The sequence below is a fragment of the Blautia coccoides genome (genome assembly GCF_034355335.1).
GTDB lineage: Bacteria > Bacillota > Clostridia > Lachnospirales > Lachnospiraceae > Blautia > Blautia producta.
This window is the reverse complement of sequence record NZ_CP136422.1, coordinates 188015-303357: the sequence shown is the minus strand read 5'-3', so window position 1 is coordinate 303357 and position 115343 is coordinate 188015. Positions and strand designations below refer to the sequence as shown.

99 protein-coding genes and 4 pseudogenes (1 of these 103 cut by a window edge) are annotated in these 115343 nt (G+C 46.3%); 15 read left to right on the top strand and 88 right to left on the bottom strand.

Annotated elements, in window-relative coordinates; translation table 11 throughout:
• The 3 genes from BLCOC_RS01335 to BLCOC_RS01325 all read right to left on the bottom strand — a co-directional run.
• Nucleotides 1-262, bottom strand: partial view of a carbohydrate ABC transporter permease gene (locus BLCOC_RS01335; protein WP_018597059.1) — the start only. Its footprint begins 596 nt before the window's first position; only the first 262 of its 858 coding nucleotides appear in the window; the start codon lies at nucleotides 260-262; its stop codon lies beyond the left edge, outside the window.
• A gap of 82 nt (nucleotides 263-344) precedes the next feature.
• On the bottom strand, nucleotides 345-1793 hold the full coding sequence (locus BLCOC_RS01330; RefSeq protein ID WP_115624122.1) for an extracellular solute-binding protein: 1449 nt from the start codon (nucleotides 1791-1793) through the stop codon (nucleotides 345-347).
• Between the two features lie 30 nt (nucleotides 1794-1823).
• Nucleotides 1824-2276, bottom strand: a complete 453-nt coding sequence (locus BLCOC_RS01325) for a VOC family protein (RefSeq protein WP_115624121.1) — start codon at nucleotides 2274-2276, stop codon at nucleotides 1824-1826.
• Nucleotides 2277-2627: 351 nt separating this feature from the next.
• Between BLCOC_RS01325 and BLCOC_RS01320 the strand changes: the two genes are divergently transcribed.
• Nucleotides 2628-3491, top strand: a complete 864-nt coding sequence (locus tag BLCOC_RS01320; protein WP_115624120.1) for an AraC family transcriptional regulator — start codon at nucleotides 2628-2630, stop codon at nucleotides 3489-3491.
• 364 nt (nucleotides 3492-3855) lie between these two features.
• Here BLCOC_RS01320 and BLCOC_RS01315 read toward each other — a convergent pair whose 3' ends face one another.
• The 7 genes from BLCOC_RS01315 to BLCOC_RS01285 form a co-directional block, all read right to left on the bottom strand.
• The gene (locus tag BLCOC_RS01315) at nucleotides 3856-5118 is read right to left on the bottom strand and encodes a M20 family metallopeptidase (RefSeq protein ID WP_174717636.1); all 1263 of its coding nucleotides are present in this window, start codon (nucleotides 5116-5118) and stop codon (nucleotides 3856-3858) included.
• An 82-nt stretch (nucleotides 5119-5200) separates the two neighbouring features.
• Nucleotides 5201-6187 carry an ABC transporter ATP-binding protein gene (locus tag BLCOC_RS01310; RefSeq protein WP_115624119.1) on the bottom strand — a complete coding sequence of 329 codons (987 nt, stop codon included), beginning with the start codon at nucleotides 6185-6187 and terminating at the stop codon, nucleotides 5201-5203.
• Nucleotides 6177-7196 carry an ABC transporter ATP-binding protein gene (locus tag BLCOC_RS01305; protein WP_018597066.1) on the bottom strand — a complete coding sequence of 340 codons (1020 nt, stop codon included), beginning with the start codon at nucleotides 7194-7196 and terminating at the stop codon, nucleotides 6177-6179. Before BLCOC_RS01305 ends, BLCOC_RS01310 begins: the two co-directional genes overlap by 11 nt.
• Before the next feature lie 13 nt (nucleotides 7197-7209).
• Complete coding sequence (locus tag BLCOC_RS01300; RefSeq protein ID WP_018597067.1) at nucleotides 7210-8391, bottom strand: M20 family metallopeptidase; 1182 nt, start codon at nucleotides 8389-8391, stop codon at nucleotides 7210-7212.
• 14 nt (nucleotides 8392-8405) lie between these two features.
• Nucleotides 8406-9308, bottom strand: a complete 903-nt coding sequence (locus tag BLCOC_RS01295) for an ABC transporter permease (protein ID WP_018597068.1) — start codon at nucleotides 9306-9308, stop codon at nucleotides 8406-8408.
• Nucleotides 9309-10271 (bottom strand): ABC transporter permease, encoded by a 963-nt coding sequence (locus tag BLCOC_RS01290; RefSeq protein WP_026255640.1) that lies wholly within the window; start codon nucleotides 10269-10271, stop codon nucleotides 9309-9311.
• Nucleotides 10272-10366: 95 nt separating this feature from the next.
• Complete coding sequence (locus tag BLCOC_RS01285) at nucleotides 10367-12028, bottom strand: ABC transporter substrate-binding protein (protein WP_029470869.1); 1662 nt, start codon at nucleotides 12026-12028, stop codon at nucleotides 10367-10369.
• A 240-nt stretch (nucleotides 12029-12268) separates the two neighbouring features.
• Here BLCOC_RS01285 and BLCOC_RS01280 point away from each other — a divergent pair, with 240 nt between their 5' ends.
• Entirely contained in the window at nucleotides 12269-13201 is a 933-nt protein-coding gene (locus BLCOC_RS01280) for a DUF1177 domain-containing protein (RefSeq protein WP_029470870.1), read from the top strand.
• A 21-nt stretch (nucleotides 13202-13222) separates the two neighbouring features.
• Nucleotides 13223-13939 (top strand): AroM family protein, encoded by a 717-nt coding sequence (locus BLCOC_RS01275; RefSeq protein ID WP_115624118.1) that lies wholly within the window; start codon nucleotides 13223-13225, stop codon nucleotides 13937-13939.
• Nucleotides 13940-13966: 27 nt separating this feature from the next.
• On the opposite strand, the gene BLCOC_RS01270 is transcribed toward BLCOC_RS01275, so the two are convergent.
• Together BLCOC_RS01270 and BLCOC_RS01265 are read right to left on the bottom strand one after the other, a co-directional pair.
• Nucleotides 13967-15118, bottom strand: a complete 1152-nt coding sequence (locus BLCOC_RS01270; protein ID WP_115624117.1) for an amidohydrolase — start codon at nucleotides 15116-15118, stop codon at nucleotides 13967-13969.
• Between the two features lie 176 nt (nucleotides 15119-15294).
• Nucleotides 15295-15825 (bottom strand): DUF3887 domain-containing protein, encoded by a 531-nt coding sequence (locus BLCOC_RS01265; RefSeq protein WP_018597074.1) that lies wholly within the window; start codon nucleotides 15823-15825, stop codon nucleotides 15295-15297.
• Nucleotides 15826-16154: 329 nt separating this feature from the next.
• Here BLCOC_RS01265 and BLCOC_RS01260 point away from each other — a divergent pair, with 329 nt between their 5' ends.
• Nucleotides 16155-17504: an ArnT family glycosyltransferase gene (locus BLCOC_RS01260; RefSeq protein ID WP_115624116.1), complete on the top strand. Its 1350-nt coding sequence runs from the start codon at nucleotides 16155-16157 to the stop codon at nucleotides 17502-17504.
• 119 nt (nucleotides 17505-17623) lie between these two features.
• On the opposite strand, the gene BLCOC_RS01255 is transcribed toward BLCOC_RS01260, so the two are convergent.
• A complete protein-coding gene (locus BLCOC_RS01255) occupies nucleotides 17624-18448 on the bottom strand; it encodes an AraC family transcriptional regulator (RefSeq protein WP_115625516.1) in 825 nt (274 codons plus the stop codon).
• A gap of 189 nt (nucleotides 18449-18637) precedes the next feature.
• Here BLCOC_RS01255 and BLCOC_RS01250 point away from each other — a divergent pair, with 189 nt between their 5' ends.
• Nucleotides 18638-18817, top strand: a complete 180-nt coding sequence (locus BLCOC_RS01250; protein ID WP_115624115.1) for a hypothetical protein — start codon at nucleotides 18638-18640, stop codon at nucleotides 18815-18817.
• Nucleotides 18818-18927: 110 nt separating this feature from the next.
• Here BLCOC_RS01250 and BLCOC_RS01245 read toward each other — a convergent pair whose 3' ends face one another.
• The 10 genes from BLCOC_RS01245 to BLCOC_RS01200 form a co-directional block, all read right to left on the bottom strand.
• A complete protein-coding gene (locus BLCOC_RS01245) occupies nucleotides 18928-21456 on the bottom strand; it encodes an ABC transporter permease (protein WP_115624114.1) in 2529 nt (842 codons plus the stop codon).
• Nucleotides 21457-21468: 12 nt separating this feature from the next.
• On the bottom strand, nucleotides 21469-22152 hold the full coding sequence (locus tag BLCOC_RS01240; protein ID WP_115624113.1) for an ABC transporter ATP-binding protein: 684 nt from the start codon (nucleotides 22150-22152) through the stop codon (nucleotides 21469-21471).
• Between the two features lie 92 nt (nucleotides 22153-22244).
• Nucleotides 22245-23165, bottom strand: coding sequence for a sensor histidine kinase (locus BLCOC_RS01235; protein ID WP_115624112.1), 921 nt, complete (start codon nucleotides 23163-23165; stop codon nucleotides 22245-22247).
• The gene (locus tag BLCOC_RS01230) at nucleotides 23153-23848 is read right to left on the bottom strand and encodes a response regulator transcription factor (RefSeq protein WP_115624111.1); all 696 of its coding nucleotides are present in this window, start codon (nucleotides 23846-23848) and stop codon (nucleotides 23153-23155) included. Before BLCOC_RS01230 ends, BLCOC_RS01235 begins: the two co-directional genes overlap by 13 nt.
• Before the next feature lie 114 nt (nucleotides 23849-23962).
• Entirely contained in the window at nucleotides 23963-24850 is an 888-nt protein-coding gene (locus tag BLCOC_RS01225) for an AraC family transcriptional regulator (RefSeq protein ID WP_321001278.1), read from the bottom strand.
• 107 nt (nucleotides 24851-24957) lie between these two features.
• The gene (locus BLCOC_RS01220) at nucleotides 24958-26103 is read right to left on the bottom strand and encodes a glycoside hydrolase family 88 protein (RefSeq protein WP_115624109.1); all 1146 of its coding nucleotides are present in this window, start codon (nucleotides 26101-26103) and stop codon (nucleotides 24958-24960) included.
• Between the two features lie 162 nt (nucleotides 26104-26265).
• Nucleotides 26266-27828 (bottom strand): extracellular solute-binding protein, encoded by a 1563-nt coding sequence (locus BLCOC_RS01215; protein ID WP_115624108.1) that lies wholly within the window; start codon nucleotides 27826-27828, stop codon nucleotides 26266-26268.
• Nucleotides 27829-27851: 23 nt separating this feature from the next.
• A complete protein-coding gene (locus BLCOC_RS01210) occupies nucleotides 27852-28751 on the bottom strand; it encodes a carbohydrate ABC transporter permease (RefSeq protein ID WP_115624107.1) in 900 nt (299 codons plus the stop codon).
• Nucleotides 28752-28763: 12 nt separating this feature from the next.
• Nucleotides 28764-29708, bottom strand: coding sequence for an ABC transporter permease (locus BLCOC_RS01205; RefSeq protein WP_242999018.1), 945 nt, complete (start codon nucleotides 29706-29708; stop codon nucleotides 28764-28766).
• Complete coding sequence (locus BLCOC_RS01200) at nucleotides 29662-29868, bottom strand: hypothetical protein (RefSeq protein WP_147298906.1); 207 nt, start codon at nucleotides 29866-29868, stop codon at nucleotides 29662-29664. Before BLCOC_RS01200 ends, BLCOC_RS01205 begins: the two co-directional genes overlap by 47 nt.
• Before the next feature lie 186 nt (nucleotides 29869-30054).
• Here BLCOC_RS01200 and BLCOC_RS01195 point away from each other — a divergent pair, with 186 nt between their 5' ends.
• The gene (locus tag BLCOC_RS01195) at nucleotides 30055-32295 is read left to right on the top strand and encodes a helix-turn-helix transcriptional regulator (protein ID WP_115624105.1); all 2241 of its coding nucleotides are present in this window, start codon (nucleotides 30055-30057) and stop codon (nucleotides 32293-32295) included.
• Nucleotides 32296-32343: 48 nt separating this feature from the next.
• Here BLCOC_RS01195 and BLCOC_RS01190 read toward each other — a convergent pair whose 3' ends face one another.
• The 6 genes from BLCOC_RS01190 to BLCOC_RS01165 all read right to left on the bottom strand — a co-directional run bounded on the left by BLCOC_RS01190 (nucleotide 32344) and on the right by BLCOC_RS01165 (nucleotide 38779).
• The gene (locus tag BLCOC_RS01190) at nucleotides 32344-34356 is read right to left on the bottom strand and encodes a DUF2264 domain-containing protein (protein ID WP_115624104.1); all 2013 of its coding nucleotides are present in this window, start codon (nucleotides 34354-34356) and stop codon (nucleotides 32344-32346) included.
• Between the two features lie 147 nt (nucleotides 34357-34503).
• Nucleotides 34504-35397, bottom strand: a complete 894-nt coding sequence (locus BLCOC_RS01185) for a sensor histidine kinase (RefSeq protein ID WP_115624103.1) — start codon at nucleotides 35395-35397, stop codon at nucleotides 34504-34506.
• Between the two features lie 19 nt (nucleotides 35398-35416).
• Complete coding sequence (locus BLCOC_RS01180) at nucleotides 35417-36223, bottom strand: ABC-2 transporter permease (RefSeq protein ID WP_115624102.1); 807 nt, start codon at nucleotides 36221-36223, stop codon at nucleotides 35417-35419.
• Complete coding sequence (locus BLCOC_RS01175) at nucleotides 36216-37136, bottom strand: ABC transporter ATP-binding protein (RefSeq protein ID WP_115624101.1); 921 nt, start codon at nucleotides 37134-37136, stop codon at nucleotides 36216-36218. The genes BLCOC_RS01180 and BLCOC_RS01175 overlap by 8 nt, the downstream gene beginning before the upstream one ends.
• Nucleotides 37137-37238: 102 nt before the next feature.
• Nucleotides 37239-37910 (bottom strand): response regulator transcription factor, encoded by a 672-nt coding sequence (locus BLCOC_RS01170; protein ID WP_115624100.1) that lies wholly within the window; start codon nucleotides 37908-37910, stop codon nucleotides 37239-37241.
• Nucleotides 37895-38779, bottom strand: a complete 885-nt coding sequence (locus tag BLCOC_RS01165; protein WP_115624099.1) for an AraC family transcriptional regulator — start codon at nucleotides 38777-38779, stop codon at nucleotides 37895-37897. The genes BLCOC_RS01170 and BLCOC_RS01165 overlap by 16 nt, the downstream gene beginning before the upstream one ends.
• Nucleotides 38780-39018: 239 nt before the next feature.
• Between BLCOC_RS01165 and BLCOC_RS01160 the strand changes: the two genes are divergently transcribed.
• Complete coding sequence (locus BLCOC_RS01160; protein ID WP_115624098.1) at nucleotides 39019-40494, top strand: alpha-L-fucosidase; 1476 nt, start codon at nucleotides 39019-39021, stop codon at nucleotides 40492-40494.
• A 52-nt stretch (nucleotides 40495-40546) separates the two neighbouring features.
• On the opposite strand, the gene BLCOC_RS01155 is transcribed toward BLCOC_RS01160, so the two are convergent.
• Nucleotides 40547-41278: a creatininase family protein gene (locus BLCOC_RS01155; RefSeq protein WP_115624097.1), complete on the bottom strand. Its 732-nt coding sequence runs from the start codon at nucleotides 41276-41278 to the stop codon at nucleotides 40547-40549.
• Nucleotides 41279-41457: 179 nt separating this feature from the next.
• Between BLCOC_RS01155 and BLCOC_RS01150 the strand changes: the two genes are divergently transcribed.
• From BLCOC_RS01150 to BLCOC_RS01135, 4 genes are all read left to right on the top strand, one after another.
• Nucleotides 41458-42957: a helix-turn-helix domain-containing protein gene (locus tag BLCOC_RS01150; protein ID WP_115624096.1), complete on the top strand. Its 1500-nt coding sequence runs from the start codon at nucleotides 41458-41460 to the stop codon at nucleotides 42955-42957.
• Between the two features lie 324 nt (nucleotides 42958-43281).
• Nucleotides 43282-44646, top strand: coding sequence for a C4-dicarboxylate transporter DcuC (gene dcuC, locus BLCOC_RS01145; RefSeq protein WP_115624095.1), 1365 nt, complete (start codon nucleotides 43282-43284; stop codon nucleotides 44644-44646).
• A 35-nt stretch (nucleotides 44647-44681) separates the two neighbouring features.
• Complete coding sequence (locus BLCOC_RS01140; RefSeq protein WP_115624094.1) at nucleotides 44682-45665, top strand: uroporphyrinogen decarboxylase family protein; 984 nt, start codon at nucleotides 44682-44684, stop codon at nucleotides 45663-45665.
• A 40-nt stretch (nucleotides 45666-45705) separates the two neighbouring features.
• Nucleotides 45706-46686, top strand: a complete 981-nt coding sequence (locus BLCOC_RS01135; RefSeq protein ID WP_165907194.1) for a uroporphyrinogen decarboxylase family protein — start codon at nucleotides 45706-45708, stop codon at nucleotides 46684-46686.
• Nucleotides 46687-46760: 74 nt separating this feature from the next.
• Here the strand turns inward: BLCOC_RS01135 and BLCOC_RS01130 are convergent, their stop codons facing one another.
• The 13 genes and pseudogenes from BLCOC_RS01130 to BLCOC_RS01070 form a co-directional block, all read right to left on the bottom strand.
• Nucleotides 46761-47879 (bottom strand): anaerobic sulfatase maturase, encoded by a 1119-nt coding sequence (locus tag BLCOC_RS01130; protein WP_115624092.1) that lies wholly within the window; start codon nucleotides 47877-47879, stop codon nucleotides 46761-46763.
• A 23-nt stretch (nucleotides 47880-47902) separates the two neighbouring features.
• A complete protein-coding gene (locus tag BLCOC_RS01125; protein WP_115624091.1) occupies nucleotides 47903-49252 on the bottom strand; it encodes a sulfatase-like hydrolase/transferase in 1350 nt (449 codons plus the stop codon).
• A gap of 12 nt (nucleotides 49253-49264) precedes the next feature.
• Nucleotides 49265-50128, bottom strand: a complete 864-nt coding sequence (locus tag BLCOC_RS01120) for a carbohydrate ABC transporter permease (protein ID WP_115624090.1) — start codon at nucleotides 50126-50128, stop codon at nucleotides 49265-49267.
• Between the two features lie 11 nt (nucleotides 50129-50139).
• Nucleotides 50140-51042 carry a carbohydrate ABC transporter permease gene (locus tag BLCOC_RS01115; RefSeq protein WP_115624089.1) on the bottom strand — a complete coding sequence of 301 codons (903 nt, stop codon included), beginning with the start codon at nucleotides 51040-51042 and terminating at the stop codon, nucleotides 50140-50142.
• Between the two features lie 98 nt (nucleotides 51043-51140).
• The gene (locus tag BLCOC_RS01110; protein WP_115624088.1) at nucleotides 51141-52469 is read right to left on the bottom strand and encodes an ABC transporter substrate-binding protein; all 1329 of its coding nucleotides are present in this window, start codon (nucleotides 52467-52469) and stop codon (nucleotides 51141-51143) included.
• Between the two features lie 182 nt (nucleotides 52470-52651).
• Nucleotides 52652-54208, bottom strand: a complete 1557-nt coding sequence (locus BLCOC_RS01105) for a response regulator (RefSeq protein WP_165907195.1) — start codon at nucleotides 54206-54208, stop codon at nucleotides 52652-52654.
• Nucleotides 54186-56039, bottom strand: coding sequence for a sensor histidine kinase (locus BLCOC_RS01100; RefSeq protein WP_115624086.1), 1854 nt, complete (start codon nucleotides 56037-56039; stop codon nucleotides 54186-54188). The genes BLCOC_RS01105 and BLCOC_RS01100 overlap by 23 nt, the downstream gene beginning before the upstream one ends.
• A 165-nt stretch (nucleotides 56040-56204) precedes the next feature.
• Nucleotides 56205-56687 (bottom strand): annotated as a pseudogene (locus BLCOC_RS01095) (lysine--tRNA ligase); the annotation flags it as partial.
• 167 nt (nucleotides 56688-56854) lie between these two features.
• Entirely contained in the window at nucleotides 56855-58096 is a 1242-nt protein-coding gene (locus BLCOC_RS01090; protein ID WP_004070592.1) for a tyrosine-type recombinase/integrase, read from the bottom strand.
• Nucleotides 58097-58129: 33 nt separating this feature from the next.
• The gene (locus BLCOC_RS01085) at nucleotides 58130-58312 is read right to left on the bottom strand and encodes a hypothetical protein (RefSeq protein WP_004070594.1); all 183 of its coding nucleotides are present in this window, start codon (nucleotides 58310-58312) and stop codon (nucleotides 58130-58132) included.
• 111 nt (nucleotides 58313-58423) lie between these two features.
• Nucleotides 58424-58618: a DUF6462 family protein gene (locus BLCOC_RS01080; protein WP_004070602.1), complete on the bottom strand. Its 195-nt coding sequence runs from the start codon at nucleotides 58616-58618 to the stop codon at nucleotides 58424-58426.
• 440 nt (nucleotides 58619-59058) lie between these two features.
• Nucleotides 59059-59307 carry a helix-turn-helix domain-containing protein gene (locus BLCOC_RS01075; protein ID WP_004070604.1) on the bottom strand — a complete coding sequence of 83 codons (249 nt, stop codon included), beginning with the start codon at nucleotides 59305-59307 and terminating at the stop codon, nucleotides 59059-59061.
• Nucleotides 59291-59731, bottom strand: coding sequence for an RNA polymerase sigma factor (locus BLCOC_RS01070; protein WP_115624085.1), 441 nt, complete (start codon nucleotides 59729-59731; stop codon nucleotides 59291-59293). The genes BLCOC_RS01075 and BLCOC_RS01070 overlap by 17 nt, the downstream gene beginning before the upstream one ends.
• Before the next feature lie 516 nt (nucleotides 59732-60247).
• Here BLCOC_RS01070 and BLCOC_RS01065 point away from each other — a divergent pair.
• Complete coding sequence (locus BLCOC_RS01065; protein ID WP_115624084.1) at nucleotides 60248-60595, top strand: helix-turn-helix domain-containing protein; 348 nt, start codon at nucleotides 60248-60250, stop codon at nucleotides 60593-60595.
• 100 nt (nucleotides 60596-60695) lie between these two features.
• Here BLCOC_RS01065 and BLCOC_RS01060 read toward each other — a convergent pair whose 3' ends face one another.
• Nucleotides 60696-61031, bottom strand: a complete 336-nt coding sequence (locus tag BLCOC_RS01060) for a hypothetical protein (protein ID WP_115624083.1) — start codon at nucleotides 61029-61031, stop codon at nucleotides 60696-60698.
• 179 nt (nucleotides 61032-61210) lie between these two features.
• Here BLCOC_RS01060 and BLCOC_RS01055 point away from each other — a divergent pair, with 179 nt between their 5' ends.
• Complete coding sequence (locus tag BLCOC_RS01055) at nucleotides 61211-61468, top strand: helix-turn-helix domain-containing protein (protein ID WP_044989956.1); 258 nt, start codon at nucleotides 61211-61213, stop codon at nucleotides 61466-61468.
• A 19-nt stretch (nucleotides 61469-61487) separates the two neighbouring features.
• Here the strand turns inward: BLCOC_RS01055 and BLCOC_RS01050 are convergent, their stop codons facing one another.
• The 8 genes from BLCOC_RS01050 to BLCOC_RS01015 form a co-directional block, all read right to left on the bottom strand.
• Complete coding sequence (locus BLCOC_RS01050) at nucleotides 61488-61946, bottom strand: winged helix-turn-helix domain-containing protein (RefSeq protein ID WP_242999016.1); 459 nt, start codon at nucleotides 61944-61946, stop codon at nucleotides 61488-61490.
• A gap of 8 nt (nucleotides 61947-61954) precedes the next feature.
• Nucleotides 61955-62392: an arsenate reductase ArsC gene (locus BLCOC_RS01045; protein WP_004070611.1), complete on the bottom strand. Its 438-nt coding sequence runs from the start codon at nucleotides 62390-62392 to the stop codon at nucleotides 61955-61957.
• Between the two features lie 8 nt (nucleotides 62393-62400).
• The gene (gene arsB, locus BLCOC_RS01040) at nucleotides 62401-63444 is read right to left on the bottom strand and encodes an ACR3 family arsenite efflux transporter (protein ID WP_004070614.1); all 1044 of its coding nucleotides are present in this window, start codon (nucleotides 63442-63444) and stop codon (nucleotides 62401-62403) included.
• A 14-nt stretch (nucleotides 63445-63458) separates the two neighbouring features.
• On the bottom strand, nucleotides 63459-63869 hold the full coding sequence (locus BLCOC_RS01035; RefSeq protein ID WP_115624081.1) for a thioredoxin family protein: 411 nt from the start codon (nucleotides 63867-63869) through the stop codon (nucleotides 63459-63461).
• 93 nt (nucleotides 63870-63962) lie between these two features.
• Nucleotides 63963-64658: a cytochrome c biogenesis CcdA family protein gene (locus BLCOC_RS01030; protein WP_044989957.1), complete on the bottom strand. Its 696-nt coding sequence runs from the start codon at nucleotides 64656-64658 to the stop codon at nucleotides 63963-63965.
• Entirely contained in the window at nucleotides 64655-65221 is a 567-nt protein-coding gene (locus BLCOC_RS01025) for a thioredoxin family protein (RefSeq protein ID WP_115624080.1), read from the bottom strand. The genes BLCOC_RS01030 and BLCOC_RS01025 overlap by 4 nt, the downstream gene beginning before the upstream one ends.
• Nucleotides 65222-65240: 19 nt before the next feature.
• Complete coding sequence (locus BLCOC_RS01020) at nucleotides 65241-66248, bottom strand: permease (protein WP_004070620.1); 1008 nt, start codon at nucleotides 66246-66248, stop codon at nucleotides 65241-65243.
• Nucleotides 66249-66348: 100 nt separating this feature from the next.
• Nucleotides 66349-66648, bottom strand: coding sequence for an ArsR/SmtB family transcription factor (locus BLCOC_RS01015; protein ID WP_004070622.1), 300 nt, complete (start codon nucleotides 66646-66648; stop codon nucleotides 66349-66351).
• 381 nt (nucleotides 66649-67029) lie between these two features.
• On the opposite strand from BLCOC_RS01015, the gene BLCOC_RS01010 reads away from it, so the two are divergent.
• Together BLCOC_RS01010 and BLCOC_RS01005 are read left to right on the top strand one after the other, a co-directional pair.
• Complete coding sequence (locus BLCOC_RS01010) at nucleotides 67030-67371, top strand: plasmid mobilization protein (RefSeq protein WP_115625515.1); 342 nt, start codon at nucleotides 67030-67032, stop codon at nucleotides 67369-67371.
• On the top strand, nucleotides 67320-68693 hold the full coding sequence (locus BLCOC_RS01005) for a relaxase/mobilization nuclease domain-containing protein (protein WP_115624079.1): 1374 nt from the start codon (nucleotides 67320-67322) through the stop codon (nucleotides 68691-68693). The genes BLCOC_RS01010 and BLCOC_RS01005 overlap by 52 nt, the downstream gene beginning before the upstream one ends.
• A 680-nt stretch (nucleotides 68694-69373) precedes the next feature.
• Here the strand turns inward: BLCOC_RS01005 and BLCOC_RS01000 are convergent.
• The 36 genes and pseudogenes from BLCOC_RS01000 to BLCOC_RS00820 all read right to left on the bottom strand — a co-directional run bounded on the left by BLCOC_RS01000 (nucleotide 69374) and on the right by BLCOC_RS00820 (nucleotide 115250).
• Nucleotides 69374-69577 (bottom strand): transposon-transfer assisting family protein, encoded by a 204-nt coding sequence (locus tag BLCOC_RS01000; RefSeq protein WP_115624078.1) that lies wholly within the window; start codon nucleotides 69575-69577, stop codon nucleotides 69374-69376.
• A gap of 3 nt (nucleotides 69578-69580) precedes the next feature.
• Nucleotides 69581-74179 carry a YodL domain-containing protein gene (locus tag BLCOC_RS00995; RefSeq protein ID WP_115624077.1) on the bottom strand — a complete coding sequence of 1533 codons (4599 nt, stop codon included), beginning with the start codon at nucleotides 74177-74179 and terminating at the stop codon, nucleotides 69581-69583.
• A gap of 92 nt (nucleotides 74180-74271) precedes the next feature.
• Complete coding sequence (locus tag BLCOC_RS00990; protein WP_115624076.1) at nucleotides 74272-75114, bottom strand: DUF6674 family protein; 843 nt, start codon at nucleotides 75112-75114, stop codon at nucleotides 74272-74274.
• A gap of 11 nt (nucleotides 75115-75125) precedes the next feature.
• Nucleotides 75126-84290 (bottom strand): DUF3849 domain-containing protein, encoded by a 9165-nt coding sequence (locus tag BLCOC_RS00985; RefSeq protein WP_115624075.1) that lies wholly within the window; start codon nucleotides 84288-84290, stop codon nucleotides 75126-75128.
• A gap of 174 nt (nucleotides 84291-84464) precedes the next feature.
• Nucleotides 84465-85280, bottom strand: coding sequence for a hypothetical protein (locus tag BLCOC_RS00975; RefSeq protein ID WP_115624074.1), 816 nt, complete (start codon nucleotides 85278-85280; stop codon nucleotides 84465-84467).
• Nucleotides 85274-86233 (bottom strand): hypothetical protein, encoded by a 960-nt coding sequence (locus tag BLCOC_RS00970; protein WP_115624073.1) that lies wholly within the window; start codon nucleotides 86231-86233, stop codon nucleotides 85274-85276. Before BLCOC_RS00970 ends, BLCOC_RS00975 begins: the two co-directional genes overlap by 7 nt.
• Nucleotides 86226-86432: a hypothetical protein gene (locus BLCOC_RS00965; RefSeq protein ID WP_115624072.1), complete on the bottom strand. Its 207-nt coding sequence runs from the start codon at nucleotides 86430-86432 to the stop codon at nucleotides 86226-86228. The genes BLCOC_RS00970 and BLCOC_RS00965 overlap by 8 nt, the downstream gene beginning before the upstream one ends.
• Before the next feature lie 170 nt (nucleotides 86433-86602).
• Nucleotides 86603-86938, bottom strand: a complete 336-nt coding sequence (locus tag BLCOC_RS00960; protein ID WP_115624071.1) for a helix-turn-helix domain-containing protein — start codon at nucleotides 86936-86938, stop codon at nucleotides 86603-86605.
• A 13-nt stretch (nucleotides 86939-86951) separates the two neighbouring features.
• A complete protein-coding gene (locus BLCOC_RS00955; protein ID WP_115624070.1) occupies nucleotides 86952-89072 on the bottom strand; it encodes a type IA DNA topoisomerase in 2121 nt (706 codons plus the stop codon).
• Nucleotides 89073-90743, bottom strand: a complete 1671-nt coding sequence (locus BLCOC_RS00950; protein WP_115624069.1) for a CD1107 family mobile element protein — start codon at nucleotides 90741-90743, stop codon at nucleotides 89073-89075.
• The gene (locus BLCOC_RS00945) at nucleotides 90721-90981 is read right to left on the bottom strand and encodes a cell envelope biogenesis protein TolA (RefSeq protein WP_115624068.1); all 261 of its coding nucleotides are present in this window, start codon (nucleotides 90979-90981) and stop codon (nucleotides 90721-90723) included. The genes BLCOC_RS00950 and BLCOC_RS00945 overlap by 23 nt, the downstream gene beginning before the upstream one ends.
• A 7-nt stretch (nucleotides 90982-90988) precedes the next feature.
• Nucleotides 90989-91810, bottom strand: coding sequence for a radical SAM protein (locus BLCOC_RS00940; protein ID WP_330412140.1), 822 nt, complete (start codon nucleotides 91808-91810; stop codon nucleotides 90989-90991).
• 444 nt (nucleotides 91811-92254) lie between these two features.
• Nucleotides 92255-95026 (bottom strand): CD1108 family mobile element protein, encoded by a 2772-nt coding sequence (locus tag BLCOC_RS00935; RefSeq protein ID WP_115624066.1) that lies wholly within the window; start codon nucleotides 95024-95026, stop codon nucleotides 92255-92257.
• Complete coding sequence (locus BLCOC_RS00930; protein ID WP_115624065.1) at nucleotides 95026-97524, bottom strand: VirB4-like conjugal transfer ATPase, CD1110 family; 2499 nt, start codon at nucleotides 97522-97524, stop codon at nucleotides 95026-95028. Before BLCOC_RS00930 ends, BLCOC_RS00935 begins: the two co-directional genes overlap by 1 nt.
• Nucleotides 97472-97879 (bottom strand): PrgI family protein, encoded by a 408-nt coding sequence (locus tag BLCOC_RS00925; RefSeq protein WP_115624064.1) that lies wholly within the window; start codon nucleotides 97877-97879, stop codon nucleotides 97472-97474. Before BLCOC_RS00925 ends, BLCOC_RS00930 begins: the two co-directional genes overlap by 53 nt.
• Nucleotides 97880-97928: 49 nt before the next feature.
• On the bottom strand, nucleotides 97929-98801 hold the full coding sequence (locus BLCOC_RS00920; protein WP_022743345.1) for a VirB6/TrbL-like conjugal transfer protein, CD1112 family: 873 nt from the start codon (nucleotides 98799-98801) through the stop codon (nucleotides 97929-97931).
• 5 nt (nucleotides 98802-98806) lie between these two features.
• Nucleotides 98807-99022, bottom strand: coding sequence for a Maff2 family mobile element protein (locus BLCOC_RS00915; protein WP_004070260.1), 216 nt, complete (start codon nucleotides 99020-99022; stop codon nucleotides 98807-98809).
• Between the two features lie 280 nt (nucleotides 99023-99302).
• Nucleotides 99303-100916 (bottom strand): annotated as a pseudogene (locus tag BLCOC_RS00910) (VirD4-like conjugal transfer protein, CD1115 family); the annotation flags it as partial.
• 224 nt (nucleotides 100917-101140) lie between these two features.
• Entirely contained in the window at nucleotides 101141-101617 is a 477-nt protein-coding gene (locus tag BLCOC_RS00905) for a PcfB family protein (RefSeq protein WP_115624063.1), read from the bottom strand.
• Between the two features lie 92 nt (nucleotides 101618-101709).
• On the bottom strand, nucleotides 101710-102357 hold the full coding sequence (locus tag BLCOC_RS00900) for a hypothetical protein (RefSeq protein WP_115624062.1): 648 nt from the start codon (nucleotides 102355-102357) through the stop codon (nucleotides 101710-101712).
• A gap of 121 nt (nucleotides 102358-102478) precedes the next feature.
• Entirely contained in the window at nucleotides 102479-103015 is a 537-nt protein-coding gene (locus BLCOC_RS00895; protein WP_435867667.1) for a hypothetical protein, read from the bottom strand.
• A gap of 72 nt (nucleotides 103016-103087) precedes the next feature.
• The gene (locus tag BLCOC_RS00890) at nucleotides 103088-103456 is read right to left on the bottom strand and encodes a hypothetical protein (protein WP_115624060.1); all 369 of its coding nucleotides are present in this window, start codon (nucleotides 103454-103456) and stop codon (nucleotides 103088-103090) included.
• 42 nt (nucleotides 103457-103498) lie between these two features.
• Nucleotides 103499-104160, bottom strand: a pseudogene (locus BLCOC_RS27475) (hypothetical protein).
• On the bottom strand, nucleotides 104161-105276 hold the full coding sequence (locus tag BLCOC_RS00880) for a DUF6017 domain-containing protein (RefSeq protein ID WP_115625513.1): 1116 nt from the start codon (nucleotides 105274-105276) through the stop codon (nucleotides 104161-104163).
• A gap of 17 nt (nucleotides 105277-105293) precedes the next feature.
• On the bottom strand, nucleotides 105294-106184 hold the full coding sequence (locus BLCOC_RS00875) for a ParB/RepB/Spo0J family partition protein (RefSeq protein ID WP_115624059.1): 891 nt from the start codon (nucleotides 106182-106184) through the stop codon (nucleotides 105294-105296).
• Nucleotides 106174-106959, bottom strand: a complete 786-nt coding sequence (locus tag BLCOC_RS00870) for a ParA family protein (RefSeq protein ID WP_115624058.1) — start codon at nucleotides 106957-106959, stop codon at nucleotides 106174-106176. The genes BLCOC_RS00875 and BLCOC_RS00870 overlap by 11 nt, the downstream gene beginning before the upstream one ends.
• Nucleotides 106960-106980: 21 nt before the next feature.
• Nucleotides 106981-107157 (bottom strand): hypothetical protein, encoded by a 177-nt coding sequence (locus BLCOC_RS00865; protein WP_004070281.1) that lies wholly within the window; start codon nucleotides 107155-107157, stop codon nucleotides 106981-106983.
• The gene (locus BLCOC_RS00860; RefSeq protein WP_115624057.1) at nucleotides 107157-107618 is read right to left on the bottom strand and encodes a DUF6075 family protein; all 462 of its coding nucleotides are present in this window, start codon (nucleotides 107616-107618) and stop codon (nucleotides 107157-107159) included. The genes BLCOC_RS00865 and BLCOC_RS00860 overlap by 1 nt, the downstream gene beginning before the upstream one ends.
• Nucleotides 107619-107846: 228 nt before the next feature.
• Nucleotides 107847-109334, bottom strand: a pseudogene (gene lysS, locus BLCOC_RS00855) (lysine--tRNA ligase); the annotation flags it as partial.
• Between the two features lie 19 nt (nucleotides 109335-109353).
• Entirely contained in the window at nucleotides 109354-109836 is a 483-nt protein-coding gene (greA, locus tag BLCOC_RS00850; RefSeq protein WP_018597092.1) for a transcription elongation factor GreA, read from the bottom strand.
• A gap of 285 nt (nucleotides 109837-110121) precedes the next feature.
• Nucleotides 110122-111078 carry a tRNA dihydrouridine synthase DusB gene (dusB, locus tag BLCOC_RS00845; protein WP_115624055.1) on the bottom strand — a complete coding sequence of 319 codons (957 nt, stop codon included), beginning with the start codon at nucleotides 111076-111078 and terminating at the stop codon, nucleotides 110122-110124.
• Between the two features lies 1 nt (nucleotide 111079).
• On the bottom strand, nucleotides 111080-111859 hold the full coding sequence (locus BLCOC_RS00840) for a type III pantothenate kinase (RefSeq protein WP_018597094.1): 780 nt from the start codon (nucleotides 111857-111859) through the stop codon (nucleotides 111080-111082).
• Between the two features lie 3 nt (nucleotides 111860-111862).
• Nucleotides 111863-112219: a DUF6145 family protein gene (locus BLCOC_RS00835; protein ID WP_018597095.1), complete on the bottom strand. Its 357-nt coding sequence runs from the start codon at nucleotides 112217-112219 to the stop codon at nucleotides 111863-111865.
• Between the two features lie 40 nt (nucleotides 112220-112259).
• Nucleotides 112260-113033, bottom strand: a complete 774-nt coding sequence (locus BLCOC_RS00830; protein WP_029470892.1) for a biotin--[acetyl-CoA-carboxylase] ligase — start codon at nucleotides 113031-113033, stop codon at nucleotides 112260-112262.
• Between the two features lie 6 nt (nucleotides 113034-113039).
• Nucleotides 113040-114029 (bottom strand): ornithine carbamoyltransferase, encoded by a 990-nt coding sequence (gene argF / locus BLCOC_RS00825; RefSeq protein WP_115624054.1) that lies wholly within the window; start codon nucleotides 114027-114029, stop codon nucleotides 113040-113042.
• A 48-nt stretch (nucleotides 114030-114077) separates the two neighbouring features.
• Complete coding sequence (locus BLCOC_RS00820) at nucleotides 114078-115250, bottom strand: patatin-like phospholipase family protein (protein WP_029470894.1); 1173 nt, start codon at nucleotides 115248-115250, stop codon at nucleotides 114078-114080.
• Between the last annotated feature and the right edge of the window lie 93 nt (nucleotides 115251-115343).

The window sequence follows — 115343 nt, the reverse complement described above, 5'->3', positions numbered from 1 at the left end:
TCACAATGATCATTGTATTTTTCAGGTACATAAAAAAGGGAATTGATGAAAACATGTTCACAAAGTTATCCAGCCTGAATTTATCAGGCAGCCATTTAAACGGCGTTCTGAACAGTTCACTTTCTGCCTTAAAAGATCCCATAAACAGATAAAATATCGGCAGAACGAACAGAATAGCTAAAACAATCAAAAATGCATATAAAAGTATAACTTCCAGACCGGGGCCTTTTCTGTGGTTCTTCATCCCATCCGGTTTTGCCATTTTGAATCTCCTTTCATTCTGATGAAACCTTCTGTGCGGCACATAAGTGCCGCACAGAGTATTCCATAAACCGCAGATAACCTTACTCTGCTTTATCAAGTTCTGCCTGATATTTATCCTGAAGTTTCTGAAGTTCTCCCTGAATGTCCGTGATGTTTCCATAGATCACACCTTCACGGAAGGTTACAAATGCCTTAGACAATTCAGCTGAGCAGGAACACAGCGCAGGTATTCCGTTTTCCGGTGAGTTCGCAAGCTCTCTCTCCATCAAATACATCTCGTCGCCCTCTTTTGTCAGGCTTACATTGTCAAACTCTGCGTCACTTGTAGGGATACTTCTCCACTGAGCAAAGTTATCCTCATTAACCGCACCTGACATACAGAATTTAATGAACAGTGCAGCCAGTTCAGGATTCTGTGAACCCTTCGGTATTGCAAACACATTTGTCTGGAATGTCGTGCTGTTTGCCCGTCCGCCGTCCGGCACCGGTACAGCACAGGCTTTATAATTTACATCAGGTGCATAAACACGCAGAGCATTGGAGAACCAGTTTCCGGTGATCGTCATGCCCACTTTTCCTGTCATAAACGCATGATCCGGTGAAAACATTCCGCCAAGTCCTGAGGTAAAGGACTGGATCCTCTCCGGGTCATATTTCTGTCCGTAGGACTGCAGCCATTCCATACAGGAAACCACTTCCGGTGAAGTCAGGTTCAGTTTATTCGTCTCAGAATCATATACGTCTGCACCAAAGAAAAACGGAAGTGTAAAAGCATCATCCTTTAAGTCAAGCCATGGAATAAGGCCAAATCTTTCATATGTCCCGTCTTCCTTCTGGATCGTCATGGCTTCTGCCCACTGGTCCAGCTCGTCTAATGTTTTGGGAGGATTTTCGGGATCCAGCCCGGCTTCTTTAGCGATATCAGGATTGTAATACAGCAGCATTACATTGGTGTCCTGAGGGATCAGATATGGCTCATCCTTATAATATATAACATCCTTACATCCGTTGAAAAAGTTATCTACATCCAGGTCTACCTGCTCAAGATACGGCTCCAGCATTTCAAAGCTTCCGTTTGCTGCATAAGAATAGGCCGAAACCGCGTTGTCACAGATAACCAGATCAGGTGCCTGACCGCCTGCAATGGCTGACAGAAGCTTTCCGTTGTTGATGCCTGCCCCGTCAGGTACAAACTGTACGTTGCACTTAATGCCCTTGTCTTTATACAATTCGTTAAATGCATCTACACGGCTCTGGTCCCACACCTGGGAATCCCCCGTAAACGCAGACCAATATGTAAATTCCCCAGTCAAATCTGTATCTTCCACTTCCAACCCCAATGCTTTCAGCTCATCCGCATTCGTCTTCACAGACTCTTGTGCCTTCTTTGCCTCGTCGCTCAGCTCTGTCTTTTCTTCCGGCTGCTGTGTTCCCCCGTCCGCGGATGTACTTGCTGAATCCCCACATCCAGCCAGTGTACCTGCTGCCATACATAATGTTAATAATGCTGCTGCTAATTTATTCTTCATACGTTTCTCCTTTCCTGTTTCACACCATCGTTACTTTTTCGGTTCGTATTTCACCTGTACAAATGTTCCCAGTTTTTCTTTGCTGTCAAAAACCGTGTAATTTCCGCCCTCATATTCCCCGTAATGGCGGACCGGCATGTCATTTTCCTCAAAGTATTTTACTGCCGCATCTCTGTCATCTGTCATAAACGCAATATGATGGATACCGTCACCGTTCTTCTCCAGGAAATCTTTCCATGAACTAGGCTCCTCATCAGGCTCTGTAAGCTCCAGCACTACCTGTCCCAGATCAAACACTGCAAGCTTTGCTCTTGTCCTGCTGGGTTCTCCCTTAAATTGTGTGTGCGCCACGGACTCATCCGGAACCCGGAATATCTCCGGCTTCGGAACACCGAAAAGCTTTGCGTACTCCTCTGTTGTCTTTTCCAGGTCTTTCACCACCAGGGCTACCTGGCATATCGTCTTGCCGTCAATTACTCCCATAATCTAATCCTTCCTTTGCTTGTATTCATTTCAACCTTCACGCGCTTCGGTTTTGATATGTTTACTATAGCATTGGAATAAAGTATTTTCCATTAACTTATTGCTATATATATAATAATTATTGCTTTATATTTTGAGTATATGCAAATTATTAATATGCAATAGTCACATGTTCACATTTTTCCAACAGTATTTTTGTGCATTCTGCACATTTATTTATCGCAATATTTAACTTATAATATTTATCAAAGGAATTTATTGTCTGTATTTGTAAAATTTTGTCGATTCATTTTTCATTTGCAATATTTTATTATGCTTTTTTACAATTTAAACTATAAGGAGTAATTTGTTATGATCAAAGCAGATTTATCTGAACCTATGTACTTTGAACACGATATGTCCATTAATGTGTCATATGGGCACTACTATTCCCATTTCCCTACACACTGGCACAGTTACATGGAAATAGTGGCTCCCCTGTCCAACGACATGACTATGACGCTGGGCAACGAGACGTATACCCTAACGAAAAACCAGATTGTTCTGGTACCGCCCCGCAGCCTGCACTCTCTGACCAAAAAAAGTACGGTGCCCTGCCTGGTCCTGCAGTTTTCTAATATGCTGCTGCCGCAGCTTCATGATTTTATCGCGCACAGACAGCTCCTATGCTGTCAGCCTGTCATTGATGTGACAGACCCCGCGCCGTTTACGGATAACCCACTGGATATCCTCGTAAAAATGAAGGGATTATTCTACAGCGATATCAGCTTCAAAGAGATGCGCCTGTATGAAGCACTGCTGCACTTTTTCATAGTGATCGGGGAACATAATTATCAGATAGAGAATTCACTCTCTGCCCAGAAAACGCCTCAGCAAAAGGCTTATGACAGAAAATTTGATGGAATTACAGAATATATAAATGAACATTATACAGAACAGATCAGTCTGGAGGATCTTGCCGCCTTTGCAGGGTTCAGCAAATACCATTTCTCCAGGATTTTTAAAGAGTATTATCAGATGTCCCTGCCGGAATATATTACATCCCTGCGGGTATCACGGGCAACGGAGCTGCTGGAAAATCCGGAGCTTTCCATTATGGATGTGGCGCTGCAGTCCGGCTTTTCCAGCCTGCCGTCCTTTAACAGGACGTTTAAGCAGATCAATAACTGTACGCCGTCGCAGTTCAGGAAGATGTTTGATCATTTCCCCGGGTGAGAAGTTTTTGCAAAGTGGTTATTTGCAAACGCGTAAATAGGTGGTATATTAAAACTATAAAAGGACAGCCGCCCACAAGGTTAGTTGACCGTTATAATGAGTAGAAAGACCACCCGTCCACTGGCCAAAGTTTTGATATGCCAGAAGGAACAGCCAAAGGTCATTATATCCTGAAAATGGAAATCATTTTTCATAGACATCACCCCCATTCTAAAGAATAGAGGTCAACCCACCCTGCAACACGGCTGTCCATTTTCATATTATATCATTCATACATCGCGTTAGCAATCTGTAATATTGCACGAAAAATCGGAAGAAAGGCTACTAAAGCCTTCTTCCGATTTTTCATATCCTCCGTATCAACTTACTCAATTCCCATCAGATCACACAGTGACAGAATATAAATCCTGCCCGCATTCACCGCATCCTCAATATCCACATTCTCATTATAAGAGTGAATACCCTCCGTATTGGAAGGACCGTACTGAATAGTAGGAATGCCCTGTGCACGGTACTCTCTTGCATCGCTGGATGCCCACTGATAAGCCGGGATCACATCAATGCCCCACAGTGCCTCTGCATTTTTCTTCACAGTCTGTACAATAGCTGCATCCTCGTCTGTGTAGTTTCCTTCGCTCTTCCACTGCGCTTCGTACTCAATGCCCGTCTCTCCGCTTTCACGGATGATCCTGCGCACCATCTCTTCGATCTCTTCATGGTCCACACCGATCGGCAGACGTACATCCACAATAGCCTCACAGTAATCCGGAACCATATTCGGACGTGTTCCGCCCTGGATCACACCTACATTGGCTGATACATGGCTGATAACTTCACCGATCCCCGGCTCGCCGATCTCCTGCTGTGCGATCAGCTTGGAATTCTCCAATGCGTGAGCCTGACTGTCCTTAAAGTGGCCTTCGATCTTTGTGAGATCCTGCAGTTTATCCAGCACTTTTGAGAGCTTGATAATGGCATTTTCCCCTTTAAATCCGCCCAGACTTCCATGTGCGGATTTGCCGTTGGCCTTCATGATCAGGGTCAGGCCGCCTTTCTGACCAATCTCAATGGTATTGTTGGATGTTGGTTCCGCAATAAGGCAGGCATTGGCATCTTTGGCATACCCATTGTCACACAGCCATCTGGAACCGTATTCCCCGCCGCTCTCCTCATCAGAAACTATGTGGAGGCGGATATTGCCGTTGAGTTCCGCTTTTGACTCTGTGAGTATCTTCATGGCAAACAAAAGGCCAGCCACGCCGGCTTTCATGTCGGAAGTTCCTCTTCCCAGGATCAGCTTGTCTGTCACTTCACCGGAAAACGGATCAAAATCCCACTGTTCCCTGTCACCGGCGGGAACCACGTCCACATGACCGTTTAAGATCACGCTGAATCCGTCATCTTTTCCGATTTTTGCCAGTACACACGGGAAGTCAGGATGTGCTGCAACTTCCTCGCTGGCAATGCCTGCTTCCTTCAGATAATTCTTAACAAAATCCACTACCTCTCTCTGGGTTCCGGTAGGGTTTTCACTGGGAATCCTGATCAGGTCAGAAACCAGTTTAATAAAGTCCTCTGTCTGGCTCTCAGCCAGCTTCAGAATTTCTGCTCTTGTCACATTACTCATTTTCGCTCACACTTTCTTAAATAGAATAAATACACAGCCGCCGGATATGCATTTTGCTGCACCCGGCGGCAATGGTTACCTTTTATTTTCCATCATACAGGAAACAAGCTACCTGGTGGCCTTCCTCCTGTTTCATAAGCTTAGGCATTTCCTTACGGCAGCGCTCCATACACTGGGGGCACCTTCCTGCCAGCGGACATCCTGTCTGGTCACCAATTGGACTGGGGATATCCCCCTTCATCACAATTCTCTCTTTCTTTACAAAAGGAGACTCCGTGGGGATCGCAGACAACAATGCCTTTGTATACGGATGCAGCGGGTTGTCATACAGCTTATCAGCATCACACAGCTCCACGATACGTCCCAGATACATAATGGCGATCCTGTCACTTACATGCTTGATAACACCCAGGTCATGGGAGATAAACACATATGTCAGGTTATACTCCTTCTGCAGCCGGTTAAACAGGTTCAGAACCTGAGCCTGAATGGATACGTCCAGTGCGGAAACCGGCTCGTCACAGATGATCAGCTTAGGATTCAGCGCAAGCGCGCGGGCAACATTGATCCTCTGTCTCTGCCCTCCTGAAAACTCATGAGGGAAACGGTTTACATGCTGTACATCAAGTCCAACCTCACGCATGAGGCCCAGCACCTTGTCATCCCTTTTTTTCTTATCAGGCTCCAGCTTATGCACTACCAGCGGCTCTGCGATGATCTTTGCCGCTGTTTTTCTGGGGTCCAGAGAGGAATAAGGGTCCTGGAATACCATCTGGATATCCCTTTTTAAATCCTTCAGCTCTTTTCCCTGTAAGGAGAAAATGTCTCTGCCATTGTACTCCACACTTCCGGAAGTGGCTTTGTGAAGCTGGATGAGAGTCTTTCCAAATGTGGATTTACCGCATCCTGATTCTCCGATAATACCCAGTGTCTCGCCTTCATAGATATCCACGGAAACGTCATTGACTGCGTGGAGGATCTGGGGCTGCTCACCGAATTTGCTGGCTTTGATCTTAAATTCCTTGGTCAGGTTTCTGACCTTCATAAGAACCTTCTTCTCATCCTTCATTTTCTTCGTTCACTTCCCCTCTGACTAATTTGTTCTCCAGATCCTGCCTGTGACATGCCACAAAATGTCCCGGCTCCACTTCAACAAGAGGCGGAACCTCAGCACGGCATTTTTCCGTCACGTACGGGCAGCGGTTGTAGAAGTTGCAGCATTTGCCTGTCAGACGCAGGTCAGGCGGTGTACCGGGAATGGTGTTCAGCATCCCTTTATTTTCATCAGAGAGCTTTGGCATAGAATCCAGAAGTCCCCATGTATATGGATGCAGCGGTTTGGAATACAGGTCTTTGGTAGTCGCATATTCGACGGTATTTCCCGCGTACAGCACCATAACTGTATCACACATCTCCCACACAACACCCAGGTTATGGGTGATCAGCAGAATGGAGGTATTGTACTCATCCTGCAGCTCTTTCAAAAGAGCCAGAACCTGTGCCTGAACGGTAACGTCAAGGGCTGTGGTAGGCTCATCGGCAATGACCAGCTTAGGCTTGCAGCACACAGCCATGGCTATGATGACACGCTGGCACATACCGCCGGACAGCTCGTAAGGATAAGCCTCCATACGTTTTTCCGGCTGGGGGATCCCCACTTTATTCAGGGCTTCCACTGCCATATTCCACGCTGTTTTCTTGTCCACGTCCTGGTGGGCACAGATCATCTCTACCATCTGGTTTCCAATCTTAAATACAGGGTCCAGACTTGTCATTGGGTCCTGGAAAATAACCGCTATATCCTTGCCGCGGAAGTCCAAAAGCTCTTTCTTGGTAAGCTTCAGCACATCCTTGCCGTCAAAGTTGATCTCACCGCCCACGATTTTTCCCGTACGCGGTGGAAGCAGACGTATGATGGATGAGGAGCTTACACTCTTTCCTGAGCCGGATTCCCCCACGATTCCCATGGTCTCACCTTTTTTCAACTCAAAACTGACACCATCCACTGCTTTTGACACTCCGCTTGCAAGGAAAAAATAGGTCTTTAAATCTTTTACTGTCAGTAAGGTATCACTCATAATAACTCCTCATCTATTCGTATTTTTCCTTCATTTCCTTAAAGTCTTTCCTGATCGCTTCCAGCAGTTCCGGGTTAGTCAGCACATCCACTGCAGTCATTGCCATAGCTTTGGAGCCCACAGCGATAGTCTTGTGTCCCGCCTCACTGTAGCAGGCATCTTCAAACTCTTTTGTATGGCCTCTGGTCTCCGGCACCACCAGAACGTATGACTGAAGTCCCGGTATCTCATGGGTCACATTTCCCATGTCCGTACAGCCAATACCCAGGGCCTTTTCCCTTGGTTTTACGATCTCACCCAGTGCTGTAAAATTCTTCTCCAGGGCACTTTCCAGAGACTGGTTGTTGCGGATATCCTCATAGGCAAGCCCATCGTCAGATATCTCCAGTCTTGTGTTTGTGATCTCTGCCACATGCTGGCATATCTTTTTAAAGCGCTCCAAAAGCTCCAGCTTATACTTCATGCTGAAGGAACGGATAGTAAACCTGGCCTGGCAGTGATCCGGGATATAGATGGGTTCCTCTCCGCCTTTTGAGATAATCCCCAGGATCTTCCCTTTGTCAGCCAGCTCCAGCCGCATGGAGTTCACGATCTGAAACAGATCAAGAATGGGATTTAAGGCGCTGATGCCTTCTTCCGGCCATGTGGCCGCATGGGATGTCTTCCCGTAGTAATCCACGATCAGGTCTGTTCTGGAGTAGGAAATATCATTTACCACTGTATCACTGGCCGAATGAAGGATCATGGCAATATCCAGTCCCTGAAAGGCACCGTTATTGAGCATAATGATCTTCCCGCCTCCGCCTTCCTCTGCAGGGGTACCGAATACCGTGACTTTTCCGCCGATATCATCAATGACGGAATGAACCGCTTCTCCGGCTCCCACAGCCATGGCACACATCAGGTTATGTCCGCAGGAATGTCCCATCCCCGGAACAGCGTCGAACTCGCCGAAGATACCAATATTTGGACCTTCTTTTCCTGTGTCATACACAGCCTTCACAGAAGTCTCGATCCCACCTACACCTGTCGTCACCTCAAAGCCGAATTTCTTTAAAAGTTCAGACATGGATCTGCAGGCATGAAACTCCTCAAAATTATATTCCGGATGCTCCCAAACTGTGTTGGAAAGTCCGATCAATTCAGGCAGTATCTCCTCTACCCTCTTTTGTACTCTCTCTTTAAAATCGCTCATCTGGCACCTCCTGCTTATTTCTTCATCTTCGGGTCAAGGACATCACGGATACCATCGCCGAGAAGGTTAAATCCGAGAACTGTGACAAGGATAAACAGACCGGAGATCATAGCTACATGAGGAGCCGTGTTCAGACAGTCTTTACCCTGGCGCAGGATACTTCCCCAGGATGAGGTAGGTGTAGAGATACCAAGTCCCAAAAAGCTCAGAGCAGCTTCAGAAATGATGGCACCGGCAACACCCAGTGTAGCGTAAACAATAACCGGGGAGAGAATGTTGGGCAGAATGTGTGAAAACAGCATTCTTATATTGGATACACCGATAACTCTTCCCGCATTACAGTATTCCTCGTTCTTTACAATATGTACCTCACCTCGCACAACCCTGGCGAAGCTGGGTACATTTCCCACGCCGATAGCTATGATAACATTCACCACACCCGGACCCAGAACGGTCATCAGGATAATAGACAGAAGTACGAACGGGAAAGCCAGAAGGCCGTCCATAATACGCATGATGACAGCGTCCACGAATCCGCCCATGTAACCCGCAATCAGTCCCAGCAGGATTCCGATAATACCTGCAACGATGGTACCGCCCACAGCCACAATGATGGAGACACGGGAACCGTAAAGAATTCTGGCAAACAGGTCACGCCCAAACTCATCCGTTCCGAAAATATGACCATCCTGCCCGGGTGTCAGGAAGGTATCCAGCGGATGGATCTCATCCGGATCCACACTTGTGATGACGGGAGCGAAAATGGCAATGACCACCATAAACAGCACAATGACAAGGCCGATCATAGCCGTCTTGTTTCTTTTCAGTTTATTCCAGACATTATTGGCCCGACGCTCTTTTTTCAGCATTTCCTCATGAGCTTTTGCGCCTAAGGCTTCTGTATTCTGTGCGCCCATTTAGTTTCCTCCTTTTCCGCTTTCGTAGCTTACTCTCGGGTTGATCAGCATGTAGACCACGTCCACCAGCAGGTTGACCACAACGAACACCACTGCAATAAACAGAACGGTTCCCTGGATCAGCTGATAGTCACGGTTGTCAATGGCACTTACGATCATAGTTCCCATTCCCGGCCAGGAGAAGATACTCTCAGTCAGGATAGCACCGGTAAATGCCTGGGCAAGCTGAAGGCCCAGCACAGTAACGATTGGCGGAAGCGCGTTTTTAAGCGCATGCTTCCAGATGACTACGCTCTCTTTGATACCTCTTGCGCGGAGGGATTTGATAGAGTCATTGTTGACAACTTCCAGCATGCTGGAACGTGTGATCCTGGCAAATGTAGCTGTAGGTATAGTTGCCAGACAGAAACAGGGCAGGATCATATGGCTGATGAAATCACCCAGGCCATTGCTCAGATCCCCCATACCCAGAGCCGGCAGCCATCCCAGATTAACACTGAAGGTCATAACCAGCATCATACCTAACCAGAAGATCGGCATGGACACACCCACCAGGGCCAGGATCATAAATACATAATCCAGAACAGAATACTGGTGGAGCGCAGAAAACACACCTATGCCAAGTCCGATGATCAGTGCGATCACGAGACTTGTGAGAGTGATGACAAGTGTGTTTGGAATTCTCTCCGCGATCAGGCTTGTCACCGGTTTATTGTACACATAGGATTTTCCAAAATCCCCTTTCAGGGCATTGAACATGTAATCCACATACTGTTCTGCCTTACTCTTATTCAGTCCCATTTCCTCTTCCAGCTCCGCAATGGCATCCGGGGACGCCTGGGGTCCGAGTATGCTTCGAGCCGGATTGCCAGGAATCATTCTGGTCAGAACAAAAGTTACCGTAACTACGATCAAGAGGGTTGGAATACTTTGTAAAATTCTCTTCAAAATGGTTTTTAACACGAATTTCTACCGCCCTTTTCATTTTAATCTGACAAGCAGGGGGCATCGCGAACAGCAATACCCCCTGCAACCTCATTTACTCTTAACTTAATTGATTACTGCACTTTCCAGACATTTGTCCAAGGTGTCACAAAGAACATCTGGTTGTCTGCCTTCTGTACAAAATCCTGTACTTCCGGATTCAGTCCATGGATAACATTTTCGTTTGAGTAGAAAATACCCGGCAGTTCTTCTGTCACGATTCTCAGTGCTTTTTTATACATATCTGCACGTTCATTCTGGTCGGTCGCTTTCAATGCGTCGTCAAGCAGCTGGTCAACTTCTGGGTTAGAGAATCCCTGTCCGTTTCCAAGAGCACCAATCTCTTTGCTGGAGAACAGTTTGTTCAGGAAGAAGTATGGGTCTGGATACCAAGTCCAGGACATACCGTACATATCAGCGTTTCCTGAAGATGCGGATTCACTGAAGGTACCCCACTCGCTCTTGTTGATATTTACTGTAACATTCAGGTTTGTCTTTAAGTAAGCCTGTACCAGAGTTGCCATTTTTTCACGTAATGCTGTATTTGAAATATAAAGGTCGCATTCAAATCCATCCGGATATCCTGCTTCTGCGAGGAGCTTCTTAGCGCCTTCCGGATCATAATCCGGTACCAGTTCTTCACAGGATGCATCGTATCCCCAGGATCCCGGCGGCAGAGATAATTTAGCCGGAACAGCTTCACCATACTGATAAATGCTGGCTGTCATCTCCTCTACATTGATGGCTTTGATCAATGCTTCTCTGACTTTCTTGTCAGCTGTCGGTCCGTTTACCTGGTTGAAGTAAATATAAGCTACGTGCAGACCCGGCATCTCCATTAACTGCAGCTTGGAGTCGTCACGTACAGACTGTACAGCTTCACCTGTGATGCTGGAAGCAATATCGATCTCACCTGTTTTCAGAGCATTGGCTGCCTGGTTGGAATCTGTGATCACTTTGAATACCAGTTTGTCCAGATTCGGCTCAGCTACCCAGTAATCCGGGTTTTTCACCAGTACAGACTGCTGGTCAAGCTCAAAGGATTCCATTGCAAACGGGCCGGTACCTACAAGATGTGCACCAAAGTCATCGCCCCATCCTTCAACTTCCTCTTTCGGAACAACAGAGTTACCTGCGTCAGTCAGAGCTGTCAGGAATGCTGCGTTCGGCTCTGCAAGTGTACATGTCACTTCCCAGTCACCTGTCACTTCCGCGTTCTCAAGCATATCCAGACGGTTCAGGGAAGAGTCTTTTGCGGAACGGTTTAAGGAATAAGCAATATCCTCTGCTGTCATCTCACGTCCGTCCTGGTACTCACCCTTCTGGAACTTAACACCCTGGCGGATCTTGAACACATATGTAAGTCCGTCGTCGCTGACTGTCCAGCTCTCTGCCAGTGAAGGTACGATCTCTGATAAATCCTTGTTGTACTCAACAACTCTGTCACAAACGTTGTTGATCACCTGGCCCTCATAAGAGCCTGTGTATTTTGCCGGGTCCAGATTCCTCGGTGATGAGGATAAGGATACGGTCAGGGTACCACCCTTTGTAGGTTCATCAGGCACATCAATCTTTTCTTTTTCCACCTGTTTTGTTTCGCTGCCGGATTCTGTTCCTGCTTCGGTTCCCTTGTCAGCCGTGTCTTTTTTGCTGTCGTTTCCTGAGCTTCCACACGCTGTCAGGGAGGATACGCAGAGTACAGCAGCAAGAGCTAATGCTAAACTCTTTCTTTTCATAATTTTCCTCCTTTTACTGCTTCGTTGTAACGCTTTACCAAGATAAAGCTTATTATCTGTCCCAACTATATCTAATTTTCCTCAACAAAATGCAGCCTGGGACAAATTTTATAGGTATTATACCTTTTAGTGCTTTAAATTGCAACTCCTTTTTCGACATAATATGCAAAAAACCTATTGATTTTCAGCGGTCGATGTTATAGACTGGATAAAAACGCACATTTATGGGAGGAATTTGTAATGATATTAAGACAGGTTCTGGAATTATTTGACTTGCTGGATACACCGGCAGCAAACGGAAAACAGATCACAGAATTATTAAAAGAGCGCGGCGCACACGAGGTAACAGTGGAAACCGTCACAAGTGAAAAAGGCAGCACAGACTGCATCACCGTACTGATCAAAGGCAGCGACGGCAAATCAAGCGGCGGCAGCACCCCGACTCTGGGCATCATCGGACGCCTGGGAGGCCTGGGAGCGCGTCCTGAACTGACAGGCTTTGTATCCGACGGTGACGGTGCTCTTGCAGCACTCTCCGCAGGCCTCAAACTGGCAGAGATGAACAAAAACGGCGATGTGCTCAAAGGCGACATTCTGGTTGCCACCCACATCTGCCCGGATGCTCCTACTCAGGAACACTATCCTGTTCCGTTCATGGATTCACCGATCGACATGCAGACCAATAACGAAAAAGAAGTAGACCCGCGCATGGATGCCATTATCTCCATCGACACCACAAAGGGCAACAAAGTCATCAACACCAACGGCTTTGCCATCTCCCCCACCATCAAGAGCGGCTACATTCTGGAAGTCAGCGATGACCTTTTAGACGTGATGACACGTGTAACCGGAAAACTGCCGCACGTATTCCCGGTTTCCCAGCAGGACATCACACCTTACGGCAATGATCTGCACCACCTGAACAGCATCCTGCAGCCTGCAACAGCTACAGATGCCCCGGTAGTTGGTGTAGCCATAACAACAGAGCAGCCGGTAGCCGGCTGTGCAACAGGTGCCAGCCATCCTCTGGATGTTGAATCCGCAGCAAGGTTTGCAGTTGAGGTAGCCAAAGGCTACGGAGAAGGCAAGATTTCCTTCTACAGCGAACAGGAATACGCTCATCTGCTGGAACTCTACGGTGAAATGAAAGTCTTCCAGACCTTCGGCAGATAAGCAAAAGACAAGGTGCTCACTATGAAAAAATCTGATAAGAACAATGATCCGGCTATCCGGACACAGACAAAAATAGGAGCCGTCACTATAGGACAGAGTCCCCGGACCGACATAACCGGGGACATCTGTCCTTTATTGGCTCCCAACATAATTTTGCAGGAATACGGTGCCCTGGACCCGTTTGACGCTGATTACATCAACCGGAACTTCGCCCCCGGCCCGGACAGCTCCGTCCTGGTCACCCGAATGCGGGACGCCTCCCAGGTCATCATCGGCGAGGAGTACATCCTCCCCCTGGTCCAGTCCTGCATCACCCGCGCAGAAGACGACGGCTGTCAGGCCACTGTCCTTCTGTGCACCGGAAAATTCCCCAAACTCCGCCACTCCAAGATGCTGATCATCCCCCAGCCCCTTATACACAGCCTTCTGCAAAAACTGGCGGATGACCGTCCCATAGGCCTCCTGGTCCCGGATAGCTCACAAATCTCCCAGGCCCAGAGCTGGTTTTCGGAGAGCAATATACAAATCAGGGTCCGTGCTCTCTCCCCATACCTGGTAAGCAGCCTGCTCCGTGAAAAAGCCCAGTCCCTGCAAAATGAAAATCTTGCGCTTATCCTTCCAGACTGCATGGGCTACAGCATTTCCGTAAAAAAAGAACTGGAACAACAGCTCGCCGTCCCAGTTCTTCTACCCCGTACTTTCATAGCCTCTCTTTTAAATGAACTCTTCGGCTCCTGATATCAGGAGCCTGCTTTTCTCACACTCCTAATTCTGATGTACTATCACCCCGTCTACAAACACATACTTCACCAGAGACTCTACCTTGAGGGGGCTTCCTGTCATCACTACAATATCCGCATCCTTGCCCGCTTCCAGTGACCCGACTCTGTCCTCGATGCCTAAATGTTTTGCAGGATTTATAGTAATAGCCTTCAAAGCGTCGAATTCATCCATCCCCGCTTTCACCGCAAGTCCTGCACACAGAGGCAGAAATTCCTGAGGGATCACAGGCGCATCTGTAATAATAGAAACCTGGCATCCCATAGAAGCAAGAACACCCGGTGTTGTCCAGCTCTTATTCTGCAGCTCAAATTTAGTCGCATGGGTCAGTGTTGGGCCTACTGCCATGGGCACATGCTCTCCCGCCAGCTCATCCGCAATCAGATGTCCCTCTGTCACATGTTCCAGTGTGATGTCAAGTCCGAACTCTTTTGCAATACGCAGGGCTGTAAATATATCATTAGCCTGATGTGCATGAGCCTTCAGCGGTATCTCTTTCTTCAGAACCGGGATCAAAGATTCCAGTTTCAGGTTAAACTCCGGCTGCTTCTGAACGTCATCCCCTGCGGCCTCCTTTTTCTCCATATAGGCCTTTGCCTTAAACAGCTCATTTCTGAGAAGAGCCGCAGTTGTCATCCTGGAGGTATCCCCCTTATCCTGATAACAATTTTTAGGATTTTCTCCAAATGCGCACTTCATTGCAACAGGGTATTTCACCACCATTTTGTCGATCCTGCTGCCCACAGTCTTCACTGCCGCAAAGGTTCCCCCCAGTACATCCGCACTGCCCGGGCCGGTTCCGATGCAAGTTACCCCTGCTTCTCTTGCATGTTTGAAGCATGGATCAAAGGGGTTGATTCCGTCGATGGCACGAAGCTGAGGTGTGACCAGATCGTTAAGCTCACAGTAATCCCTGCCCTCATAACCGATCCCGTAACCGTCCAGACCTGTGTGGCAGTGTGCCTCCACAAACCCCGGATAGACCTCCATTCCTTCGGCGTCGATCACCTCTGTTCCCTCCGGGATTTCCAAATCCGCACCAATCCTACGGATCTTTCCGTCCTCGATCAGAACATCCCCCTTAAAAGGCTCTTTTTCTGCCATTGTGTAAATCAGACCATTTTTAATGCATAACATAATCTTATCCTCCGTAAAATATTTCTCTTATGATATCATACTGCAAATCCTGCGTTCAGGCAAGCCGGTGAGCACAGATACAGAATGTTCTGCCCCATGTGGCGCCGGCTGCCTCAGGAAGTTCATGCGCAAGGGCATAAAACCATCACGCCGGATAACGGCTGTAAATAGTAATTCTACGGTGTCTCTTTATATACATCAGTATGTACGCCGCCGATCTTGCCGTCAGAGGTAAAAGAAATCATCATATTCCAGGACTGACCGGAAAATTCACAGGGTACCTGTACACTGGAATAATCTCCTGCCTGATCCCCCAGCCATGCGGTTTTCGTACCTTTAAATTCACCGGACGCCTCCACGGCTGCCGTGATAGACTGTTCCAGCTCTTTACTTTCCACAACGGCCTTCATCTCATCTTCATACTCATAATCATTTACCAGATTATCGTGGTTTGCAGCGATCAGATCCTCTGTAAAAGCGACCGCAGTCTCCATGAGCTTCCTTCCATCGCTCTCAGAGATCTGTTCAGCTTCCGCCGCAGGGCCTACATTGTCAACCTCCGGTTCAGCCTCACCCGGTGTCTCCGCTTCCGCAGAAGTCTCCTGCTTCTTATCATCCTTACCGGTATCCTTGTCAGTCTTGTCTCCACAGCCAGCAAGTGCAAATACTGCTGCTGCCATTAAAATCACCAATGCCTTTTTTCTCATTATACTCCTCCTGTCCGCGGCACCGCCGCTGTTGATTAGTTTCCAAAGTGCGAACTTCTTGTTACACTATACCATGACTTTCAAAAATCGCAAAGTACCATTACACAAAATATGGCTTTTTATGTTTAAAAGCATTTCTGTTTCTTCATATATTAATAGCACCCTTATGATACACCGATACAGCCTTCTGCGCATACAGCGCCTGCCGTTTCAGAACAACTATTCTTTACCAATCTTCAGAAATTGTCGACGATAAATCGTTGCCATTTCTGGAAAGATGCGTTACTATAGGACTGACTGTTGACAATATACGATAGAAAGGATTTCCCATGCAGTTACAAATAAAAAATATACTTTCTGACCGTTCCCGCATTTATTTTATCTTTGAGCTTGCGTTCCTGGCAGGAATCTTCTTCTTCTGTGTGCACTGGGCACACCTGCTGCCTCTGGACGCCGGCCCCGATGAAAAAATGCGTTATGATATCCCCATGTATATCTATGAACACGGCAAGCTTCCTCACGGCGGTGACCCATCTATAAGAAATCCCATATGGGGTACCTCCTATGCATTTCTTCCTATATTATCTTACATGATATCAGCCCTGTTCATGAATGTAATGAGTATCTTCTCCACAGATCCTCAGCATCTCCTGTTTGCCGCAAGACTTGTCTCTGCCTGTTTTACAACGGGAGCCGTTTTCTTTGTCTTTCGCTCCGGCAAAAAGTTATTTGACGGATACAGCAAATGGTTCTTCGTATGTCTGGTTGCCGTCCTGCCTGAAGCTTTGTTCATGGGCATCTATGTAAATAATGATGCCATGGCCATCTGCTGCGGCGCGGCTATTATATATTACTGGCTCATAGGCATGGAGCGGAATTGGGATGTGCCCAGTTGTATCGGCCTTGGCATCTGGCTCGGTCTGTGTGCCATGTCCTATCTGAATGCCTATGGTTTTCTGCTCTGCAGCATCTTTGTCTTTACTCTGAGCTGCCTGACAGACAACAGGAAACAGATTGACTGGAAATACTGGCTGAAACGCGGTATCCTGGTGGCAGTCATAGGACTTCTGGTCTGCGGCTGGTGGTTTGTCCGGAATTATATGATTTATGACGGAGACTGGCTGGGTCTTGCCACCAGTAATGACTTTGCTGACCGGTATGCCCAGGAGCAGTTCAGACCTTCCACAGCCCTATCCTCCGGAAGGGCACAGGGATACACAATCCTGTCCATGCTCACCGGTCACTGGATGTTCGACGTCCTCCGCAGTTTTGTAGGTGTGTTTGGCCAGTTCCAGTTTTGGGTGGAATCCTGGATCATTGTCCTCTATTACATTCTGTTCATAGCCGGGCTGATCGGGTGTCTGATGCAGATCAAAAAAATGTTTCAGCTTCGTCAAAATGGGGAAATACGGCAGAAAGCTGTTTTTAACTGGGGTATGCTGTTTGCCGCCATTATTCCCGTTGTACTGAACTTTTACCACTCCTACTGTGTGGATTACCAGCCCCAGGGGCGGTATATCCTGCCGGGCCTTGTGCCCATGATGTACTTTACAGTATGCGGAGTCACTCATCTGACCGAACGTTTTATTTCCAAGATGAGATACCGGAATATTCTGTCAGGTATTCTCTGCAGTGCTTTGGTGCTGATCACTATAAAAGAATTTTTCCGAATTTATTGAATGCATTGATCCATAAGCTTCTTAAGATTAACACACCCCCTTTAAGCCAGGCACTTTATCTGACTTAAAGGGGGCTTTTTCCGTCTCTATGCTCTCATACACAAAGCAGATCCGGGCTTTTATCTCTTCCTCACATCACTGGGCTTACACCCATATATCTCCTGAAACATTCTGTTAAAAAGCTTATAATTGGCGAACCCATGCTTCTCCGCCAATTCCATGACACCTTCCCCTGTGCTACACAGATCATGGTAAATATGCATCATCCTCACTTGGTTTACATAACGTGAAAATGTCACTCCCATATTCTGCCTGAAAAAACGGCTGAAATACTCCCTGCTCAGATAAAAGTTGGATGCGATATCCTCCAGTGTTATCTTTTCCCTGTGATGTTCCTCAATGTAAGCTGTTATCTCTGCCAGACGTTCCAAAACCGTGTCATCATTCACCAATCCCGTGGAATCCGCCGCAGCGGAAAAGTGATTGACAAGCTCAAACAGCACTTCCATAGCCACAGCCTGGCTCTGCAGACGATATCCGGCGGGGCGGGTCACATACAGAGGAGGCAAACGTTTTAAAAGACCGCAGATTTCCAGGTATTTGTCCAGTTTTTCCTTTTTCAGAGACTGCCTGGAGCAATAGAAGCGGTATTCATCAATCTTAGTCATATAATTCTTCATACCCGCTCTGGAATAATGGATCACCACCATCATGGAAACCCTTGCACACTGTGCCTCATGGACCCGGTTGGAATCCACTACAATAAACTCCCCTGCTACCAGATTGCAGTCTTTTCCTTCTATAGAAATTGTGGCTGTACCGTTCAGCACATAAATCAGTTCAATGGCGGAATGCCAATGGGGCGGGCTGTATCTCCCCTTTTTCGTGTGGTAAGCTATATTGATCCCTGTCTTCTCCAGCTCGAACAGCGGTTCATATATCATTTTCTGCAAAAAGGCACCTCCTTCATGTCAACATGTTACCGCTCCTATCGGCACTATAGGCATATCCAATAGCATCCGTGTCAAAATCGCCCTAATAAATAGCTAAAAAAATATCTAAAATCCACCGTAAACTCATGATAACATAAGACACGTAATAAAGAAAAGCAATAATTGAAAGGGGAAACCATTATGAACAAATACACATTATATGCAGGAACCGCAGGAGATATGCAGACAGCGGAAATAAAAAATGAGAAGAAAGCTACTTTATGGGAGCGTTTCAAAAATTATTTGATCGAAAATGTAGACATTATTGCACCGGGTATCATCATGATGAACGGCGGATACTACGTTCCGACTAAAAAATAATATGACCGCCATGACAGATAACCAAATAAAAATACACAGGGATCAATAAACAGCAGGAAAGCCGTAAAAGCCGCCTGCTGTTTTTTTGCCTGCATGAAGCAGATATGTTATTACTCAACTTCCCTCAGCTGTTCCACAACACTTCCCTTGTTCCAAACCTTATCCACAACTGCAGAGATGATCACTGACAGCAGAAGACAGATCAGAGCGGTAACAATGGCAGGAAGGATGATAAACTGATATTTCGCAAACCAGAACCCACTTGTAAAACTTTTCACCAGTGTCAGCGATACGGCGGCACTGACGGCTACTCCTGCGATTCCTGCTAGGACTGCATATATGATGCCTTCATACACAAATAACTTCCTGAGCTGTCTCCTTGTCATTCCAATGCTTCTCATGGATGCGAATTCCCGCTGTCTTGCGATGGCTCCCGTAAAAATCACATTGATCAGGTTCAGGACACCGATGATCCCCAGGATCAATGCTACGATGATCCCCACCGCATTGTATGTTCCCTGCATCTTGGCGAACTCCTCCTCAGCAGTGAGCCTTGACTGCAGAGCCAGCCCGCTTTCCTGTGTAAAATCCTGCAAATATGAACTGATGCTGTCAAAGTAACCGTCCTCCACATCAAACAGACAGTGGATCGGGTCCCGGTTCTCAGGGAACATCTCCCGGAAAACGGGTTCTGCAAAGGTAACTGCCTCATACCCGCCTGCGCTGTAGGACATACTCAGGGAGCTGAGGGTACCGATGACAGCCATCACCGTATATTCTTTCACTTCCCCCTCTATCTCCACCTCTATGACATCCCCTGCGTGAAGTTCCTGGATTTCATACTCATATTCACCCCTGTCACTCAAAGATCCGTTTGCCACAACATAATTCCCAGTACAAAGCTTTTCATAGTCAATGGTACCTTCTACAAGCTTTGCTCTTTGAAAAGCATTTTCATCGAATCCATATAACATTCTGTTTCTGTCAAATTCCGTGATATCATCCGGTGTGGTCTTTCCGTTTATTTTTATTAATTTCCCGCAATCCCCCCTATCCTCTGTGATCTGCTGTTCCGGGATCATCCGTACATAGACCTGGGTAAAATCCTTTATTCCGTCCAGTTCCTTAAGCTCCTGTGCTGTTTTTTGCGGAACTACCTTCAGATAGTCCTCTGTTACGGATTTCAGAAAATCGCCGCTCCTCACATCAAAATCCGCTGCTGTCTCATGCTGCACATACGCCTCTTTATCCATACTCTCTGTAAAATTTAAGACACTGTTCAGCAGGATGACACTAAGACATATAGACAAAATAACCAGTATGGTTTTACCTTTGTTTCTCCCAAGATTAGCTCCCGCCATCTGCAGAATACGGTTTTTGGAGTCCATGCCTTTTTTCTGCTTTTTCTTTCCGCTTTTGGCACCATGATATTTCAAAGCCTCCACAGGAGATATTTTTCCTGCTATCTTTCCGGGTCTGCTGCTGCTGATCCTCACCGTGAGGAGTGTAAATGCCGCCGCAAATAACCATACCCACAGATTGGGTTTGATAAGGATCGTATCACGGTAAGACGTACTTGCCATAACCAGGGGTAGAAGGCCATTCCCAAGCAGCCATCCCAGAATGAGTCCAACAGGGATACCTATGATAGAAAGCATCATTCCCTGACGGTTTACCATATACCGGATTTGTTTCGGTGAGGTACCGATGGTCTTAAGCTGCCCGTATAAACGGATATCTTTTTCAATTGAGATCTTAAAAATATTATAGATGATAAGATATCCTGCCAGCAGAATAAGCATGACCCCTAAAACTATTGTGATGATCGTCTGCCCGGAGTCCATTGACTTAGTCTCATAGACTGGGTTGGTATTGTGTATTATAAATCCCTCTTCCCCGCGCTCGGCCGCAGGATCGTAACCCATTTTCTCTACTAATTTGTCCAGATTTTCTTTTATATTTTTATCCGACGGAAAGGTACCCCTGACTGTATATGCGTTTTTCTCCAGCTCCGCATATTCCGGGCCAAGCTCCTTTCCTGTTTTTTCCACAAACGCTTCCGTAACCATCATGACTGCGCGCTGTTCATGTTTCATACCTTTCCAGATTCCGCACACGGTCATCTCTGCTTCTTTTTTTCCGTCCCGCGTCTCATACTCCAATGTGAAAGAGGTGCCGGTTTCATTGGGAAGCCCCAGAAGTTCCAGGACCACAGAATCGCAGGCTATTTCATTATCTTTCTTGGGATAATGGCCCTTTTCCAAATCCATAAAACTGTTTTCAACATTTGTCCGGTCAAGCCATCCAACGGATACCATTAAACTATTTAATTCCTTATTCACAGCGTTTGCAGCATATCTCTCCATACCTGCTGCCGAAAAAGCCGGATCCTGCACCAGAGTTTCCGCTTCCTCCCTGGAGAGATTTTTGATTGACACCATAAACCGTGTCCCTGCCTGGCGCAGCATCTGCTCTTTCACGGATATCTGCGTTCCCTGTGCCACTGTAGCAAGTGCCGTAAACAATACTGCCGTGAGGATAATAGCCAGAACAGCTATGATATTCCTGTTTCTGTTGGCTTTCAGGCAGTTATTGGACAGGGTTTTGATAAATTTTTTGTTATTATTATTCAGCATCATAGCCCTATCCTCCTAAATGTTTTCTTTTCTCTCTACGATTTTTCCATCTTCTATATGGATCATACGGTCCGCGATCTGTGCCAGTTCCGGGTTGTGGGTGATCATGACTAGTGTCTGGCCAAACTCGGTGCTGGTCATCTTCAAAAGCTGCATAACCTCCAGGGATGTTTTGGAATCCAGATTTCCCGTCGGTTCATCTGCCAGGATGATGGCCGGCTTGCTTGCCAGTGCCCTTGCGATGGCAACCCTCTGCTGCTGGCCCCCGGAGAGGTTGTTTGGAAGATTATCCAGCTTTTCCTCCAGGTGGAGCAGATGTATGATCTCCTCCACATAAGTCTTGTCAATCGTACTGCCGTCCAGCTCTATGGGAAGCACGATATTCTGATATACATTCAGGATAGGTACCAGATTATAATTCTGAAACACAAACCCAATATTTCTTCTGCGGAATACGGTGAGCTGTTCATCGTTCATTTTACCGATTTCCTTGCCTCTGATCTTTACACTTCCTGAACTTGGAATGTCCAGTCCGCCCAGCATATTCAGCAGTGTAGATTTTCCGCTTCCGCTTGTTCCTATGATGGATACGAATTCTCCCCGTTCCACTTTCACATCAATGCCGTCCAGCGCTTTCGTGATATTCGGTTCCTGTCCGTAGTATTTCTTCAGATTCTTTGTCTCTAAAATATATTCCATTCTTTTTTCCTGCCTTTCCTTTGATGTATATAGCATACAAAAAGATTATCTCAAACTCTTCTCAAAAAAGTAACAAGTTTGAGATAATCTCTCTACTGTGCCGTGGGCAGGTTGACATAAAATGTAGTGCCTTTCCCTGTTTTTGACCGCACCTCTATAAATCCTCTTTCCTTCATGACAATCTCCCGTGCCAGGTACAGACCGATTCCCACACCGTCCTGGTCTGCCACTTCCGGCTCCCGGTAAAAACGCTTAAATATCTCAGTCAGCCGCTCTTCCCTGATTCCTTTTCCATTGTCCCTTATGCTAATGCGGACAAAAAAATCGGTTATCTGGGCCTGAATCTGTATTTTTCCCCCTTGTCCGGTGTACTTTACCGCATTGTCCAAAATATTAAAGACTGCTTCCAGGGTCCACTTCTTATCAAATACTGCCCTCAGATTTTCGTCACATTCCATCTCTATTTCAATCTGCTTAGCCTCCGCCTTCAGGGCAATGTCACAGACTGCCTGTTCCAGCAGCACACGGATGGGATTTTCTTTTGGCTGGACTTCCACAATACCCGTCTCCAGCCTGGACATCTTGATCATACTCTTCATGAGAAATTCCAGCTTATCTGTCTGCCTCTGGGCAGCATCCAAAAACTGTTCCTTTTTCTCCTCATCCAGGTTCTTTTTCTGTAATAGGCTGTGATACATCCTCACATTTGCAATGGGTGTTTTCACCTGATGGGAAATATCTGCGACTATGGTTTCAAGCTGCTGGCGCTGTATTTTATTTTCCTGGGACTGCCGGTTCAGTATCTCATACAGGCGGTGCAGTTTCGACTGCAGCTTGCCTGTCAGGGTGTCCTTCTCCTCCTGAAACACAAGATCCGTTCGGCCTGCAATCATGGCATCCAGACAATCGCTCATCTGGCGTGTGTATTCAACAAGCCTTTTTCTCACTTTGATCACTATAATAATGGAAAGGAAAAGGCAGACGAGGGAAAAGAGCAAGATTAATTTTTCCATTCTGTTTTCTTCCCCATCCACTGATATCCCATACCGTACAGGGTCTTAATATATGGGTGTTCTCCAGATTCAATCTTCTTGCGGAGTCTGTTGATATTCACAGCCACGGCATGTTCATCCACAAAGTTCCCGGTACTGTCCCATACTTTTTCCAAAAGAAGGGTCTTTGTCATTACCCTCTCTGCATTGGCAATGAGAAGACGCAGGATTTTAAACTCTGTGGGCGTCATAGCCAAGGGCTCCCCGCCCAGGGATGCCGTCATGGTATCAAAGTCAATCTTTAAATGCCCGTCATCATATTGGATGCGCTCTCCCCCGTCTGCTGAGGCCTTCCGCAGGGCGGCCTTGATCCTTCTGTGTAATATGGGCATTTTAAAGGGCTTTGTGATATAGTCGTCCGCACCACAGTCAAATCCCTGCATTTCATCCCGCTCCATGTCTCTGGCTGTAAGGAAAATGACGGGGATGTCGCTCTCTGACTTTACTGACCTGCAAAAGTCAAACCCATCACCATCCGGCAGATTTCCGTCCAGCAGGATCAGATCCACTTCGTTTTCACTGAGTATGGACATTCCATCCCCAAGTGTCAGGGCGGAAAACACTTTGTAGTTTTCTGATTCCAGGTCGTATGTAAGCCCTGTATTTAAATCTTTGTCATCTTCTATGAGTAATATTCTATTCATTGTTTGCTGCGCTTTCTATATAGGATTTTATGAAATATAGTATATCATTATATTTTCCTAAATCCTATCCCTGAACCGCAGAAAAGAAAATATATCAACCGCTTAAACGCTCCGCTACTCTTCAAAGGATAAGTTCTTGGGATGATCCGGAAATACTGCATCCACATTAAAATCGGTAGTTGGTGTATTGTGGTCCACTTCCTCAAAACTGGCGTTATCCAGCCACACCTGCCCCTCACCGTACAATAATATTCCAATGTTAAGGATCGCCGCGTTCTCAGGCACATCCAGCACACAGGAATAGTGGTTCCATCGGGTTGTTCCGGTGATCGGACGGTCCTGCATATTATCCAGTTTCAGTGTCTCACTGAAAGCTGTGTCGATCCGCATCCATAATCCGCACCACCCTGTAACATCCTGTGTTTTTACAAACCCGGAAAAACGCACTCTTTTTCCTAAAAACTCAGATGCGCTGAACTGCTGCATGATCGTGCCAAATTCGCTCGCTTCCCATTCCCGGGCAGTGGACTTTATTGTGGCCGATCTGGTTCCCGTATTGTAAACCTTGTCATCCATGCCCATCCGGTATTTATCCAGGGCCGTGCCTGTTACGATCCAATTTTTGATTTCTGTGCTATTCCCCATATTACCTCCTTCCATGACTAAATCCTTAATTGCTGACCGATATCTGCCCGGCGGAAGATGATAGACACGCTTAAAGGCTCTCGTGAAAGCTTCCTGGGATTCAAAACAGAAAGCCACTGCAATATCAAGGATAGAAATCCCCGTAGTTCGCAGAAGGACCGCTGCACCTGCCAATCTGCGCTTTCTGATGTAATCATAAACAGGCATTCCTGTTTCGCTTTGAAAGACCCTGTGAAAATAAAACTTAGAAAAACCCGCTGCAGCTGCAATCTCGTCCAGAGAAAGTTCTTCGCACAAATTCTTTTCGATATAGTTTAACGCATCCTGGATTTCCTTCTTATGTGTCAACCGCTTCACCTCCCGGTAAAAACAATTATAGCACAAAGCAATCCCACAATTTTGATCATTCTTGCCCTCTTGACACCGGATGATTTTCACTTCCCTGTCAAAACCTTATCTTCATCCTACCAGTATGTCTTCCACTGTTTTATCTTCCTGGTCAATGCCTCCAGATAAAAATAGTCCCCCCACAGATTGCATTCATCAACACCCCGGTCCGCCACGCTGTTGAAGGGGCTGCTCTTTGCGTAAACACCGTGGAGGATCAGCCCGTTTGCATCCTTGACCGACAGGACTGCGTAATTGCCGATCAGGCTCTCCAGCATCTCCTCTGCCTTATTTCCATAGAAGGACTTTTCTTCCCCCTTCAGTCCCCCATTTTCACACATTTCCATTATCCCGCAGGCTGCAGCGGCGGCGGCGGAGGAATCTCTCGGCTCACTGCTGCCCTGCCAAAAGCTCAGGTCCCAATAGGGAACCATATCATCGGGCAGATGTTCAAGATAGAAATCTGTCACCTTCCTAAATAATTCCCTGCACACCTCTTCCCCGGTATACCGGTAAGCCAGCGCTGTACCATATATTCCCCATGCCTGTCCCCTGGCCCAGGCGGAATCGTCCCTGTATCCCTGTGCGGTGACACCGCGCACAGGCTCCCCGGTCTCAGGACAAAAGAAAAAGGTGTGGTAAGTAGAATAATCCGGTCTCACAAGATTCCTGATGCTGGTCCTTGTATGCCGGATGGCAATATCTCTGTACGTCTCTTTCCCCGTCACCTCCGAAGCCCAGTACAATAAAGGCAGATTGAGCAGACAATCTATGATCAGACGGTAGTTATCCTCAGCACCCAGTTCTCCCCAAGCCTGGATAAACTCCCCTTTCTCCTGAAAACGGCTGATGAGCTGGTCTGCGGCCAGGATCGCTGCCTCCTTTGCCCTCTCATTTCCCGTAAGCTGATAGGCTGCCACACAGGAAGGGGTGTACAAAAATCCCATGTCATGGTGTTCCACATCTGTCTTCATTTTTATCCTGTCATAAAAACTATTGACCTGTATCTCCGCTGACCTCCTAAAGCTCTCATCCCCTGTCAGTTCATAGGCGAGCCAGTAAGTCCCTGTGCAGAAACCTGTGGTCCATTCTACATTCTCTGTGATCGGATAAAAAAGTTTCTCACTGTTTGAACCGGGAAATTTGTATGTATACTCCTTCAGATTCTCTTTCAATATATCCACTGCCCTCATGGCTGCATTCTGTAATTTTTCCTGCCTCATATATCCTCCTTCTGGTCATCCCTTCATAAAACTGCCGCAGAACCGTTCACCTCTGCAGGGCACGGTTCCGGTTGCACAGCCGGAGACCGCATCCCACCAAAATGAACTATTCTGCGGCAGCATCCTCATCTATTCATTTGTATCCACTGCCTTTGCAGTTTTCTATTTTGTTACTTTCACATAATTGTCATATGCTTTCTGCTGGATCTCAATTGCTTTTTCAATATCCCTATCCTTCAGTTCCTGAATAAACGCATCATATTCATCATCTATATTACTGGAACCTAAGATCCAGCTCTGAAGCTTCTCATATACAATGGGCTGGATCCCGGACATGATGCTCTTATATTCATCCATACCGTCTGTGCTCAGCTTCAGTTCCGGCAGTTTCGGTGCGCTGAACCACTCATCATGTGCATCGTACAGTTCATTTGCTGCCTTTCCTGCGTCATTCATCGTAGCATACTCATAGTCTGCCGCCTGGATATATCCCGCACGGTACTGGGAACCCAGGGAACGCAGATACTCTACCGGTGCCAGCCCGGAGTTAAATACTTCCTCTGTAAAGGCCTTCTCCCCGTTCTCGTTTACCGTGTAGGTCTTGCCCTCGATTCCCCAGTTCATCAGGTCTGAGCCTTCTTCCGTGAACATAAAATCCATGAATTTGATGGCTCCCTCCGGGTCCTTGCACTGGGAGGAGATGCCCCATCCGCACTCTGCATAGCGGTAGTCACGTTCCTTCACATTTCCGTTCTGGTCCTTTAAAGGTGCGATGGCCACCATATTGAATCCCGGGATATCCGCGCCCAGAGAATCATTATAATTGCCTGTGCTGACCCAGTCATGGGTGAAGCCCCCTGTATTGTTGCTGAGCAGTGTATCCCTTGCTGACATACCTCTCGTAAAGATCTCCGGATCTATGAGGCCCTCTTTATACCACTGGGCCAGGTTCTTCACTGCTGTTTTATAATTGTCTGTCAGAGGTTCGTAAGTGATCTTGCCGTCACGGGGATAGAAGGAGGCATTGGAATCCCACAAGGCCAGGTACTCCCCCATCTCTGTCTCAGCGGTAGCGGAACGGTCAAACAGAGGGATCTCATCTGCCTGTCCATTGCCGTTGGGATCCTCATTCCTGAATGCGGTAAGTACATCATGGAGTTCGTCCACTGTTGCAGGAACCTCCAGCCCCAGCTTATCCAGCCAGTCCTGACGGATCCAGTAGAACTGAGAGGACTTCAGCTCTTTTCCCAGAGGGATATTGTAGATATTGCCGTCCTCTGCAGTTGCCTGGTATTTCAGATTCGGGTCATTATCCAGCGCTTTTTTGATATTCGGCGCATGTTCCTCGATCAGGTCGTTCAAGGGAATCACACCGCCGTCTTTGCCCAGTTTCTCAATATCTGTTGTCAGGTCACACGCGATGATATCTGCCAGCTGCCCGGAGGCCACCATATTCTGGAACGCTGTGGCATAGTCAGAGTTGGAGGAGGCAACCACGCCCTTTAACTTCACGCCTGTCTTTTTCTCCACCTCTTTCCACACTTCCCAGTCTGAATTAAAAGGTGTACCGGAGAGGAACATGAAGGCTGAGAATTCTTTACTTCCATCCTCTTTTGAAGCGGCCGCCTTCCCGGTCTCCTCTTTTCCGCATCCTGTTGTCCCAAATGCCAGGGATACGCCCAGAACTGCTGTCAGTAATAATGCTGTTATTTGTTTTCTTTTCATATCTTATAATCCTCCGTTTATGATCAGCCTTTGACACCGCCCACGGTGAGGCCTGATTTAAAATATTTTTGAATGAAAGGGAATACTATGATCATGGGCACAATCGCCAGTATGATCAATGCATATACCTGAGTCGTTGGTGACGTCAGGGATGCTTTTGTCACGATCGCAGCGTCAGACGGATTGGATACCCGCTCCACGATCAGTTTTTTTAGGAATACCTGCAGAGGTATCTTGCTGTCATCTTTTAAAAGCTGCATAGCCCAGAAGTATCCGTTCCATCTGCTGATTCCGTAAAATAATCCCACGGTGGCAAGTGCCGGTTTTGACAGCGGCAGATATATGTTCCAGAATACCCTGAAATGCCCCGCGCCGTCAATAAATGCCGCCTCCTCCAAAGCCTCCGGGACCTGCTCAAAAAAGCTCTTCATGATGATCAGGTTATAGGTCTCAATGGCAAATCCGAAGATAATGGCTGTCCTGGTATTCAGCAGTCCCAGATTGCTGAAGTTCATATAAGTAGGAATGATCCCTGCACTGAACCACATGGTAAAAACCGTGAACAAGGTCAGTATCTTTCTTCCGATCAGATACTTTCTGGACAGAGCGTACGCCATGGTGGTGGTAAAGAACATATTTGCCATCAGTCCGAAGACGGTGTAAAAGACCGCATTTCCGTAGGAGGTCCACAGCCCGTCCCTCTTAAATACTGCCTCATAGCTGGCTGTGGTGAACTCCTTGATCTTCAGCAGCACATTCCCGTTTTCTACAAAAAAGGGGTTGCTGAAAGAAGAAATGAGTACATAATATATGGGATAAAGGGCAATAAAGGTGATCAGAACACCGAGAATGACCATCACAGCGTTGAATATCTTCTCTCCCAGCCCGATAACCTGCCCCTGTTTTATTTTATTTCCTGCCATCTTACTTCCCCCTTACCATAATGCGTTGTCGGAAATCTTCTTGCTGAATCGGTTTGCAAGAATGACCATGACGAATGCCACCACAGATTCAAACAGCCCTGCGGCTACAGACAGCCCGTAGTTTCCGTTTTCAAATGCCAGGCGGTAAGAATAGGTAGAGATAACATCCGCTGCCGAATAAGTTGCCGGCTGGTACAGAAGCAGGATTGCCTCATATCCCACCTTGATGATGCCTCCCAGCTTCAGGATCAGCATGGTCACTATGGTGGGTACAATGGCCGGAATGGTCACATGGGTGATTTTCTTCATTTTCCCGGCCCCGTCCACAGTGGCCGCCTCATAAAGCTGCGGGTCAATCCCCATGATGGCCGCTATGTACACAAGCGCATCGAATCCCGCATTCTGCCACAGGGTCATCAATGTGTATATCCCTTTAAAGTATTCCGGCTTTGTCATAAAGTAAACCGGATCCACCCCGATTTTCTGCAGCACCAGATTGATGACACCCGTACTGGGCGACAGGAAGTTGATCACTATACCACAGACTACCACCACAGATATAAAGTGTGTCAGCAGGGTGGACATCTGGGTCATCCTGCTTATAAATTTGTTTCTCATCTCCGTCACGCAGACAGCCAGCGCGATGGGCAGCGGAAAGCAGATCAGTAACTGCCAGAAGGAAATCATGAGAGTATTTTTCAGTACCCTTGGAAAGTCCTTCCCCCTAAAAAATTCAATGAAGTTCTGCAGTCCCACAAAGGTACTCCCCTTGATTCCCTGGAATACATTGTAATCATAAAATGCAATCTTCAGCTCCGTCATAGGCCGGTATGCAAACAGAAGATACCAGATAATGCCGGGAAGCAGCAAAAGATATAATTCTTTGCCGGAAACCATTTTCTTTATGACATCAGAAAAATTTCTTTTCTTCTGTGTTTTTATTTGTTGTTTTGCCAATGTCCTCTTCTCTCTCCTTTCTTCCATATCGAAGCGCTTCGAGTCGATAGACCAACCTTAACGGATAATCTTTTAAAAGTAAATCATCAAATTTTCCGGCCTCTTTTACGCCTGTTTTTTGGAATACACAGTTTTCTTCCAATCCCTGTTTTTCAATCATCCCTCCGTTTTTGCCATATCACCATTTTTCAAAACATCACCATTTTATCCGAACCCTCATAAAATCAGGCGCTTTCACTTGAATAATCACCAAAATGCAATTATAATCTATACCTTGAGAGGCACAGCTTCTTTGCCTGAGGCATACATGATCCACAACAATCCCCATGAAAAGGAGGTCCCGCAAATGCTGAAACAGCCTTCCGGTATATACCACCAAAAATTAAAATTTGTATTCATGCTCTTAGCCGCCGTGGTAACCCTGGTCCTTGCATCTGTCTCCGGAATTTTCCTGTCGCAGCATTGGGAGGAGAGTTACATCAGCTCCATCACTTTATCCAGGACCATTCTGGAGGAGAAAAGTGCAGCCTCCCTGAAGGAGATTTCCAACACCATGACAGACATCGTGAACGACTCCCTCATAAAAGAATGGTCTGTCTCAGAGGGCACACAGGACTTTTATCTCCTGTCCTCCCAGGCACAGAAAGCACTGCTGAAATATGCCGGCGCTGTGGACACCCGATTTCAGGTGTATCTGATCCTCAACAACGGACAGATTGATTTTGATGACCGTACACACTCCGCCGTCCTGTCCCCGGAGGGTTCTTTCTCCATGTCCGAATTCCTGGAGAAAAAGGACTTGGCTGAGAAAGACATGACCGATATACAGGACTATTTTGATAAAAAGATGTTCCCCTACGTGATTCCCCACTATGATGAGAAGGGGGCACTGGACTCCCTCTATTATTTGATCAAAGGATATAAACAGCCCCGCACATGCATTTACATGGCAGATATCCCCATAAGCTCTCTTGTTGGCACCGCCACACCCAAAAATTACTGGATATCCAACACAGACGGGCTTTTCATCCCCAGTTCCCTGGATGAGGCGGATGTTTCCCTGTTTAAATCTCTGCAGAAAGAAATGGACCGAAACAGGGATGTGGTTAAAAAGTCAGGTTACTATGTGGCAAATACCCGCCTTTTGTCCATGAACTGGGATATTTCGTACCTCTATGACCGGTACAGCCTGAACGCGGCAAATATCTTCCTGTATCTGCTCTGCGTCCTTATTATTTTTGTGCTTCTCTGCGCTGTATTTTACTATGTGGCAAATCTTCTGTACCGGCCCCTTTATCAGGTCCTGCAGCCCCACATCAAGGAGGAGGCACAGCGCTATGATGAATTTGAGATCCTGAATGACAACCTGGCAAAGATGCAGAGCCTGAACCATAGCCTGCTGGCAACCAAGAAGACCACAAACGCCTTACTTGCACAGCAGTATTATCAGAATCTGCTCACAGATCCCAATGGTTATCTGGCGCCTAAGGAGAAACCCTATTTTCCTGACAGCAGCCGTTTCTGCGTGGGGCTTATCTGCTTTTCCCCCGACGCCTCCCATGCCCCGGATGACAGCAGCTTCTGCCAGCTTGAATTATACAAAAACCTTATTTTCCAAAGCTGTGTAAAGAGAAAGGATGTGGTGTTCGTAAAGCTCTCCATGTACCGGTGCGCGCTTATCCTCATGTCAGACAGCCTGGACCGTGCCAAACCCCTGGCTGCCCAGGTAATGTCCGTTTACCCGGATGCGGAGGAGGAAGGGAAATACTGGGAGGAGCAGATCGTCCTCAGCTCCGTGAAGCAGGGCTTTGAAAACCTGCACCGCTGCTACCAGGAAACCCTGAAAATAGCGGAATATCTGCCCACACTTCCTCACGACAAGATCATCACACACGCACAGATCGCGGACCTGGATTCTGCCACCTACTCCTACCCTCTCTCTATGGAGAATAGACTGATCCAGGAAGTGACAGACGGACAGGAGCAGGCCCTTGGGCTGTTTGATGATCTGATTCGTGAGAATCTGGTGCATAAGCGTCTGTCCATGGAGGTTCTGCAGAACTTTGTCTATGCCCTCATAGGCACCGTGAACCGTGTCTTCCAGGAGATGAAGACCACCCCGGAGGAGTTTATCGGCCGTCCCATTGATTATGAGCACTGGTACACCCACTGGGCAGACTCCGTGACCATAACCGGCATCAAAACAGTCCTTTCGGAGATCATCAGGGAAAAGAACCGCCGCACCCAAACCCAGGATAAAGCTGTCCTCTCCCGTATGTTGGACTATATACACCAAAATTACCGGGACAATATCATGCTCAACGACCTGGCAGACCAGTTTAATATCTCGCCCAAATACTGCGGGATCCTCTTTAAGCAGCTCAGTGCCAACAACTTTAAGGACTACCTGAACAATTACCGCATCAACCAGGCAAAAGCCCTGCTGGAAAAAGACCCCACCCTCAAGACAAAAGACCTGAGCGCCATGACCGGATTCAACAGTTCCAATACCTTCATCCGGGTATTCAGCAAATACACGGGACTGACACCCCAGAAATATGCGGAATATGTGATGGAAAAAAAATAAACCGCTGTACAGCAGCCCCTATCTGTGGCTGCTGTACAGCGGTCCTTTTTATAAACGCAGTCTGCCTTCCATGCCCTCATAATTCACCTGCAGCACTCTGCCGGATCTTAAGGTGATCTCCACCGGACCTGTGCCCCCGCATTTCCCTGCATCGGCAAACCCAATCCGCTCAATGGGAAACAACTCTTCCTGCGTGAAGTCTCTCCCCTCCACGGTCAGGACAGCATAGATCATCATGTAAGGTCTGTACTCGTAGTATTCCTCTCTCCTGCACTTTCCGTACAGCAGGATACTCTTTTTTGAAACAGCATTGACACCCACTCTCTCTTTGCTCTCAATACTGTCAAAACCCCAATAACTAACAAAGGCCAAGCTCCTGTCCTGATTTTTCACGATCAGCGCCTCAGCATTTTCATCCCTTCTTCTCTCGGTCACTGTCTTTCCCTCCACGGGAAATCCATAGGCTCCCACGGTAAGGGTAAAAGGCTTTTCATGTATCCTCATCCGGTCTGCATGCAGGATGCCGTTTGCCAGGGGAATATCCGCCAGATTCATGGAAGCCAGCCCCTGGAAATTATACCGGAACCCAAAATACTCCTGGCGGTAAAGCACCCCGTCTTTTTCTCCTGCGTACAGCATGATATTGGGAATCTGCACCTGCTCCTCCCAGTCATATCTCAGGCTGTACTGCATGGCCTCCGCTCCCCGGTAGTCAAAGTCCTCCCATGGATAGCGGCTATGGAATGCCAGACGGATGTATGCTTTGATATAATCATCCTCAGGGTGAAAGACATTTTTTGCCGTACAGAACTCTGCGGCCCCGTTAGCCCCCTGATGGAACGCCGCGATTCCGGGGCCGTCCATGATATAGGAAGCATAGGAATCTTCCGAAAGGGTTTCCCAGTCCCCATTACTCTCCGTCTCCGTCCAGAAGGGATGCCCATCCGGAAGATTCAGGCAGAGAAAGGGATTTGCCATCCAAAATGGACTTTCCGCACAACTGTAATCCTGGAGCATAGGCGGGAATTGCCCATAAAACCCCAGAACAGGCACGCCATTTTCAAATACCTTTTCATTTTCAATGAACTGGAGCAGCGCACCGGAGTTGATCCGCCTTGCCAAACCCGGCGCGATCCGGTGTTCCCTCAAGAAAAAGACGGAGGCAAACGGGGCGGATGCCGCATTGCGGTAGATTCCGCTCCTCCCCCACATAGTCACATGGGCATCCCTGTCAAACATCCCCTCGTATGTTTCCAGTAAGCTGTTTGAATAGGCCTCAAATCGCTCCGCTGTTTCCGGTTCCTTTTCATACCCATACCACACATTCCAGATGGCTGAATACACATGGAACGCCCAGGGGCTGTAGTAGTCAAACCGGTGCCCGTCTCTGTACCACCCGTCTCCGGCATAGTAGGAAAGTATGACCTGTGCGTGGTCCCTCATCTTATTTTCATCTATCTCATACCCCTGGTTCCAAAGGAAACCCAGGATCAGCATATTGAACAGGCGCCAGTTGTGGGGAACCGTCCTGGCATTTCCAAATTCCAGCAGATACCCTGCTATCCTGTCCCTTTCCTGCCGGGTATAGGTATCCCATATGACCTCTTTGCACTGCCACAGCCCAATGGCCAGGGACGCGCACTCACAGGTGTGCTGGAAACAGTGTTCCTTTTCACCTGACATTGCCTCCAGTTCCCTGTAAGAAAGCATATAATCCCCGGTTCCCTTTGTCACTGCGCGAAGGATATGTTCCCTGTAATATTCCTTAACGGAATACCCTGCTGTAACCGCATCCGGCCTGTTGTGAAGAAGGGGGGCAGCTATCAGAAAGCTCCGGGCCAGCCCTTCAAATCCCGCCGCATACTTTTTCCACTCCGGGCTTCCCTCATTGGGATAACTGACTGTAAACTCCGTCCTCGGACAGTACACAGGCGTATCAAAATCCGTAATATTTGAAAATATCCCATCCAGCAGAAACTGTGCGGCATCTGCCCAATGCCTTTTCGTCATTCCTGTGTAGGGACTTTTCTCATGATCTGGTGTATTGATCTCAAATCTCACGTTGTCCTCCTTGCCAAACCGGGGCCGCGGTCTGCTGCCCCGGTTCCTATATTGTCTACTCTAAGATAATAACACCAAACCAATTTTAATTTATTTTATTTCTTATACAAAATATTGCAAATTACACACGGAGCCATGCCCCGGGCGTCAAACCTCCTTTTCCGCCAGAGAAAACATCAGCTCTATTTCCAGAAAATTTCCATGGATCTCAGCTTTTACAGCACCACTCATCCTCCGCATCAGCTCACTGACTATAGCCAGTCCCAGACCGGAAGATCCCTTTTTTCTGGAACTGTCCGCCTTGTAGAACCGTTCAAACATCTGGTCCGGGTCAATGGCGGAAGGGTTCTCCACAGGATTTGAGAAGGTGATCCTGTCCCCTTTCTGGACAACACAAAGTCCCCCTGCGCCATGCAGGAGGGCATTATTGATCAGATTGCGGAATATCCGTCCCAGGCTTTCCGGTGAAGCCAAAACAAGGAGCGATTCATCCTCGAATTGGATCTCCGGCTCCGCCCCCTGCTCATCAAACACATGATACAGACCTACCATAGCGTCACACAGCACCGGAAATACCGGGGTTGGACTGCACTCTAAGACAAAATCCTCATTTGTGAGCTTTGTGTAGAGAAATAATTCTTCCAGCATCTCTTTCAGCTCATCAAGACGGCTTTGGACAATGGAGATATACCGCTTCTGGGTATCCATGTCCCGGCACTCCTCCAGCATCTGCAGATACCCCGCAGCGCTGGTAAGGGGCGTACGGATATCATGCGCAAGGTTGGATATGGTCTTCTTTAACTGTTTCTGAGATCTTTCATACTGAAAACGGCTGGCACGGAAGGTCTCAAGGAGAGTCTCAAGCTTCTGATAAAGTGCCATAAATTCCTTAGACCGGACTGAGGCAGACAGCTCGATCCGGCTTCCGTCCTCAATAATGTCCAGCTGTCTCGTAAGCCGCACGATCTCCCGGCGGTAATGCAGCAATGTCAGAAGCATTATAGTAAGCAATATGATAAGCACCACGATCAGCAGAAGCATAAAACCCTCCTATCAGGAATCAGACATCCTTTTTTGTTAAAATCACTTTTCCGGCTGCAGCATAGATAACACAGAAGACCGCTCCGACAATAACCGGACGGAGGGCAGATAACCCATCGTATCCCAGCGGACATTCTGCAAGATTCATATACAGCGTATAGTTCATGATCTCCCCCGCACCGAAAAGGTTCAGAAGAGAGCTTACCAGCAGCACGATCAGCCCGCTGCACAGAATAAAGGCCCCGGCCACTCCGGCCGCCTTACTCCTGGTGATCATGCAGATCATCAGGATAAGCGCACTGAATCCATTCGAGACCATCCAGATACAAAAAACATAAAACAGCATATCTACTGCCTTGTTATAGAAAAAGAACCCACCCAGTACAGCGTTAAGCCCAAGTGCAGTCAGAAATGTCACTGTGATAAAGAACAGGTTCACAAGGAAAAGGCAGGCACTTTTGCTCAATATATAATCCCATTTATTCTCATGTACAGACAGGATATTCTTAATAAATCCACTGTCAAAATCCGTACAGATGAACAGTGCAGCCAACGTCCCTGATATAACCGGCAGCAATCCGCCGCTGACATTGGTCTGGTGAAACAGTTCCACAAGGGATGTGGAATTCAAAGACTCTTTGATATTTCCCGATGTGGCCGTGATGGTCATCCCATGTTTTATAAGAAATTCCCGCATCCCCGGGTCCTGGATCAAATACATAAGTGTGTAGGTAAACACCGTTGTAAATACCAGGATTCCAAGACACACATAAGCCGCCTTCCCGCGGAACATCCTTCTGAGATCCATTCTAAGTAAATTAAGCATTTTTCGCACCCCCGTCCATAAGTTCCAGAAAATATTGTTCCAGGTCTATCTGATGAAGCCCGCAGGAAAACACTGTGACCCCGTTCTGCACAAGAAGTGTAGTTACTTTACCGCTGTCCAGATAATCATAGATATGGATCCTCCCCTGCGCAAACACCTCATAGGATGCATCCGGAATGTTCTCTGCCAGCACTGCTGCCGCACGCTCTGCATGTTCTACCTCAACAAGAAGGTAATCACGGCACTGCTCTTCCAGATCCTCTTTGGTCATCTGACGAATGAGCTGCCCGTCCTTGATGATCCCGTATTGGGTGGCTATTTTGCTCAGTTCCCCCAGGATATGGGAGCTGATGAGGATGGTCTTTCCTTCTTCCTTATTTAGTTTCAGCAGGCATTCCCTTATTTCCCGGATGCCCTCCGGGTCCAGACCGTTGATCGGCTCATCCAGGATCAAAAGGTCCGGATTGCCAAGAAGGGCCATTGCGATCCCCAGTCGCTGTTTCATGCCCATGGAGAACTGTTTCACCTTTTTATTTCCCGTATCCGCCATATTTATGAGCTTCAGGAAACGGTCCACGCTGTCCATATGCACCAATCCCAGGCATTGGGCCTTCAGTATCATATTCTCCCTGGCTGTGCAGTTCGGATAAAGGCCCGCATTCTCTATGAGCATTCCCACACGGCGTCTGGCAGTCTGGTCAGATACCGGAGAGCCGAATAATGAGATTTCTCCCTCCGTGGGATGTGCCAGGCCGCAGAGCATTTTCAGCGTTGTGGATTTTCCCGCGCCGTTTCGGCCGATAAATCCATAGATCTCCCCCTTCTTAACATACATATCAATATGGTCCACAGCCGGCTTCTGCCCGTAAAATTTTGTTAAACCGTGGGTTCTCACCGCATAATCTGTATTCATTTTGTCTCCTCTCTTTTTTCCCTGCTGTTTTTCTTGCTAAAGCAGTTCCTCTTTACAAATTCAAGTATAAAGGCATAGATTGTAAAAAGCGAAAAGGAAAGGTTAAGAAAGTTTAAAGCCCATTCCCCAGACAGTCTGTATATAGGAATCCGTCCCGCTTGGTTTCAGCTTGGAGCGGATATTGCTGATATGGACATTGATGGTCTTGTCCTCCACAAAATACGCTTCCTCCCAGGCGTATTCATATATAAGCTGTTTCGTAAATACCTTCTTCGGATGCTTCATCAATAGTTCAAGTATGCGGAATTCATGCAGTGTCAGTTCCACAGGCTGACCGGCTGCCGTCATTTCCCGGGTCTCCGGGTCAAGGATCCAGTCTTTATAGTGCAGTTCTGTCTGGGCATCCGGCAGTTTTGAAGCCGGCAGGGAACGGAGCTGTACCTGGACCCGCACAAGCAGTTCTTTTAGATCAAAGGGCTTGCAGATATAGTCATTAGCCCCAGCGGTGAGAAGCTCCACCTTGCTGTCCAGCTCATTTTTCGCGGAAAGGACAATGACCGGGACTTTTCCCGCAAACATCCTGATCAGCTCCTCCCCTGTCATACCCGGGAGCATAAGGTCCAGAAGGATCAGATCAAACTCCTCCATGGAGAATCTGAGAGAACCTTCGCTCCCTGAAAATGCCTGTGTACACGCATATCCATTGCCGCTCAGATATTCTGAGACCATATTATTTATATTTGTATCATCCTCAATGATCAGTATTTTTGCCATGAAACACTCTCCTCCTCTTTCCTCCGGTATTTTCCGGGCGGTATACCGTATTTCTGTTTGAAACAGTATCCAAGATAATCCGCCGAAGAAAACCCGGTCCGCTCTGCTATCTCCTCCAGGGAATTTTCCTTTTCCTCAAGCATTCGGCATACAAGTTCCAGTTTATTTTCCATCTGCATCTGCCGGAAGGTCATGCCGTAATGGCTCTTCATCAGGCGCTGTACCTGGCGCACACTCAGCCCCAGCTCCTTTGCCAGCTCCCGGATCGTGATATGCACCGGGTCATCCAGAAAAATCCGCTCTATCTGCAGGTACTTTGCTTCATCCGAACAGGGAACATAGGTATCACCGGTATCCATGGTCCCTGTCTGATACAGCCTTCCCAGAGAAATGAACAGCTCACCGGCCAAAAAGGGCACCAGTGTCCGGTAACCCGGCAGTTTCTCCTGTATCTCGCAGATGATCCGCTTAAACGGCTCCCAAACCTCCCGCGGCCCCTCACCGATCCAGAACCGCTGGCTGAGGAGCTGTTCCAGCCATGGCTCCCTCTTTTTATGGCTTTTACGGTTCTCCCCGCCCCCGCAGACCAGGGGAACCGTATAATACATTACGATCTCCCTCATAGGTTCCTCGGATATTGTGATCTGTTCATGGGCAATACCCGGTCCTGTCAGATAAAAAGTCCCTTGTTTCAGCGTATATTCATCTCTGCGAAGGCGCAGCACGCCCTGTCCTGCTTCTATATAATGGATCTCATAACTGGCAATACTGTGGGAATGCATTTTGATATGTCCGGTGTTTCCTCTTCCGACGGACACTATATGGAATTGGATGCCCTCTAGGCTGAGTTTATAATTTACATCCGCCATTGTTGTTCTCCTTTTGGGATATCTCCCGAAGTCGTTACGTTTCCTATATTATACCGAATTAACGGAGATATGGAAACTATTTCTCTGTTTCCGGGACAGTTATTCTGGAAATAACGACATTTCCCTATGGAACTTGACGCTGCTCTGTCTTCTTATTTGTTTATCACTGTTTTACAATAAAGACAAACAGCCGTGCACGCGGCAGCCGTAAAATATGGCCATCTAAAGGAGAATTGCCTATGTACAGTAAAAAAGCTTATTTACAGCAGATTGAAGATGTGATTGCCAAAGGACCTTACCGGGACAACTGGGATTCTCTGTCACAGCACCGGACTCCCAAATGGTTCAGGGATGCCAAATTCGGTATTTTTATCCATTGGGGTGTGTACAGTGTTCCCGCCTTTGGAAATGAATGGTATTCCAGAAATATGTATATTCAGGGAAGCCCTGAATTCCGCCATCACCAGCAAGTATACGGCAGCCAGAAAGAGTTTGGCTACAAAGATTTTATCCCCCTGTTCAAAGCCGAACATTTTGACGCCGCCGCATGGACTGACCTGTTTCGGAAAGCAGGAGCCAGATATGTTGTGCCTGTGGCAGAACATCATGACGGCTTTCAGATGTACCGCAGCGACATTTCCCATTGGAACGCTTACGAAATGGGGCCGAAACGCGATGTACTAGGGGAACTGACGGAGGAGATGGGGAAAAGAGGACTTGTAAACGGCGCTTCTACCCACCGCATAGAGCATTGGTTCTTTATGGGACACGGGAAGGATTTTGAGAGCGATATCACAGATGCGGAAAAAGAAGGGGACTTTTACTGGCCCGCCATGCCGGAGGGTGACCACCAGGACCTGTTCAGTGAACCGGTTCCCACAAAAGACTTCCTGGAGGACTGGATGATCCGGACTTGTGAACTGATTGACCGCTATCAGATAAAAGAGCTGTATTTTGACTGGTGGATCCAGCACAGCAGCGCCAAACCTTATCTCCAAAAAATAGCGGCTTATTACTACAACCGGGCAGTGGAATGGAATGAGGAAGTCCTCATTGCCTACAAGCATGATGCCTTTATGTTCGGCACCGCCCTTGTAGATATCGAACGGGGACAATTTGCAAATGTCCAGCCGTTTTACTGGCAGACCGACACGGCTATTGCGAAAAATTCCTGGTGTTATACAGAAAACAATGATTTTAAAAAGGCAAAGGATATTATCTGTGACCTGGCAGATGTGGTCAGCAAAAACGGAAACCTCCTTTTGAATGTGGGGCCAAAAGCGGACGGGACCATATCAGCCGAAGATACCGCTGTCCTTCTTGAGATCGGGGAATGGCTGGAGGCCAACGGGGAAGCGATCTATGGCTCCCATGTCTGGCGCACCGCGGCGGAAGGTCCTACTATAGTGGAGGAAGGGCAGTTCACGGATGGGAAGGATAAGGTTTTTACAAAAGAGGATTTCCGCTTCACCGTAAATGGATCTCATCTGTATGCCATCTGTCTGAGCTATCCCCATGACGGGCACATAACCATAAGATCCTTGGCTGAACAGGATGCCTCCTGTCTTCCGAAGTTTCATGGTATCATCGATGCGGTGGATGTGCTGGGGTTTGAGGAGACTCCGGTGTGGAAACATACGGAAAACGGGCTGGAGATTGAGACCCGGAATGTCAGAACCGATAAACCGGTGGTGTTTAAGATCACAATGAGATAGCGATATATCCTGCCGTACAGACCGTCTCAGCGGACTGTGCGGCAGGATATTTTTATTTCAGAAGCTGTTCAATGCCCCTGCACAGGGCATCCACGTTTGTCTCCAGTATTTCCGCTCCATACTCCCGGGAAGCATACCTTCCCGGGTCGGCTCCTGCCACAGCCACAGGCGGCTCCCCGCCGTCCCGGATCCGCTCAAGCTGCACCAGTTCCGGCCTTACTGCCATGGTAACGGACGTTTCATTGGCTGCCGCATGGTCATTTTGAAACCTCAGTCTGTCATCCTCCACGAAGTCAAAGGCAGTCACCCCGATCAAGCCGCACGTATCCCGCAGCTCCCCTTTGAGTGCCGCAAACTGCCGGATAGACGGCCCATGGCCGTGGGCTGCCAGGATGGTGAATCCGGCCCTGGATAAGTTGGCGCCAATGCGCAGGATCATACTGCGGTATTCCTCATCCGGCATCCAGTACGCACTTCCCGGAAGCTGCTGCATTTCATAAGGCACGATGGCGCCCCCTGTACAGATATCCATCCCATACAGCTCCCTCTCCGGGTCCCTGTAAAACCGGTCCGGCCCCAGAAAGAGCTTAGGCAGAACGATCCCGCCAATTCTCCGCGCCGCCCGCATAAACAATTCCTGCGATTGGATTCCATCCGCTCCCAGGGGAAGATGAGGCCCATGCCATTCCAAAGTCCCCAGCGGCAGATACGCCACAGGGCAGGTCTGCAGCCGTTCCTTAAATTCCGCGGGGCATAATTCCTCGTACAAAACTTTTTCTATCATATGTCAGTTCCTCCCTGATTGACCCCTTACTCTTTTTTATTATGTTTCGTATAATATTATCATAAAACTTAATGACGCAGCATTCAAGATATAATCCGGGCTAATTTTCGTATTTCCATTTACACCTTATCAATAATTCCGTATACTTATTTTAACAATAAGGAGGGTGTGGCGGATATATGGATCTTAATTTACTAATCATGAAAGATTATTTAACAGAACGGCATATTAAGGCTGAGTCAAGGATAAGTGATCCTCCTTTAAAATTCAGCAAAATACGGATCCGGCCGGATAAAGGCAGCATGGAGGAAAACACGTTATACGTGGAACCAGGGAACACTGCATATGAAGACCGGGAAGGTTCCCTTCTGCGCTGTAAAGATGACCGGATCTTTCTGCCTGGGATAAATTTGTTTGAATCTGTTAATGTAGTGCACGAGTGTTTTGAGTCTTACAGTCAATGGTTAAAGACATTGGAAGAATCCATAGACTGCAAAGAACCGCTGCAGTGTCTGGTTGACGCATGTAAACCGGTACTCCCCTATCCAATCGCCGTGGTCCGTCCGGATACAAAGCTGCTTACAGCCAGCAGTCATGTCCAGGATCTCAGTATGTATCCGGTCCTGCAAAATTTAATACAAACCGGATACATGTCCATGGAGGATAATCTTTTTTTTGCAAATGACGCAAACGCATTTGTCTTTCTGGCAAGCCATGAACCACAGCTTGCGCTTAACGCGGACGGTACCCGGGCCCTTAAAGCAAACCTGCTGGTAAAAGGACAGAGAGAGGGCATTGTTTTTGCATTTGAGGGCAAGAACGGATTTCGGGACTGCGATATTTTTTTACTGGAAATCCTTCAGAAATATCTTGAAAAATGTCTGTTAAGATATCAGGGACTTTATATCTCGGATTCCGTATTAGGTACCTTTCTGAAAAACAGCATTATAAATGAATCCCTCGACAAAGAAGAATTATCCTATGTGCTCTCAATCATGGATTGGTCAGATGAAGATTATTTTTTAGTCATGCGCATGATGTATAAACATTTATCCGTTACACAGCCTTACGCGTACCTGATGCGCATCGGCAAACAGATACAGCAGAAGATCGGCAATTGCTGCTGCTTGTTCATTCACGGCGAACTTACCGCTATATTTAACTGCAGCAAAGGAATTCACTCAGATAAACTGCTAAAACACATCCGGGAATTTCCTTATCTCATGTCCTGTTATGTGGGATGCAGCTTTCCCTTCCGGGGTCTGGAGGATTTTCTTCCATTTTATAAACAGGCAGGCATCGCCTTAGGCTACGCGCAGGAACAGACAGAAAACTTTTCCATAATCTCTGCAGAACAGATAATGCTGAAGCAAATCGAGAATACAACCCGGGATACGGATCTACAGTATTGGATACACCCCGACATACTACATCTCTCTGAAATGGACCGAAAGTATCCGACCGACAATTTGTATACGCTGTTTATTTTTCTTCTGTGTGCCGGAAATCTGACCGATGCGGCTATTATTATGGGACTTCACCGTAATACGGTAAAATACCGCATTTCCAAGATCCGGGAGATCATCTCCAATGATATTGATTCTCCCTCCAGCCGTTTGATCCTTCTATCCTCCATGCTGCTGCACGGTTTATCCTCATTTTGGGATAATAATATTTAATTTCACAGAGTTGCAAGATAAATTTTCCGCCATTTTATTTAAATGGCGGTTTTTTTTATTAATTTATTTCTCTTTAAAATTATTGATAGAAAATGACAAAATCACCGCGTTAATTTGTAGAACTATGACGTATACGGAGAAAAATGTAGTTGTTATAATGGAATTAAGAAAAAGAAAAGAGATAACATGTTTATGCGGGAAAACATCAAAGCCGGAAAGTCAAAGACTTCAAAAGAGGAGGTGGCAGTAAAGATCAAATATTGTACTGGCCTTATGGGTTCAAGGACACCAAAATTCCAAGATAAAAGAGAAAGGGGGATGTAAATGCTGAATCTTATTATAACCATTGTCTTAATTGCTATCTGTATTTTTCTGATAAACAAAAATTTCAACACACAGCTTGTATTTCTTTTCATGGGACTGGGCCTGGCTTTCGCCATTACGGTTGTAACGAAAACATCCGTCGCAAACGCATCCAGCGGTAATATCTATCTGGATATATTTGAAGCGTTAAAGGAAACATTTATCTCTAATTTCAGTTCCACAGGTATGTCCGTAATACCGATTTATGCGTACTCTGTGTACATGAACAAGATCAATTCCTCACAGGTATTGGGACAGCTAATCGCAAGGCCGATCGCACACGCAAAAAACCCGTATTTTATCGGTACATTTTTGGCGATCATGCTTTGCGGGTTAATGCGTATAGCCATTGTTTCCGCATTTGCTATTATGGCATTGGTGCTGACTACCTTATATCCGGCGCTCACCCGGGCCGGTATGAGCAGGCAGAGTGCTATCGCCGCAATTTTTGTGGGTACCTGCTTTGACTGGGGACCGGCGGACTTCGTGATCGCCCAGATGACATCAGGGATCGAGGGATTCTCCGTTCCGGATTATTTTCTGAATGCTTCCATCAGAGTCGTTCCTATTGTTTTGATCATTGTGGCATTGTTGTCCGGGTTTGTACTGCAGTTTATTGACAAACGTTCCGGGTATAAATTCGGAGAACACAGACCGGACAAAGAGGAAGAACAGACAACAGAGCCCCTGCCCAAGTTCTATGCTGTTCTGCCGCTGCTTCCGCTGATCCTTATATTGGCATTCAGCCCCCTGTTCCACACCGGAATCTCTCTAAGCGTAATGGGCGCTGTTGTGATCTCTGTCATTTTGGTAGCTGTTATCGAGATGCTGCGAAAAAAACAGCTCCGCTCCTGCTTCAATGATATATTGAGCTGGTTTACCGGGATGGGGACTGCTTTCAGCAACCTGCTCACTTTGATCATCTGCGTACAATTCTTTGCCAGCATGTTAGGCAGACTTAATGGTTTTACCTTCCTTATCAATACAGCCCTGAACGCAGGATTTAACGGTTATATACTATTGATCCTGTTTGGCCTGCTGATGTATATGGCCTGTCTCATGCTGGGTGACGGCGGTGTTATGGGCATCACCCTTGCACCTCAGCTTTTAGGCATTGCGGCATCTCTGGGGATCAGCCCTTACGCGGCTATACTGCCTATGCAGCTTGCATATGGCGCACGTTGTATCAACTTAGGGACAAGTCCCCATATGCAGTATGTCACAAGGGAAAGCCAGTCCAAGTTCAACCAGATATTAGTCCGCTGCGCAGTACCGGAATTTTTAATGTATGCACTGACCTTTATCTTTTCACTGATCATTCTTTAATACCAGATAATTAAGCCAAAGGAGGTAATAAATTTATGAATATCACAGAAAAAGAAAACATACGCTGCTTTTACGCACATAAAACACCGGACCATTTTCCGGATTTATCCAAAGGCCTGTACACTCACCATCCTATTCTGGGATTCGCGGAAAGACCAATCCTGGATGGAACGACTGACTGGTTTGGGGTACAGTACAGCTATGATGAACTGATTGGGACTTACAGCGTTCCGCGCGCGCCCTATGTGCTCACAGACATAACAAAATGGCGGGAGCAGGTCAAAATCCCTGATGTTGAGCATATGGACTGGGAAAAGGCCGCCCGTCTGGACTTTATCAGTGATGAGATCCGTGAAAACATGCTGGTAAGTATATTGATCCAATGCGGCATTTATGAGAGGTATCACTCACTCATGGGTATGGAAGAAGCAATGATCGCCCTGTTGGATGAACCGGAGGACGCAAAAGACCTCATCGATGCCATTGGAGATTATAAGTATAAACTGATCGAGAAAGTGATCATGTATTATAAACCGGATATTATCCGCCAGCATGATGATTATGGAACCCAGCAAGCCATGCAGATGCAGCCTGACCTCTGGCGGCGCCTTATCAAACCACATACAAAAAGAATCGTAGAGTTGTGCCATAGTAAGGGGGTCTTCTATGAACAGCATTCCTGCGGCATCATTGAACCGATCATTGATGATTTTGTAGAAATTGGCGTTGACAGCTGGCAGGGAATGCATATCAATAATGTTCCGGAACTCAGAAAACACACCGGTAACCGCCTAAACTACCACATGAGTCTGAACATTCCGGATTATCAGGTGGCAGACGCGGCTGGCTGGCTTACAGAGGCCCAGCTGCGGGAGGATGTCCGCAATACTCTTCTCTCCTGTGCCGGAAACGGCTGTTACTTTACCGTACCTGCCAGTGTCATAGGAAATGTGAACTGGTGGGGAACATCTGTGATCAATGAGGAGATTGACAACTTCAGACGTGAATACAGATATTGAACAGAAAAAACAATCATTGATATGTGAGGTGGATATTCATATGAGTAAAAAAGAGTTAACAGAAAAAGAAAACCTGCATCTTGTTTTGGAAGGCAGGACACCCCAGTGGGTCCCCTCTTTTATGGATGCCTGTTCTTTTGTCTCCTCAGTTGCCATCGGCAGAAAAAAAGATCCCAAAACAGGGCTTATGGTTGATGTGTTCGGAACAGAATTTACAAGTACCATAGACGGTCCCATGGTGAATCATACCAAACAAGGGGGATTCCGGCTGAAAGACATAACAAAGTGGAAAGAGATCATGCCCGACATTGACCTGTCAGCCATTGACTGGGAAGAGGATGCTAATATTGTCAGGAATAAACTCACAAAGCCTGGGCAGGCCATTAATTATACAGGAGCCTGGCTCTGGGAACAAATGCATTACATGATGGGCTTTGAAAACGCGCTGGCCTCTCTTGTGGAGGAACCTGAAGCCAGCTTTGAGCTGCTGAATGCTCTGGCAGACTTTTATATTGAAGCTCTTAAATATGCCTGTAAATATCTGAAGCCGGATATGATCATGGTCCAGGATCATGTTGCCACCCACAAAGGCCTGTTGATCTCTCCCAAAACATTCCGGGAGCTGATCAAACCAGTAGAAAAAAGAGTCGTTGACGCGATTCTGGAGATTGGTGCCTATCCGGAAATCCACGTGGACGGTAATATTGAAGCCATTATCGGGGATTATGCAGAGATAGGATTTAAAGTGATCCAGCCTTTCCAGGTCTTCAATGACATTAACCGCGCAAAAGTAAAATACAGTATGACAGCCATAGGCGGCTGGGATGCCTTTGGACCGGGAAACCAGGAAGATTCCACTGAGGAAGAGATCCGGGCGTCTGTACGTCTTGCCATTGACACCTATGCCCCCGGCGGACGTTATGTCTTCTGGGAATCCGGTGCCACGGATGCTTTTCCGGAAACCGTGAGGATCATCAGGGATGAAGCCAGGATTTATGGTCATCAATACTATAATAAGTAAAGAAAAAAGGGCTGCAGGGAAATGAATTTCACATATATTCATTTTCCAACAGCCCTGTCTGTCCTTATACCCGCTTAAATATTCGTGTTATAACCTGCCAGCTCTTTCAGTTTTTCTCCGCACACTTCAAAAAACATTTTATAACTTTCACAGAAATAGTTTTCATACGTCCCTGTATTTCCATCCCAATCAAAATTCCGTCTGCATCCGCCTCTGCACAGCCGGTAATACTTACACTCACGGCATTTTGCCTTCATTTCCAGGGATTTTTCTGTGAATTGTATTTCTCTCCTCCTGCAGTCAATATCCTCAAGCCGGTCATGATTAAAATTACCCAGATAATATTCATCCATCATATAAAAATCACAGGGATATACACTCCCGTCAGCTTCCACTACATTCTGTATTCCGCATACGCCTCTCTGGTCACAGCACTCCGGCATATATCCGGCCATCATGCCCACCCAGGCGTCAAACTGACGAATATATGGCTGTTTTCCCCTTTTCACATCCCTGTACCACAGTTGAAACAGCTCAATCAAAAACTGTCCGTATAACTTTGGGGTAAGGGAATATGAGGCTTTGCCGCGTACTTCCCCAATAGGGTCAAGGCAGGCAATGTACTGCTGATAGTTCCAGCCTTTTTCTTTATAATCATAATAAATCTCTTTGATATTACGGGCCACAGAAGAAGTCACCACAGTCAGTATATTATACGGCACTTCGTGTTCATCCATCAGCTTTGCCGCCCGGACAACGCAGTCATAGGTTCCCTTTCCCGCCGCATCCCTCCGGCAAGCATCATGGATTGTCTTTGTCCCATCCACAGAAAGTCCCACCAGGTAATCATTCTCTTTAAAAAAACGGCACCACTTTTCATCCACAGCATATCCGTTTGTCTGAAAAGAATGCTGTATCATCAGATTCTTCTTATTATATTGCTGTTCCAGTGCTGCCGCCTTTTTAAAAAAATTCATTCCCCTAAGTGTCGGCTCTCCGCCCTGATAGGTAAAGGAAATGGACTGGTCCGCCCGCAGCATGGTTTTCCGTATCACATTTTTTAATGTCTCTTCTGACATGAAGCCATAAGATTTCGTCTTACGCTTACACGCCTCATCACAGTAAAAACAATAACTGCATTTCATATTGCACATACTGGAAGCTGGTTTCATCAAAACACTTACCGGCGGCATCCTGTCCACCCCTTTCCATATTTTTAATCTGACACCGGAGCGATCACAGGCGGTTCTTCTCCTGCCTTGCTCATCTCCTGCCGCAGTATCTCTGCCAGTTCCCGCCGTACTGCCTGATACCTGTCGTCTCTCACCAGGTTATGCAGCTCAAACGGGTCTTCCTGCAGATCATAGAAGAAATCCTCCTCATAATAACTGCTGCCCTTATGGTCACATCCGTTTTTCCCCGGCGCAAAAACGCTGTAGAGATACCTTTCGGTCCGGATACATCTCCCCACCCTGCTTTCACTGATCTGGGCAAAAGCCAGATTCGCCCTGCCGTCTGTATGTCCGTCTGCGATCCGTTTCAGGTTTTCCCCGATCATGCAGTCACCCACCAAAACACCTGCCATAGCCAGAAGAGACTTTGGAAGGCTCGCCGTGCTGACAATATCCTTTACCACTTTGCCGCCCCGGAAACCCGGACCTGAGATCACCAGCGGAACCCGCAGACAGGCTGTATGGCAGGAACGCTTATAGTCATCACCGCCGCAGAGATGCCTGTCTTTATTCCTGGTCTTAAAATGGCTGCCATGATCCGAGGCAAAAACAAGAATGGTATTCTCATATAAGCCCTTCTTTTTCAGCGCCTCCATGATCCTGCCCAGGTTATCATCCAGACTTCTGCAGCATCCCAGATAATCCGGGTACATCTCCTTCGCGTCACCGCCCAATGCCTGCAGATCACCCGGAAGCTCAAAATCTTTAAATCTCTCCTTCGACCCTTTCGGTCCCTCATAACATGCGCGGTCATTTTGATGATGCGGCTCAATCTGGGATATGGTCAAAAAGAACGGCTTTGTATGTTCCTGCCCCTCTATAAACTCCAATGCAAAATCTGTGATCCGGTCCGCACGGTATCCTTTGAATTCGCACTTATTCATATTTTCATCAAATACATACCCGTCATATCCGTGGGACGTGAACTCCAGTACATCAGCAGCCCGCCAAAATCCTTGATACCCGCCTCTGCGCTCCCTGGGAATGGCCTTCCGCTCATAATCCGCAGCGGCACCTTGGCTTGCCAGATGCCATTTCCCCACATAAGCAGTCTCATATCCCGCCTCATCGAAATAATCCGCCACTGTTTTCACATCCCGCGGAAGGGCCTGCCCATTCTTGTAACAGTTTAATTCCGTGGGATACTTTCCTGTCTGGAAGATAGCCCGGCATGGCCCGCATACCGGCTGGGCAGTAAAAGCATTTTCAAACATAACGCCCTCTGATGCCAAAAGATCAAGATTCGGGCTGATCTCCAATCTCTGTCCGTAACATCCTAAGGTATCGGCCCTCTGCTGGTCCGTGAAGTAAAATATAATATTTGGTCTGTCCATGATCCTTCTCCTTTACTTTAATCCCGAAGTCACAATCCCCTGCACGAAATATTTCTGGGCACACAGGAAGATGATCACCATAGGTATCACTACGATAACAGACGCTGCCATCAACTGGTTCCAGAGTATGTACCCGTCACTCTTGAACATTGTAAGCGCCAGCTGCACTGTTTTCATTCCGTCTGAGTTCGTCATGATCAGCGGCCACATATAGTCATTCCATACAGCCACACTTTTGGTCAGGCCCAGAGTTGCAATGATGGCTTTGGAGTTTGGCAGATAGATGGTAAAATAGGTACGCCATTTATTACATCCATCTATTTCCGCTGCCTCGTCAAGAGACTTGGGGAAATTCTCATAGAACTGCTTACACAGGAATATACCATAAGATCCGGAGACCAGGGGAATGATCAGTCCCGCAAAAGAATTGATCAGTCCGGTGCCCCCCGCACCCAAAAGATCATTTCCCCCTGCCAGAGGAAATTTTGCCATGATCAGGAAGGTGGGAAGCATGGTAACCTGGGGCGGCATCATCAGTCCGATGAGGATGAACATAAACAGGACCTTTGAGCCTTTAAACTTAAGCCTGGCAAAAGCAAAGCCGGAAATGGAGTTAAACAGTATGGAAAACAATACCGCCGCCAGGGTTATGAAGACCGAATTTCTGAAGTAGATCACCCAGTTCGCGCCGTTAAGTGCATCTATATAGTTCACAAAAGAAAACTTTTCCGGAAGCAGGTGAAAGACCGGAGACTTGATCTCTTCCATTGTCTTAAATGATGTTGTGACCATCATGATGATGGGTGTTATCATGACCAGCGTTGCTAATGTCATACATAGGATCCATATCTTATGGCCATATTTCTGTTTTCTCATAGCGCTCCTCCTTATGAAACATCAATATCCTGACCACTGCCGCCGAACTTAAACACGCCTATTGTGATCAACAGCGAAAACAGCAGTAAAACTACAGAAATAGCACTGGCATAGCCCATCTTAAATTCAAGGAAGCCGCGCCGGTATATCTGATGAACAATGGTGGTGGTCTTATTCAGCGGTCCTCCGTTTGTCATCAGGTTTATCTGCTCAAATACGGAGAAGCTGTTCATGATCCCGGTAACCAGCAGAAAGAATGTGGTGGGCTTTAACAAGGGCCAGGTAATGTGAAGAAACTTTTTGATCCCGTTTGCCCCGTCCAGAGACGCGGCTTCATATAAGGAATCCGGTATAGAAGTCAGTCCCGACAGGAAGATGACCATGGAATACCCGCAGCCCTTCCATATACTCATGATAATGATACAGCCCATGGCCATTTTGGGGTCCTGGAGCCATTGTCTGGTGGAGGCCCCGAATAATTTTAAAATAGAATTCAGCAATCCATAGGTGGGGTCATAGATCCAGAGCCAGACCATTGACATACAAACCATTGACATGACATTCGGCAAATAGAAGGCTGTCCGAAACGCAGGAATCAGCTTTGACTTTCTATATAGCATCACTGCCATCAGAAGTCCCAGCGCCAACTGGGAAAACAAAGTCAAAACCGTATACGCCAAGGTATTCTTCACTGAGATCAAAAAATCCGAATCTTTTAACAAATTGATATAATTCTTCAGTCCCACAATGTTGGGGGAGCTGTATAAGTTAAAGTCCGTCACACTGTAAAAAAGCACAAAACCTATGGGTATCAATATAAAGACCGTAAATACAAAGTATGCTGGAAAAATCATAATATAGGCACAGGTATCATACCTGCTTTTCTTCCTCTTTTTCGCTGCCGCGCCTGCCATTTTCCTTCCTCCATTCCTAAAAATAAGTCAAAAAGGGCCGAAGAACACAATAGAATCAGTTTCCGTCACTGTATTCTCCGGCACTTCCTTATTACTTATTATTGATTATCTATTTCTTCCTGAATCTTTGCAGCCGCATCATCCAACGCTTTCTGCGGCGTGCTCACATCATACATGATCTCCTCCATGGCCTGGTTGATAATGTTATAAACAGAGTTGGCATAGGGAACCTTGGGTGAACCGGTACCGCAGGCTACTGTTTCAAAAATCACGGGATTCACTTCCGGATTGGCCTCGATAAAGCGGTCACGCAGGGATTCTCTCACTGGTGTTGCGCCAAATTCTTCATAGCGTTTCCACATATTTTCCGGCCTGGAAATGTATTCAATGAATTTCCAGGACTCTTCCGGATGTGCGGTTTCGCTGCTCATAAACATAAAACTGACGCCGCAGAACGCTGCCTGTTTTGTCTCTTTCAGAGGCGGTGCCATAGCGATCTTGCCTTCTAATCCGCTGTCGCTCCATTTCTTAAAATCAGTATCAGCACCCATGGTAATGGCGGCAAGTCCGGTCTGGAACGGATTCTGGTCTGCATTACTGCTGTCCCATGAAATTATGCCTTCATCCTTGATCTGTTTCATGAACTCTGCCGCTTCCACTGCCTCCGGCGCGTTGCATAAAATCTCATTGGTCTCCTCATCCACAAGATTCTTCACTCCGTTCTGCTCTATAAATGCGGAAAAGAAGTGCTGCATAGTGCTTCCTGATGTAGGCAGTCCGAAACCGGTCTGCACTACCGTATCGCCGTCTTTTTTCACAAGCTTTTTATGTGCTTCCAGAAGCTCATCCCAGGTGGTCGGCGGGCTGTTGGGGTCAAGTCCTGCCTCCTCGAACATCTCCTTGTTGTAGATGATGATACGCGGGTCAGGCAAAACGGGGATACCGTACTGTTTTCCGCCCATCTGCCCGGATACCATTGTACTTTCCAGGAAATCCTCTTTTCCGTCCCATCCTTCCATATACTCATCTAAGGGCGCATACTGTCCGAGAGGGATCCTGGTCCCCATGGAAGCCATGGTGAAGTTAATGACATCCGGCGCTGTTCCTGATGCAAACCCGGTGTTTAACTTCGTCTCAAAATCATCACCGGCAGGGCTTTCCTGATACTCTACCTCGATGCCCGGATATTCTTTCTCGAATCCTTCGATCATTTCCTGCCAGTATACCTTTTTTTCATTGTCTGTTCCTGTTCTTAAGAACACGATCTTTGCTTTCTCCTCACTGCCGGAAGCTGTTTCATCACCGGCCTTGCCTGACGCCGCCTTGCTGTTATCCCCGTCCTTGCCCGAGCTGCCGCACCCTGTGGTTCCCAGTATGGTTGACACCCCCACCAATACAGCACACATTAACGCTAATTTTCTCTTCATGCCTTTCTCCTCCATTCATTTTGAATGTATTTACCATTTATCTTGTATGACATTAGTATAAAAAAAACAGGATGCAAAAACTATATCTCAGATTTAGATATAATTGCATTCTGTTTTGTTGTTCCTTCCAATCACGCCGGGTTCTGCTCATCTGTTTATGGAAAACAGGATGATATTTACATTTATTGTATCCTCTTTAGATTCAATTTCCGGTATTCCAGGGGTGTCATCTCATATCTCTCCTTGAAGGCACGGTTAAAATGCGAGGTATCAAAAAATCCGCATTGTTTTGCAATACACTGGACGGATTCCGTTCCATCCTGCAGAAGGCCAAGGGAAGCTTTCAGTCTCACATCCAGGATATGATCGCTTAATTTTTTTCCGGTCTCCTTCTTGAAGACAACGGAAACATAGGTGCGGTTCAAGTGTACCTCCCGGGATATTTCTTCCAGAGAGATCCTTTCGGGATAATTCATATCCACATAGTCCATTATCTTTTGTACTGCTGCGGAATACGTCCCCTGCTGTGTTTTCTTTCGGATAATATCTGTCAGTTCTTTCTGGAAATGGAGAATATCCCGGCTTAACAAAGTAAATTTTGCGTAAGTCTCCCCCATATTCACCCGCACCTGTTCCACACATGCTATCTCACGGTCCGACAACTCATACCCCTGTACCTTGTTTATATAAACAGAAAGCAGCTCCATCCCTAAAGCCTTCAGATAATTTTGGGAGATAAAGTCTCTGCTTTCAGCCTCCCGAAAAAAGGCCCCGGTTCTCTCCATGGCTTTGTCCAGCTCCCCTGCATCTAAAAAACGGGTGATCTCTTTTATCTCATCACTGTAATACCATTTATCCTTATTCTGGGTAATCGTCATCTGGTCATATAGCTGAACCCCCGTACTGTCAAAAAAATATTTATTGTTCCATGCCACAAAAGCCTGACGGTATAGATCCTTCAGCGCACCATACCCCTTTTTTACCATGCTGGCCCCCACAAAACAGCCGGATCCCAAATGTCTTGCAATAACTTCAGCCAGCTTTCCCAAAAAAATCTCCCTCGTATTCCTGATATCCTGATTGTATATCAATATATACTTTCCCTGGCCTCCCGAAATACAATATCCCGTAACCTGCTGTTCCATGAGAAAAATGCTTATGATCTCCGTCATCCGTTCATCTTCCGCATCATCTGAATGGGAAATGACTGCAAGGACCAGGCCCTCCCTCTTCAACGGAATCTTATTTACATGGAAAAACTCTGTCGTTAATGCCTCATCCGCCTCATTTTTTCCTTCCAGCAGTTCATGAAACCACAGGGCAAAGATATCCTCCTGCCACTGCCTGGGATTTTCCTGTTCCTGTTTCCTGACAAATTGTTCTGCTTCGCAGAGTATTTCTTTTACCTTTTCCTTTGTTATCTCAGGTTTCAGTATAAATTCGTTGGCACCCAGCCGCATGGCTTCCCTGGCATAATGGAACTCATCATAAGCGCTGAGAATGATCTTATAAACATTCAGAGGCAGATCCTTAACAGCAGCCAACAGTTCCAGGCCATCCATCACCGGCATCATAATATCGGTAAAGATCACATGAATGTTTTCCTGTTGGCAGTATTCTAAAGCCTGCTTTCCATCACTGAACATCCCCACAACCTGATACTCTTCCCCGGCCTCCTCTATTTTCTTTTTCAACCACTGCCGTGTGATCCCTTCATCATCCACTATAATGATCCGCATCTTTTTCCTCCATATTACCGCTCCGTTCTTTCGCCTCATAGCTGAACGGTATCCTTATCTCTATGCTGATACCATCCTTCCCATTTTTATAGGCCGACAGGCCATAGGCAGTTCCAAAATAAAGCACCAGACGCTTCTGTACATTTTGTACGCCAATACTGCTGAACTTGCCGGACTCCTCCACCATTGGATTTTCGATCAATTCCCGTATCTTCTCTAGATTTTCTCCGGAACCATCATCTGAAACACAGATAACCGCCGTATTTCCCTCTCTGCATCCCTCTATGATAATATGACCTGCACCTTCCTTCCCGTTAAACCCGTGCAAAATGCAGTTTTCCACTAACGGCTGTACAGAGATTCTTGGAATCTGGCAATTTTGAATGGCTTCATCCATCCTGATCTGCCAGTCAAACGTATCCTGGTAGCGGTTATCCATCAAGATCAGATACTTTTCCACTGACTCGATCTCTTCCTTCACAGGAATCAATTTACGGTAATCGGAGTATGTTCCCTTTAATAAACCGGCTAGTGCAAGTAATGACTTCTGCGCTTTCTCATTCATATCCATCTCGATCAAAAACCGTATGGACGCAAGTGTATTAAACAAAAAATGAGGCTTGATCTGTTCCTGCAGCGCCTTCATCTCCAGCGTCCGCTTTTCCTCCTCCTTTTGCTCCAGCTTATCGATCAGATCCTGGATCCTGGAGATCATCTTATTAAACTGCAGATTCAGCTCGCCAAACTCATCCATGGGGCCTACCTGTGTCCTTACACTGAGGTCTCCCTTATAGATGGTATGGATATCCTTTTTTAACTCTGTAAGCGGCTTACTTATAAATTTCGCATTAAACGCTGACATGATCAGTGCCAGTCCCAGATATGCAATGGAAATCCCAAAAAATATAAGAAACGTCCTGTTATTTGCCCAGATGGATTTGGCAGCTTCACTATATCTGATGATCTTCCACCCGGTTGTTTTGTTGGTCACAAAGTAGATACGTCGCAGGGCGCCGCTGATCTTCTCCTGGAACACCCCCTCCTCACCACTGCTTAGATGGTCCACGATATTCCTGTCCAACCTGGTATTTTCTTTGATACTCTCGTCTGTCCCTGTGATTATCCTTCCCGTTTCATCAAGCATAACTACCTTTTCCCGATTTTCATGCGTGGCATTCAGCATCAGCGACTTCAGCTTTTCCTGCTCAATGATTATGTCCATGAGGCCCACATATCTGCCGCTGTTCAGATTTTTTATGTAACGGAATCCATGGACAGATGTATCCCCGTCTGTCTTTTGCAGTTCCTTGCTGAGATACCAGGGTATGTATTGAATTTTATTACCGCTCTCCTCCAGGCTGTCAAACCACGGCTCTTGTTCCAGCTTGTCCAGTTCCGGATATTTGCAGGTGGTCTGCTCCTCATTCAGGGAAGTATAGTTATATCCGTTACTCCCCATGAGCCTCATCCCGTACTCCATATTACTGTAAATGGTGCGGCTGCTGACAAAATACTCTTTTATCTTCTTTTCTGCCTGCATGGCATCATATTCACTGTCATACTCCTTTTTAGAAAGCATCTTGTTTATATCCGCATTTAGATAGAAATAGGAGGAGTACGAAACAATCTCACGGAACATCTTCTCATAGCTTTCATCTATTTGATTCAGAATCATCAGTTCAGAATGGTCCAGCTCTTCCCCGGCCTCTTTCTTTATGAAACCAAACAATACGACAGAGAGAACCACACATGGAATCACAAATAATATCACATTTGACAAAAATATCTTCTGGCCTATGCGTAAACCTTTAAACTTTTCTCCTATTTTCATCTGTCTTCCCCGGTTCTTTTGGATCACTTCCCTATTTTACCTAATAATTGTAGCCCATGGACTTTAAAAATTCAACTCAAATAACCAAAAGAAAACAGCACAGCAATGATCCTCTCATTCTCTGTGCTGTTTCTATTCGTCATATAAATCCGTTTCCTGATGCGATCAATATAATTTTGCACCTGCCGGGATACGGTCATCCACCATCAGCAGATTCAGCCCTTCTCTTCCGTCTTCCTCGTGTACTGCTGAGATCAGCATACCGCAGGAATCAATGCCCATCATCTTTCTGGGGGGCAGATTTACAATGGCGATGGCTGTTTTTCCGATCAGATCTTCCGGTTCATAATACTCATGGATTCCGCTTAAGATCACGCGTTCCGTATCTGTCCCGTCATCCAGAATGAATTTCAGAAGCTTCTTGCTCTTGGGAACTGCTTCACAAGCTTTGATCTTTACGGCACGGTAATCGGACTTGGAAAACGTTTCAAAATCAACCATTTCCTCAAACAACGGCTCGATCTTCACCTTGGAAAAGTCAATTTTTTCTGCTGTTTTTCCCTCTGTCACAACCGCTTTTTCAGCTGGTTTTTCTGTCTTGTTCTCGCCCTTCTTCGCATCCAGTGACTTCATGGTCGGGATTTTAAGTCAGTTTAATTTAAAATGGCTTATTTCCCTTTATTTAGCCGCTTTTCGGTATTTCGACCACAGCAATTTAACGCTGTTTCATTGATTAAAACTCTTGAATTTGTCGTACTCTTGTCGTATGGCGCACAAGTTGTCGTACCCTCTGTCAGTCCTAGCCGGACTCTTTCCTAAAATACATCCAATTTGTGTGCTAAATTTTCAATCGCTTCCTGTTTCTTTGCATCGGTGACTTCTGCATAAATGTCCATTGTGGTTTCAATATTAGCGTGTCCCATAATGGACTGGATCACCTTTAAATTTGTTTCATTCTCGCAAAACCTCGAACAAAAGGTATGCCTCAAATGATGACATGAGAAATGTGGTATTAGCACAGGCTCCCGGTGTTGCTTGGAAGCATTAACCACTTCTTCTGCATTGTACGATTCGTATATACGCTTAATTGCCCGGTTGATAGACTGCGGATTGTGGACGTATCCAAAACGGTTCATAAAGATAAAACCTTTCATCCCATCAATCTCCGTTTCATTGAATCCATTTTCCTGCTGGTCTGCAAGCTCCGCCCGGAGTGCATCATAGACCGCATCCATCATCGGAATAAATCGTATACCCGCTTCTGTCTTTGGGAGTGATATAGAAAATGTACACATCGGGTGTTCCTTAAATTCCCTGCTGTAATAAACCAAACTGTGGTTGATGCTGATTATACGTTTTTCAAAATTTACATCTTCCCACCTTATCCCGATTGCTTCCCCAATCCTGCACCCCGTCCCTAACAAGAACTTAAACAAAGATGTCCAGCGGTAATATGTAGGATTGTTTTCTATATAGTTTATAAAAGCTCTCTGCTGTTCCAGAGTTAAAGCGTGTCTTACGCCATGATTTCTACCCGGCTGTTTTTTTATCTGCGCCATAACCCCGTCACTCGGATTGTTACGGATAATATCATCCCGCACTGCCAACTGGAATGTTGGGTGAAGCACCGTATGAATTGTTTCTAATGTGTTAATCTGCATTTCCTTATCTTTCAGTAAATGCTGGTAGAATTGAAGCACATCAGAAAATTTTATCGCTGCAATTTTCTTCTTCCCAAACCCTTTCCTGATAAAACGGTCATACATATATTTGTAGTTCCTCATGGTTGTTCCCCTGAGTTCCGACTTTGTAGATATATACCTGTCAAATACAAAATTGACCGTTGCACTGCCAGCTACATAGGTATCCAATCCGTCTAACTGGTCTTTAATCAGCTTTTCTTCCCTCTCACGCAGCTCCATAATGTCCTTAGAGTATATGCTCCGGCGTTTCCCTTCCGGATCGGTATAGGTATAAACATATTTGCCATCGCAACTGCGTTGGGTTTCGCCTTTTCTTAAAACCCTCCCTTTATTATCCTTTCTTGATTTTGCCATCTCTGCTCCTTTCTCAAGGAAAGAGATTTCGTACTAGCTACTTATCGGTTCTTCCATTGCATACTGCAAATCAATCCCCTTTTGTAGCACCTGCGTTATGGTCATGTCATGTTTGGACGCATATTCTCTTAGTTTTGCGGCTTCTTCCTCTGTCAGCTTCAATCCGATAAGATTTTTTTTCGGATTGTCAGACTTTGGTCTGCCTGTCCTAGCCACAATATACACCTCCATCCATTTCATAATCATTATACTTTCAGTTTAACCAAAAGTCAACACTTATTTTTGGTTATACGAAAAATCTTTCTTTCCTGCATATACACAAATTTACTATTTCACACGAAATGATTCCAAATACTGGTCAAACACATCCAAATCCACCAATACCATTCTATCAATTTTCAATATAGCTCCCGCATCTTTCGCCAAAGTCTGAAATTTATTCATTCCCATGCTGTACATTTCTGCGCCTTCTTTATATCTGACTAACCTCTTTTTGTTAATCGCTTTCGGTATTCTCTGCATTAAAAATATCCTCCTATTTCTTTGCACAGCTTTATCTGCTAATAAACAGACAGAATACACTTCTCCCCATTTATTAGCAGATAAAAACTGCAATACAGGTGGCAGCTCATTACACCGCCCACATCGGTCTTGCACCGTCATTTCATTGACCGGATTGCGGTTCCCCGCAACCCGGAAGTATCATTATCACAGATATGCTTCATCGCCCCATGTAACTGCTACATATTTTGCCCGATCTCGTTCGCTCCTTACCTTCGCTTCAATGTCCTGTTCCAACATTTCCTCACGTTTCACCCTGTTAAAAAACAGGGCAGGTACGTCATGGCGCATCTGCTTAGTGGCTCTGCATATCCTCACGTCCTGTATGCAATACAGTATTCAATTTTCAAGGTACACCGCTGTAAATCTGTCAGCTATGGAAAAGGGCAGCTAACCACCCGTTATACCGCTTCAAACGCCAGTATCTTTGTAATCAGCTTTGTTTCAAGCCTCCGGCGCAGTGTTTCATCAACACAATAATGAAGCCGCCCTCCCTCGTCATACATCTTCCGGGTGGACAGGGTAATTATGTATCCCTCATAGTGCTTCAGGACTTTGTTGATTGCCAATACATCGCCTTCTGATGCTGCCTTTATGATATGGAAAGGCAGCAAATTCTTTTCTTCTCTGCTCCTACATCTTTTTGTCATCTGCTTTTTCCTCCATAATCTTCCTTAAAATTTCCAGTGAGCGTGTCCGGTGTTCATGGACTGTGCTGCGAACAAGGTTCATTTCCCTTGCTATATCCGCATCGCTCATTTCCAGAAAATACGAAAGCAGTATCACATTCCGCTTCCGTTCCGAAAGTGCCTGCAATGCTTCCGCAATCAGGGTGTCCTTTACTTCAATGTCATATCCATGCACTGTAAAATGACTGTTCTCCACTCCGTACTCGTCCATAACAAACAACTGGTTCAGCTCCTTTTCAGACAGTTCAGAAAACATGGCTTCATGTTCCCTGCGGTAATCCATGTGCCGGTAATAGTTAATTGCTTCGCCTTTGAGCGACATCTGGCACAGGCGGTCAAAGCGATGCCTGATTGTCATTTCATCATGGCAAGAAGGTTTCTTCATACGAGTTCACCTCCTCCCCCGTTGTGACGTGACAAAGGCATACGCCTTTTCCCTTTCCGTTGTATCTGCCAAATGGCGGTAGGCTGATGTTCGGGTGGGAGTAAAAATTTTTTGTATATAAAAAACGCCCGGACAGGCAAAATGCCCGCTGGACGTTATTCATATCTGTTATTCTGTTTTCTCCACACGCTACGGGAGCGTATAGTTCACTTATCAGGGTAGATTCTGCTTTACCGCCAGTAAAACACCTTATAAAAGAACCTTCCCACGCCAATAGCCGGACAGGTTCACTAAGTCAAAAAAATATCCCTCAGACCGTTCAGAACACATAAATTCCCCTAAACGTACCCAAAGGATAAAAGCCACGCAAAAAACCTCTGGATACTGCGTTTTTTTATATGCAATATCCAAAGTCTTTTTATTCTTCTATGTGCATTATGCCCCTCTGATAAAGTGATTTATTAGTGCATTTTCAAAGTAAAATGTGCAATATACACTATACATGGAGGTGCATATATGGCAAGGAAAAAGAAAATTGACAAGGAAATGGGATTCCGTCTGAAGAAGGCTAGAACCGACCAGAAACTGACCTATGAAGAACTGGCTGAAAAATCCGGTGTTTCCTCACGCTATATCAAGGAAATTGAAAATCATGGAAATGTGCCAAGCCTTGAAAAGCTGGGGCAGCTCATACGAGCCTTACATATTTCCGCCGATCCGTTTTTTTATCCAGCCGCCCCGTCAGACAACCTCGACTACCAGCGGCTGTTGGTTTATCTGTCACAATGTACAGAGGAACAGATTACAACAATCCTCGCTATTGTGGAAGCCTATCTTCGGACATACAAATCTCCCAAAGAATAGAATATTCCCAATATCTGAATTTTCTCATGAATATTTCTGGATAATTCTGAACCATGCAAAAAAGGTGGCTCGCCTTCTGTCCTGCCAGCCACCTCTTTGTCTATTTGCTGAATATTTTAAGAAGCTCCTTTATGCGCATACGCTTTTTTATGATGCCCAGTCCATCAAGAACCTGTATGCTGTCCACAAACCCCTGATAATACGCCCGCTGTTCCTCCTTGTAATGGGCATGATCCACCGTATCCATATAGTCCTCTAAAAACTCCCTGTCCTCCTTTGACAGCTTGGAAAGATATGCTTCAAATGCCTTCTGCTTCTTTTTCAGTTCCCGGCTGGCTGCTTTTGCTTCCTCTGTCTGGACGGAATACTCCCTGTCCTCTGATTCGCTGCGCAGTTCCTCAAAGACGCCTGCCAATGTTTCAAAAACTTCATTCATGTTTGTTTCCACCTTTCTCTGCTAAAAATAATATTGCATTTTACAGGCAGTATTATCAATCCCTAACTTTCTTTTCACAAGATAATCTCTCTACACTTCATCTTTAGAAGTATATTATCAACAATATTTCGTAAAATCAATGATAAAGGACTTCATCTTTAGAAAGTTGGTGGTAAGATATTAAAATCTATTGGAACAAAGAAAGCAACTCCAAAAATCTGATCGGTCAAAGGGTTATGGAACTGCGGACGGAAAGAAAACTATCTCAGAAAGCCCTTGCGGAACAGCTCCAGCTCGCTGGATATGAATTTAGCGATTTGACCGTTTTACGGATTGAAAAAGGAACAAGGTTTGTTCCGGATTATGAAGTTGTAGCTCTGGCAGAATTCTTCCATGTATCCTGTGAATACCTCTTAGGCGTAAAGGATAAAAAATAAGCAGCAATCTGTTTTCCTATCACAGACTGCTGCTTAAATTTTTGTTGAACCGATAACCAATGCCCCATACAGTCTGTATGTAAAGCGGCTTGCCCGGATTATCCTCTATCTTTTCCCTTATGTGGTGGATATGGCTCATAACAATATTGTAATCGCCAGAATAAGGTTCTTGCCAGACAATATCATAAATCTGCTCTTTACTGTATATCCTGCCGGGACTTTGCGCTAATAAGTACAATATTTCAAACTCTCTATTGGTAAGCATAACTTCCGCACCATGTATGACTACATTTTTCTCTGCTAAGTTCAGCTTCATTCCTCCGATACTAAGGTGTTTTTCCACTTGAAGTACATTACAGCCTTCAAAGTGAGGACTTTCACTTACAATCTGCAACATTCTCTGGCAAAATTCTTCTTCACCATCTGAAAAAGAAAGTATCATCACCTTACTCATTATAACCACCACCTTATATATCATCTAATCACTCACATCAATCGGCTTTTTAAATGAATAATATTCTCCTCGATTTCTTTTATCGTTTTGTTAAACACTTCATCATTCTGTCCAGAAGGATCATCTAACCCCCAATTTTCCGTATACTGCCCTACTACAATCGGACAGCCAACATTACAACCCATAAGAATAACAACATCCGGCTTTGGAATATCTGAAATCAGCTTGCTATATTGTGTCTGCTCCATATCTATTCCATAGAGATTTTTCATCATACGAACAGCATCAGAATTTATATGTTCTTTCACTTCCGTTCCTGCTGAATAACTTTCAAACACATCCGACGCTAATTTTTTGCCTAATGCCTCCGCTATCTGACTACGACAGGAATTATGCACACATATAAATGCTACTTTAGGTTTTCCATCACATATAATTTTCAGCTTTCCATTCTTACCTTCTCTGTCCATACACCCTCCTATCTGACAGTCTGTGAACTGTTTGCTATCTTAACTAATGTAAGCATTACCGGAACTTCCGTCAAAACTCCCACTGTTGTAGCCAGTGCTGCCGGACTTGTTGTACCAAATAATGCGATTGCCACCGCTACCGACAATTCAAAGAAATTAGATGCCCCGATCATACCTGCCGGAGCCGCTACATCATGTGATAATTTTAATACTTTGCAAGCTCCGTAAGCCAAAAAGAAAATGAAAAATGTCTGAATTGTCAGTGGTACAGCTATCAGCAATATATGAATCGGATTAGATAAAATCACTTCTGTCTGTGAACTGAATATCAGTATCAATGTCAAAAGAAGCCCTACGGTTGTTACATTATCAAACTTCTTTAAGAATACATTTTCAAAATATTCATTCCCTTTTTTCTTTACCATACTGATACGGGTAACTATTCCACCAACAAGAGGTATCACTACAAACAGCACAATGCTTACAAACAATGTACTATAAGGCACTGTCACATTTGATACCCCTAACAGAAATTTTACAATAGGTACAAAAGCTATCAGTATAATCAAGTCATTGGTTGCCACTTGAACAACTGTATATGCCGGATTCCCCTTTGTCAATGTACTCCACACAAAAACCATAGCAGTACATGGTGCAGCCCCCAAAAGAACCGCACCCGCTAAATATTCCGTTGCAAGTTCTGGTGCAATCCAAGCTTTAAATACAACAAATAGAAATAAATAAGCAATTCCATACATGGTAAATGGTTTAATCAGCCAGTTTACAACCCATGTTACTAACAATCCTTTCGGGTTTTTTCCGACCTGCTTTATGCTTTGGAAGTCTACTTTCATCATCATAGGATAAATCATAACCCAAATCAGAATTGCGATAGGTATGGATATTCCGGCTATATTCAATTCACCCAAACGGTCAGGTATCACAGGCAAGAACTTCCCGATTAATATACCCACCACCATGCATAAGAATACCCACACAGTCAAATACCTTTGAAAAACACTAATTCCTTGCCCTTTGACTTCCTTACTCATAGACTTCCTCCTTCTTAGAAACCGAGTTTATGAAATAATTTCTCTATATCTGCTGGCTTCAAGACCTTGCCCACTGATACAACTTTTTCATTTACAACAAGTCCCGGCATACTCATAATTCCATAAGTCATTACTTTTTCCATATCTGTCACATATTCTACTTCTACCTTAATGCCTGCCGCTTCAACCGCCTTTTTTGTATTTTCATACATCTCATGGCATGACTTACAGCCAGCGCCAAGTACCTTGATATTTTGAATGCCTGTACTTGCATCAACACAGCCACAGCTTTCTGTTTCTGTATCTGATGACTCCCCACCACAACAGCAGCAGCTTTCTTCTTTTGCTTCCTCTACGGGTGCATTACACGCACAAGTAGGCTCTTTTACATCCTCTTTCTTTTTTCCCAAATTAAATAATGCCATTTTTTGATCCTCCTTAAAATTTTATATGCAAACCGGATATTTCCTATCCGCTTTGTTACATACCCATAAATGCATCAAGATATTTTTAACGGATTAAAATGCTAACCAAAACATATAAAATCCAATTAGCAGAATAGCCATTCCCATTACTATCTTCAATATTGTCCCCAACTTATTATATTTCTCATTTGTACTGATTCTTTTAACAAAACTCACTGATGTTCCCGCAATAACTACCAATATGCTATGACCGATAGAATATAAGAACATCAGCAAAATCCCCCAAAACAGATTTCCCTTTCCTGCCACAATAGCAAGCAAGGCAATCAACACAGGTGTAGAGCATGGTGATGAAAAAACGCCGCCCAATATTCCCGCTACAAACGCCCCGATTGTACCCCTTGCCTTACTTTTTGATAACAAATTCATGGACGGAATGACCTGAAAAATCTCCCATGTCTGTAATGCCATAAGCACCATCAGTACACCAAGTACAAAATACCATAGCTTTGAGGAAGTACCCAATAGTTTTCCCGCCGATGTTGCAATCAACCCTAGCGAAACAAATGTTACTGCTGTTCCCAATGCAAAAATGGCTGAATACCGAAAGGCTTTTTTTGTATTTTTTTCCTTTGCACCGCCAACATAACCAATAATAAGCGGTATATTTGACAGTGAACATGGAGTAAACGATGTCAATATGCCAGCTAACAGTGCAAGAAACGGAGCAATCCACATATTATTTTGTATAGACGCAGCAATCTGATTTAACCATATGTCAATCATCATTCAACCCCCATTTCCGACAAAATTCTGCGGAACTGTTCTTCTGACAATCCTCCCTGATGAACTGTAAAAACGTGTTCCCCACTTTCCCTATCGCTATACATGATAAATTCCATTTCCTGCTGTAATTCATCACTCGGAACAAAAGGTGTTCCATCTGCATGAAACAGCACCTGTGTAGGAATAAGTTGTATTGGCACGTTTCCTGCACTGTCCTGATACTTCCATACATCAGCAAACTTGATAAATGCCCTGCCTGAAAATTCCTCATTCATTGTTTCCAATACTGGAGCCATTTGTTTACATGGAATACAATCATCCGAGCCATAGTCTGCAATCACTGGAAGTCCATATTCTGCTAATGCTTCAAAATCAATCTGCTCAGAAACCTTCAGTGTAAAGTCTGCACCTTGTATTTCTTCAACAGTGTTTTCCTCCCCTGTTTGGCTCTGATTATCTGCTATTTCTTCTTTTTCTGGTGTATTTTTAATAAACCATATACCTACAATGACCATGACAATCACAACAGGCACTAATATTTTTAATATCAGCTTCTTGTCTTTCACAATTTCTTACCTCCGTACTTTACACCAATAAATACTGAAAGGCATTAAAGAAATATCCGACAATAATAATACCAAGCGTACATATTGCTACAAAAATTCCTAACAACTTAGATTTAACCGCTTTTTTCAACATAATAATCGACGGCAGTGAAAGCGTTGTAACCCCCATCATAAATGCCAGCACAACACCTAATCTTGCCCCCTTCGCAAGCAGAGCTTCCGCAATCGGAATACAGCCAAAAATATCTGCATACATCGGTACGCCTGCTACTGTGGCAATAACTACTCCAAACGGATTGCCTGTTCCTAATACCTTTACAATAATATCCTCCGGTATCCAATTATGAATAAACGCTCCAATACCTACTCCTACCAATACATAAGGTGCTACCTTTTTTGCAGTTTCAACAACCTGATCCCACGCAAACTTTAATCTGTCCTTTTTGGTAAGTTCTTCCTGCGGAGCATCCATCGCATGACCGTTTCTGATAAATTCGTGTACCTGATTTTCCAAGTGTAACTTTTCTATAATTGTTCCACCTACAACTGCAATAACAAGCCCTACAATGACATACACAATAGCAACTTTCCAGCCAAAAATACTCATAAGCAGCACCAGCGAACCCAAGTCAACCATTGGCGAAGATATAAGAAATGAAAACGTAACACCAAGTGGCAGTCCCGCACTGGTAAATCCAATAAATAAAGGAATGGAAGAACAGGAGCAGAACGGTGTAACTGTTCCTAACAAAGCAGCGATTATATTTGCTCCAATTCCTTTAAATCTGCCAAGAATTTTCTTGGTTCTTTCTGGCGGAAAATAGCTTTGTATATAGGAAATCATCAAAATCAAAAATCCTAACAGCACCATGATTTTTACTACATCATAAATAAAAAACTGAATGCTTCCCCCTACCTTACCGCCTGTATCAAGACCAGCCGCTTCCAAGCCACTTCCAATTAGTCTATTCAGCCATTTCATTCCTAAAATTTCATCCTGAAAAAAATCCCATACATTTTGTAACATAATGATTCTCCTTCCATTTAAGCATATAAATATTCAAATATATCTATATATTGATTATATGAATAGTCGTGTAAAAAAGTTCTACTACCAATCACTTTTTTCAACACGACTTCCCACTTTCATACTTGGAGCAGTTGACAAAATGCTCCAAACATCTCATAGCTTCACTCAAACCCTCATTTGAAATAGAATAGTGCATCCACTTTCCTTCTTTTCTTCCAGTCACAACGCCAGCATCACACAAGATTTTCATATGATGTGACAGCGTTGGCTGTGTAATATGCATTTCTTCTAAAATATCGCAAGCACATCTCTCACCACTCCGCAAAAGTCCTAAAATCTGCAATCTGTTTTCATCACAAAATGCTTTAAACATGACTGCAATTTTTTTATTATCCATTCCATGCGCCTCCATTCATTGATGTTTGTCTATGTGTTATTATATGTATCATATCGAGATTTGTCAATATGTTTTTTATTTTTTTTCATAACAAATTTCAAAAATAGCAAGCACTGCCTGTGTTCGGACACACAGGCAAAATTCCCCATACTTCCCTACCGTCCGTATGATGAAATTTCCATAGGGAAGTGTCCCTAACCCTCTTTGGTTTTCTTTCCGTTTTTTCTCTGCCAGTCCTTGACCTTCCCCCGCAGATTTGCTACAATAACACATGGATAATTCTATCCAAAAATAACTGAACAGACACGAAACCAGACTGTTGTAAACCGAACAAGTTACAGCAGTTTTTTTATGCCCAAATTTAGAAAGGACGATGTAAAAATGGCAAACAGGACACGCACCAACCGGAATGAATTTCACTTAGATGACAAAGAGCAGTACATCCTTGATGAGAAGTTTAAGCTGTCCGGCATGAAAAGCAAATCGGCTTTTATACGGAAGCTGATTTTATACGGATATGTCTATGACGTGGATTACAGTTTTTTGCGGGAATACAATACGGAGTTGGGGCGGATCAGCTCTAACCTGAACCAGATTGCAAAGAGGATTAACAGCACAAACCACGTCTATCAGGAAGATATGGACGAAGTAAAGGAGTTGATGAAACAGGTATGGCAGTCACAAAAATCCATGCTATCACAGCAACCGTTGATAAAGCGGTAGCCTACATATGCAACCCGGACAAGACAGATGAAAGCATCTACATTTCTTCCTATGCCTGTGCGCCGGAAACCGCAGCGATTGACTTTAAATATACCTTAGACCACTGCCGGGAAAACAGCCCCAATAAAGCCTATCATCTGATACAGGCTTTCGCTCCCGGTGAGGTCAGTTTTGATGAAGCGCACCAGATAGGGAAAGAACTTGCCGACAAGGTTTTAGAGGGAAAATTTTCTTATGTTGTCACCACACATATTGATAAAGGTCACGTCCATAACCATATCATTTTCTGTGCTGCTGACAACATAGAACATGACAAATACCATGATTGCAAGCAGAGCTATTACCGCATCCGAAAATTAAGTGACGAGCTGTGCAACGAGCATAATCTTTCTGTCATTATCCCCGGTGGGGAGCGTGGAAAAAAATACAACGAATGGCAGGCAGATAAGAACAGCGCCGCATGGAAAACACAGATAAGGAAAGACATCAACGCCGCCATAAAATCATCCTCCACCTATGAAGAATTTCTGCTCCTGATGCGGGCAAAAGGCTATGAGATAAAAGGGGAAACTTTTGGGGAAGACGCCCTCAAATTTATCTCCTTCCGTCCACTTGGCAAAGACCGTTTTGTGCGTGGCAGCATCAAGTCACTCGGAAAGGAATACACGAAGGAGCGGATCAAGGAACGGATTGAACTGAAACGGGAACGGAAGGCAGTTATCCCGAAAAGGGATTACGCAGATAAGAGATTGATTGACACCTCTGATGAGAAATTCCAGAACAGTCCGGGGCTGCAGAGGTGGGCGGCGGTTGAGAATTTAAAGATTGCGGCACAGGCATATAATGAAGCTGGCTCTATAAAAGAACTGGAACAGAAAATCGCCACCACAGCCGCCACCGGGAAGGAAGCAAAGCAGACTGTCCGCAAGCTGGAGAACCGCATCAAAGACCTTGCGGAAATCATCAAATATGCGGAGCAGTACAAGGCAAATAAAGCGTATCATATCGCCTATAAGAAGTCCAAAAATCCTGACGCTTATTTCCGTAAGCATGAGAGCCAGATCATCCTTTATGGCGGCGCAAGGCGTATGCTGGAACAGGCGGGCATCCCCTTAAAAGGCTTGAACATTGACAAGCTGAAAGCGGAATATCAGGAGCTGACCGCACAGAAAAAAGAACTGACCGTCACATACAAAAACTGTGAAAAAGAGCTGAAATCGCTGAACCGGAAACTGGAGAACCTGAACCAGTATTTAGGGCGCACAGAGCCGACAAAAAGCGCACAGGAACAGCCTGACCGGGATAATAACCCTTCCCGGTAATTCCCTGTCTGAAAAAGGCTTTAAAATCAAAAGAGCATCGTGGAAATGTGCATAACTCCCCATTCCGCTATGGACAACACCATTCACAGCATGTGGAAAAGCAAAGGGCAGCTTTCCCACATGCTGCAAACAGTGTTGCCCACAGCTCCATAAAACGGGAAGTTATACACATTGCCCACAATGCCGAAGGCGGCGGAATCCCACCCATTTCTTCCTACCTTGTTATAAAAAACAAAAAAATTCCTTGCAGACAAGACCATATTCCTGTAATATAGTCTACAAATCTGCAAAAAAACAGGAGTGCCGAAGCACCCCCATTCCCTAAACCCTCTTGCAAAATTCGCAGTGTTGGTTTATAATCATCTTAGAAGCCGAAGGATATTAGCGTGTCCGACGGTTGCACAATCGGAAACTTATAAAGCGTAAAAAATACGGATTACAAGGCTATCCTCTATGGCAGTAGAAGATAGCCTTTTCCGTTACTTGCGGTTGTGTTTATTGTCTATGTATGTCAAGGCTGCAAAAATCACCAGCACCAACGTAAGCACTTCTAACGTATTCATACCGACCTCCTTTCCGTTTCCAGAAAGGACAACCGCAGACTATCCCTACTCGTTCTAATCTGACTAAGAGAATTATAGCACGTTATGTCGAATAATGCTATAAAAGATTTGCGTCAATCACTCCGCCGCTTCCAATGCCACCTCTGTAAATTCCGCATCGCTCATGGTTTCCAGTTTCCCTAAAACCTGTCCGGCAAGCTCCACCATGTCACTGTCCTGTATATGGGGAATCACATTCTTTATGTCGGCAATCATGCCCGTCCTGTCCTGCCCCTCAAACACACACATCAAATTGATTTCTTCCACTGTAAATTTATCCATCGCTTATATCTCCCTCTCTGATTTTTTCTCTGTTCCCTTTTCAGGGACTTCCTTATCTGACTTATCCCTCTGCTCGATGACCGCTTTTTTCTCCGCCAGTTTTTCCTTTATGGAAATTCTGCCTGCTTGCTTTTCTTCTTTTGGCTTCTCATTGTTCAGGACGTTATCAATCATGTTATAGTTACATTCTTCCAGTTCCTCAATCTTTGCAAGCGGCTTGTATTCTGTTAGCTTATCTAACAGCTCCTTCGCCTTCCTTGCGGTCTGTACGCCCTCACTGTCATCAAGCTCCGTCCCTTTCCCGAAAATATCCGTCATGCCTTCCCGGATACTGTCTGAAATGAGCGCATTGAGGAAATCATTCAGATACCCGGTATTCCCGTTCCTGATGTCCTCTGTGATATTCGCTATCTGCGCTTCCCTGTCCTCCACTGTCTGATTGTACTGAACAGTGTCGTAGTTGTAGGAAAGCTGGTCCATCTCCGCAGCAAGGAAAGCCGCCTGCCACTTCTCCAGAGAACCCCTGACCTCTATATCCGGCAGCTTGTCGATCAGCTCCGCAATGACCTCCACCGCCTTTGGATTGTCCGTAATCTCCGGCACATAGTCCAGAATCTCCAAATCCGCAACTCTGCCCGAAACAATATCCATCTGCGTGTCCTCATAGCTCTCTGTCCCTTCTGTATGGATATTGATGCCGATGCTTGGGATAGCGTTCATCCTCTCTGGCGGTATCCGGTTGAAAATGGCGATTGCTTCCTCCACACCCGCTATATCCTCATGGTACTCTCCGAAATTGTGGAACTCCCCGCACTCCGCCACTGTAAGGGTTACAACCGTCCGTTTTTCCTCCTGTGCCTGTTCTGCGGCTTTCTCCTGCATGGCGGCACGTTTTTCCTCAAGGTAGGCTTCCACGCCCAGAAGATACTCCCCAAGCGTCCCGGTCTTGCCCTCTGTAATGGGATTGATGTCTACCTTAACGCCGCCGATTTTAAAACCGTCCTCGTTAAAGGCGTTGAACAGGGCATCTTCGTTTTCCCCGCCCCGGTACTCCACTACCACATCAAGGTCAGAACCAGCCCCCTCTAAACCTCTGCACCTGCTCCCGGATACCGCCATATCCACAAGCTGTATATCCATTCCATACTCGTCAATCTTGGACTGTAAATAGGCGTAAACATTCAGTTCTATATCTTCCTGTGTCTGCCCGTTGATGCCATGAAATAATTCCTCAGTTTTGGCTTTAAAATCCGCTATGACCTTGCTTTCCATAGCTTCCGGCACTTCGTTTCTGATCCGTTCCTCAAGATGCCCTTTTTCCGCCTGCTCCGCTTTTTCCATCAATCCATCATAATCAATCGGTATCAGTTCATCATCAGTGCGGATACTGCCCTCCAGTTCACTCCTGTGCATAGGCTCTTTCAAATCCGTTACAATCTCATCAAGTGCCTGTCTAATTGTTATGTCCGGATTGTCATACACACCCCCGTCCAGCTCCCGGTAATTCATATCATAAATGGTGTAATCATATCCCTCCGTAGCTTCTTGAATACTGATATAACGGTCTGCCAGACGGAAGGCAAGCTCTGTTTCTTCTCTGCCCATTGTCTGGCTTTTGGTGTCTATGTACGGATTTTCCCACTCCATGAACGGTACATCTTCCACTATCTGCTTCTGGTTAGCTGTCGGCATGAGGTGTTCCATTTTCCCCTGTCCGTAAAGTGTATCAAACCTGTCCATATAGAGGGAAATATCATCAAGACCGCTGCTCTTTAACTGATGCTCAAACCGCTGTTTCACAAAATCCTTGATTTCCTCCGGTGACATCTCCCGGTGTACCCTTACCTTATCAAAACCGACCTCATGATATAAAGTCTGCAAATCATCCATGAAGCGGCTGCTTTCCTCTGCCGCCCTGCTGTGTGTAAAATCCAGTGACAGACAGTTTTCATGGTTCCTGACGTGGATCAGGTCAAACTCGCTGCCATTGACATTGAAGCCGAGAGTTGCCCTTGCCATATCCGGCTTGTCCTCCACATCTTCTCCCCGGTACTCCGCAAATTTCGCCACCGCTTCCGGAAGGCTGTCAAAACGCTCCAGCTTACTTTTTTCCGGGCTGTTCTCCGCCCATGTGGATAAATCCTCAATAACATAATAGGAAACCTTGTCATCGTCCGGCTCCACCGCTGTATTTTCTGCCGCTGCTCCCTCCAAAATTTCTGCTGTTTCCTCCATGACCTCCGCTTTTTCCACAGTGACTTCTGCTGATACGGAAAGTTCCTTTGTAAACCCCGGTATCTCCCTGTAACCAACGGAATCCACATAATGGCTTGTGTTCTCCCCGTCCTGATGCAGCACCACCACATCGCTGACGGAAAGGGAATGCCCGGTAAAGTCTGCCGGGTGGTCTATATTAAATTGGGTATAAATATCTTCAAGGCTCATGCCCTCCTTCAGCTCCCCGGTATAGACCAGCGTGTAGTTCTCTCTGGAAACCGAGATACCTTCTTTTTCAAGGTAATCCATATTCATAAAGCGAATATCCCTTGTTTCCTCCGTATCTTTAAGCTGATAGATGCCAAACCTGCTCTCATTGCCATACAAAAGCTGTGCTTCCCGGTTGGGTTCGCTGTCCTCTAATTCCTGCTTCATGGACTGGTATTCCAGATAAGCGTTCCAATCGCTTTTTTCCACGCCGAACAGCCCGTCATGCCCCTGTAATGCCGCCCTGTCCTCCACAAGCGTTTCTGAACCGTCTGCGTGGAGCTGGTACACCGACACATCCTCCCCGAACAGCTCCGATGCCCTGTCCTTTGTCAGAGGGAGCATTTCATCCCAAGAATACCCGTATTCGTGCATCTGTGATAACCCCACCATACCGTCCGGAAGGAAGTCAATTTCTTCCTCCGCCGCCTTGATTGTTTCCAGAAGCATCGGTAAATCGTCTTTCTGCTCCGCAAGGGAATGGGCAAGGGAAGTTGTCTTGTACATATCATCCAGCTTATAAGCGTGGTTCATAATCAGGTTGCGCTCATCTGTGTCATACACCGATCTGTGAAATTCCATGCGGTTAATAAGCTGCTCCGCCTGTACGGTTGCCGGAAGTTCCGAAGCGGTATGCACTTCCCATTCGCTCATATCCACATCAAAATCATAGAACTGCGGATAACCGTCATTTACTCCCCCGGTTCTCATAATCGGAACAAACTCAAACCCTTTCTCCTGCAGATAGTCCAGAACATTTCCATTCCACTCATTTTCTTGCAAAAATGGAATAGAATATACAACATTTGCCACTTCTGACTGCATATTTGTGATTTTAATTGTTTCATATTCCCCGCTGTCCGGCGTGGAGATTCTCACAACCACATCGCCATACTCAATCGGAATATTGGCTTTCTCCCGTTCTTCCTGTAATGCCTTAAAATCGGTTATCTCATGGGTATCCGTATTGTAAGCGTAATCTAAATGATATTCCCCCACTTCCTCGCTCCGTTCATTGGCAAGCAGCGTTACCCATGCCCCGGCTCTTTCAAGGTAGGCTTCCACGCTCTGCCTGTCATCGTCTTTCATGGCAAGCAGCGAATTAAAAAGCTCCGTCCTCTCCATGCCCTTAACGCTCAAAAGGTCATATTCCGAACGGTCTGTATTTGCCACAAGCAGAATCATATCCTCCTGTGCCTGTTCTGCAGCACGTTCTTTTTCAATTTCCAAAAGCTGCGCTTCAGTCCCCTTTATCAGTTCCGAGGAAGTCCGGCGTATTGTATCGAGGGAAGATTTTAACTCCGGCATTTCTTTTCCGCTGCTCCACCCGGCGATATACCCAAAAGAATAATCGGACGTGTCAATCCCGAAATGCTGGCAGACAGTGTAGGCGATGCTCTCCGCTTCCACCTCTTTTGTTTCCCGGTCTTTGACAGTCCCTGTTTCCTGTTCAATCTCCTTTGCATGGAGTTTAGCGTGTGCCACCTCATGGACTCCGGTTTTTGCGGTCTGCGCTTCGCTCATGCCCTCCTTAATGGCGATAGGGCGGTTTAAGTCAATAAAATAACCTTTCCTGTCACCCTCCATGCCCTCATAACGGATTGGGACAGGGGAAACCCTGCTGAGTGCTTCCATAAAATCCTGATAACGCTCCACATTCCCATGCAGCTCATTCACGCCAAGTCCGGGAAGTTCTTTCCCGTCCGTCTGCGAATAATCAAACACTGTGACAACACGAAAGGCGGGTATCTTTATCTCCACTTCCTCTATGACGGGCATCCCGTCCCGGTCAAGCACAGGCTCATTTGTGACCGGATCAATCTTTTCCTGTTCCTCTTTGATTTTATAAGGTGCGGGCGCAAGGATACGGATACCCCTCTCGCCCTTGTTTACATGGCGTTCAAATTCTTTCTGCCATTTCTTGTACCCGGCAACATATGTAGCCCCCGGACACTGCATCTCTATGAGCTGGATATTGTTTGCGCTGTAATTATGGAATTTAGACATGGTATTCAGGTAGCTTTTGTACTTCTCGCCCTCAAATAATTCTTTCAAGCCTTCCTCCAGCCTGTCCGTTATCTCCTTTACTTTCTGTTTCTCGGTTCTTGCGTCTGCCATATGGTTCGTTCTCCTTTTCCTCCATAAAAACAGGGGACAGATAAGTTTCCCCGTCTGCCCCCGTTTTGGATATTTTTATTTGCTGATAAATTTTATAAACTTTCCTCTTTGCTTTTCGCCTTTGCCTTGTCCGGCTCCGGCGCTTTCTTCTGCTGTCCCGCTTTTTCTTTCATCTGCGACAGCTTATCCTTTACGGACACCCGCCCGCCTTTCTCCGCTTCCTTCCCGGCATCCAGACGGTCAGAGAGCCGATCCAGCTTTTCAAATGCCTGATCCGCCGCATCAATCTTTTTCCGGAGGTTCTCCACCGCTTTTTTTACAGGCGTATTGATTGCCCTTGTCAGACCGACACCCGGCTTTTCGTCCGATACCTCTTTCGTGCCTTTCCCGGCTAACAGCCTGCCCACGTTGGAAACGCTGTTCCCGATCTGCTTCAGTTCGTCCCCGATGCTGTCAATCTGGTTGGCTGTCTTTTCAAAATCCGTCATCACTTCAACCAGACGTTCCCGGTAATCGGAAAGCATGGACTTCACGCCGGAGATTCCTTTCTGGAGAACCTTGCACATCTCCGCTTTCCCTTTTTCCTTAAAGGCGCTGACCGCCTGTGCCGCTGTTTCTACCAGACGGTTTCTTACCGCTGTCAGGCGCTCCGACAGGCTTGTGATTTTCCCCTGAAGGTGCGCCGCTTTATCCATGAGGTTCTCTTTCACTGATTTTGGCTGGTTCTCCTGCATCTGTGAAAGCTGTTCCCGGACACCCTGTAACTCGTCCACCATTGCGGAAAGCTGTACCTGCATACCCGCCACATACCAGAAAATCCCCATAAAATCCTGTGACTGCTCTTTCATGTTCTGCTGGTTAAGCAGCTCCATGAACTGCTTTAATACGTCATTTTCCTCCATGACCTGTTTTGTGTTCTGTCCTACTGTTTCCATTTTTGTCCTCCTTATAAACTTTCTTCTTTTCCCTTTCCTTTTTGCAAATCCGGCTTTTCCTGCATTTTCTTTCCGTATGCCTTCTCCCGCATCTCGGCAAGTTTTTCTTTTACGGAAATGCGCCCTCTCGGACTGTCCGCTAATATCCTCTCCTTCCTATGCTCCGCTGTCTTTTCCGATACTGCCCGGTTCATCTGCGGCTTAAAAGGCGCATCCGCCACAGCTTCCGCATCACGCCCCGTTTCCTCTGTGTCCAGTTCTTCCTGTTCCCCGTCAATTTCCGGCTCATCGTCCATATCAATCCCATCGCCGCCCTTTTCGTCCATGTTTAACAGGGCATTTAATTCTGTCAGGCGTTCCAGCTTCTCCGCAAGCTCCGCTTCCTGTGCGAATGGCTTTGTGACCTCCACTTTTGCGGTTTCAAGCTGATGCTCCACGTTCTCCAGTTTCTGCGCCACCGTATCCATTCTCCCGGTCATGCCCTCTAAGGCATTGCTTAACCTCTGTAAATTCCCCAACGGATCAGTGCCGATTTCCACCTCATGGCTGATGCTGCCCTTTAAGTTGACCGTAAACTTGGAAAAAAACGAATCAAAGGAAACGCTCATTTTAAATCCCTGATATTCCCCGATTGTGACCGCCATATTCGGCTGTTTTGCGCTCCGGCACATATCAATCAGCGCTGCCCCGGCTTCTTTTTTGTCCGTATATACCCGGTTGCCGATTTTTATGGAAAAGGTGTCTTTATCCGGGAATTTATTCTGTGCGTAGGTCTGAATGTCGGCACGATACCCCGCAAGCCTTTCTTTCATGGCGGCTATCTGTACCGGGTAATGCTTCACGATATTGTCCTCTAAGCGGTACTTCTGGCTGGTGTGGTTCGCCTTTAACAGCTTCAGCTTGGATACCTGAATATCTAAATCCATCTTTTCTTTTATGTAGGGATTGCCCGTTGCCAGAGCCTTCACTTCCGCATAAGTGAGGGCGGCTTCGTCTATGTCCTCACAGCTGCGCACAGGGGATTTGCTCGTCATGATCTGACCGATGAATTTCTGCTTATTTTCGATGAGCTGCCATGAGTAGCTGTCGAATGTCCCTTCCGTCACATACCGGAAAATCTTTACCTTATCATTCATGTTGCCCTGCCTTAAAATGCGCCCTTCCTGCTGTTCAATGTCGGACGGACGCCAAGGCACATCGAGGTGGTGTAAAGCGATAAGCCTGTCCTGCACGTTGGTTCCGGCTCCCATTTTTGCGGTTGAGCCTAACAAAAAACGAACCTGCCCGCTTCTTACCTTTGCGAACAGCTCCGCTTTCCTTGTTTCCGTATTGGCGTCATGGATAAAAGCTATCTCATTCTCCGGCACTCCCTTCGCCATGAGCTTATCCCTGATGTCCTCATATACATTGAATGTCCCATCTCCTTTCGGTGTGGATAAATCGCAGAAGATAAGCTGCGCCGATTTCTGCTCTTTTGTCTGCTCCCATATCTCAAACGCCTTATCCACACAGGTTGTGGCTTTAGAGTTTTCCTCATCGGGGAGCATAGCATTGATGAGCCGCTGGTCTAACGCTAACTTTCTTCCATCGTTGGTTATCTTTAGCATATTGTCGATGTTTGGCTGCACTTTCCTGTCCCTGACTGCTTCCGCCCTGTCCGCAAGGGACTGTACCATATCCTGCTGGTACTCGCTCGGCTTTAACACGATATTTTCATAATCCGCTTCCGGCACTGGCAGCTTTAACATATCCGGTGTCTGAATGTCTGCGCTTTCCTTAAATAATGCAATCAGTTCCGGCAGATTAAAGAACTTGGCAAACCTCGTCTTTGCCCGGTATCCAGTCCCCTCCGGCGCAAGCTCGATTGCTGTCTGCGTTTCCCCGAACGATGCCGCCCAACTGTCAAAATGACCTAACCCCAATCGCTGTAAGGTGTTGTACTGGAGATAACGCATATTGGTGTAAAGCTCCGTCATACTGTTGCTGATCGGTGTACCCGTTGCGAATGTAATGCCCTTCCCTCCGGTCAGCTCGTCCATATACTGGCACTTGGCAAACATATCCGAAGATTTCTGCGCTTCCGTCTGTGCGATGCCCGCCACATTCCGCATTTTGGTGTAAAGGAACAGATTTTTGTAATTATGGCTTTCGTCCACAAACAGCCGATCCACGCCCAACTGTTCAAAGGTCACAACATTGTCCTTCCGGCTGGAATCGTTTAAGCGGCTCAACCTTGCGGACAGGGATTTTTTCGTCTTTTCCATCTGCTTAATGGAGTAACGCTCGCCATTCTCCGCTTTGAGTGTTTCGATTGCCATTTCAATTTCTGTTATCTGCCTTTCAATCATCGCCATCTGCCTTTCGGTGGAAAGCGGGATTTTTTCAAACTGGCTGTGACCGATAATCACAGCGTCATAATCCCCTGTCGCTATCCGGGAGCAGAACTTTTTCCGGTTGGCGGGTTCAAAATCTTTCTTGGTTGCCGCTAAAATATTCGCACCCGGATACAGGCGCAGGAAGTCACTCGCCCACTGCTCCGTCAAATGGTTCGGAACAACAAATAAGCTCTTTTGGCACAATCCCAACCTCTTATTTTCCATTGCCGCCGCAATCATTTCAAAGGTCTTTCCCGCACCCACGCAATGGGCAAGCAGGGTGTTGTCCCCGTATAACTGATGCGCCACAGCGTTAAGCTGGTGTGGTCTGAGTACGATGTCCGGCGTCATGCCGGGGAATTTCAAGTGTGAACCGTCATATTCCCTCGGTCTGGTGGAATTGAAAAGCTCGTTATACTTTGCACACAAATCCTGCCTGCGTTCCGGATCACGAAATACCCAGTCCTTAAAGGCTTCCCGGATTGCTTCCTGTTTCTGGCTTGCCAGCGTGGTTTCTTTTTTGTTGAGGACTCTTTTTTCCTTCCCGTCCTCCGTCACAATGTCAAAAATACGGGTATCACGCAAATTTAAGGAATCCTCCAGAATCTTATAGGCGTTTGCCCGCCCTGTTCCGTAAGTCATGTTGACAAGGGCATTTCCCCGGTCTGCGTTTTTTCCCTTCACGTTCCACTGCCCGGTCACATTGGAGTAGAGTACGCCCATTGTGTTCCGGTCAAAAAGGTACTCCGGCGTTTCAAAAGTTTCACGCATGAAGTCCTCAATATATTTGGGAGAAATCCATGTTGCGCCCACACGCACCTCAATCTCCGATGCGTCCAGCTCCTTCGGCTGTACGCTTTCCAGTGAGGATACGTTAATGGCATATTCCGGGTGGTTTTCCGCAAAGGTTCTCGCCACTGACAGCTTCTCCCGCACGTTCCCGCTTAAATACTCGTCTGCGGTTTCCCATTCCTCTGTGACCGGGTTCTGGAAGATTACCCCCGCAAGCTCCTTTGTGATCTCCTCCACGCTCTTGTCCGCAAGCTCCGACATATAGGCTAAGTCCACGCCCGCCTTCTCACTTAAAGATACCGCCAGTGCTTCACTGGCTGTGTCCACGCTCGTCACAACTTCCTGCTTTTTAATGGTACGTTTGGAGAACATATCCGCCTTGCCGAGAAAATTCCCCTCATCGTCCAGATTTTCAAGGGAGCATAACAGGCAGTAGCTGGAATCCTGATTGAACGCCCTCCGGTTGGTCTGTGAGTTCAGCAGACCGAATTTCTTGGAGAAATCATCGTATAACTGGTTTAATTCCGCCTGCTTGTTTAAAATCATATCCTCCGGGTATTCGTCCAACTGGAAATTTATCAACTCCTGCGTACAGTCCCGGATCGCCACCATGCCCTTCATGCGCTGCTTCGCTTTCTCCGATACGTCCACAGGCTTCATAATGGAATTTTCCCTGTAGTACACTTTATCGTCCACAACGGTATAACTGTAATTCTTTACCTCTGGATCGGCGGGTATGTTCTCCCTTGCCAGCTCATCATCAATCTCGTTAAAATCTGCCTGCTCGATGCTGCCCTCCACATAAGAGAGCGCATGTTTAAGCTGCGCCGACAGGGGAAGGGACGTGTCCGGCAGGCAGGCGCTTTCCATGCCATGCGCCCCGGAAACCATCTCCATTCTGCCGAGTACCATTTCCGGGTGGTCTGCGAAATACTGGTTTATCACGATACCGTCTTTTTCCGTCAGATGCACCCAGTCCGGCTCAATGTCTAACACTCGGTCACGCTTCTTTAAAAATAGAATGTCCGAAGTGACCTCCGTACCCGCATTTTCCTTAAACGCTGTGTTCGGGAGCCTGACCGCCCCTAATAGCTCCGCCCGCTGTGCAAGGTATTTCCGCACTTCCGGGTTTTTCTTATCCATAGTCCCCTTTGAAGTGACAAAGGCAACGATGCCACCCGGACGTACTTTATCCAAAGTTTTTGCGAAAAAATAATCATGTATTAAAAAATTGTGCTTGTCATACTGCCTGTCAGACACTTTATACTGTCCGAAAGGCACATTCCCCACCGCCACGTCAAAAAAGTCATTGGGATAATTTGTATTCTCAAATCCTGTGATTTTAATGTCCGCATGAGGGTAAAGCTGTTTTGCGATGCGCCCGGTAATCCCGTCAAGCTCCGCCCCGTAGAGCCTGCTCCCCGCCATTTCCTCCGGCAGACAGCCATAGAAATTCCCAATGCCTGCGGCGGGATCTAACACGTTCCCTCTGGTAAATCCCATTTTCCCCACTGCGTCATAGATTGCCTGAATGATGACCGGGCTTGTATAGTGGGCATTTAACGTGCTTTCCCTTGCGGAAGCGTATTCCTCCGGGGATAACAGGCTCTTTAATTCCTGATACTCATTCGCCCAGTTCGCTTTGGAAGAATCAAAGGCATCGGCAAGACCTCCCCACCCCACATATTTTGCTAAAACTTCCTGTTCTTCCGGTGTAGCAGTTCGGCGTTCACTTTCAATCTTTTCAAGGGTTCGTATGGCTTCCACGTTCTGCCGGAATTTCTCTTTCGGCGCAAACCCTTTCCCGGTATTCTCCGCTTCATTGAAAGAGATATGGTAATTGACTGCGCCAGTTTTATCAATCTCCGGCTCTTTTTGTGGTGCTTTCCCCGGCTCTGGCGGCTTGCCCCCGGTCAGCGTTTCCACATCGCCCATGACCTGCCGGATAAACGGATCGTTTTCTAAGGCGGTTTCATCTACTAACTGCCCATCCACAATCCCGGCTTTTTCCAGACCTTCCCGGACAGCCTGTGTGTCAATGTCGGGGAAATCATCTTTTTCAGCAGGATTTTTTGTGCCTGAAACATCTACCGTTCCCGGCTGTTCCGTTTCCTCTGTAACATTTTCCGGCTCTGATGCAATATCTTTTGTTTCTTTCTGCCCTGTTTCCTGTAAATTCTCTGTTTGAGAACTTTCATTGAGCTTATGGCAGAAAACATCTGCTTCCTCCGATGTGTCAAATGTCGGCACTGTGCCATCGCCTGTTGCATAATAATCCTGCGTTTCACTGTCCCATACCGCATAAGGCTCTGTAAAGGCATCCGAAGTTTCCGTAACCGTAAAGCGTACTGTTTCTTCCTGTTCCAGTTCTTCTGTCCGTTTTTCCTGCTCTGCATCCGGGTGATTTTCCTCCCGGCGTTCTCCTGTTGGCTCTGCTTCAGATATTTCCGCAGCGTGTCCTTCCCTCTGCTGTTCTGGCTCATTCTCATAACGTGCCGCATACTTCTGTGCTTCCTTCAGCAGAACATCCATCTCCACCACTTTTTCCGCATTGCCGCTTAATGACTGCATCAGTACATAATCGGCGGCTTCCAGAAACAGAGTGTCATAAACTGCCTTGCCCTCTAACCTCCTGTCAGCATCCTCTATGGCAACCGCCCCGGTATCCTCGTTCCAGCCGACCACATCTTTCATGGACAGCGCACCGCAGATTTTTACCACTACGGACATTTCCGCAAGCCTTTCAGCCAGTGCTTTCTCACTGTCACTGGATTTATTTTCCGGTTCGGGACTCTGAACATTGTCCCCGGACATTTCCGCTTCCTGCTCCGGTACAGCCATTTTTTCCGGCTCTCTGTCACGCTCTATAAACCGCCTTGCCTGATTGGTGAAACCATCCAAAACAGCCGGGTGGGACGTGATGATATAATCCCTTGTCTGCCAGTCAGCGGAAGGCACAAGGCTTTCTGCCCATTCCTTATTGTTTTGGGAAAACCGCTCGTCATGGGATAAGTGCGTGATTGTATTGGCAAGGACAATCTCTACCCGTTCCTTCCCATACTGCCGGATAACGCCCTCTGCGGTATCCCTCGGAAGGGTGTAACCGTCAAATTTCTCCGCAATCGCTTTTTCTATGGCGTCTTTGCACTCCACCCGGATACCATGCTCCAGCTTTTCCTGCTCCCGGCGCATGGCTTCCTCCGCCTGCTCTTTTTTGTACTGTGCGAAGGCTTCTTTCCCCTTCGGCGTAAGGTATTTATCCGCACTGACAAGCTCCCTGATGCGCTTCTCCACCACGTTCCATTTTAAAAGCACTTTTGCGTATGGATCGCCTATCCTGCCTTTCCCCAATTTAATTCCTTTGGAATCGTGCCATTCATCGCTCCGGTCTGAACCGATCAGGGCGGGAGAGCCGCCGCCCGTCCCGTACTCATTTTTAAGGAAGGCAATGTTTTCTTTCTTGTCATGCCCTTCCATAAAATACTCATAGATACGGAACTGCCCATGATGATAGTTACTGCCGCCTGTCAGACGCTCATCTATCTCATCCTGCGTGATAAAATCCTCATGCAGCACCTCCACGCTGTCCTGTACCGGGTATTCCGTTTTCTCTGTGCTTAAATCCGCAATCTCTGAAAGCAGATGCTCCGGCTTTTTTACATACCGCCATCTTATCTGTTTTTCCCCGGCTTCAATCTGCTCTTTTGCGTGGGAAAGCTCCCCGGCAACGACATCACGCCCCTCCTGCGTGGATAAAAGCTCGCAGAGGTTTGTCATGCTCTCCGGGTGGTTGTAAGTCTTAATCGGTATGTTCTCCGGGATTTCCCCGATACCGTCCCGGAAGAAATTGAACAGGTCATTTGACACCCTCTGGCGTTCCACCGCATCCACAAGGAACACTTCATTTGCGCCCATGTAAGAGCCATTCTCCACCATAGAACGGACAACGCCCTCTATTTCCTGCCAGCCCATCACCGCAACCGGATTTTCCTTTGCGGACATTCCGTAGCCGATGCTCATGCCGGATTCATTGAACCAGACGGAAATGGGATTGCTGCCAAAATCAAAGCCTTTCCCGGTAGTACGGTACTCATTTTTCAGAAACTCCGCCATTTCCTCCGGCGTTTTGCCCTGCTGGTACTTGGCATAAATGCGGCTCCTGCTGTTATCCCGTCCGCCCCCTGTGCGTAAAATGGCTTCAAGCTGCTCCTTTGGCAGAGAAAAAGCGGCGGGCATGATATATTTCTCTCCTGCCTGCGCCGCTTCTATTGTGCCGATCTGTTCCTCTATCGTGGGGAATAAACTAAGCTGCTGGTAAACTTCCTTTTCCTTCGGTTCTTCCCATTGCGGAATCTGCCCTTCTTTCAGATATTCGCCCTTTTCCATGTAAAAAGCGATGCTGTCCCTCACAGCTTCCCATGATACAGTTGCCTCCGCTGTCCTGTTTAAATAGCTCCCCTTCCAGACCGTCAGACCGTTTTCGTCCGCCCTGTACCCGGCTCTTTCCTCCCCTACATAAAACTTGGTAAATTCCTTGTGCCTGTAACTGTTTTTGATATATTCCGTCTGTTTATCCTTATCCGGCTCGAAAAGCATTACCCCGGCAATATCCGGGCATTTATGTACCATAAATTCATCAAACTGCAAGATGCCTTTCTCTATTTCGGACAAAGAAAGACCGGGCAATGGTTCTCCACTGTCCGGCTCTGGTAAATCCTTATTTTCAGTTTTTTCAGTCGCTTCTTCACTTACAGGCTGTATACCAGCTCCCTCAGTACGATTTCCTCCGCCGAGTGCCTGATGTTGTTCATCTTCTGAACCCAGAGCATCTGGTTCTCCGCCTTGAGTTTTTCCGTCACTCCCTCCTGCTTCATCATCTGCCCGGTCAGCAGTTCCATCCTCTGCTCCGCCTGCTCCTGAATGGTCAGAAGATGCTCTTTCAGCTTCCCTTTCAGCAGAAGCCCGGTGTAAATCCCCTTCTTGTGTTCCTGTAAGTAATTCTTCCTCATCAGTCCGTATTTCGTAAGCGTCCCCTCCGGCTGCTCGTCCACCTGTAACATCGGTATCATGTAATCCCCGTTCTTCTCGTAGGTCAGATTCATCATTATTTCCCCTTTCCCCGGCATTTCCGGTCTGTGTGGTAGGTTGTACGTCCTCTGTTTCGCTTTCACGCTTTAAAGCATTATAGCGTGTGTCAGAGGTATTTGCAAGTCCTTTTTCGACAAAATTTCTTGATGCTTCCTTTCCGGCGATTTCCCTGTCATACGCCCCGATTGCTTTGCCAATCTCCATAAGCACAGGCTTGGATAAATCGGATATGCTGTCACCGATGTGCGACAGGGTTTCTATTGTATTAAACTCATGGATATAAGGGAACTGGATTTCCTCTGCCAGCTCCGCATCTTCCATGCCGCACCGCTTTAAGACGGTGTAGGCGATGCTGTCCGCCAGCGTTTCCCGGACACGAACAGCGATATTCAGTTCGTCCAGTTCCTCCAGAAAACTTCCCTCTTTCAGATATTCCATATCCGAAGCAAGCTCCCCATAACAGTCCTGTGCAATCCGGGAAGCAATCTCCCTGATCCTGTCCACAAATCTCGTTTCCTTATTGGTATCCCCGTAAATCCCTTCCAGACGGTTCAGAACCGCTTCCTGATGTTCCTCCCGCATCTCCCAAAGCTGAGGGAAACGCCCGATGCGCCTTGCCTTATGCACGTCCGATATGTCAAAGACGTACCGCAGTCCGGTGTAGGGACTCCCTTCTTCATCCAGAAGTGCAATCCCCTTTGCGCCCTTGTTTACCCAACAGTGCATTTTTTCATTCCATATCTCTATGGAAGCGCAGGCTGTGGCATCCGGTCTTTGGGCATAGATAAGGAGCTGGTCTTTGAACGGGTATTTGTAGAGCCTTGATGCTGTGTTCAGATATTTCTTCCAGCTTTCTTCATTTCTCGTCACCCGCTTTGATGTTTCTTCGGAGAGTGCGGAAATTACGTCATATTTTCTCATGGCAATCCTCCATTTCCTGTTTATTACTTTTGTGCAATAAAAAAGGCGGCTATGGTTCGCTCATGAGCCATTGCCACCAGTGACGGTAAACTTTATTCAATTTTTTTCTGCTCCTTTCCTCAAATTTTTAATATAAGAAAAGCACCTAAGATTTCTCCTAAGTGCTATCTGTCATCAGTTGACTTCCGTAATGTCATTTATTATATTAGAAAACAAATATGAATCATTTAAAGATTCGACAGTAACAATAATCCCTTGATTTTTATCATATATATTTTTCTGCGTTCCATCCTCGCCAAGATTATTATATGCTTCAATAATTTTGTCAAAATCCGGTTTCTTTTGAGGATTATTCAATATCCACTCAACCGCATCGTTACCATATATTATCTCTGTTCCGTTATTAGCTTCGATGTTACTTATACTGCTATTATCTGAAACTTGAAAAGGATATATTGATAATACAAAAATAATCAGGAGACATATAACCGAATTTCTTATTGATAAATACGCTGTATATATAATGTTATTTCTTATTAAATTTTGATTAATATTTTGTTGTGTTGATTGGTATATGCTCTTTTTATCCGTCCGTTTTTCAAATGAAATCGAATATAATAAATTTTCTTTTATCAAAACCTGAATTGACATTATTCCTGCCATCAGCATATACGATATTGATAAAATAGCCACTATAAATATACAATAATTGAAATACGGTATTGGAATTTTATTTGCAACTGTATCAATAATCTTTGATAAATTTAAAATTAAAGTGATAGCAATTGTCAAAGCTGCAATTATTGTTTTAGCCTTATCTTCAAATCTATTCTTTACATCTAACGTTGCTTTATAGTCATCTTCTAAATATTTAATATCAATCTCCTCAATATTTTCTGGGATTTCGATATTCGATACTGTACGATTTTTTTCACGTAATATTTTATTCTTTTTAGTTATATCTATAATTGGAATAATTTGCCCTAACATACTTTATCTCCAGCCAATGCTCTTTTTATGGTCTTACTTATATTTGTTCCTGTCTTAACCTCTAGCCACCCCCACTCTCCAGTGGGATTCACCTCAATAAAATAATATTCTCCCGAAACAATAGCCAAATCAATCCCGCCAAAATTTAATTCTAATTTTTTCATAAGTTTATGTATTGCATTTTCAACATATGTTGGTAATTGAAAAGGGATATATTCTAACTCCTCCTTTCGCATACGCCAGTCACCATACAATCCCTTTCCATTTTGTAATATTTTCACCGGAAAAAGTTTGCCTTGTACATATGTAACTCTGCAATCTATTTTAGGATTTAAAAATTCCTGTATAAATATCGGAGCCGATGTCAAATCATACTCATTTAATTCTGAACCTGAGACTACATTAGAATATGTAAACATTTCCTTGTTATTTTCCATATCATAAAAAAGTGCTGTATCTAAGGATTTAACTATATATTTCTTATCAGATTCCAAATTAAAATCGGTACAATTTGAAATATATGTAACAGGTACTTCTAACCCATATTCTTTTGCAATACATAACTGAAAGATTTTATTCTCTGCACGATATGTACTTACAGGGTTATTAATCCAATTTGCATTTTTAAAAACTATTAAATTTCTTAAAAAAGAACTCCATTGATTCCTTTCTAACTGTTCCTGTACTGATAACTCTTTTTTTGATTGAGTTCTCAAAAAAACAGGTGCTCTAAAAAATATTCCTTTTAAATGTTCAAATTGTGCCTCATACTCTTCGCCATCTATGGATATTATCATCACTTCATTTTGCAAATCTACAACTATTTTATGTTTTAAAAACTCATCTCGATTCAAGCGATAAAATTTCTCATTATCTTCCAATAACCGATAGCAAACCATATCCGTAGAAAAGTCAATCGTTGAAGATACAATCAGATAATCTATTTTATTCACCCTTTTGATCCTCGCCTGTTTCTACATCACATTTTTTTGTTTCTGGTTTCTGTGCAAAGTTACTCATCATCATAACTTCACCAGTGCTATCCACTCTCCATAACCCACAAATTCTGTCATATGAACATCCTTCGGGTTTTAATTCATGCGATACGTTATCATATGTGTATGCTTTTTCCAATAAGATATGTTGTTTCATGCTTTTACCTCCGTACTTCGATAATATTTTCAAGAGTTATGTACAAGCAATTATATCATTTAATTGACTTTATCTCAATCATATCTAACATATTTTACTATAAATGCCATCTAATGGCTGCAAAATACAAAAAACGTATCTTGCAGCCTGTTTCCTGTTACTTCCCTGCATTACTCATAGAAACCATGTTCCTCAATGCCTTTTTCCAAAATGGTATGTATCAGTTCCTCCAGCTCCACACCGTTTATCTCGCTGACCACGATCAGCTTTGCAAGGGTATCTTTCTGTACGGATATGGCATACTGTTCCTCATCGGCACGAAGCTCATGGACGCAAATGCCAAGTCCGTCCGCAATCCTGCACACCACGCCAAGCTCTGGCTCTCTGACGCCCGCCAGAATATCCATAATTGTCCTCTCCGGCACTCCCGACATTCTGGAAAGCTCCATAATACTGATTTCTTCCTCTTTCATCACGTTTAATAACTTATCCCCGGTTGTAAACATCTTTCTTCCTCCCTTATTTTTTCTTCCCGCCAGAAGATTTCTTTTTCGGAAACTCCATGACAAACTTAAACTGTACCCCGCTTTTTTCTGCCCCGTCTTTGGTGTAACGGTATTCTTCCGTCCCACTCGGAATGATATAGGCATCATAAGGCTTCCCCGCCTTGCTTCTTAACCCTTTTAACAGGATTTTCTTCCCGGCAAGCATATCCTTCACCTGTGCATCGGTAAGGGCAGCACCCATTACCCGGCTCACGTTCATACCGCATTTTTTCACGCAGTAAGCGCCGAATTTTCCTTTTACCACCTGACCGCCGCAGTTCGGGCATACCCCAAGAGCCGCCTGCTCCTGTGCGAACATCTTTTTCTGCTCGTCACTGACCTCATGGTAGGCGTGTATCAGCTCCGACACCATATTCTCAATATCTGCCATGAAGTCCTCCATCGGAAGCTCCCCTTTCGCTACCAGTGTCAGGGCATTTTCCCAATCGGCGGTAAGTTTCGGGGACTTCACCATATCCGGCAGCACCGTAATCAGCTTTAATCCGTCCTCTGTGGGTATGATCTGCTTTTTCTCACGCTTCACAAACCCGTCCTTGACTAACTTCTCGATAATATCCGCCCTTGTCGCTGGCGTACCCAAGCCTTTCCGTTCTGCGTCTGCCCCAATATCTTCCGCCCCGGCACGTTCCATTGCGGATAATAGTAAATCTTCTGTAAATCTCTTGGGCGGATTTGTGAAATGCTCGCTGACTTTCGCCTGCACACCGTCAAATGGCTGTCCCTCCGACAGTTCCGGCAGCTTCTTTTCCTCCTTTTCTTCCTCCTGATTCCCGGAGATTTTAAAGGAACGCTTAAAGGCATCCTCAAAAGATTTCCACCCGTTATGCGTAACGGACTTGCCGGAAACCGAAAAAGTATATCCATTGCATGAAAACTCCGCTTTGACTGTTTCATACAAATGCTTCTCCCCGGTGGCGCATAACAGGCGGTTCGCAATCAGGGATAAAATTTTACGCTCCGTTTCCGGCAGTGCCGCAAGGTCAGCTTTCCCTATCTCCATTGTGGGGATAATGGCGTGGTGGTCTGTCACTTTTTTGCTGTTCAGAATCCTTTTTATATCCGGGCTGGACGCTTTGTTTTCCTCAAACATGAGGGAGCTGAACACCGCTTCAATGACATCTTTTGCGGTCTGCCCCATATCATCGGATAAGAACTGGCTGTCCGTCCTCGGATATGTGGCTAACTTTTTTTCATAAAGGCTCTGCGTGTACTCTAAGGTCTGCTTTGCGGTGAAACCAAATAAACGGTTCGCATCCCTCTGGAGCGTGGTGAGGTCATAGAGCTTCGGCGGCATGACCGCTTTTTCCTCTTTCACAACGGACGTGGTGAGAGCCTGCCCGTTCCGGCAAGCTCCCACAATCCCATCTGCTTTCTTTTTATCATCTATGCGCCCGGTGGCGGCATCTATCCCATCCATCAGGATATGCGCCATGTAATATGTTTCCTTCTGGAAATTCATAATCTTTGCTTCCCTGTCTACCAGCATCGCAAGGGTGGGTGTCTGCACCCGCCCCACCTTTAAAACTTTTCCGCCATACAGGACGGTGAACAGCCTTGTACCGTTGATGCCCACAAGCCAGTCCGCTTCCTGCCTGCACAGTGCGGAATGGTACAGGTTATCGTAATCGCTTCCCGGCTGCAAATTCTCAAATCCCTCACGAATGGCGGTTTCTTCCATTGAGGAAATCCACAGGCGTTTGATCGGCTTTTCACAGCCTGCCATTTCATACACCAGACGGAAGATAAGTTCTCCCTCCCGTCCGGCGTCTGTTCCACAAATCACAGCCGACACGTCTTTCCTGTGCATCAACTGGTACAGTATGTCATACTGCGCTTTTGTGTCCGGCTTCACCTCATACTGCCATTTTTCCGGCTTGACAGGAAGGCTCTCATACGTCCACTTCTTCCATTGTTCCCCGTAACTTTCTGGCTGTGCCAGCTCCACCAGATGCCCCACGCACCAGCTCACAATATATCCGTTCCCCTCCATATATCCGTCACTGATTTCCGATGCGCCGATCACTTCCGCAATGCTCCTTGCAACACTCGGTTTTTCCGCTATCACTAACTGCATTTAGTCGTCCTCCCCTTCTTTATCTTCAAAGAAATCATCCTCACTGCCCTCGTTTTCCTCATCATCGTCATATTCTTCTTCCTCGTCCTCCTCATCATCGTCCTCGTCAAGAAATTCCTCTTTCTTTTTCCGGACTACTTTGAAATAATAGCCGCTGCCAATGGCTGCAACCGCCACAATCCCAAGAATGATATAGGTTGCCATCGGGTTTTCTTCTGGTTTCTCCGGCTCAGGTTCCGGTTCTTCGGTGTTTATCTCATCCCCGTCCTCTGCGGGTTCTTCCGTAAGTTCTTCTTCCTTCCCCTGTTCCCCGTTGTTATTGGGAAGTGCGCCCTCCGTCACAGGGATTGCGGACTCCAGTGCAGCGGAATTTTTCGGCAAGGTTTCGCTGTTGTCCGCTGTCACATTCAGCAGGTCATTTTCCGTAACTTCGGTCAGGAAATAAACCACTTCTTCCTCCCCGTCTCGGTCAATGATAAGATAGAACACTTTTTCTGATGCAGTCTGGATTGTGTAAAATTCCTTTCCCGTTCCACTTTTCTCCTTTTCCCCGGATTCCTCCTTTTTCTCCGATGCCGCCGCTTCCGCCATTGCCTGCTTTTTCTGCTCTGCAAGGCTGTTTTCGGAAACGGTGTTCCCGTCACTGTCCGTTTTGGTATGCTCCGTCACCTGTGCGGTGGCGGAGGAAGGCTTGGTAGCCTGTGCGTTCACCGGGAGCTGCTCTGCCGGGTTCTTCTCGTTCCCGTCCTCTTTTTCCGGATCGGTGTAATACGGGTTGGCTGTTTTGTAGACCTCCGACATATTCCCGGCGTTATCCATTGCGGAAATGGTAAAATACTGGTAGCCTGCGTCAAACTGTTGCAGACGGATATTCAGGACACCGTTTGTAAGCTCCGTAAATTCATACCCGTTCACATACACTGCCTTGATGCCGGAATCCGTATCATGCGCCTGTATGGAGAGCAGACCGTCACTGACCGCAGCGTTTAAGGTAGGCTTCGTGAAATCAAAGCACTTCATATAGCGGTTTTTCTCATAGGTTTTGCCCTTCTGGTCTGTCACAAGCACATAGACGGTGGTATTCTCCGAAATCTCCACATACATATCCTCTGTTACGTCCGTCCAGCTCCCATTCTGCGCCACTTTTGCCTGCACTGTCTTTATGGTGAAGTTGCCGGAATGTGCCACATCTTCAACGGAGATATGTACCTTCGTGGTGTCATTGTGCCAGCCGGACGGAGTGGAGATTGTGATTTTTACATTCGGGTTCACATATTCGCATAAGCTGTAATCCCCCTTGCAGACCTCACAATCTTTATCAATGGAATATTGTGTGCATTTTTCTTTACAGGTACATTCCGGTTCAGGTACTTCGTTCCCGGATACCGTCCCGCTTTCCGTTTCTTCCTCATTACTTCCGGACTCGGTTTCTGTTTCCCCGGTTTCATCCTCCCCATTCTCTGAACTTTCCCCGGTTTCAGTGCTTTCCTCTGTTTCCCCTTCGGTACTGCCTTCCGCTGGTGCTTCGCCGCTTTCCTCTGTAAGCACACCTTCCGCATAGGCATCTACGGTATTCACGCTGTTCGCCATAAACGCCCCTACGGGCATACAGAACAGCAATGCCGATAAAAGCAGCGACACTGCCGCCCTAACTGATAACTTTTTCTTCATTTCCTGCCATCTCCTTTGCGTTTTCTTTTTCTTCCAATAACTTCAAAATCTCGTCCTCGCTGAATTTGATGAGTAATTGCAGCTTCTCGGACGAGATTTTATGCTTTTCGATAATATCCATTTTTTCGGCTCTTTCCGCCATGCGCTTCTGTTCTTCCAAATTCTTCTTTTTTGCCTGTAAGGATTCAAGCTGCGCATCCACTTTGGAAAGCTCCTTCTCAATGCGTTCCTTTGTCATAAATTCCTCACTTCCTGTTGTTTTTCCGTTTTTCCCACCCGGTTGGATCAAAATCATTAAAATCTAACACTGCCCTGAAAAGCCATTTGTTATTTACCCATCTTTGCAGTTTTCTTGTAATGGGTGGCGCAGTTGGCTTTTCATATACCATTACATAGGGATCAAATCCCATATCCCGCAGAGTGTATATCCTATACAAGTCCTGTTCATGGCTGCTGTTATAGTTTGTCAACACATACACCCGCCTTTTCCGATAATCTTTCACAGTTGTAAGTTCTGAAAACTTTTTGAAATACCCTGTCAGGTCATCTTCCGGATTATCCCAAGCGAAGTGCAGCATTTTTGTTTTCACTTTGTTCAGCATCTCCACTTTCTCCGGAGTAATCAGACGCACATCAAGTCCCTGCGTAAAATCCACCATTGCGCCGCTTTGTGCAAGCTGCTGTAATAACCGTTCCCAATCCGGACAGGCTAACAAATTCGCATCAAGCAGCTTTATTTCTTTTTCCCCATGCCAGAACTCGGCAAGGTCAGCGACCGCAACCGCCCTGCGCCCCTCTTTTTCCCCTACAATGCAGAAACCGCATCCACGAGGACACCCTCTTGACAGAAAACCATATGCAGTTCCTTCAAATTTCGGGTATAATGCGTAGTCCGGATAGGTATGTTCCACTTCCTCCGGCAGACGGTTATTAAGTCCATACCCTGTGCCGCCCCTTATAATGCAGTCAGCATGAATTGTACCGGAGTAATCTTTAGAATAGCTGTCCGTAAACACCCGGCTCATATATACAAGGTCATAATGTTTTCGCCCGTCATACCATTCCAATGTATCGCTCCTTGCTTTATGGTAAGCAGACAGCTTCATAAGACATAAGTTTGGGAAGTTGTGGCTGTCCACATCAATCAATCCGATTTTGATAATATCACGCTCCCTTCTATTTATGAAATTGCTCTATCATAAGTTTGTGTTGTCTTTTTACAAAAAAGTTTGATAATAATAAGCTCCATAATTACAATTAAGTTTGATAATTTACTCCTAAACTTAATATCACGAAACCATGTTGCAGAAAAACAAAGAAGCATAATAAGAACCATGCTCCTTTAAGTGCCACGAAATCTCCGTTTTTATCAACTTTAATTGTCATTTTATTTAAGTTTTATCAATCATAATTGTTAATTCCTTTGTGAAGCCGTTTTTATCAAACAAAGTTGTAAATTATCAATCTTTATTGCAAAATTATCAAACTTAATTGCAACTCAACATGTGTTGTTATTGAAGGCGACCAAATGCGTAGAAGTGGCTCTGCCAGTAAGACGAGTTGATGCTTGCGTAGCTGATCGGATCTCCGCAGTGAATCATTGTTCCGTTGCCGCAGTAAATCCCCACATGGCTCACCGCCCCGGCAGAATTGTAAGTCCCGGTAAAAAAGATGATGTCCCCCGCCTTTGCGTCCGATGCGGAAACCGGAATACACTGGTCATAAATCCCCTGTGCGGTTGTTCGTGGAAGGTTATGCACCCCGCTGTTGGTAAATACCCAACAGACAAAGCCGGAACAGTCAAAACTTGTGGAAGGGCTTGAACCGCCCCACACATACGGGAATCCTAAATACTTTGCGGCTTCTTCCATAAGCGCCTGCACCGATGCATCATCATAGGCGTCCGGCGGTATGGTGTTCCCCGGAAGTCCGCCCGGCGTTTCCCCGTACAGCGTTCCTTCGCCCACGTCAAAATAAAATAACGGGTTATAATACTCCCCGTCATATAAACATTCGATATGCAAATGGCTTCCTGTGCTGCTCCCGGTATTCCCCGTTGTGCCGATGACCGCCCCTTTTTCCACTGTCTGCCCTGCACTCACGCTGAGCGTATCCATGTGGGCATACTTGGTTGTGTAGCCGTCTATCTCAATCACTACATAATTCCCGTAATGGCTGTCATATGACGCCGCTGTCACCGTACCGTCATGCGCCGCATAAACGGTTGTTCCTGTCGGCACTGCTATATCCACGCCCCTGTGAAATTCCTCATTCCCTGTACTTGGGTTCTTCCGGTATCCGTAATAGCTGGACACATAATAATACCAGTAAAGGTCAAGCGGCGAAGCGAACTCCTGAAGCAGACCGCCTGTTTCCCGGTACATGGAAAAAATCTCCGCCTGCTCCGTATCCATTTTCCCGGAAACAAGGCTTTCTAACGGTATGGCTGTAAGCGTCACTCTGAGGATACTGACCTCGTATTCTTCTTCCTCCTCATACTCATATTCTTCCTCGGTTTCTTCTCCTGTGACCGGATCAGTGACCGTCCTCGTGCCTGTCTTTGTGACCGTCCTTGTCCTCGTTTCCGTATCCGGCGTAAGCGTCAGCGTGTACATTTCATCAAATAAAGCCTGTATCTCGCTTTCCACTTCACTTGCGGTAAACTCCGTATGGACAGCGGATAAATAGCTGATAAGGGTAAACGGGTTATGCCCGATTGCCCCAAGATTATAGGAATATTCATCATACCCCGGATAATCCGTTTCCACCCGGTCAATCTCATTCTGCAAGTCAAGCTCCAGACGGGTAAGCTGTAAGTCGGCGGCGTCAATCTCTTTCGGCTTGCTTAAATAGCTTGCCGCTAATATGGTGGACTGCGTATCCGCAAACATCGCCCCACAGGACGATACGGAAACCATAACCATCATAAGGAGCAGAGCCATGATGCCCAACGTCACAAGAAGTCCTGCGTTTTTCCTCGCAAACTCCTGTAACTTCCTTGCCACAGTGACCGCACCGTTTTTTGTCTTTTCAAATGCCTGCTCCGCTGTTTTCCCTGCCGCCGCTTTCTTCCTCGCCTTGATGTACTCCCGCTTGATGCGCTGTTTCTGTAACCGCTTCCGCAATGTCTTTTTCTGCATCTGCGGGTTTTCCTCCAGAAACTTCTGGTACTGGAAATTGACTTCCTTTTTAAACTGCTTCTTTTCCAGCTTTGCTATCTTTGCCCGCTGTTTCTGCTCTTTTCCTTTTATCTGCCTTTTGACAAAAGAAAATAATTCCTCTCCTTTCTGTTCCGATTTGTGTGCGCCCTCCACCGCTGAATTTTCTTTCTCCGTTTCAGCAATTTTCCCATGCACAAAATTTTTGCTCTCGTTCTGCATCCGGCGCATGGTGGTCTTAGGTATGCCTTCCTGCTTGAAAGGCTTCTCCTTATCCAGAGGGACAGCTACATATTTTCCCTTCCCGGTTTTCTCATCAAACACTCTCTGCAAGGTGTATTCCCTTGTCTTTGGCAGCTTTGCCCTTGCTTTCTGTACTTTCTTCCCGGCTTTCTCTGCCTGCCGCTGTTTCTTTTGCAGCTTTTTACTTCCGGTAAATTCAGAGCCTCCTTCCCCCTGAAAAGTATTTCTGGTATTCCCCGTAAAAGTTTCCTCCGTAAAGGTCTTATTTTCCGGTTTATCATTTGTGCCGCCTTTTACCCGGTGTTCCTTCTGCATCCGCTTTTTATGGTATTTTCCCTTTTTCTGCGACTGCCTGTATGTATCCCTACGGTGGTAATCTTCTGCATCCGGCTGTTTTTTCTCCGTTTCCTCCGGCTGGCTGAAATTCTCCTGCCCGGTAAAGGCATTGCTTTCTTTCACAAAATCAGATTTTTCTTCCTGACCCGGTTTTACATCGGACTTTTGGACTTTTTGTCCAGAAGTGGTCTGGTACATCTGCTTTCTTGCATGAGCCTTTGAAGCATGGTTCGATTTACGCTGTCCGGCATCACTGCTCCGGGAATCCATGCTTTTATTCCCTGTAAATGTGCTGCCCTTTCCCGGCTGGCTCTTTTCGGACTTCTGGACTTTTTGTCCAAAAGTTTCCTGATGCGCCTGCATACTCTTTTCTGTCTGCTTTTTCCTGCCTGCGCTCCGCCCCGCCCTCCCGGTGCCAGAATCCCTCGGCTGATAGGCAGCGCTGCCGCCGCCCGTAAAAGCATTTCCGGCACCCTTCTGGAACTCTGTATTTGCTTCTTTACGGTAGACGGTATTCTGTTTTTTCTTTCCTTTCTTTTCTGCCATTAACTGTCCTCATCTTCCTTTTTCACTGATTCCTCCGGTTTTGTATTCATAATCGCATAGGTCTTTGTATCTGCCGGGTACTTATCCACGAATGGGATAACCACGTTGTCAAAGAGTATCAGACCGCTTCCCGGTTCAGAATTGGTGACGTGCATGAGCTGCTTTTCTGATAGTCCCAACTTGTCCGCCAAAATATGCTGGTCTTTGGCGTTCTGGTTCAGCAGATATACAAAATCGCTGTTCCCCAAGATGCCCTCGATTTCCTCTGATTTCAGAAAATCGCCCACATTCTGCGTCAGCCCGGTTGGGATTCCGCCCCATTTCCGAAACCTTTTCCAAATCTCTACGGAATATATGGCAGTCTGTTTTTCTTTCAAAAGCAAATGGAACTCGTCACAGTAGTACCTTGTGGCAACTTTCCGTTCCCGGTTCTGTGACACCCTGTTCCATACCGCATCCTGCACGATCAACATTCCAATCTCTTTTAACTGGTTACCCAAGTCACGAATGTCAAAGCACATAATCCGGTTATGGGAATCCACGTTAGTACGGTGGTTGAAATAGTTCTGCGAACCATGCACATACAAGACAAGGCTGTTGGCAATCCGTACCGCTTTCTGCTTCGCTTCCCTCTGCATCTCCGGCGCAACGTCCCTCGGCTCATACTTTAACAGCGCATTATACAAATCTTCCAGTATGGGCATATTCTCCGGTTTCGGGTGTTTGAAATACCCGTCATAGATATGCTTGATACAGGTGTCAATAATGCCCTTCTCGTCATTTTCCAGACCGTCCTTCCCTCCGGCTATCAGGTCACACAGGGTAATCAGGAAATCACTCTTTAATTTCAGCGCCTCTTTATCCCCTTTATGGGAAAGCTGAATGTCCATCGGGTTCAGATAATCCTTTGAGTTTGTGGCAAGCCTTACCACCTGCCCATGAAGCGCCTGCACTAATGGAAAATACTCGCCCTCTGGATCGCAGACGATAATATCATCTTTTGTGATAAGGAAACAGGATAAAATCTCCCTCTTTGCGGAAAAAGACTTGCCGCTTCCCGGCGTTCCCAGAATCACCCCGTTTGGTGTACGCAGCCTTTTCCGGTCTGCCATAATCATGTTATTGCTGAGTGCGTTCAGACCATAATAAATGGCGGGTGCGGGCATGAAAAGCTCCTGTGTGCAGAAAGGCACAAGGACAGCGGCGCTCTTTGTGGTGAGGTTTCTTTCAATCCCCACATCGTTACACCCAATCGGCGCACTCGCCATTAACCCCTGTTCCTGTAAATACTGCAAACATCTGAGGTTGCAGTTCGCCTGCTGGATAATACCGGACACCCTCTGTGTCAGGTTCTCCAGTTCCCGCTTCGTCCTCCCGTAACAGGCAATGAGGAAGGTCATTTTGATAAGTTTCTGGTTGCTCGTGTTCAAATCGTCCAGAAGTTCCAGCGTGTCCTTCTCATAAGTCACGATGTCCGTAGGCAGAATATCCATATCATAGCCGCTTCTGACAGCCTTCTTCTGTTCCTCTATTTTCATTTTCTGAATGTCGGTGAGCGCACGTTTTATCATCTTGATTGCTTCCACCGGATCAATGGTCTGCATATGCATGGTAAGGGTGAGGTTGTCATCAATATCCAGCAGCTTTTTAACCATCTCGTCCGTAAACTTCGGCGCAATCATATCAAGGTAAGACACGCTCCCATAGATGCTGCCGGACTTAAAGCGGCTCGGATAGCGGAAGTCAAACCCCGGCGGGGCGATATAGTCCTTGACCGACTTCCCGGATTCTGACAGCTCCTTAAATGAAAAACGGAAAGGCTCCATTGTACCCTGATTGAAATACTCATGCAGGATACGCAGCCTTTCCTTCCCGTCAAGACCTCTGGCGTTTGTGCCGATATTGTTTAAATTGCGTACCACATCCTTCTCGATATTGCTTAACTTGCTCTTTGCTTCCCTGTACCCGGCGCTTTCCACGCCGAAAATCAGGTACTTGGACTTGATGATTCCGTTGTTGCCTTTTGCCGACTGGTGCTTTAGCATATGCGTATACTCGTCACGAATATCGTCAAAATCATCCGCCTGCAGAGGAATGTCAAACTGTTCCGCAAGAGCCTGCTCGCTGACCTGCCTGTTAAATAAGAACAACTGGAACTTTATGGACGGATCGAAGTAGTTAATCAGTTTGCTGTATTCTTCCAGAATATCCGCCTGATCCTCCACCTCCAGCAGGTCATAGTTGATGTCAAAAAACTCCACCATTTTCGTGTAATAACTGTCCGCCACCTGACAGATGCCGTCCCGGTACATTTTTTTGAATGTAATGGTTTTCTGTGCGGTGTCCGGCTTCGCCTGCTCCTTGCTGTTCCCGGCAAGCGCACGTTTCAGCTCCGCAAGGCGTTTCTTTTCCGATAAGGTCAGTCCCGCCTTTTCCGGTGTCCGCTTATTTTCCTGCGGTTTTGGCTTTGCCGCCCCCGCCTTTTGCTTTTTGTTCAAGGAAATATACCTCCTTCCTGATTTTTTCCCGTTCCTCCAACTGCTTGTAGAGGTTTTCCGATTTATACGGTCTGATTCCCGGCGTGAGTACCTTCTGCCGGAGCATGAAGTATAATATCTTCTCTGCCGGGAAACCGTCTTTTTCATACATTGCCAAAAAGAAGAATGGCAGCATTGCGCCCACCATGATAAGCGCCGCCCCCTGTGTCCCCAATACCCCTTTGGTAAGGAAGTATAAGGGTATGCCCACAAGCGCTGCGCCGGAAAAACAGATAATCTGCCTTCTGGTAAGGTTCAACGCCACTTTTGTCTTGATTCCACTCAGGTCTTTCGGCACTGGTACGGATATTGCCATCGTCTGCTCCTTTCGTGGGCAATGCCCGTCAAGCACAGTGTCCCTGTACTCAGTGGGCATTAAAAATTGATTTACTGAGAGAGCCTGTCTTAAATAAGCTGAAACAGAGGATTACGGTATATGCCGCCACCGACCACAATGCGCTGTGAAGGTTGCCCGCCACTGCGACGCTCGCCACAAGCACAGCATAGATCGCCACGCACACCATGATAAAGAACCCCTGAAAAGCAAGTGCGACAAGCCCTTTTAAGTAATTTGTCCCGATTGTGCCCCATTCCCGGTTGGTAACTGTCGCTGCCGGGATTGGCGCAACTGACACATAAAGGTATATTTCAATCATGCGCCCATATAGAATGACGGTGATGAGGACGGACATGATTTTCATACATAAGCTGATTACCATAGTTTCCAGACCAAGACCGATAAGCTCCCCTATCCCCATCGTGTCAATCTGGTTGTTGAACATGGTTGTAAGGGTAGCCTGAACGTCAAGGCTCGTTGAACCGGAGATTGATGCTGCCGCCTGTGTCACCACATGGCTTCCCACGTCAAACACCGCCATGACTATATCAAAGGTCTTGGAAAGCAGCATGACAGCGATACAAGCCTTAAATAAAAAACGGAAAAACAGGCTTGTATCAAAGTCATGCATATTGTTTTTGTCGATTACCATTGTTATCAGCTCATAGATCAGCACAAAACTGATTATCATGCCTGCTATGGGCACTACCACGTTCTCCGAAAGCGTCCGTATCATGCTGAATATGCCGGAGTTCCATGTGCTGGGTGTCTTGCTGACCTCCCCCGCAATCGTCCCGACCTTATCATTGACATCGGAGAACATGGTATCAAGGTTGCTAAGCACCCACCCCTGCAGCATCTCCTTTATGAAATCAGTGATTTTGTCTATGATGCCGCCCATTTATCTTATGAAAACAGGCTGGAAAGCTGTGGGATCACCGTCTGCGCCACAATGATAATGCCTCCTCCACTCATGAGCTGCTTGATTCCCTGTGATTTTGCACCCGGATTATCATTCCCATATCCTTCGAGCAAATTGATGACGCCCCATACGCCCACGCCTGCGCCGATTGCTGTTACGACTGTCTTTAATCCTGTTACCGCTGTTGTAAAAAATGCCATGTTTCTACCTCTTTCTTTCTCAAAAATTATTTTGTCTGGTTTCTGAAAGAGTTTTTCGTGTTAAAATGCCCTGCCTTATGGTAAGATAAAGACAGGGCAATCCTTTAGGAAGAACCCTGCGGGCATCCGGCACATTCAGTTTGGCGATTGGCTGTGCCGGGCGCTTTGTTTTTGTCCTTTCCCAAGTACATTCAAAACTCCGTTCCACTTCTGGACTTTTTGTCCAAAAGTTTTGTAGCTGGTTGACGGGTTCCATATTCAGTTTTTCAATATTCAGTTGTCATGCTTCAATCACGCCCGCATCCTCCACCTCATCAACGGTGTCATTGTCCCTGACTTTCGCTTTGCACAGGTTCTTTACATATTTTTCGATGTCTAAGGCGTTCTTGTCATCAAAATCGGACAGAAGGCGGTACTGCCTGTGCTTTGTAATGTCAAACTTATTGGAGAAGAAAGGTCTTACCCCTCTAAGCTGCATGATGCACTTCCCTCCGTCCATGACTGCAATCTCATCTTGGCTCATAAGCTCTTTCCCGGTCTTTTGATAATTTAAACCGTAGGACTGCGACGTACCCCTTGTGTCAGAGGTATTGTAAAGGTCTATCGTTTCCTTACCCAAAATTTCCGCCATCTCTTTTAAGGTGGTCTTTTCCTTCCCTCCGAGGAATAAGGTGGTATCACAATTCCCTTCAATGGTGTCGGCGTTATCCTTATAAATCGCTTTGAGCTGCGACTTCGACTGCAAGATAATGGAAGCTGATATTTCCCGGCTCCGGATTGTGGCAATCAGCTTCTCAAACTTTGGTATCTGCCCGATGTTTGCAAACTCATCGAGTAAGCAGCGCACATGGACGGGCAGCCTGCCATGATACACATCATCCGCCCTGTCACAGAGCAGATTGAAAAGCTGCGTGTACATGATTGACACAATAAAGTTGAACGTATCATCCGTATCGGAGATAATGACAAACAATGCTGTCTTTTCATCCCCTAACATATCAAGCCCCAACTCGTCATAGCTTGTCAGGTCACGCAGTTCCTTGATGTCAAAGGGGGCTAAACGTGCGCCACAGCTAATTAAGATGCTTTTCGCTGTCTTGCCCGCCGCCAGTTTGTATTTTTTATACTGCTTTACTGCAAAATGCTCCGGCTCTCTTTCCTCCAGCTCATCGAACATCAAATCCACAGGATTCTTAAATTCCTCGTCATCCTCCCTCGCTTCACTGGCGTTTATCATGTCAAGCAGGGTAGTGAAATTCTGTTCTTCCTCCACACACTCATACCAGATGTATCCGATCAGTGCGGTATAATAGAGCTTTTCGGCTTTCACCCAAAAATCCTCGCCGGATTGCTGCCCCTCCCCTTTGGTGTTTAAAATGATTGTGTTTACGAGTTTCAAAATGTCCTTCTCGCTCCGGATATAAACGAGAGGATTGTAATGCATGGACTTCTTGAAGTTAATGGTATTCAGCACTTTTACCCTGTAATTGTTCTTTAAGAGCATTTTTCCGCACTCTACTAATACTGTACCCTTCGGATCGGTGACAACATATGATGAGTGCATCTGCATAAGGTTCGGTTTTACAAAAAATCTCGTCTTGCCCGAACCGGAGCCGCCGATAACAAGGATATTTTTATTCCTCGCATACTTCGGCTGTTTTGGTCTGCCGGACATCATCAGCCTTTCCGTTTCTGTCAGCAACACATTGTTCTCAAATACCGGATCGACATAAGGCTCTATGTCTTTTGCTGTCCCCCACCTCGCAGAACCATACTCCATGCCATGCCGGAACTTCTTGGCGTTTTTGGCTTTGAAATACACCACAAGGCGGAGCGCAATGCCGCATCCTGCCCCTATCAGCAAATCTCTTGGGTGGAAACTTGGTAACGGGTTGGAAAATAAATCCTCCATCCCCGCCATGACCGCCATCATCTTTGCGGAAGCATCCTGCCCCGGCGATACCCGCCACAGCCACGCTATTTTGTCGCAGAAATACCCGGCAAGCACATAGGGGAGATTCATAAGGAGAAGTTTCTTTTTGTCAACATTCCCCGTCTTTGCCTTGAGCTTTTCAGGGATTGATTTTAAGTCTTTGGCGATGCCGTCTACGATTTTACTCATAATGACTGCCCCCTGTCCTTTAAATGTTCCCTTGCCCTCTCCCGGTTCTTGTCCTTGCCTAACTGCTCCCGGAACTCTGCCAGTTTCTCCTTTACAGAGATACGGTTATGCTTTTTCTCATTAACTTTTACAAACTCCTTAAATGCCTGTGTTATCACATCGGCATCCTTGCCCTTGAATAATACGATGTGCTTCGGCGGCTTTTCTGTCTTGTCCTTCTTCACAGCAAACTGCACATTATATTTCTTTGCCACTCTCTCAAAGGACTTGATATTGTTATCCGTCACCTCAATGCTCGAAGCGCCCATACCCTGACCGACCAGCTCTTTCACTGATATTTTCCCATGCGGCATCTGCTTTCCCTGTTTCCGGTGTTCCAGATACATCTTCATAGCCTTTTTCAGCACGTCGGCAGTCAGCCGGGAAGATTTGAATACAAGGGCAATCGTTTTCTGTGTCACTTCCTCCTGCATGGTTCTCCTCCTTCTTTCTTTATTGCTGTACCCCCGTCAGGGTGGGACGTACAGCCTGTGCAGCAGATATTTCATAAACTCTCCTGACCGGATTATGGCAGTTCCGGCTTCCTCCCTTCTTCCAACGCTTTGATAATCTGTATAAACCCGGATTCCAAGTCATCAAAACAGATTGGAATATCCCCCGGATTTTTGATATAGGTATCCAGAAAGCGGTAGGTAAGCCGCCCGCCCTCTTTTCCAATACTGACACAGTGGACAGATGCAAACTCCCCGTTTTCCAGAATCCATATCTCATTTTCAAGGCACAGCACGAACCTGTCTGAAAAAAATTCCTTTATTTCACAGGCAATCATACAGGCTGGATAACAGAAAAGCACATCTGTCATGTCAAACGGTTCGTTCCCCGTACCGTCATCCCCCTCCATCATCATCACTTCTTTCATGCTTTTTTTGATATAAGGGAATAACTGGCTGGAATAGTTGTCCGCTGCATATTCTCTCGGCTCGCTTCCATCGCCCAAAAGCTCCGCAAGGTCATCAAACTCGCTGTCCTCATACAGCCGGAACAGCCGCAGAAAGCACTCCCGCACCTGCCCCTCCGTCAATCCTTCCTCCTGTATGTCCGGCTCCTGCCCCTCTTTGGGTTTCCTTTTCCCTGACACATAATGGATTCCGCCTAATACCGCTGCGCCTGCCACAGCCGCAGAAAGGGCTGCTGCTACTTTTTTGTGTTTCATTTTCCTTCTTTCTCCTTTCCGCTTCTGGACTTTTTGTCCAAAAGTTTTATAAACGCAAAAAGGGCAGCTACAAACCGCTGTTTACGGTCTATAACTGCCCTTACGCTGTTTCTGATATTTATTATCTGTACCGGATCACCGGACACTGCTTTGTCTTTTTCCCTACCTTCCTGCGTTCCAAAGCAAAAACCATATCCCCGGTACGCTCAAAATATCCGATGTCCTTTTTCCAGCTTATGCCGCATTTACAATGCTGCAAGCCGATAAACTGCTGCTTCATCTTCCTTCCGCAGTTCGGGCATACTTTTTTGCTCATGCCCTTTTTCTTGGTTTTCGGCTTGTCTGCATCTTCTTTCTTTTTCTCTTTCCTTTCCGGAAGTCCATTCTCCGCAATCCTCGCTTCATAACGTGGCAGACGGTAAAGATACAGGCGGTATACTTCATCAAAGGAAGCCTTTTCTGCTATTCCCTTTACCCTCTGGTAGATTTGCCCCGCAATTTTTTCACTGTCCTCTCCTTCCGGCAGCTTATCATGCTCCCTGTAATAATCACAGGTCTTTTCAAACATACAGTCTGCTATTTTAGCTTTCTGCTTCTGCTTTAAGTCTTTATATGTCCTGTCTGCCCTTTTCAGGCGCTTCCTGTTTCCCAAACACACCACTCCTGCCTTTATCCTGATATGGTCTATTTTAACAGAAAACGCCCCGGAATTGTAAAAAATATCTGCCGCCTAACCGAAAGCATCTTCACACCGGGAAATGAAATATTTCTTCTTTTCCAAGATTTCCTCCTGCCTGTCTTTGGAAAGCGTCTGGAATATCTCATCATAGTCAAGCTCCGCAAGCGGCGTACCCAAAACAGGCGTTAAAACCTCATGTTCATACCATATCCGCCAGAGTTCCTCAAACAGCTCCAGACAATCCGAAAATGCCATTGCCGAATCAAACCCCTCGCCCTCACTGAACCATTGCAGACGGACAAAACCAAATCTCCCGGCATCCGCCACCATCACATCCGTCATCTCATACAGCTCTGCGAACGCATCCGCCACCTTCCGGCACTTCGCCCGCTGTTCTTCCGTAATAAATATTTCTGCCATAGCGCACCCTCCTGATCCACTTCTGGACAAAAAGTCCAAAAGCTATTTATTCTCTTTTAAACAGTAAATCGTGCAGAGGTCAGCATATAACACGCCTTCCCCGCATTTTATCGTGTCAAACAAAAGGCACTGGAACAGCACGTCACGCACACCCTCAAGGCTTGCAATCCCCTGTTCTGTTTCTGAAAAGCCTGTGCCGGGAATACCCATATCCGCCGATGCCGCCCGCCTTGCCGAGATACAGTGCGTGTAAAGTCCGAGGATATATTTATCCGACATAGGGAAAGCAAATGTTTCCTGCCCGTCATATGTCACCCTGTATTTATCCTGTTCCCCTTCCGCAGTTCAAAGAAGCACTGCACTGTTTCCAGATAAGTATGCCCGTCAAAATCCGGCTTTATTTTCTTTCCGTATCTGCGGATTGCGGAAAAGAGGGTATTCCGGTCAATAAAGGAACAGGTACGCTTAAAAGCCGGTTTCCTGCCTTTGATGTCCATGTAAACATTATTCCCTGTCCCTTTCCCGGCAAACCTGCCATAATCGCCTGTCCGAAGCAGATAGGACAGCACCTCCAGCAGCTTTTCCCCTGACGCAATCTCCTGATAAGGGGAACTGCCAAATTCTATCCTCACAAACTTTAACGGGCAGCTCCCCTTTGCAATCTCCCGTTCCATTACCCGGTCAATATCCCTCATGGATTCCATTTATCCATCTCCTTCCGCTTTGGGCTGGAACATCCCTTTTTCCTCCCAACCGCCGCCATACATATCATGCTGCACCAACTGCTGGTAATAATGGTTCATGGTGTTAGGCGCATTGTAGAGGGCAGTCACCATGTACGCCCTGATGTTGGCTATCTTGGTTGTGGTTTCTCTCATGCACCCAATAACATACTCCAAATGGGAGCTGTTCAGCTTCAGGAACTTTGATTTTACAAGCTCATAAGGGTAATCTTCCCCGTTGACCTTTACCGTCTTACGCTTCACGCACACAATCTCGCAGATAACCTCATACAGTTCCTCATACAGCCCCTTATCCTGCCAGTCCCCATATTTCATGTGATGCTCGTATTCAATGTTTCCCTTGATGATTTCCATATAGGCAGTGGCATTATCCATCACATCAATCATACCATTATCCGGCTTGCCCGGTTCCTGTTTTTCTGTTTCCCTATCCGATTGATTGATAGGATTGGTATAACTCAGATCAGTATAATTAGTATTGTTATAATTAGGGTTCGATTCCCGAACTTCCGCAAGTTCGGTTTCCGAACCTCTTGAAGTTTGATTTCCGAACTCCTGCAAGTTCGGTTTCCGAATCTCTTGAAGTTCGATTTCCGAACTTCTTGAAGTTTGATTATCGAACCTCTTGAAGTTCGGTTTCCGAACTTCTGCAAAGCTGTCAGCATTATCAGGCTTTTCTGGCTCTCTGCCCGGTTCTTTTCCGGCATCCAGTGTTGCAAAATTCTTCACATAGATAATGTCCGGCTTGCCCAATCCCTGCCTTTTCTTCTCGATCAGACCAATCCCCTTTTTGCTGTCAAGCTCCGCAATCACCTTTGCGCATTTTTCCCTTGCGCATCCCAAATCCTCCATTATGTTATCCAGCGTGTAATGGATATACACCCTGTTTTCTTCGTCAAGCCAGCCATTCTTGATTGACAATGCCAGCCTGTCAAGCATCAGACCATAAAGGAGCTTTGCATCACTGGACAACTCTTTAAACCTTGCGTCTTTTATCAGCAGCCTCGGAACCCGGTAAAAGGAAAACTGTTCCGCTTCGATGCCATAATAATAGTCAAATTTTATCGTGCCATCCACGCTGATGCACCTCCCCTCTATTGTCTTTTCTTCCATTCATCCAATAGCTGAATGATGATGCCCTCTATTTCCTCACTGCTGCAGTCCTCCGCAAAATATTCACTGATTTTGTCCGCTTTCAGTGTTACCTTCCGTTCCTTTGGCTTTTCCTCCGTCAGTATCAGGCGCACCATTGCAAGGGTAAGTTCCCCAGTCTTGCCATATTCCTTGATTTTTGCAGACTGCGCCATGCTGACGTTACAGCCTTGTTCCTCTATGACTGCCTGCACCCACTGCTGCGCTTCCTCCGCCAGAAAGGAAATGTCAACGCCCTGTGAGAAACCGAGCTTTTTACCGTCCACCATAGTAAGAAGTTTATCAGACAGCCGGGAAAGCCAGATATACCGCTGTACTTTTTTAGCGTTCTCCCCGGCAGCTTCCCCAACCTCATCAAGTGTGTTTCTGCCTGACTTTTTCCCCTGATGCTTCATAGCTTCATATTTCATCTTATAGGCTTTTGCCTTTTCGCTTGGCAAGATGTCCTCCCGCTGGATATTGGAATCCACCATGATTATCGTAGCTTCATCATCGGTGTAGTTGCGGACAACCACAGGCATCTCCGTCTTTCCGGCAAGCTCCGAGCCACGTTTGCGGCGGTGTCCGGCTATGATTTCATAGCCTCCACCCGCCCTCGGTCTTGCAATCCCCGGCACAAGCACCCCATACTGGCGGATACTCTCGGTTGTTTCCTCCATCTTCTCATCGTCCTCCACCCGGAACGGGTGGTCTTTGAACGTGTAAAGCTCTGCCAGTGACGCATTGATAATCTGCTCTATCCCATTTTCCTGTGCGGTATTTCCACCGAACAAATCATCAAAACTTTCCAGAGCAACCTTTGATGCGCTTCTTGGTTTTGCGTTACTGCCCATCTGCAAGCACCTCCTTTGTCAGAGAATCGTAAGCTGACGCCACTTTCCCCTTTGGATCATGCTTGTAGATGCTGACGCCCTCCGCTGAAATCTCCGCCGCCCGGACGGAAATGGGAATGACATTGGCAAATATCCTCACCCGGCTTCCATAGGCTTCCTTCAGCATGGCGCTGATGTCCTTTGCGTAGTTCGTTCGGCTGTCCACCATTGTAAGCAGGATCCCTTCAATCTCCAGCTTCGGGTTAATCTGCCGCTTTACCTTTCCCACCGTCTTAATAAGCTGCTGCAAGCCTTTGACGGGCAGGTATGCCGCCTGTACAGGTATCAGGATACTGTCGGCGCAGGCAAAGGCGTTTATGGTAATCATGCCGAGAGAAGGCATACAATCAATTAAAATATAATCGTAACTCTCCCGGACAATCTCTATGTATGACCGGAGTACCGTTTCCCGGCTCATCACATTCACAAGGGAAACCTCCAGACCGGAAAGCTCAATGTTCCCCGGCATTAAGTCTATCCCTTCCTCATGGTGGAGGATACCTTCCCCCGGCTCTACTTCCCCGTCATTGATTAAGTTCCCCATAATGGTTGCAAGCGTGATTTCCAGACTGTCCGGCTCTGTAAAGCCTAAACTTGCGGTCAGACTGCCCTGTGCGTCCGCATCAATCAGAAGCACTTTCTTTCCCTGTTTTGCCAGCCCGATTCCTAAATTGCTTGTGGTGGTGGTCTTGCCCACACCGCCTTTCTGGTTTGCGATTGCGATTATTTTACACATGATGATTCTCCTTTGCTTCTACTAATTTTCTTTTACGTTGCTTTTCCTGACTTCCACATAAGTCCTGTAATATTTCTTTGTCCCTTTGTTTGGGAACATATCGGAAAACTCCGTCACCTCGATTTTCGGGTTACGCTGTAAAATCTTCCCGAACCACTTAATATCGTTCTTCGTTCCCATAAGCCTGACTTTTAACATCAATCCCGTCCTCCAAGCATGGCGTACAAGTTGTGGTTATATGTTACATATTCCGGATAACGAATCTGTACCGCCTGCCAAAAATAAGGCGCATAGGCACAGCAGAACAGTTCTTCCACTGTGTACCGTCTGCACTCGTCCACCTGTTCCTCCGCATCATCATAGTCAAGGACACTCGGCGTACCATTGCAGTAAAGGTTAAACGCCATCCTGACTACTTTTAAGCTCCCGCTGGTCTGCCAGCCTTCGTGCAGGCACTCCGTTTTTACACAGCCTGTCTTAAAGTTATAAATGCTGTTGATATTTCTTCTTGTGTCATCGCTGATACCAAGACAATATACAAGCGCTTTGTGGTACACGTCCTGATACCTGACCTCTTTCAATTTTTCATAGTAGAATTTTTCATGTGCATCACTGATAAAAATAATCGCTTTCTCTGCTCCTAACGCTGTACTACTCATGTTCATTTCCTCCATTTCTTATTTTGTTTTTTGACCATAACAAAAGGACACTTCCCTAAAATTTTCTTTTAGAAAAATGTCCTTATCGTACAAAATATTAACTTGAACTGACACGAGTTTAATTTAAAATCATTTATTTTAACCCGTTAAGAGAGTTTATTTTGTCGTACTCTTGTCGTACCATACTGTCTTTAAGTCCGCAAACCCTTGATTTTACTGGTCTTTTCCGCCAAGCGTTTTCATTGTCGGGAAGCATAACACATCCCTGATCGCAGCAGAATCCGTGAGCAGCATGACCATCCTGTCAATGCCGAATCCGATCCCTCCTGTAGGGGGCATACCGATCTCCAGGGCATTGAGGAAGTCTTCATCCGTGGTATTCGCCTCCTCGTCTCCCTGAGCCAGCAGTGCTTCCTGTGCTTTAAAGCGCTCCCTCTGGTCAATGGGGTCATTTAACTCGGAATAGGCATTGGCCATCTCCCAGCCGTTCATGAAAAACTCAAAGCGCTCTGTGTACTCCGGATTCTCCGGTTTCTTCTTAGTCAACGGAGAGATCTCAATGGGGTGGTCCATAACAAATGTAGGCTGGATCAGATGCTCCTCTGCAAACTCCTCAAAGAACAGACTCAGGATATCGCCCTTCTGATGTCTCTCCTCAAATTCCACATGATGCTCTTTTGCCGCAGCTCTTGCCTCTTCCAGAGTATGAATCTCATTAAAGTCAACGCCGGCATACTTCTTAACAGCATCCAGCATGGTAATTCTCTCAAAAGGTTTGCCCAGGTCCATCTCCACACCATTGTAGGTAATGGTAGTGGTCCCCAGAACTTCCTGTGCCACATGGCGGTACAGGTTCTCTGTCAGGTCCATCATTCCCTTGTAATCTGTATACGCCTGATACAGCTCCATCAGCGTAAATTCCGGGTTATGTCTGGTGTCCAGACCCTCGTTACGGAATACACGTCCAATCTCATATACGCGCTCCATACCGCCTACGATCAGTCTCTTCAGATACAGCTCCAGGGAAATACGCAACTTGAAATCCTCATCAAGAGCATTGAAATGTGTCTCGAAAGGTCTTGCTGCCGCACCGCCTGCATTTGCCACCAGCATAGGTGTCTCCACCTCCATGAATCCCTGTCCGTCCAGGTATTTACGGATACTGCTGATGATCTTGGAACGTTTGATGAAAGTGTCCTTTACTTCCGGGTTCATGATCAGATCCACGTATCGCTGACGGTAACGCAGGTCTGTGTTGGTCAGGCCATGGAACTTTTCAGGCAGAACCTGGAGGCTCTTGGATAACAGTGTCACAGCAGACGCATGAATGGAAATCTCACCTGTCCTTGTTTTGAAGACTTCGCCTGTGATGCCTACAATGTCGCCAATGTCCATTTTCTTGAAATCCTGATAAGATTCCACTCCGATACTGTCCCGTGCCACATAAGACTGAATGTTGCCCTGTAAATCCTGAACATTGCAGAAGGAAGCTTTCCCCATAATACGTTTTGACATCATACGTCCTGCTATGGTGACGGATTTTCCTTCCAGCTCTTCAAAAGCATCTTTGATCTCCTGGCTATGATGAGTCACATCAAATTTGACGATCTGAAACGGGTCTTTTCCGTTTGTCTGTAACTCAGCTAATTTTTCACGGCGGACCTTCAATAACTGGTTGATGTCCTGCTCCTTAACATTCTTTGACTGCTCTGCCACTTTTCACACTCTCCTTAATCTAAATGTTTCTCTCTATCTCCAGAACCTTGTATTCCATAACTCCGGACGGCATCTCCACTTTTACGGTCTGTCCTTTTTTAGCTCCGATCAGCGCTTTTCCTACCGGAGATTCATTGGAAATTTTGCCTTCCAGACTGTTTGCCTCAGTGGAACCTACGATTTTAAACTCTATCTCTTCTTCATATTCCACATCATATACTTTTACCTTACATCCAACACTGATAGTACCCAGATCCACTTCATCTTCCACTACGACCTCAGCATTTTTCAGGATTTTTTCGATTTCTTCAATTCTCGCCTCGATATCGCGCTGCTCGTCTTTTGCAGCATCGTACTCTGCGTTCTCAGACAGGTCGCCCTGCTCTCTGGCCTCTTTGATCTTACCGGCTACTTCTTTTCTCTTGTATACCTTCAGGTCATGAAGCTCATCCTCTAATTTTTTCAGTCCCGCATACGTAAGAATATTTTTCTTCTCTTCCATTTTTTATACACCCTTTCTTCTATATTATAAAGTAAGAAGAGGGCCTGTCAGACCACAGAGCCGGACGGGTTCCCATATTCTTCTCCCAGTATAATCCATCTTTTTCAGGTTTCATTAACCTAACAGTCATAATATTATAAGAAAAAGCCATCAGAATGTCAAGAATAATCTCATATTCTTAACAAACAATCTGTTTCTGTTCACAGCCCTGCAGAAAGTGCAGTTCTATAAACAGCAATACACTTCGCTATGCACAGATATAAAGCACTCTGCTTCACAATAAGGTTAGAATGATTCCACAAGACGCTGCAACTGTTCATAAGTCTCTATTTCATTGGCCTGCCGTCTGACTGACGCCGAGTGTGGCATTCCTGCTGTATACCAGGCTACATGTTTGCGCATTTCCCGCATTCCGGTATACTCCCCTTTATACTCAAGCTGCAGGCGGGCGTGTTTTAAGATCATTTCCCTCACATCCGAAACAGACGGCGGCTCCGGTATTGTGCCATTTTCCAGATAAGAATGAATCCTGCTGAAGATCCACGGATTACCTCTGGCAGCACGTCCGATCATGATACCGTCACATCCTGTCTCCTCTAAAAGACGCCTGGCACTTTCAGGTGAGTCCACATCCCCGTTGCCGATCACAGGAATAGACACCGCCTCCTTTACTCTGCGGATGATATCCCAGTCTGCCTTCCCGGAATAATACTGTTCCCTGGTCCTGCCATGCACAGCAACGGCCGCTGCACCTGCATCCTCTATGATCTTGGCTATCTCTACCGCATTGACAGACTCCTCTGTAAATCCTTTTCTGATCTTTACAGTCAGAGGCTTTTTAATAGAGGAGGCGACTTTCTTTACAATCTCACCCACCAGCCTGGGATTTTTCATGAGCGCAGAGCCTTCCCCATTGTTGACTACCTTTGGAACCGGGCAGCCCATATTGATGTCCAGAATGTCAAAAGGCTGTTCCTCTATCTGGCCGGCAATGAATCCCATAAGCTCCGGTTCCGACCCGAATAGCTGCAGGGATACCGGACGCTCCTGGGGCAGGATCTGCATCAGGCTCTTAGTATTCTTATTTTTAAAATAAATAGCTTTTGCACTGACCATCTCCGTACACAAAAGCCCTGCTCCCTGCTCCCTGCACAGCAAACGAAATGGCAGGTCCGTGACTCCTGCCATGGGTGCGAGTATCAGGTTGTTTTCAAGGGTTACATTTCTGATCGTGAGTTTCATATTAACCTCTGCTCTTCCTGGTTTTTTCAAATATAATTCTAAGCCCGGTGAGCGTAAGCTGTGTATCATACACATCGATCATCTCGGTCTCATCCGCAATGATCTTGCCCAGCCCTCCTGTTGCCACCACTTTCAGGTTCAGGATACCTGATTCTTCCTTTACTTTCCTGATAATATACTCCACCTGTCCGATATAACCGTACACAAGGCCAGCCTGCATACTGGTGATGGTCTCTTTTGCCAAAATGGAATCCGGCTTTTCAATAGCTATCTTCGGCAGCTTGGCGGCGTCCTGCCAAAGGGCCTTGGCGCTGATCTCGATACCGGGAGAGGTAATGCCTGCCGCAAAGCAGCCATCCTCTGTTATCAGATCATACGTAGTGGCTGTCCCAAAGTCCAGAACAAGAACAGGACCGCCGTACAGCTCATAGGCAGCCACAGCGTCCACAATTCTGTCTGCTCCGATCTCTTTGGGATTCACAGAGGTGATCCGGATGCCTGTCTTACATCCGGGTCCCACATGTATGGGATAGGTGTTAAAATATTTTATGACACCACTTGCCAAAGAATGCATCACATCCGGCACAACGGAACTGATAATGGCATCTTTTACCGCATCCTTGGGAATGCCACGGTATTCCAGCATATTACACATCAAAATCCCGTACTCATCTGAAGTCCTGTTCTGTCTGGTGGTCATGCGGAAGGTTCCTTTTAACTCTTCCCCTTCAAACACGCCCAGGGTAATATTGGTATTACCTACATCAATCACTAACAGCATGCTCTATTCCTCCCCTTCTTTCAGGGACTCCTCTGCATCTTCTCCCAGGAAAAATACCCGGTAATAAAGTTCCAGGGATTCCAGAAGCTCCTTTTTCTCCGCGCGCAGCTGTTTGATACGCAGCACGCTGCCGATCTCATCGTACATGGCATCTGACTCAAGAGCCTCTGTCCTGAACTCCAGATTGCCCTCCTCATCATATTCCAGGGTCAGAACTCCGCTGATCTCCTCTGTATAAAGTACGCACATAATATGCAGTTCGTCCTGTATGGACTGGGGAAGTGCTGAAAAATCCTCATTAAAATAATATTTTTTCTCGTAAGCATTGGCACCGCACAGCACAATCTTATCCTTATACATAAACTCTCCTTATACTATACATTATAGTGCAGCACAGGTATCACACATATCCATACAGTCCCCGCACAGATACCTCTCCTGCAAATACAGTTTCACAGCCTCCATCCGGCGTCTGCACCAGAAGCTCTCCTGCCTCATCAATTCCCAGGCATGTACCCACAAGCTCCCGTTCCTTTTCCAGAACCTTCACTTCACGCCCTTTGTTGGCAAGAAGGCTGTCATACTCCTCCTTGAAGGGGCGGAGATCCCCTGCAGCCAGAAAGCGTTCGTAATTTGTCTCAAAACGTTCCAGAACCGCAGCAGCCATCACTTCCATGTCAGGGGCCTGGCCGCATTCCAGTTTCAGGGATGTGGCCTTATCCTTTATCTCCTCAGGAAAATCCACTTCCGTGAGGTTTATTCCAACACCAATGACAACATAGGAAATTTTTGTTCCCTCCATGGACATTTCTGTCAGAATTCCGCATAACTTCTTTCCCGACATGACAAGATCATTGGGCCACTTGATCAGCGCTTCCTTCCCCGTCACATCCGCAACTGCCTGGGCCGCGGAAAGCCCCATGAGCACCGTCATCATAGGCGCACGCTCAGGAGGCATATCCGGACGAATAAGCAGGGACATGGCAAGACCGCTCCCCTTGGGATCTGTCCAGCTTCTGCCCCTTCTTCCTTTTCCTTTTGTCTGGCTGTTCACCAGGAAAACCGCACCTTCCGGCGCGCCTTCCCTGGCTTCTCTCTTTGCCCAGTCATTGGTGGAATCTGTCTCCTCGGCAAAATTCCACGGTCTTCCCAGCCATCTGGTCTTTAACTCCATCTTTTTTTATGCCCCCAGGGTTGCTGCCATGACAGCTTTGATCGTATGCATACGGTTCTCCGCCTCATCAAAGACAACAGACTGTTCAGATTCAAATACCTCATCTGTCACTTCCATATCAGTCAGACCGAAACGCGCTCCCATCTCTTTTCCGATGGCTGTCTCCAGGTCGTGGAACGCAGGCAGACAGTGAAGGAAGACAGCCTGATCTCCGGCATTTTCCATAACTTTTTTAGTCACCTTGTACGGAGTCAGCTCGCGGATACGTTCCTCCCACACTTCGTCAGGTTCGCCCATGGATACCCATACATCTGTATAGATGACGTCTGCGTTCTTTGTCCCTGCCTCCACGTCTTCCGTAAGGGTGATGGTAGCTCCTGATTCCTTTGCGAAGGCTTCACACTCTTTTACAAGCGCATCGTTGGGGAAATATTTTTTCGGAGCGCAGGCTACAAAATGCATTCCCATTTTAGCGCAGAGGATCATCAGGGAATTTCCCATGTTATAGCGCGCATCGCCCATGTACACCAGTTTCACGCCTTTTACTCTGCCCAGATGTTCCCGGATCGTCAGAAGGTCAGCCAGCATCTGTGTGGGATGGTATTCATTTGTCAGGCCATTCCACACCGGAACATCTGCGTATTTTGCCAATTCCTCCACGATCTCCTGTCCGAATCCGCGGTACTCAATGCCGTCATAGATTCTTCCCAGAACCCTGGCCGTGTCACGGATACTCTCTTTTTTCCCAATCTGGGAACCTTTTGGGTCAAGATATGTGGTGCCCATACCCAGGTCGTGAGCAGCTACTTCAAAAGAACAGCGGGTTCTGGTGCTGGTTTTTTCAAAGATAAGAGCTACATTTCTTCCCTTTAATGTGTCAACAGGAACTCCCTGCTTTTTCTTTTCCTTCAGCTCAGCAGCCAAATCGATCAGATATTCAATCTCCTCTGCCGTAAAATCCTTCAGTGTCAGAAAACTGCGTCCTTTTAAATCCATCTTACTTTTCCTCCTCATTTACCGCGGTCCCGCCGCGAAACTCTTTTGTCAAATCAGAACATCCCTGGAAATCACCTGCACAAAAGCCGGAATATCCATACCATGCAGCCGGTACAGCTTTCCAAACACTGCTTCCTGCAACTGGGTCAATGTATAGATCCTGTACTTAGATACTCTGCACAGTTTGGCGGTAGCCTCCAGCAGAGCCAGATACAGTTCCCGGTAATCCCAGTCTTTGGAGAGTTTCATTTCCTCCGCCAGAACCGGCAGGATCACCTCTGTCATATTGCGCAGAAACAATTTCGGTTCTCTGGGAAGCTGGTACGTATCCATCAGATATTCATAGACCAAATCATCTAAATCTGTCAACTGCTTTAAATAATAACACTCTTCCTCGGATTCATCAATATAATATATTTTTCCCTTCAGCCCATATATCATGCGCATGGTGTCATAATACCCGAGTTTCATATGACGCCTGCTTTTTCTTCTGTCAAAATCTATGATGCTGCCCAGACTCACCTTGGGTGCCACTGTATAAATTGTGGTCCCGTCAGGGATCTTCACCTTCTTCTCCCGTCCGATCCCGAAAATCCTTACCATAATGATATTCTCATATCCGCGGTCCACCAGAGAGCCTAAAGGCACATTATTGATGGCTCCCCCGTCAATGTAACGTTTGCCGTGAAGGCGTTCATTCTTAAACAGTGGGAAAATATAGGCGCTTGCCAGCAGGAAATCCTTGATCAGCTCAGGCTTACACTGCTTTACATCAATATCCATTTCTTTCTTCTCATCCACATTAAAGGTCAGGATATACAGGTTCACAGGGGAATGGATGATCTTCTCCTCGTCAATACATTCGGCTATCAGCTCCTTCAGAGGGGTCACATCAATGCCGCCCTCCTTCATAAAGTCAAAGACCTCTTTCAGCATATCCACATCCAGCTTCTTCTGATGAAACAAAAGCTCCATCTTCTCATCCTCCACGGACATGATGCTGGAGTAAGAAATGTTTTCCCAGACTTTCTCTGCATTCGTCAGGTCATCCATACAGATCAAGGCCCCGTTCAAGGCGCCCACGCTGGTGCCTGCAATGCCTTTTATCTTCACGCCCGCTTCCCGCATAGCTTTCCACGCGCCTATCTGATACGCACCCTTCGCACCGCCGCCCTCCAAGACAAGACCGTATTCCTTTGTAAGATCAATTATCGGTTTCATGACTGATGCCTCCTCTTACCTGTGATACACTCCAATCCATTGACAGAATCCTCACTGCCTTCCTCCTGCTTTATAAAATACCGCAGAGGGGCT

Bases quoted from the DNA above. Each gene is read 5' to 3' on its own strand.
- BLCOC_RS00820 (WP_029470894.1), bottom strand. From the start codon at position 115,250: ATGAAACCGATAATTGATCTTACAAAGGAATACGGTCTTGTCTTGGAG.
- BLCOC_RS01175 (WP_115624101.1), bottom strand. From the start codon at position 37,136: ATGAATACAGATTATGCGGTGAGAACCCACGGTTTAACAAAATTTTAC.
- BLCOC_RS00945 (WP_115624068.1), bottom strand. From the start codon at position 90,981: ATGACAAAGGAACGCATTGAGAAGGAGCTTTCCAAAGTGGATGCGCAG.
- BLCOC_RS01270 (WP_115624117.1), bottom strand. From the start codon at position 15,118: ATGTTATGCATTAAAAATGGTCTGATTTACACAATGGCAGAAAAAGAG.
- BLCOC_RS01045 (WP_004070611.1), bottom strand. From the start codon at position 62,392: ATGGACAGAGAAGGTAAGAATGGAAAGCTGAAAATTATATGTGATGGA.
- BLCOC_RS00925 (WP_115624064.1), bottom strand. From the start codon at position 97,879: ATGGCAATATCCGTACCAGTGCCGAAAGACCTGAGTGGAATCAAGACA.
- BLCOC_RS01310 (WP_115624119.1), bottom strand. From the start codon at position 6,187: ATGAAGGATGAGAAGAAGGTTCTTATGAAGGTCAGAAACCTGACCAAG.
- BLCOC_RS01305 (WP_018597066.1), bottom strand. From the start codon at position 7,196: ATGAGTGATACCTTACTGACAGTAAAAGATTTAAAGACCTATTTTTTC.
- BLCOC_RS00840 (WP_018597094.1), bottom strand. From the start codon at position 111,859: ATGCTGTTAGTGATTGATGTAGGTAATACCAATATTACCCTGGGCGTG.
- BLCOC_RS01105 (WP_165907195.1), bottom strand. From the start codon at position 54,208: ATGCGGATCATTATAGTGGATGATGAAGGGATCACACGGCAGTGGTTG.
- BLCOC_RS01260 (WP_115624116.1), top strand. From the start codon at position 16,155: ATGCAGTTACAAATAAAAAATATACTTTCTGACCGTTCCCGCATTTAT.
- BLCOC_RS00915 (WP_004070260.1), bottom strand. From the start codon at position 99,022: ATGGCATTTTTTACAACAGCGGTAACAGGATTAAAGACAGTCGTAACA.
- BLCOC_RS01215 (WP_115624108.1), bottom strand. From the start codon at position 27,828: ATGAAAAGAAAACAAATAACAGCATTATTACTGACAGCAGTTCTGGGC.
- BLCOC_RS00870 (WP_115624058.1), bottom strand. From the start codon at position 106,959: ATGTGTAAAATAATCGCAATCGCAAACCAGAAAGGCGGTGTGGGCAAG.
- BLCOC_RS01195 (WP_115624105.1), top strand. From the start codon at position 30,055: ATGCTGAAACAGCCTTCCGGTATATACCACCAAAAATTAAAATTTGTA.
- BLCOC_RS00905 (WP_115624063.1), bottom strand. From the start codon at position 101,617: ATGCAGGAGGAAGTGACACAGAAAACGATTGCCCTTGTATTCAAATCT.
- BLCOC_RS00835 (WP_018597095.1), bottom strand. From the start codon at position 112,219: ATGTATAAGGATAAGATTGTGCTGTGCGGTGCCAATGCTTACGAGAAA.
- BLCOC_RS01330 (WP_115624122.1), bottom strand. From the start codon at position 1,793: ATGAAGAATAAATTAGCAGCAGCATTATTAACATTATGTATGGCAGCA.
- BLCOC_RS01180 (WP_115624102.1), bottom strand. From the start codon at position 36,223: ATGCTTAATTTACTTAGAATGGATCTCAGAAGGATGTTCCGCGGGAAG.
- BLCOC_RS01165 (WP_115624099.1), bottom strand. From the start codon at position 38,779: ATGGCGGATGTAAATTATAAACTCAGCCTAGAGGGCATCCAATTCCAT.
- BLCOC_RS00955 (WP_115624070.1), bottom strand. From the start codon at position 89,072: ATGCAGTTAGTGATAGCGGAAAAACCGAGTGTTGCAAGGAGCATTGCG.
- BLCOC_RS01140 (WP_115624094.1), top strand. From the start codon at position 44,682: ATGAATATCACAGAAAAAGAAAACATACGCTGCTTTTACGCACATAAA.
- BLCOC_RS01065 (WP_115624084.1), top strand. From the start codon at position 60,248: ATGGCAAGGAAAAAGAAAATTGACAAGGAAATGGGATTCCGTCTGAAG.
- BLCOC_RS01240 (WP_115624113.1), bottom strand. From the start codon at position 22,152: ATGGAATATATTTTAGAGACAAAGAATCTGAAGAAATACTACGGACAG.
- BLCOC_RS01130 (WP_115624092.1), bottom strand. From the start codon at position 47,879: ATGCCGCCGGTAAGTGTTTTGATGAAACCAGCTTCCAGTATGTGCAAT.
- BLCOC_RS01300 (WP_018597067.1), bottom strand. From the start codon at position 8,391: ATGAGCGATTTTAAAGAGAGAGTACAAAAGAGGGTAGAGGAGATACTG.
- BLCOC_RS00960 (WP_115624071.1), bottom strand. From the start codon at position 86,938: ATGTTTACAACCGGGGATAAGTTATTAAACGTGATGAAAGAGGAAGAA.
- BLCOC_RS01315 (WP_174717636.1), bottom strand. From the start codon at position 5,118: ATGAGTAATGTGACAAGAGCAGAAATTCTGAAGCTGGCTGAGAGCCAG.
- BLCOC_RS01120 (WP_115624090.1), bottom strand. From the start codon at position 50,128: ATGAGAAAACAGAAATATGGCCATAAGATATGGATCCTATGTATGACA.
- BLCOC_RS00935 (WP_115624066.1), bottom strand. From the start codon at position 95,026: ATGGCAGAAAAGAAAGGAAAGAAAAAACAGAATACCGTCTACCGTAAA.
- BLCOC_RS01200 (WP_147298906.1), bottom strand. From the start codon at position 29,868: ATGATTGAAAAACAGGGATTGGAAGAAAACTGTGTATTCCAAAAAACA.
- BLCOC_RS01210 (WP_115624107.1), bottom strand. From the start codon at position 28,751: ATGGCAGGAAATAAAATAAAACAGGGGCAGGTTATCGGGCTGGGAGAG.
- BLCOC_RS01010 (WP_115625515.1), top strand. From the start codon at position 67,030: ATGGCAAACAGGACACGCACCAACCGGAATGAATTTCACTTAGATGAC.
- BLCOC_RS01320 (WP_115624120.1), top strand. From the start codon at position 2,628: ATGATCAAAGCAGATTTATCTGAACCTATGTACTTTGAACACGATATG.
- BLCOC_RS01090 (WP_004070592.1), bottom strand. From the start codon at position 58,096: ATGGCAAAATCAAGAAAGGATAATAAAGGGAGGGTTTTAAGAAAAGGC.
- BLCOC_RS01285 (WP_029470869.1), bottom strand. From the start codon at position 12,028: ATGAAAAGAAAGAGTTTAGCATTAGCTCTTGCTGCTGTACTCTGCGTA.
- BLCOC_RS01115 (WP_115624089.1), bottom strand. From the start codon at position 51,042: ATGGCAGGCGCGGCAGCGAAAAAGAGGAAGAAAAGCAGGTATGATACC.
- BLCOC_RS01070 (WP_115624085.1), bottom strand. From the start codon at position 59,731: ATGAAGAAACCTTCTTGCCATGATGAAATGACAATCAGGCATCGCTTT.
- BLCOC_RS01275 (WP_115624118.1), top strand. From the start codon at position 13,223: ATGAAAAAATCTGATAAGAACAATGATCCGGCTATCCGGACACAGACA.
- BLCOC_RS01280 (WP_029470870.1), top strand. From the start codon at position 12,269: ATGATATTAAGACAGGTTCTGGAATTATTTGACTTGCTGGATACACCG.
- BLCOC_RS01235 (WP_115624112.1), bottom strand. From the start codon at position 23,165: ATGGAAAAATTAATCTTGCTCTTTTCCCTCGTCTGCCTTTTCCTTTCC.
- BLCOC_RS01295 (WP_018597068.1), bottom strand. From the start codon at position 9,308: ATGGGCGCACAGAATACAGAAGCCTTAGGCGCAAAAGCTCATGAGGAA.
- BLCOC_RS01020 (WP_004070620.1), bottom strand. From the start codon at position 66,248: ATGTTACAAAATGTATGGGATTTTTTTCAGGATGAAATTTTAGGAATG.
- BLCOC_RS00995 (WP_115624077.1), bottom strand. From the start codon at position 74,179: ATGGCAGACGCAAGAACCGAGAAACAGAAAGTAAAGGAGATAACGGAC.
- BLCOC_RS00900 (WP_115624062.1), bottom strand. From the start codon at position 102,357: ATGAAACACAAAAAAGTAGCAGCAGCCCTTTCTGCGGCTGTGGCAGGC.
- BLCOC_RS01185 (WP_115624103.1), bottom strand. From the start codon at position 35,397: ATGCTTCTGCTGATCGTGGTGCTTATCATATTGCTTACTATAATGCTT.
- BLCOC_RS01000 (WP_115624078.1), bottom strand. From the start codon at position 69,577: ATGGATAAATTTACAGTGGAAGAAATCAATTTGATGTGTGTGTTTGAG.
- BLCOC_RS01110 (WP_115624088.1), bottom strand. From the start codon at position 52,469: ATGAAGAGAAAATTAGCGTTAATGTGTGCTGTATTGGTGGGGGTGTCA.
- BLCOC_RS00830 (WP_029470892.1), bottom strand. From the start codon at position 113,033: ATGGAGTTAAAGACCAGATGGCTGGGAAGACCGTGGAATTTTGCCGAG.
- BLCOC_RS01005 (WP_115624079.1), top strand. From the start codon at position 67,320: ATGGCAGTCACAAAAATCCATGCTATCACAGCAACCGTTGATAAAGCG.
- argF (WP_115624054.1), bottom strand. From the start codon at position 114,029: ATGGATTTAAAAGGACGCAGTTTTCTGACACTGAAGGATTTTACGGCA.
- dusB (WP_115624055.1), bottom strand. From the start codon at position 111,078: ATGAAACTCACGATCAGAAATGTAACCCTTGAAAACAACCTGATACTC.
- dcuC (WP_115624095.1), top strand. From the start codon at position 43,282: ATGCTGAATCTTATTATAACCATTGTCTTAATTGCTATCTGTATTTTT.
- BLCOC_RS00985 (WP_115624075.1), bottom strand. From the start codon at position 84,290: ATGAGAAAATATGACGTAATTTCCGCACTCTCCGAAGAAACATCAAAG.
- BLCOC_RS01125 (WP_115624091.1), bottom strand. From the start codon at position 49,252: ATGGACAGACCAAATATTATATTTTACTTCACGGACCAGCAGAGGGCC.
- BLCOC_RS00990 (WP_115624076.1), bottom strand. From the start codon at position 75,114: ATGGAAACAGTAGGACAGAACACAAAACAGGTCATGGAGGAAAATGAC.
- BLCOC_RS01160 (WP_115624098.1), top strand. From the start codon at position 39,019: ATGTACAGTAAAAAAGCTTATTTACAGCAGATTGAAGATGTGATTGCC.
- BLCOC_RS01265 (WP_018597074.1), bottom strand. From the start codon at position 15,825: ATGAGAAAAAAGGCATTGGTGATTTTAATGGCAGCAGCAGTATTTGCA.
- BLCOC_RS01250 (WP_115624115.1), top strand. From the start codon at position 18,638: ATGAACAAATACACATTATATGCAGGAACCGCAGGAGATATGCAGACA.
- arsB (WP_004070614.1), bottom strand. From the start codon at position 63,444: ATGAGTAAGGAAGTCAAAGGGCAAGGAATTAGTGTTTTTCAAAGGTAT.
- BLCOC_RS00890 (WP_115624060.1), bottom strand. From the start codon at position 103,456: ATGGCAGAAATATTTATTACGGAAGAACAGCGGGCGAAGTGCCGGAAG.
- BLCOC_RS01050 (WP_242999016.1), bottom strand. From the start codon at position 61,946: ATGATATATAAGGTGGTGGTTATAATGAGTAAGGTGATGATACTTTCT.
- BLCOC_RS00875 (WP_115624059.1), bottom strand. From the start codon at position 106,184: ATGGGCAGTAACGCAAAACCAAGAAGCGCATCAAAGGTTGCTCTGGAA.
- BLCOC_RS01170 (WP_115624100.1), bottom strand. From the start codon at position 37,910: ATGGCAAAAATACTGATCATTGAGGATGATACAAATATAAATAATATG.
- BLCOC_RS01035 (WP_115624081.1), bottom strand. From the start codon at position 63,869: ATGGCATTATTTAATTTGGGAAAAAAGAAAGAGGATGTAAAAGAGCCT.
- BLCOC_RS01030 (WP_044989957.1), bottom strand. From the start codon at position 64,658: ATGATGATTGACATATGGTTAAATCAGATTGCTGCGTCTATACAAAAT.
- BLCOC_RS01220 (WP_115624109.1), bottom strand. From the start codon at position 26,103: ATGAGGCAGGAAAAATTACAGAATGCAGCCATGAGGGCAGTGGATATA.
- BLCOC_RS01325 (WP_115624121.1), bottom strand. From the start codon at position 2,276: ATGGGAGTAATTGACGGCAAGACGATATGCCAGGTAGCCCTGGTGGTG.
- BLCOC_RS01080 (WP_004070602.1), bottom strand. From the start codon at position 58,618: ATGCAGAGAATACCGAAAGCGATTAACAAAAAGAGGTTAGTCAGATAT.
- BLCOC_RS01135 (WP_165907194.1), top strand. From the start codon at position 45,706: ATGAGTAAAAAAGAGTTAACAGAAAAAGAAAACCTGCATCTTGTTTTG.
- BLCOC_RS01255 (WP_115625516.1), bottom strand. From the start codon at position 18,448: ATGATATATGAACCGCTGTTCGAGCTGGAGAAGACAGGGATCAATATA.
- BLCOC_RS00975 (WP_115624074.1), bottom strand. From the start codon at position 85,280: ATGTTAGGGCAAATTATTCCAATTATAGATATAACTAAAAAGAATAAA.
- BLCOC_RS01150 (WP_115624096.1), top strand. From the start codon at position 41,458: ATGGATCTTAATTTACTAATCATGAAAGATTATTTAACAGAACGGCAT.
- BLCOC_RS01245 (WP_115624114.1), bottom strand. From the start codon at position 21,456: ATGATGCTGAATAATAATAACAAAAAATTTATCAAAACCCTGTCCAAT.
- BLCOC_RS01075 (WP_004070604.1), bottom strand. From the start codon at position 59,307: ATGACAAAAAGATGTAGGAGCAGAGAAGAAAAGAATTTGCTGCCTTTC.
- BLCOC_RS00860 (WP_115624057.1), bottom strand. From the start codon at position 107,618: ATGAGTAGTACAGCGTTAGGAGCAGAGAAAGCGATTATTTTTATCAGT.
- BLCOC_RS01230 (WP_115624111.1), bottom strand. From the start codon at position 23,848: ATGAATAGAATATTACTCATAGAAGATGACAAAGATTTAAATACAGGG.
- BLCOC_RS01015 (WP_004070622.1), bottom strand. From the start codon at position 66,648: ATGGATAATAAAAAAATTGCAGTCATGTTTAAAGCATTTTGTGATGAA.
- BLCOC_RS00965 (WP_115624072.1), bottom strand. From the start codon at position 86,432: ATGAAACAACATATCTTATTGGAAAAAGCATACACATATGATAACGTA.
- greA (WP_018597092.1), bottom strand. From the start codon at position 109,836: ATGGAAGAGAAGAAAAATATTCTTACGTATGCGGGACTGAAAAAATTA.
- BLCOC_RS00920 (WP_022743345.1), bottom strand. From the start codon at position 98,801: ATGGGCGGCATCATAGACAAAATCACTGATTTCATAAAGGAGATGCTG.
- BLCOC_RS01060 (WP_115624083.1), bottom strand. From the start codon at position 61,031: ATGAATGAAGTTTTTGAAACATTGGCAGGCGTCTTTGAGGAACTGCGC.
- BLCOC_RS00865 (WP_004070281.1), bottom strand. From the start codon at position 107,157: ATGTTAAAAGTCAGGCTTATGGGAACGAAGAACGATATTAAGTGGTTC.
- BLCOC_RS01155 (WP_115624097.1), bottom strand. From the start codon at position 41,278: ATGATAGAAAAAGTTTTGTACGAGGAATTATGCCCCGCGGAATTTAAG.
- BLCOC_RS00950 (WP_115624069.1), bottom strand. From the start codon at position 90,743: ATGAAGAAAAAGTTATCAGTTAGGGCGGCAGTGTCGCTGCTTTTATCG.
- BLCOC_RS01100 (WP_115624086.1), bottom strand. From the start codon at position 56,039: ATGAAAATAGGAGAAAAGTTTAAAGGTTTACGCATAGGCCAGAAGATA.